The organism is Janthinobacterium sp. BJB304, from assembly GCF_002735765.1.
Classification (GTDB): domain Bacteria; phylum Pseudomonadota; class Gammaproteobacteria; order Burkholderiales; family Burkholderiaceae_D; genus Janthinobacterium.
Map to the genome: position 1 here is coordinate 112,066 of NZ_PDZN01000006.1, position 114,307 is coordinate 226,372.

111 protein-coding genes, 1 tRNA gene and 1 pseudogene (2 of these 113 running past the window's edge) are annotated in these 114,307 nt (G+C 61.5%); 20 read left to right on the plus strand and 93 right to left on the minus strand.

What is annotated here, in order from left to right:
* Both CSQ95_RS09155 and CSQ95_RS09160 read right to left on the minus strand, forming a co-directional pair.
* A protein-coding gene (locus tag CSQ95_RS09155; RefSeq protein ID WP_099409268.1) for a DUF3683 domain-containing protein crosses the window boundary here: on the minus strand, nt 1-3,395 show its 5' portion. It extends 646 nt beyond the left edge of the window; 3,395 of the gene's 4,041 nt are visible here — the first part of the coding sequence; its start codon is at nt 3,393-3,395; its stop codon lies beyond the left edge, outside the window.
* Between the two features lie 269 nt (nt 3,396-3,664).
* Nucleotides 3,665-4,156, minus strand: a complete 492-nt coding sequence (locus CSQ95_RS09160) for a YqaA family protein (RefSeq protein WP_046682119.1) — start codon at nt 4,154-4,156, stop codon at nt 3,665-3,667.
* Between the two features lie 201 nt (nt 4,157-4,357).
* Here CSQ95_RS09160 and ilvA point away from each other — a divergent pair, with 201 nt between their 5' ends.
* From ilvA to rapZ, 5 genes are all read left to right on the plus strand, one after another.
* Nucleotides 4,358-5,896: a threonine ammonia-lyase, biosynthetic gene (gene ilvA, locus CSQ95_RS09165; RefSeq protein WP_070221646.1), complete on the plus strand. Its 1,539-nt coding sequence runs from the start codon at nt 4,358-4,360 to the stop codon at nt 5,894-5,896.
* 112 nt (nt 5,897-6,008) lie between these two features.
* Entirely contained in the window at nt 6,009-6,851 is an 843-nt protein-coding gene (queF, locus tag CSQ95_RS09170; RefSeq protein WP_070221647.1) for an NADPH-dependent 7-cyano-7-deazaguanine reductase QueF, read from the plus strand.
* Nucleotides 6,852-7,194: 343 nt separating this feature from the next.
* On the plus strand, nt 7,195-7,677 hold the full coding sequence (locus CSQ95_RS09175) for a PTS sugar transporter subunit IIA (RefSeq protein WP_034753339.1): 483 nt from the start codon (nt 7,195-7,197) through the stop codon (nt 7,675-7,677).
* A gap of 36 nt (nt 7,678-7,713) precedes the next feature.
* A complete protein-coding gene (gene hprK / locus CSQ95_RS09180; RefSeq protein WP_034753337.1) occupies nt 7,714-8,649 on the plus strand; it encodes an HPr(Ser) kinase/phosphatase in 936 nt (311 codons plus the stop codon).
* A 152-nt stretch (nt 8,650-8,801) separates the two neighbouring features.
* Nucleotides 8,802-9,665, plus strand: coding sequence for an RNase adapter RapZ (rapZ, locus tag CSQ95_RS09185; protein ID WP_070221648.1), 864 nt, complete (start codon nt 8,802-8,804; stop codon nt 9,663-9,665).
* Here rapZ and CSQ95_RS09190 read toward each other — a convergent pair whose 3' ends face one another.
* From CSQ95_RS09190 to CSQ95_RS09225, 8 genes are all read right to left on the minus strand, one after another.
* Nucleotides 9,666-10,751, minus strand: a complete 1,086-nt coding sequence (locus CSQ95_RS09190; RefSeq protein ID WP_099409269.1) for an enoyl-CoA hydratase/isomerase family protein — start codon at nt 10,749-10,751, stop codon at nt 9,666-9,668. It lies immediately after the preceding gene.
* Nucleotides 10,752-10,887: 136 nt separating this feature from the next.
* Complete coding sequence (gene hpf, locus CSQ95_RS09195; protein ID WP_070221650.1) at nt 10,888-11,247, minus strand: ribosome hibernation-promoting factor, HPF/YfiA family; 360 nt, start codon at nt 11,245-11,247, stop codon at nt 10,888-10,890.
* 69 nt (nt 11,248-11,316) lie between these two features.
* On the minus strand, nt 11,317-12,795 hold the full coding sequence (locus tag CSQ95_RS09200) for an RNA polymerase factor sigma-54 (RefSeq protein ID WP_070221651.1): 1,479 nt from the start codon (nt 12,793-12,795) through the stop codon (nt 11,317-11,319).
* 4 nt (nt 12,796-12,799) lie between these two features.
* A complete protein-coding gene (lptB, locus tag CSQ95_RS09205; protein WP_034753325.1) occupies nt 12,800-13,555 on the minus strand; it encodes an LPS export ABC transporter ATP-binding protein in 756 nt (251 codons plus the stop codon).
* Nucleotides 13,555-14,136 carry a lipopolysaccharide transport periplasmic protein LptA gene (gene lptA, locus CSQ95_RS09210; protein WP_070221652.1) on the minus strand — a complete coding sequence of 194 codons (582 nt, stop codon included), beginning with the start codon at nt 14,134-14,136 and terminating at the stop codon, nt 13,555-13,557. Before lptA ends, lptB begins: the two co-directional genes overlap by 1 nt.
* 25 nt (nt 14,137-14,161) lie before the next feature.
* Nucleotides 14,162-14,773 carry an LPS export ABC transporter periplasmic protein LptC gene (gene lptC / locus CSQ95_RS09215; RefSeq protein WP_070221653.1) on the minus strand — a complete coding sequence of 204 codons (612 nt, stop codon included), beginning with the start codon at nt 14,771-14,773 and terminating at the stop codon, nt 14,162-14,164.
* Between the two features lie 42 nt (nt 14,774-14,815).
* Nucleotides 14,816-15,349 (minus strand): HAD family hydrolase, encoded by a 534-nt coding sequence (locus tag CSQ95_RS09220; protein ID WP_070221654.1) that lies wholly within the window; start codon nt 15,347-15,349, stop codon nt 14,816-14,818.
* Nucleotides 15,349-16,383 carry a KpsF/GutQ family sugar-phosphate isomerase gene (locus CSQ95_RS09225; RefSeq protein WP_070292466.1) on the minus strand — a complete coding sequence of 345 codons (1,035 nt, stop codon included), beginning with the start codon at nt 16,381-16,383 and terminating at the stop codon, nt 15,349-15,351. Before CSQ95_RS09225 ends, CSQ95_RS09220 begins: the two co-directional genes overlap by 1 nt.
* Nucleotides 16,384-16,467: 84 nt before the next feature.
* Between CSQ95_RS09225 and CSQ95_RS09230 the strand changes: the two genes are divergently transcribed.
* Nucleotides 16,468-18,447, plus strand: coding sequence for a monovalent cation:proton antiporter family protein (locus CSQ95_RS09230; RefSeq protein ID WP_099409270.1), 1,980 nt, complete (start codon nt 16,468-16,470; stop codon nt 18,445-18,447).
* Nucleotides 18,448-18,461: 14 nt separating this feature from the next.
* On the opposite strand, the gene CSQ95_RS09235 is transcribed toward CSQ95_RS09230, so the two are convergent.
* From CSQ95_RS09235 to CSQ95_RS09245, 3 genes are all read right to left on the minus strand, one after another.
* On the minus strand, nt 18,462-19,619 hold the full coding sequence (locus tag CSQ95_RS09235) for a diguanylate cyclase (protein ID WP_070221656.1): 1,158 nt from the start codon (nt 19,617-19,619) through the stop codon (nt 18,462-18,464).
* A 34-nt stretch (nt 19,620-19,653) separates the two neighbouring features.
* Nucleotides 19,654-20,505, minus strand: a complete 852-nt coding sequence (locus tag CSQ95_RS09240; RefSeq protein WP_099409271.1) for an MOSC domain-containing protein — start codon at nt 20,503-20,505, stop codon at nt 19,654-19,656.
* A 130-nt stretch (nt 20,506-20,635) separates the two neighbouring features.
* Nucleotides 20,636-21,676 carry a type II asparaginase gene (locus tag CSQ95_RS09245; protein ID WP_257218005.1) on the minus strand — a complete coding sequence of 347 codons (1,041 nt, stop codon included), beginning with the start codon at nt 21,674-21,676 and terminating at the stop codon, nt 20,636-20,638.
* Between the two features lie 187 nt (nt 21,677-21,863).
* Here CSQ95_RS09245 and CSQ95_RS09250 point away from each other — a divergent pair, with 187 nt between their 5' ends.
* Nucleotides 21,864-22,358: a tetratricopeptide repeat protein gene (locus CSQ95_RS09250; RefSeq protein WP_143449929.1), complete on the plus strand. Its 495-nt coding sequence runs from the start codon at nt 21,864-21,866 to the stop codon at nt 22,356-22,358.
* A gap of 15 nt (nt 22,359-22,373) precedes the next feature.
* On the plus strand, nt 22,374-23,207 hold the full coding sequence (locus tag CSQ95_RS09255; RefSeq protein WP_099409339.1) for a MipA/OmpV family protein: 834 nt from the start codon (nt 22,374-22,376) through the stop codon (nt 23,205-23,207).
* A 12-nt stretch (nt 23,208-23,219) separates the two neighbouring features.
* Here CSQ95_RS09255 and CSQ95_RS09260 read toward each other — a convergent pair whose 3' ends face one another.
* From CSQ95_RS09260 to CSQ95_RS09315, 12 genes are all read right to left on the minus strand, one after another.
* Complete coding sequence (locus CSQ95_RS09260; RefSeq protein ID WP_180279004.1) at nt 23,220-25,655, minus strand: TonB-dependent receptor; 2,436 nt, start codon at nt 25,653-25,655, stop codon at nt 23,220-23,222.
* 118 nt (nt 25,656-25,773) lie between these two features.
* A complete protein-coding gene (locus tag CSQ95_RS09265; protein ID WP_099409275.1) occupies nt 25,774-26,757 on the minus strand; it encodes a siderophore ABC transporter substrate-binding protein in 984 nt (327 codons plus the stop codon).
* Between the two features lies 1 nt (nt 26,758).
* Nucleotides 26,759-27,529, minus strand: a complete 771-nt coding sequence (locus CSQ95_RS09270; RefSeq protein ID WP_099409276.1) for an ABC transporter ATP-binding protein — start codon at nt 27,527-27,529, stop codon at nt 26,759-26,761.
* Nucleotides 27,526-28,476, minus strand: a complete 951-nt coding sequence (locus tag CSQ95_RS09275) for an iron chelate uptake ABC transporter family permease subunit (RefSeq protein WP_070221664.1) — start codon at nt 28,474-28,476, stop codon at nt 27,526-27,528. Before CSQ95_RS09275 ends, CSQ95_RS09270 begins: the two co-directional genes overlap by 4 nt.
* Complete coding sequence (locus tag CSQ95_RS09280; RefSeq protein WP_180279009.1) at nt 28,473-29,426, minus strand: ABC transporter permease; 954 nt, start codon at nt 29,424-29,426, stop codon at nt 28,473-28,475. The genes CSQ95_RS09275 and CSQ95_RS09280 overlap by 4 nt, the downstream gene beginning before the upstream one ends.
* A 16-nt stretch (nt 29,427-29,442) precedes the next feature.
* Entirely contained in the window at nt 29,443-31,218 is a 1,776-nt protein-coding gene (locus CSQ95_RS09285; RefSeq protein WP_099409278.1) for an ABC transporter ATP-binding protein, read from the minus strand.
* Entirely contained in the window at nt 31,212-32,978 is a 1,767-nt protein-coding gene (locus CSQ95_RS09290; protein WP_070312516.1) for an ABC transporter ATP-binding protein, read from the minus strand. The genes CSQ95_RS09285 and CSQ95_RS09290 overlap by 7 nt, the downstream gene beginning before the upstream one ends.
* A 103-nt stretch (nt 32,979-33,081) precedes the next feature.
* Complete coding sequence (locus tag CSQ95_RS09295; protein ID WP_099409279.1) at nt 33,082-34,056, minus strand: FecR domain-containing protein; 975 nt, start codon at nt 34,054-34,056, stop codon at nt 33,082-33,084.
* 3 nt (nt 34,057-34,059) lie between these two features.
* Nucleotides 34,060-34,578 carry a sigma-70 family RNA polymerase sigma factor gene (locus tag CSQ95_RS09300; RefSeq protein WP_070221722.1) on the minus strand — a complete coding sequence of 173 codons (519 nt, stop codon included), beginning with the start codon at nt 34,576-34,578 and terminating at the stop codon, nt 34,060-34,062.
* Nucleotides 34,579-34,796: 218 nt separating this feature from the next.
* Nucleotides 34,797-35,888, minus strand: coding sequence for a redox-regulated ATPase YchF (gene ychF, locus CSQ95_RS09305; RefSeq protein WP_071325626.1), 1,092 nt, complete (start codon nt 35,886-35,888; stop codon nt 34,797-34,799).
* 151 nt (nt 35,889-36,039) lie between these two features.
* Nucleotides 36,040-36,273: a helix-turn-helix transcriptional regulator gene (locus tag CSQ95_RS09310; protein WP_070221669.1), complete on the minus strand. Its 234-nt coding sequence runs from the start codon at nt 36,271-36,273 to the stop codon at nt 36,040-36,042.
* Nucleotides 36,273-36,848: a hypothetical protein gene (locus CSQ95_RS09315; RefSeq protein WP_099409280.1), complete on the minus strand. Its 576-nt coding sequence runs from the start codon at nt 36,846-36,848 to the stop codon at nt 36,273-36,275. The genes CSQ95_RS09310 and CSQ95_RS09315 overlap by 1 nt, the downstream gene beginning before the upstream one ends.
* A gap of 118 nt (nt 36,849-36,966) precedes the next feature.
* Between CSQ95_RS09315 and CSQ95_RS09320 the strand changes: the two genes are divergently transcribed.
* Nucleotides 36,967-38,064, plus strand: a complete 1,098-nt coding sequence (locus CSQ95_RS09320; RefSeq protein WP_099409281.1) for a serine hydrolase — start codon at nt 36,967-36,969, stop codon at nt 38,062-38,064.
* Here the strand turns inward: CSQ95_RS09320 and pth are convergent, their stop codons facing one another.
* The 7 genes from pth to CSQ95_RS09355 all read right to left on the minus strand — a co-directional run bounded on the left by pth (nt 38,065) and on the right by CSQ95_RS09355 (nt 44,178).
* Nucleotides 38,065-38,649, minus strand: a complete 585-nt coding sequence (gene pth, locus CSQ95_RS09325; RefSeq protein ID WP_034753275.1) for an aminoacyl-tRNA hydrolase — start codon at nt 38,647-38,649, stop codon at nt 38,065-38,067.
* 115 nt (nt 38,650-38,764) lie between these two features.
* The gene (locus CSQ95_RS09330) at nt 38,765-39,373 is read right to left on the minus strand and encodes a 50S ribosomal protein L25/general stress protein Ctc (RefSeq protein WP_070221672.1); all 609 of its coding nucleotides are present in this window, start codon (nt 39,371-39,373) and stop codon (nt 38,765-38,767) included.
* A gap of 165 nt (nt 39,374-39,538) precedes the next feature.
* Nucleotides 39,539-40,489 (minus strand): ribose-phosphate pyrophosphokinase, encoded by a 951-nt coding sequence (locus CSQ95_RS09335; protein ID WP_034753270.1) that lies wholly within the window; start codon nt 40,487-40,489, stop codon nt 39,539-39,541.
* Between the two features lie 150 nt (nt 40,490-40,639).
* Nucleotides 40,640-40,716: transfer RNA gene (locus tag CSQ95_RS09340), tRNA-Gln, on the minus strand.
* A 78-nt stretch (nt 40,717-40,794) separates the two neighbouring features.
* The gene (gene ispE / locus CSQ95_RS09345; protein ID WP_099409282.1) at nt 40,795-41,679 is read right to left on the minus strand and encodes a 4-(cytidine 5'-diphospho)-2-C-methyl-D-erythritol kinase; all 885 of its coding nucleotides are present in this window, start codon (nt 41,677-41,679) and stop codon (nt 40,795-40,797) included.
* Nucleotides 41,676-42,326: an outer membrane lipoprotein LolB gene (locus CSQ95_RS09350; RefSeq protein WP_070312512.1), complete on the minus strand. Its 651-nt coding sequence runs from the start codon at nt 42,324-42,326 to the stop codon at nt 41,676-41,678. Before CSQ95_RS09350 ends, ispE begins: the two co-directional genes overlap by 4 nt.
* Nucleotides 42,327-42,387: 61 nt before the next feature.
* Complete coding sequence (locus tag CSQ95_RS09355) at nt 42,388-44,178, minus strand: tetratricopeptide repeat protein (RefSeq protein ID WP_099409283.1); 1,791 nt, start codon at nt 44,176-44,178, stop codon at nt 42,388-42,390.
* A 167-nt stretch (nt 44,179-44,345) separates the two neighbouring features.
* Between CSQ95_RS09355 and mutM the strand changes: the two genes are divergently transcribed.
* Genes mutM through CSQ95_RS09380 form a run of 5 tightly spaced genes read left to right on the plus strand, consistent with a single transcriptional unit; the run spans nt 44,346 to nt 50,725 of the window.
* Entirely contained in the window at nt 44,346-45,182 is an 837-nt protein-coding gene (mutM, locus tag CSQ95_RS09360) for a bifunctional DNA-formamidopyrimidine glycosylase/DNA-(apurinic or apyrimidinic site) lyase (protein ID WP_099409284.1), read from the plus strand.
* 22 nt (nt 45,183-45,204) lie between these two features.
* A complete protein-coding gene (locus tag CSQ95_RS09365) occupies nt 45,205-47,106 on the plus strand; it encodes a dynamin family protein (RefSeq protein WP_099409285.1) in 1,902 nt (633 codons plus the stop codon).
* Between the two features lie 42 nt (nt 47,107-47,148).
* On the plus strand, nt 47,149-48,312 hold the full coding sequence (gene mutY, locus CSQ95_RS09370) for an A/G-specific adenine glycosylase (protein WP_099409286.1): 1,164 nt from the start codon (nt 47,149-47,151) through the stop codon (nt 48,310-48,312).
* Nucleotides 48,312-50,105 (plus strand): sensor histidine kinase, encoded by a 1,794-nt coding sequence (locus CSQ95_RS09375; protein WP_099409287.1) that lies wholly within the window; start codon nt 48,312-48,314, stop codon nt 50,103-50,105. Before mutY ends, CSQ95_RS09375 begins: the two co-directional genes overlap by 1 nt.
* Complete coding sequence (locus CSQ95_RS09380) at nt 50,102-50,725, plus strand: response regulator transcription factor (protein ID WP_099409288.1); 624 nt, start codon at nt 50,102-50,104, stop codon at nt 50,723-50,725. The genes CSQ95_RS09375 and CSQ95_RS09380 overlap by 4 nt, the downstream gene beginning before the upstream one ends.
* On the opposite strand, the gene CSQ95_RS09385 is transcribed toward CSQ95_RS09380, so the two are convergent.
* From CSQ95_RS09385 to pilM, 10 genes and pseudogenes are all read right to left on the minus strand, one after another.
* Nucleotides 50,722-53,943 (minus strand): molybdopterin dinucleotide binding domain-containing protein, encoded by a 3,222-nt coding sequence (locus CSQ95_RS09385; protein ID WP_099409289.1) that lies wholly within the window; start codon nt 53,941-53,943, stop codon nt 50,722-50,724. The genes CSQ95_RS09380 and CSQ95_RS09385 overlap by 4 nt on opposite strands.
* Nucleotides 53,944-53,953: 10 nt before the next feature.
* Entirely contained in the window at nt 53,954-55,066 is a 1,113-nt protein-coding gene (gene nrfD, locus CSQ95_RS09390; RefSeq protein ID WP_099409290.1) for an NrfD/PsrC family molybdoenzyme membrane anchor subunit, read from the minus strand.
* Nucleotides 55,067-55,069: 3 nt separating this feature from the next.
* Entirely contained in the window at nt 55,070-55,780 is a 711-nt protein-coding gene (dsrO, locus tag CSQ95_RS09395; RefSeq protein WP_070221683.1) for a sulfate reduction electron transfer complex DsrMKJOP subunit DsrO, read from the minus strand.
* Between the two features lie 357 nt (nt 55,781-56,137).
* A complete protein-coding gene (locus tag CSQ95_RS09400) occupies nt 56,138-57,289 on the minus strand; it encodes a deoxyguanosinetriphosphate triphosphohydrolase (protein WP_099409291.1) in 1,152 nt (383 codons plus the stop codon).
* 2 nt (nt 57,290-57,291) lie between these two features.
* A complete protein-coding gene (aroKB, locus tag CSQ95_RS09405; protein WP_070292465.1) occupies nt 57,292-58,911 on the minus strand; it encodes a bifunctional shikimate kinase/3-dehydroquinate synthase AroKB in 1,620 nt (539 codons plus the stop codon).
* A gap of 39 nt (nt 58,912-58,950) precedes the next feature.
* Nucleotides 58,951-61,128, minus strand: coding sequence for an Ig-like domain-containing protein (locus tag CSQ95_RS09410; RefSeq protein WP_257218000.1), 2,178 nt, complete (start codon nt 61,126-61,128; stop codon nt 58,951-58,953).
* A 112-nt stretch (nt 61,129-61,240) separates the two neighbouring features.
* A pseudogene (locus CSQ95_RS09415) lies at nt 61,241-62,566 on the minus strand (type IV pilus secretin PilQ); the annotation flags it as partial.
* 92 nt (nt 62,567-62,658) lie between these two features.
* Nucleotides 62,659-63,672 carry a pilus assembly protein PilP gene (locus tag CSQ95_RS09420; protein WP_099409294.1) on the minus strand — a complete coding sequence of 338 codons (1,014 nt, stop codon included), beginning with the start codon at nt 63,670-63,672 and terminating at the stop codon, nt 62,659-62,661.
* Nucleotides 63,673-63,822: 150 nt separating this feature from the next.
* Entirely contained in the window at nt 63,823-64,389 is a 567-nt protein-coding gene (locus tag CSQ95_RS09425) for a PilN domain-containing protein (RefSeq protein ID WP_180279005.1), read from the minus strand.
* 5 nt (nt 64,390-64,394) lie between these two features.
* Nucleotides 64,395-65,027, minus strand: a complete 633-nt coding sequence (gene pilM / locus CSQ95_RS09430; protein WP_162995526.1) for a pilus assembly protein PilM — start codon at nt 65,025-65,027, stop codon at nt 64,395-64,397.
* Nucleotides 65,028-65,328: 301 nt separating this feature from the next.
* Here pilM and CSQ95_RS09435 point away from each other — a divergent pair, with 301 nt between their 5' ends.
* Complete coding sequence (locus CSQ95_RS09435) at nt 65,329-67,674, plus strand: penicillin-binding protein 1A (RefSeq protein WP_070221690.1); 2,346 nt, start codon at nt 65,329-65,331, stop codon at nt 67,672-67,674.
* 139 nt (nt 67,675-67,813) lie between these two features.
* Here CSQ95_RS09435 and cyaY read toward each other — a convergent pair whose 3' ends face one another.
* Nucleotides 67,814-68,143 (minus strand): iron donor protein CyaY, encoded by a 330-nt coding sequence (cyaY, locus tag CSQ95_RS09440; protein WP_070221691.1) that lies wholly within the window; start codon nt 68,141-68,143, stop codon nt 67,814-67,816.
* Nucleotides 68,144-68,183: 40 nt separating this feature from the next.
* Between cyaY and CSQ95_RS09445 the strand changes: the two genes are divergently transcribed.
* Nucleotides 68,184-68,366, plus strand: a complete 183-nt coding sequence (locus tag CSQ95_RS09445; RefSeq protein WP_070221692.1) for a lipoprotein — start codon at nt 68,184-68,186, stop codon at nt 68,364-68,366.
* On the opposite strand, the gene CSQ95_RS09450 is transcribed toward CSQ95_RS09445, so the two are convergent.
* From CSQ95_RS09450 to CSQ95_RS09470, 5 genes are all read right to left on the minus strand, one after another.
* On the minus strand, nt 68,363-69,016 hold the full coding sequence (locus CSQ95_RS09450; protein ID WP_099409298.1) for a sulfite oxidase heme-binding subunit YedZ: 654 nt from the start codon (nt 69,014-69,016) through the stop codon (nt 68,363-68,365). The two genes, CSQ95_RS09445 and CSQ95_RS09450, sit on opposite strands and share 4 nt — an antisense overlap.
* Nucleotides 69,017-69,025: 9 nt before the next feature.
* Nucleotides 69,026-70,003: a protein-methionine-sulfoxide reductase catalytic subunit MsrP gene (gene msrP, locus CSQ95_RS09455; RefSeq protein ID WP_070221694.1), complete on the minus strand. Its 978-nt coding sequence runs from the start codon at nt 70,001-70,003 to the stop codon at nt 69,026-69,028.
* A gap of 72 nt (nt 70,004-70,075) precedes the next feature.
* On the minus strand, nt 70,076-71,227 hold the full coding sequence (gene ccsB / locus CSQ95_RS09460) for a c-type cytochrome biogenesis protein CcsB (protein WP_099409299.1): 1,152 nt from the start codon (nt 71,225-71,227) through the stop codon (nt 70,076-70,078).
* A 64-nt stretch (nt 71,228-71,291) separates the two neighbouring features.
* A complete protein-coding gene (locus CSQ95_RS09465; RefSeq protein ID WP_099409300.1) occupies nt 71,292-73,388 on the minus strand; it encodes a cytochrome c biogenesis protein ResB in 2,097 nt (698 codons plus the stop codon).
* Between the two features lie 185 nt (nt 73,389-73,573).
* Nucleotides 73,574-74,245: a cytochrome c gene (locus tag CSQ95_RS09470; protein WP_070221697.1), complete on the minus strand. Its 672-nt coding sequence runs from the start codon at nt 74,243-74,245 to the stop codon at nt 73,574-73,576.
* Between the two features lie 186 nt (nt 74,246-74,431).
* Between CSQ95_RS09470 and yihA the strand changes: the two genes are divergently transcribed.
* Nucleotides 74,432-75,169, plus strand: a complete 738-nt coding sequence (gene yihA, locus CSQ95_RS09475) for a ribosome biogenesis GTP-binding protein YihA/YsxC (protein ID WP_070221698.1) — start codon at nt 74,432-74,434, stop codon at nt 75,167-75,169.
* Nucleotides 75,170-75,245: 76 nt separating this feature from the next.
* On the opposite strand, the gene CSQ95_RS09480 is transcribed toward yihA, so the two are convergent.
* The 5 genes from CSQ95_RS09480 to CSQ95_RS09500 form a co-directional block, all read right to left on the minus strand.
* Nucleotides 75,246-76,166 (minus strand): hypothetical protein, encoded by a 921-nt coding sequence (locus CSQ95_RS09480; protein WP_257218001.1) that lies wholly within the window; start codon nt 76,164-76,166, stop codon nt 75,246-75,248.
* A gap of 258 nt (nt 76,167-76,424) precedes the next feature.
* On the minus strand, nt 76,425-79,535 hold the full coding sequence (locus tag CSQ95_RS09485) for an efflux RND transporter permease subunit (RefSeq protein WP_099409302.1): 3,111 nt from the start codon (nt 79,533-79,535) through the stop codon (nt 76,425-76,427).
* The gene (locus CSQ95_RS09490) at nt 79,532-80,704 is read right to left on the minus strand and encodes an efflux RND transporter periplasmic adaptor subunit (RefSeq protein WP_099409303.1); all 1,173 of its coding nucleotides are present in this window, start codon (nt 80,702-80,704) and stop codon (nt 79,532-79,534) included. Before CSQ95_RS09490 ends, CSQ95_RS09485 begins: the two co-directional genes overlap by 4 nt.
* An 88-nt stretch (nt 80,705-80,792) precedes the next feature.
* A complete protein-coding gene (locus CSQ95_RS09495; protein ID WP_070292329.1) occupies nt 80,793-82,151 on the minus strand; it encodes an ATP-binding protein in 1,359 nt (452 codons plus the stop codon).
* Entirely contained in the window at nt 82,148-82,876 is a 729-nt protein-coding gene (locus CSQ95_RS09500) for a response regulator (protein ID WP_034753223.1), read from the minus strand. Before CSQ95_RS09500 ends, CSQ95_RS09495 begins: the two co-directional genes overlap by 4 nt.
* Nucleotides 82,877-83,062: 186 nt before the next feature.
* On the opposite strand from CSQ95_RS09500, the gene CSQ95_RS09505 reads away from it, so the two are divergent.
* Entirely contained in the window at nt 83,063-83,596 is a 534-nt protein-coding gene (locus CSQ95_RS09505; protein WP_180279006.1) for a Spy/CpxP family protein refolding chaperone, read from the plus strand.
* 118 nt (nt 83,597-83,714) lie between these two features.
* On the opposite strand, the gene dsbD is transcribed toward CSQ95_RS09505, so the two are convergent.
* The 33 genes from dsbD to creB form a co-directional block, all read right to left on the minus strand.
* Nucleotides 83,715-85,664 carry a protein-disulfide reductase DsbD gene (gene dsbD / locus CSQ95_RS09510; RefSeq protein ID WP_099409305.1) on the minus strand — a complete coding sequence of 650 codons (1,950 nt, stop codon included), beginning with the start codon at nt 85,662-85,664 and terminating at the stop codon, nt 83,715-83,717.
* Nucleotides 85,665-85,822: 158 nt separating this feature from the next.
* Entirely contained in the window at nt 85,823-86,215 is a 393-nt protein-coding gene (rplQ, locus tag CSQ95_RS09515; protein ID WP_034753219.1) for a 50S ribosomal protein L17, read from the minus strand.
* Nucleotides 86,216-86,348: 133 nt separating this feature from the next.
* A complete protein-coding gene (locus CSQ95_RS09520; protein ID WP_008444343.1) occupies nt 86,349-87,326 on the minus strand; it encodes a DNA-directed RNA polymerase subunit alpha in 978 nt (325 codons plus the stop codon).
* Nucleotides 87,327-87,437: 111 nt separating this feature from the next.
* Nucleotides 87,438-88,061: a 30S ribosomal protein S4 gene (gene rpsD / locus CSQ95_RS09525; RefSeq protein WP_010394478.1), complete on the minus strand. Its 624-nt coding sequence runs from the start codon at nt 88,059-88,061 to the stop codon at nt 87,438-87,440.
* A 259-nt stretch (nt 88,062-88,320) separates the two neighbouring features.
* Entirely contained in the window at nt 88,321-88,725 is a 405-nt protein-coding gene (rpsK, locus tag CSQ95_RS09530; protein WP_010394475.1) for a 30S ribosomal protein S11, read from the minus strand.
* A 17-nt stretch (nt 88,726-88,742) separates the two neighbouring features.
* Nucleotides 88,743-89,108: a 30S ribosomal protein S13 gene (gene rpsM / locus CSQ95_RS09535; protein WP_046681666.1), complete on the minus strand. Its 366-nt coding sequence runs from the start codon at nt 89,106-89,108 to the stop codon at nt 88,743-88,745.
* A gap of 14 nt (nt 89,109-89,122) precedes the next feature.
* Nucleotides 89,123-89,236 carry a 50S ribosomal protein L36 gene (rpmJ, locus tag CSQ95_RS09540; protein ID WP_010394471.1) on the minus strand — a complete coding sequence of 38 codons (114 nt, stop codon included), beginning with the start codon at nt 89,234-89,236 and terminating at the stop codon, nt 89,123-89,125.
* Nucleotides 89,237-89,278: 42 nt separating this feature from the next.
* Nucleotides 89,279-89,497, minus strand: a complete 219-nt coding sequence (gene infA / locus CSQ95_RS09545) for a translation initiation factor IF-1 (protein ID WP_005663428.1) — start codon at nt 89,495-89,497, stop codon at nt 89,279-89,281.
* A gap of 18 nt (nt 89,498-89,515) precedes the next feature.
* The gene (secY, locus tag CSQ95_RS09550; RefSeq protein ID WP_010394438.1) at nt 89,516-90,850 is read right to left on the minus strand and encodes a preprotein translocase subunit SecY; all 1,335 of its coding nucleotides are present in this window, start codon (nt 90,848-90,850) and stop codon (nt 89,516-89,518) included.
* Between the two features lie 32 nt (nt 90,851-90,882).
* A complete protein-coding gene (gene rplO / locus CSQ95_RS09555) occupies nt 90,883-91,314 on the minus strand; it encodes a 50S ribosomal protein L15 (protein ID WP_034753211.1) in 432 nt (143 codons plus the stop codon).
* Nucleotides 91,315-91,344: 30 nt separating this feature from the next.
* Complete coding sequence (gene rpmD / locus CSQ95_RS09560) at nt 91,345-91,524, minus strand: 50S ribosomal protein L30 (protein ID WP_010394435.1); 180 nt, start codon at nt 91,522-91,524, stop codon at nt 91,345-91,347.
* 10 nt (nt 91,525-91,534) lie between these two features.
* On the minus strand, nt 91,535-92,053 hold the full coding sequence (rpsE, locus tag CSQ95_RS09565; protein ID WP_010394433.1) for a 30S ribosomal protein S5: 519 nt from the start codon (nt 92,051-92,053) through the stop codon (nt 91,535-91,537).
* A gap of 9 nt (nt 92,054-92,062) precedes the next feature.
* Entirely contained in the window at nt 92,063-92,425 is a 363-nt protein-coding gene (rplR, locus tag CSQ95_RS09570) for a 50S ribosomal protein L18 (RefSeq protein WP_010394431.1), read from the minus strand.
* 13 nt (nt 92,426-92,438) lie between these two features.
* Nucleotides 92,439-92,972 carry a 50S ribosomal protein L6 gene (gene rplF / locus CSQ95_RS09575; RefSeq protein WP_065310145.1) on the minus strand — a complete coding sequence of 178 codons (534 nt, stop codon included), beginning with the start codon at nt 92,970-92,972 and terminating at the stop codon, nt 92,439-92,441.
* 10 nt (nt 92,973-92,982) lie between these two features.
* Entirely contained in the window at nt 92,983-93,378 is a 396-nt protein-coding gene (gene rpsH / locus CSQ95_RS09580; protein WP_034753208.1) for a 30S ribosomal protein S8, read from the minus strand.
* 14 nt (nt 93,379-93,392) lie between these two features.
* Complete coding sequence (gene rpsN / locus CSQ95_RS09585) at nt 93,393-93,698, minus strand: 30S ribosomal protein S14 (protein WP_010394423.1); 306 nt, start codon at nt 93,696-93,698, stop codon at nt 93,393-93,395.
* A gap of 2 nt (nt 93,699-93,700) precedes the next feature.
* Nucleotides 93,701-94,240 carry a 50S ribosomal protein L5 gene (gene rplE, locus CSQ95_RS09590; protein WP_010394421.1) on the minus strand — a complete coding sequence of 180 codons (540 nt, stop codon included), beginning with the start codon at nt 94,238-94,240 and terminating at the stop codon, nt 93,701-93,703.
* A 6-nt stretch (nt 94,241-94,246) separates the two neighbouring features.
* The gene (rplX, locus tag CSQ95_RS09595) at nt 94,247-94,561 is read right to left on the minus strand and encodes a 50S ribosomal protein L24 (RefSeq protein ID WP_034753204.1); all 315 of its coding nucleotides are present in this window, start codon (nt 94,559-94,561) and stop codon (nt 94,247-94,249) included.
* A gap of 9 nt (nt 94,562-94,570) precedes the next feature.
* Nucleotides 94,571-94,939, minus strand: coding sequence for a 50S ribosomal protein L14 (gene rplN, locus CSQ95_RS09600; RefSeq protein ID WP_008444317.1), 369 nt, complete (start codon nt 94,937-94,939; stop codon nt 94,571-94,573).
* Between the two features lie 253 nt (nt 94,940-95,192).
* Nucleotides 95,193-95,465 (minus strand): 30S ribosomal protein S17, encoded by a 273-nt coding sequence (rpsQ, locus tag CSQ95_RS09605; protein WP_010394415.1) that lies wholly within the window; start codon nt 95,463-95,465, stop codon nt 95,193-95,195.
* A complete protein-coding gene (gene rpmC, locus CSQ95_RS09610) occupies nt 95,462-95,653 on the minus strand; it encodes a 50S ribosomal protein L29 (RefSeq protein WP_010394412.1) in 192 nt (63 codons plus the stop codon). Before rpmC ends, rpsQ begins: the two co-directional genes overlap by 4 nt.
* A gap of 12 nt (nt 95,654-95,665) precedes the next feature.
* Nucleotides 95,666-96,085: a 50S ribosomal protein L16 gene (gene rplP / locus CSQ95_RS09615; protein WP_034753201.1), complete on the minus strand. Its 420-nt coding sequence runs from the start codon at nt 96,083-96,085 to the stop codon at nt 95,666-95,668.
* Between the two features lie 2 nt (nt 96,086-96,087).
* On the minus strand, nt 96,088-96,912 hold the full coding sequence (gene rpsC / locus CSQ95_RS09620; protein ID WP_034753199.1) for a 30S ribosomal protein S3: 825 nt from the start codon (nt 96,910-96,912) through the stop codon (nt 96,088-96,090).
* A gap of 9 nt (nt 96,913-96,921) precedes the next feature.
* Entirely contained in the window at nt 96,922-97,254 is a 333-nt protein-coding gene (rplV, locus tag CSQ95_RS09625) for a 50S ribosomal protein L22 (protein ID WP_170840583.1), read from the minus strand.
* Nucleotides 97,251-97,526, minus strand: coding sequence for a 30S ribosomal protein S19 (rpsS, locus tag CSQ95_RS09630; RefSeq protein ID WP_008444295.1), 276 nt, complete (start codon nt 97,524-97,526; stop codon nt 97,251-97,253). The genes rplV and rpsS overlap by 4 nt, the downstream gene beginning before the upstream one ends.
* 10 nt (nt 97,527-97,536) lie before the next feature.
* Nucleotides 97,537-98,364: a 50S ribosomal protein L2 gene (gene rplB / locus CSQ95_RS09635; protein WP_034753198.1), complete on the minus strand. Its 828-nt coding sequence runs from the start codon at nt 98,362-98,364 to the stop codon at nt 97,537-97,539.
* Nucleotides 98,364-98,681: a 50S ribosomal protein L23 gene (gene rplW / locus CSQ95_RS09640; RefSeq protein ID WP_010394398.1), complete on the minus strand. Its 318-nt coding sequence runs from the start codon at nt 98,679-98,681 to the stop codon at nt 98,364-98,366. The genes rplB and rplW overlap by 1 nt, the downstream gene beginning before the upstream one ends.
* A complete protein-coding gene (gene rplD / locus CSQ95_RS09645) occupies nt 98,678-99,298 on the minus strand; it encodes a 50S ribosomal protein L4 (protein ID WP_034753197.1) in 621 nt (206 codons plus the stop codon). The genes rplW and rplD overlap by 4 nt, the downstream gene beginning before the upstream one ends.
* A gap of 3 nt (nt 99,299-99,301) precedes the next feature.
* Complete coding sequence (rplC, locus tag CSQ95_RS09650) at nt 99,302-99,958, minus strand: 50S ribosomal protein L3 (protein ID WP_010394393.1); 657 nt, start codon at nt 99,956-99,958, stop codon at nt 99,302-99,304.
* 325 nt (nt 99,959-100,283) lie between these two features.
* Nucleotides 100,284-100,472 (minus strand): hypothetical protein, encoded by a 189-nt coding sequence (locus CSQ95_RS09655; RefSeq protein WP_070221705.1) that lies wholly within the window; start codon nt 100,470-100,472, stop codon nt 100,284-100,286.
* Nucleotides 100,473-100,715: 243 nt separating this feature from the next.
* Nucleotides 100,716-102,107 carry a cell envelope integrity protein CreD gene (creD, locus tag CSQ95_RS09660; protein WP_180279007.1) on the minus strand — a complete coding sequence of 464 codons (1,392 nt, stop codon included), beginning with the start codon at nt 102,105-102,107 and terminating at the stop codon, nt 100,716-100,718.
* Nucleotides 102,108-102,204: 97 nt separating this feature from the next.
* Nucleotides 102,205-103,626 carry a two-component system sensor histidine kinase CreC gene (gene creC / locus CSQ95_RS09665; RefSeq protein WP_099409307.1) on the minus strand — a complete coding sequence of 474 codons (1,422 nt, stop codon included), beginning with the start codon at nt 103,624-103,626 and terminating at the stop codon, nt 102,205-102,207.
* Entirely contained in the window at nt 103,623-104,354 is a 732-nt protein-coding gene (gene creB, locus CSQ95_RS09670) for a two-component system response regulator CreB (protein ID WP_070292463.1), read from the minus strand. The genes creC and creB overlap by 4 nt, the downstream gene beginning before the upstream one ends.
* Before the next feature lie 164 nt (nt 104,355-104,518).
* On the opposite strand from creB, the gene CSQ95_RS09675 reads away from it, so the two are divergent.
* On the plus strand, nt 104,519-105,064 hold the full coding sequence (locus tag CSQ95_RS09675) for a tetratricopeptide repeat protein (RefSeq protein ID WP_099409308.1): 546 nt from the start codon (nt 104,519-104,521) through the stop codon (nt 105,062-105,064).
* A gap of 22 nt (nt 105,065-105,086) precedes the next feature.
* Here the strand turns inward: CSQ95_RS09675 and CSQ95_RS09680 are convergent, their stop codons facing one another.
* The 6 genes from CSQ95_RS09680 to rpsL form a co-directional block, all read right to left on the minus strand.
* Entirely contained in the window at nt 105,087-105,932 is an 846-nt protein-coding gene (locus CSQ95_RS09680) for a DUF817 domain-containing protein (RefSeq protein ID WP_070221709.1), read from the minus strand.
* 143 nt (nt 105,933-106,075) lie between these two features.
* Nucleotides 106,076-106,393 carry a 30S ribosomal protein S10 gene (rpsJ, locus tag CSQ95_RS09685; RefSeq protein WP_010394389.1) on the minus strand — a complete coding sequence of 106 codons (318 nt, stop codon included), beginning with the start codon at nt 106,391-106,393 and terminating at the stop codon, nt 106,076-106,078.
* A 179-nt stretch (nt 106,394-106,572) separates the two neighbouring features.
* Complete coding sequence (gene tuf, locus CSQ95_RS09690) at nt 106,573-107,763, minus strand: elongation factor Tu (RefSeq protein WP_077398776.1); 1,191 nt, start codon at nt 107,761-107,763, stop codon at nt 106,573-106,575.
* Between the two features lie 72 nt (nt 107,764-107,835).
* Nucleotides 107,836-109,941, minus strand: a complete 2,106-nt coding sequence (fusA, locus tag CSQ95_RS09695) for an elongation factor G (protein ID WP_070223447.1) — start codon at nt 109,939-109,941, stop codon at nt 107,836-107,838.
* A 108-nt stretch (nt 109,942-110,049) separates the two neighbouring features.
* Nucleotides 110,050-110,520 (minus strand): 30S ribosomal protein S7, encoded by a 471-nt coding sequence (gene rpsG / locus CSQ95_RS09700; RefSeq protein WP_010394377.1) that lies wholly within the window; start codon nt 110,518-110,520, stop codon nt 110,050-110,052.
* A gap of 152 nt (nt 110,521-110,672) precedes the next feature.
* Nucleotides 110,673-111,056: a 30S ribosomal protein S12 gene (rpsL, locus tag CSQ95_RS09705; RefSeq protein ID WP_010394376.1), complete on the minus strand. Its 384-nt coding sequence runs from the start codon at nt 111,054-111,056 to the stop codon at nt 110,673-110,675.
* Nucleotides 111,057-111,489: 433 nt separating this feature from the next.
* Between rpsL and CSQ95_RS09710 the strand changes: the two genes are divergently transcribed.
* Complete coding sequence (locus CSQ95_RS09710) at nt 111,490-113,415, plus strand: phosphoethanolamine transferase (protein ID WP_143449930.1); 1,926 nt, start codon at nt 111,490-111,492, stop codon at nt 113,413-113,415.
* A 17-nt stretch (nt 113,416-113,432) separates the two neighbouring features.
* On the opposite strand, the gene CSQ95_RS09715 is transcribed toward CSQ95_RS09710, so the two are convergent.
* Nucleotides 113,433-114,307, minus strand: the 3' portion of a protein-coding gene (locus CSQ95_RS09715) for a DNA mismatch repair protein MutS (RefSeq protein ID WP_099409341.1). Its footprint extends 691 nt past the window's final position; only the last 875 of its 1,566 coding nucleotides appear in the window; its start codon lies beyond the right edge, outside the window; it ends in the stop codon at nt 113,433-113,435.

Genomic DNA, 114,307 nt, shown 5'->3' on the forward strand with positions numbered 1-114,307 from the left:
TCGCCCGCGCCCCGCTGCGGATAACCGCAGCACAGGTAGCCAGGCGGCAAGACCGTCTGCACGCCCACTTCCCACAGCATCGCCTGCGTGGCCAGGCCCACTTGCGAGAACAAACGTTCCGAACCGCAGCCGGGGAAGTAGAACACGGCTTCCGTATCGGCCGTGGTCGTCTTCGGATTGCGGATGATCGGGATGACCTTGTCGTCTTCGATGTCGAGCAGCGCGCGCGCCGATTTCTTCGGCAGGTTGCCCGGCATCTTTTTGTTGATGAAGTGGATCACCTGCGCCTTGACGGGCGGCTTGCCCGTCGATGGCGGCGGCGCCTTGGTTTGCTTCTTGGCAAATTTTTTCAGCAAATCATGGCCCAGGCGCTGCGCCTTGTAACCCCAGCCGATCATGACCTTGCGCGTGGCGTTGATGGTCACGGGATCGGTGGCGTTGAGGAACATCATCGTCGCCTTGGTGCCCGGATTAAAGCTCTTCTTGTCCATCTTGCGCAGCAAATTGCGCATGTTCATCGACACGTCGCCGAAGTCGATGTTCACCGGGCAAGGCGTCACGCATTTATGGCAGACCGTGCAGTGGTCGGCCACGTCCTCGAACTCTTCCCAATGCTTGATGGAAATGCCGCGGCGCGTCTGCTCTTCGTACAGGAAGGCTTCGATCAAGGACGAGGTCGCCAAAATCTTGTCGCGCGGCGAGTACAGCAAGTTGGCGCGCGGCACGTGGGTCGAGCACACGGGTTTGCACTTGCCGCAACGCAAGCAATCCTTGACGCTGTCGGCGATGGCGCCGATATCGCTTTGCTGCATGATCAGCGATTCGTGTCCCATCAGGCCGAACGATGGTGTATAGGCATTGCGCAAGTCGGCGCCCATGCCCGGCAGGTTCAGCAGTTTGCCCTTGTTGAAACGGCCTTCCGGATCGATGCGCTGCTTGTAGCTGCGGAAGTCGCCGATCTCTTCTTCCGTCAAAAATTCCAGCTTGGTGATGCCGATACCGTGCTCGCCGGAAATGACGCCATTGAGCGAGCGGGCCAGGATCATGATGCGGCCCACGGCTTCGTGGGCGTCCTGCAGCATTTCGTAGTTGTCCGAGTTGACGGGCAAGTTCGTGTGCACGTTGCCGTCGCCCGCATGCATGTGCAGCGCGACAAACACGCGGCTACGCAGGATGCGCGCGTGAATGGCGGTGGCCTCGTCGAGGATCAGTTTGAAAGCGGCGCCGTTGAAGATCTGGCGCAGCTGGGCGCGAATCTCTTGCTTCCAGGTAATGCGCACGGTGCGGTCCTGCACCACGTCGAACAGGGTGGCGTTCGGCTGCGTTTCCAGGCGTGCATCGAACACGGGCAGCAAGCGCTCCATGCCCAGTTCGGCCAGTTCGCCCTTCACGTCCGCCAGCGGACGGTCCAGCTGGGCCAGCAGATAGGTCCAGCGTGCCGTCACTTGCGCCAGCAACTGCTGCGCCTGCTCGGCGCGGTCGCCCAGCATTTCCGCATCGTCGACGCGGTCGTCGGACGCATCGTCGCTCTTGCCTACTGGCAAATTACCCTTGGCAAAGAATTCGCTGAGGGCCTCCGCCAGTTGCAGCTTGTTCTTGATCGACAGCTCGATATTGATGCGTTCAATACCATCCGTGTATTCGCCCATGCGATTGAGCGGGATCACGACGTCTTCATTGATTTTAAAGGCATTGGTGTGCTTGGCGATCGCCGCCGTGCGGGCACGGTCGAGCCAGAATTTCTTGCGCGCTTCGGGGCTGACCGCCACAAAACCTTCACCCACGCGGGTGTTGGCGATGCGCACCACTTCCGACGCCGCTTGCGCGACGGCGTTTTCATCGTCGCCGACGATGTCGCCAAACAGGGCCATCTTCGGCAGCACGCCCCGTTTCGACTTGGTGGCGTAGCCGACGGCGCGCAGGTAGCGCTCGTCCAGATGCTCCAGGCCCGCCAGGCGGATGCTCGTGTATTGCTCGCCTTTCGCCGGCAAGCCATCGAGGTAATCCTTGATTTCCACGATAGACGGAATCGCGTCGCGCGCCTGGCCGAAGAATTCCAGGCAGACGGTGCGGGCGAATTTCGGCATCTTGTGCAGAATCCAGCGCGCCGACGTGATCAGGCCGTCGCAGCCTTCCTTCTGGATACCCGGCAAGCCGGCGAGGAATTTGTCCGTCACGTCCTTGCCCAGACCTTCCTTGCGGAACTTGCGGCCAGGAATTTCCAGGATTTCCGTCTTGAACGGCGCGTTCGGTTTTGTCGCGTCGCGCGTGCTCGGATGACGCCATTCCAGCTGGAAGCGTGCCAGCGCGATATCGTGGATCTTGCCCAGGTTATGGTCGAGGCGCGTGACGTCGAGCCAGTCGCCGTTCGGGTCGACCATGCGCCACGAGGCCAGGTTGTCGAGCGCCGTGCCCCACAGCACGGCTTTCTTGCCGCCCGCATTCATGGCGACGTTGCCGCCGATGCAAGAGGCGTGGGCCGAGGTCGGGTCGACGGCAAACACGAAACCGGCCTTCTCCGCCGCTTCCGAGACCTTGTTCGTGATCACGCCGGCGCCCGAATTGATCGTCGCGTATTCGTGCGTCAAGCCAGGCAAGACCGTCATTTCCACGGCGCCCAGGGTGATCAGTTTTTCCGTGTTGATGACGGCCGACATCGGCGTCAGGGGAATTGCGCCGCCCGTGTAACCGGTGCCGCCGCCGCGCGGGATGATGGTCAGCCCCAGCTCGATACAGCCCTTGACCAGGCCGGCCATTTCCTCTTCCGTGTCGGGCGTGAGCACGACGAACGGGTATTCCACGCGCCAGTCGGTGGCATCCGTCACGTGCGACACGCGCGTCATGCCGTCGAAGCGCACATTGTGCTTTTCCGTGTAGCGGCCCAGCACCTTGACCGTGCGCTTGCGCAAGTCGTAGGTCTTGCGGAATTCGTCGCCGAAATCGGCCACGGCCTTGCTGGCTGCCTTGAGCAGCAGCTCGACGTTATGGCTGCGCGCCTGCGCCACTTCCGGCGTTTCGCCGCTGGCGGCCACGTCGCCGCCGGCCGCATCGATGGACAGGCGGCGCTTGTCGACTTCGGCCAGACGGTGATGCAGGGCGTCGATCAAGCCCTGGCGGCGCTTCGGGTTGTCGAGCAAGTCATCCTGCAGATAGGGGTTGCGGCGCACGACCCAGATATCGCCCAGCACCTCGTACAGCATGCGGGCCGAGCGGCCCGTCTGGCGGGCGCCGCGCAGCTCGTCGAGCAGGCGCCAGGAGTCCTCCCCCAACAGGCGTATGACGATCTCGCGATCGGAAAACGACGTGTAGTTATACGGGATTTCGCGCAGGCGGCTTGCTGCGGGACCATTCGGCGTTTCTGCCAGTAAAGCTTGGATATGTGCGGGAGCGTTCATGGAGTGTGGTGACGATGTGGACTGGACCCTAAAGACCCATTTTATCTTATTGCGCCGCACCATGCCGGAACAGCCTTAGGCAGCCTAAGGTTTAAGCACCGCACCCGTCGCCATAGCAAATACGGGAAAGCCTACTTTTACATGAATAAAAAACCAGTTTCATGGATTTTTTGACGCAAAAATGCCAAAAATCAGACTCTGCTACAAACTATCGAACTGCCCAAAAATGGGGCAAATGAGCGTTGCATCGCGCACGATTTTGTACGGTATCAGGCCAGCATTTGTCCAATCCGGTGCCATACGCCATCGGGGACGTACAGCAGCAAGCCCGTCATGGTCAGGTAGCGCGCGCATTTGCCGATGGCCATGTAGGCCACGCTGGGCCAGAACGGCAGCTTGAGCCAGCCGGCCAGGGTGCACAGGGGGTCACCCACGAGGGGCAGCCAGGCCAGCAGCATGGTCTTGGCGCCATAGCGGGCCAGCCAGCGGAACCAGCGCGTGTCGCGCTCCTTGGCGAACGCTTGCTTTGCCCGGTAGCCGAGCCAGTAGTCGACGATGCCGCCCAGGGTATTGCCCAGGGTGGCGACGCCGATGGCGGCCCAGAACAGCGCGGGATTGGCCTTGATCACGGCAAACACGGCCGGCTCCGAGCCGAGCGGCAAGAGGGTGGCGGAAATAAAGCTGATCAGAAAGACCGATGTCAGCCCGACTTCCGGTGCTGCGATCAGCTGCAGCAGCCAGGCGATTGCGGATTCGATCATGGAACACTTCGCGATGCGGTAAGGCTCTCCATTATAATGAAGAGCAGCCTGGGCGCCGCACACATCGCGCCGCCTGGCAAAGGCAGACCCGCCCGCAGTTCCACAGAGCATTATTGTCGCCAGGCTATCCGCCGCCGCGCCGCCGCTATCGACAGACACGCTCCAGACCCTTTCTGGCCCAGAATCACTTGCTTGCAGACTATGAACATCGACTACCTCAAGAAAATCCTGACCGCCCGCGTCTATGACGTCGCCACCGAAACGCCGCTGGAACTGGCCCCTGCCCTGTCGCAGCGCCTGAACAACCAGATTTACTTCAAGCGCGAAGACATGCAAAGCGTGTTCAGCTTCAAGATTCGCGGCGCCTATAACAAGATGTCCAAGCTCAGCGAAGCGGAACGCAAGCGCGGCGTGATTTGCGCCTCGGCCGGCAACCATGCCCAGGGCGTGGCCCTGTCTGCCGCCCGCATGGGTTGCCGTGCCGTCATCGTCATGCCGACCACCACGCCGTTGGTGAAGGTCGAGGCGGTCAAAGGGCGCGGCGGCGTGAACGTGGAAGTGGTGCTGCACGGCGAGTCGTACACGGATGCCTACAACCATGCGCTGACTCTGGAAAAGGAACAGAAGCTGACCTTCGTGCACCCGTTCGACGACCCGGACGTGATCGCGGGCCAGGGCACGATCGGCATGGAAATCCTGCGCCAGCACGCCGGTCCCATCCACGCCATCTTCGCGCCCATCGGCGGCGGCGGCTTGATCGCCGGCATTGCTGCCTACGTAAAACAGATTCGCCCCGACATCAAGATCATCGGCGTGCAAAGCGTCGATTCAAATGCCATGGCCCGCTCGCTGAAGGCGGGCGAGCGCGTGACCCTGAACGACGTGGGCCTGTTCGCCGACGGCACGGCCGTGCGCCTGGCCGGCGAGGAAACCTTCCGCCTGGTGCAGGCGTATGTCGATGAAATCATCACGGTCGACACGGACGCCATCTGCGCCGCCATCAAGGATGTGTTTACGGATACGCGCAGCATTCTGGAGCCGTCCGGCGCCTTGGCCATCGCGGGCGCCAAGGCCTATGTGGAACGGGCTAGCCTGACCAAGCACCCCGTCAACAATGAAACCCTGGTCACCATCGCCAGCGGCGCGAACATGAATTTCGACCGTTTGCGTTTTGTGGCGGAACGGGCCGAGCTGGGTGAATTCCGCGAAGCCGTGTTCGCCGTCACCATGCGCGAACAGCGGGGCAGCTTCAAGCGTTTCTGCTCCCTCATCGGCGCGCGCAACGTGACGGAATTTAACTACCGCATCAGCGATGAAAAAGCGGCGCACGTGTTCGTCGGCATTCAAATTGCCGACAGGCATGAATCCAGCGTGCTGGCGAAGACCTTCGAGGAACACGAATTCAAGACCCTCGACCTGACGCACGACGAGCTGGCCAAGTCGCACATCCGCCACCTGGTGGGCGGCAAAAGCCGGCTGGCGCAGGACGAGCTGCTGTACCGCTTCGAATTCCCCGAACGCCCGGGCGCACTGATGCGCTTCCTCGACAGCATGGCGCCGAACTGGAATATTTCCCTGTGCCATTACCGCAGCCAGGGCGGCGACGTGGGCCGCATCCTGATCGGCCTGCAAGTGCCGCCCGATGAAATGGGAGAATTCGCCCGCTTCCTCGATACCCTCGGTTACCGTTATTGGGATGAGAGCAGCAATCCTGTATATAAGCTGTTCCTCGGGCAATAACAGGTCAGTCGCTTCGCGATCGGAATGCATCCCACCGGGGCGCATTCCCCCGACGGGTCTGACCCCGAAATAGGCTACCATGCGTGCTTGACTGAATTCACGCCACACGACCATGACCACCACCAACGACCTCGCCGAACAATCCCCGCTGGGCAAAAGCTCCGCCTACCGCACCGATTACGCGCCGGAATTGCTGTTTCCGATTCCGCGCCAGGGCAAACGCGACGAGCTGGAACTGCACGGTACATTACCGTTTTTCGGCCTCGACATCTGGAACGCCTACGAACTGTCGTGGCTGAACCAGCGCGGCAAGCCGCAGGTGGCCATCGCCAAGGTCAGCGCGCCGGCTGATTCGCCCAACATCATCGAATCGAAATCGTTCAAGCTCTACCTGAACTCGTTCAACCAGACCAAGCTGGACAGCCCGCAAGCGCTGCTGGCCCTGCTCAAGCAGGATTTGTCGAACGGTTTTGGCGCGCCCGTGCAAGTGGAACTGACCTTGCAGGAAGATTTCGGCAAGCTCAAAATGGGCGAGTTCGATGGCGTGCTGCTCGACCGCCTGGACCTGGAAATCACGCAATACACGCCCTCGCCGCTGCTCTTGAAGGCGGCGCTCGATGAAGCGCCCGTGGAAGAAAAGCTCGTCTCGCACCTGCTCAAATCAAATTGCCTGGTGACGGGCCAGCCCGACTGGGGCAGCGTGCAGATCGCGTATGCGGGGCCGCAGATCGACCAGGAAAGCCTGTTGCGCTACCTGATCGGTTTCCGCGAACACAATGAATTCCACGAGCAATGCGTGGAGCGCATCTTTGTCGATATCTTGCGTCAGTGCAAGCCCCAAAAACTGTCCGTGTATGCGCGCTATACGCGCCGCGGCGGCCTCGACATCAATCCCTGGCGCAGCAACTTCAGCACGGGAGCGATGCCGGGCAATCTGCGCAACGCGCGCCAGTAACGCTAGGCAACACCGCGCAACACCCCAAAACCATGCCAACAGGAATGTTGGCTGTGTTTTAAAACAACGTTGCAGTAGTGCCGCAGAGCATGTCAAAGACGCTGAAAAATCGGAAAATCGGCATTCGGCGGCGGAAAAACCGGCGCGCCGCGTGTTTTTAATCAAGAAATAGCCGATACACGCCGATGTTATTTTTTTGCTAAAATGATGGTCACATTGGCTGTAGCGCCCACTGCGCCCGCAGCGGACGTATACTGTTGAGAATTGGCGTTACAGGCCGCGAAAACAGGCCTATAATTCGGCTCGCAAGCCCTCTGCGCATTGCACCATTTCATTGAGTGTCATGACTAATCTTAGCAAAATACTATCCCTCGAAAACGTCCTGCTGGACCTGGAAGTTTCCAGCAAGAAGCGCGCCTTCGAGCAAGCCGGCCTGATCTTCGAAAACAATTACGGCATCGCCCGCTCTACCGTCTCGGACAATCTGTTTGCCCGCGAACGCCTGGGCTCGACCGGTCTGGGTCATGGCGTGGCCGTGCCGCATGGCAGAGTCAAGGGCAGCAAGACCTTGAAATCGCCGCTGGGCGCCTTCGTGCGCCTGGCCGAACCGATTCCGTTCGAGTCGCCCGATGGCAAGCCCGTCAATCTGCTGTTTTTCCTGCTGATTCCCGATCACGTCACCCAGCAACATCTGGAAATCCTGTCGGAAATCGCCGAAATGTTTTCCGATGACGCCTTCCGCACGGCATTGGCCACGGATCCGGAACCGAAATCCGTGCATTCGCGCATCGTCAATTGGCAACCCAGTCTGCAAGCGGCGGGTTAAACTTCAGGTATTCCTCCACTCCTGAAGAAGACTGCCATGTTGCAAACGCCGCTGACGATACAACGCCTGTACGACGACAATCGTGAAAGTCTGCAACTGGGCTGGTTCGCCGGCTTCCCCGGCGGCGAACGCCTGATCTCGGGCGACGTCTCGTCGGCCGCCGACCAGGTAGGCCACTTGAACCTGATCCATCCGGGCCGCATCCAGGTCTTCGGTCACCAGGAAATCAACTACTATCAGCGCCTGAAGGTCAACACGCGTACCCACGTGATCGGCGAGCTGATCGCCGGCGGTCCGCCCGCGCTGATCATCGCGCAAGGGCTGGAAACGCCGCCCGACATCCTCGCCATCTGCGACGAGCAAAACATTCCCCTGTTCTCCACCCCGCTGCCGGCCGCGCAAGTGATCGACTTTCTGCGCGTCTACCTGTCGAAAAAACTGGCGCAGCGCATCATCATGCATGGCGTGTTCATGGACGTGCTGGGCGTGGGCGTGCTGATCACGGGCGATTCGGGCCTGGGCAAGAGCGAGCTGGGGCTGGAGCTGATTTCGCGCAGCCACGGCCTGGTGGCCGACGACGCCGTCGAATTCTCGCGCATCGCGCCGAACATGATCGAAGGCCGCTGCCCGCCCCTGCTGCAAAACCTGCTGGAAGTGCGGGGCCTGGGCTTGCTCGACATCAAGGCCATCTTTGGCGAAACGGCCGTGCGCCGCAAGATGCGCTTGAAACTGATCGTCCACCTGGTGCGCCGCAACGCGCTGGAAGAAGAAGTCGAGCGCCTGCCTTTCCTGTTTCCCACGGAAGACGTACTCGGTCTGCCCGTGCGCAAGGTCGTCATCCCCGTCGCCGCCGGCCGCAACATCGCCGTCCTGCTGGAAGCGGCCGTGCGCAACACGATTCTGCAGCTGCGCGGCATCGATACCTTGCAGGAGTTCATGGAACGGCAACGCCTCGCCATGAGCGGCGATTAGCAACGTAGGTCGGATTAGCGGGGCAAGGCCCCGCGTAATCCGACAGCATTGTTGGCGCGTGCAGCAAAGAAATACCACAGCCAAAATTGCAATAATTTGTAAAGATAATTGCCTCGGGAGCGCGGTGCCGGTCTTTATTGTATGATCGGGCTATGCATATCGTCCTTATCACCGGAATATCCGGCTCCGGTAAATCCGTCGCGCTCAATGTGCTGGAAGATACCGGCTACTATTGCGTCGACAACCTGCCGCCGGCCTTGCTGCCGAGCCTGGTGCAAACCTTGCTCGACGAAGGCACGCCGCAACTGGCCGTAGCCGTCGATGCGCGCAGCGCCGAATCGCTCGTCAGCTTGCCGCACAATGTCGCGCTGCTGCGTGACCAGGGACATGACGTCAAGGTCATGTTCCTGACAGCCACCACGCATTCGCTGGTGGCGCGCTTCTCGGAAACGCGGCGCAGCCATCCGCTGTCGCACGAGTTGCGCCCGAACCAGAATCCGGCCAGCCGCCGCACCCTGATCGAGTGCATCTCGGAAGAACGCGAACGCCTGTCGGCCATCGAACAGCTGGGCCATGTGATCGATACCTCGGAACTGAGCGCCAACAAATTGCGCGCATGGATCAAGGATATCGTCGCCTCAGAGCGCGCGCCGCTGACTCTGTTCTTCGAATCGTTCGCCTTCAAGCTGGGCGTGCCGCTCGATGCCGATTTCGTCTTCGACGTGCGGGCCTTGCCCAATCCGTATTACGACCTGGCCCTGCGCCCGCTCGACGGCCGCGACGCGCCCGTGATCGCTTTCCTCGACGCGCAACCGAGCGCGCTGGAGCTGCTGGCCGACATCCGCGCCTTCATCGAAAAATGGTTGCCGTCGTTCAAGTCCGACAACCGCAGCTATTTGACGGTGGCGCTGGGCTGCACGGGCGGCCAGCACCGTTCCGTGTACATGGCGGAACGGCTGGCGCAGTATTTCGGCCCCAAAGAAAGAGTCGTGCTGCGCCACCGCGAGCGCTCTTAATCAGTCGAGGTGGCGCAGCGGATGGGCTTGCGCCGGCCACACGGGGGCGAAGAAACGCGCCACCATGGCCGCGTCGACCCCGTCCAGGCTGGCAGGCTGCCAGCGCGGGGCATTGTCCTTGTCGACCACCAGCGCGCGCACGCCCTCGAGCACTTCGCCATGTTCGAAATTGTGGCGCACCACCGTGCGCTCCATGCGCAGGCAATCGGCCACGCCCAGGTGGGCGCCCCGCTGCAGCAACTCCAGGGTCACCGACATCATCAAGGGCGAGCGCAGGCGCATGGCCGCCAGCGCCTTCGCCGCGAATGCGCCGTCGTCCTGCGCCAGCGAGGCCATGATGGCGGCCACCGAACCCGCGCTGAAGTGGCGGTCCAGCGCCGCGCGCGCCGTGCCCAGGGGGGAAGCGCCCGCCTCGGCCTGGAATGGTGCCGCCAGTGCCTTGATAGCGACCGGCAAGCCTTCGCCCGGCGTGGACTCGAACAGGGCCAGCAGCGCCCCCATCTGCGCCTCGGGCAGGTAGACATCGGCCAGGCCCGTGTAGAGGGCGTCGGCCGCGTTGATCGTCAAACCCGTCAAGCCCAGGTACAGGCCCAGCTGACCCGCCAGACGGGACAAAAAGTAACTGCCGCCCACATCGGGGAACAGGCCGATATTGACTTCCGGCATGGCCATGCGCGTGCGGCCCGTGACGATGCGCAGGCGGTTGCCGGGCCCCGCTTGCGCCACGCCCATGCCGCCGCCCATCACCACCCCATCCATGACGGCGATATACGGTTTCGGATAAAAATGGATCAAATGATTTAAAGCATATTCTTCCGTAAAGAAATCTTCCAGCAAGGCGCTGCCGCCCTGTGGCGTGGCCAGGCCAGCGTCGTAAAAGAAACGGATGTCGCCGCCGGCGCACAGGGCTTTTTCGCTGCTGGAGCGGATCACCACGGCGTCCACCTGCGGATCGTCGCGCCAGGCCAGCAAGGCCGCGCTCAGGGCGCGCACCATCTCCAGCGACAGGGAATTCAAGGCTTTCGGACGGTCGAGCACGATGTGGCCCGTGCGGTGGCGGATGGAAATCTGGACGAGGTCGCTCATGGCAGGCAGGAAAGAAGTGAAAGTGCCAACATTTTAGCGCCTGCGCGGGGAACATTGCGTTCGACAGCTACGGGCGCAAAAAAGGGCGCAATGTGCGCCCTTAGTTGATCACAGCCGGTTGAAAGTCGCGGGCCGCTTAGGCGGGGGCGAATTCTTCTTCCGAACTGTCTGGCAGATGCTTGATCGCCTCTTTACCGTGCCCTTGCACTTTGGTTTTGTATTTCATCACTTGCCTATCGAGCTTGTCGATCAGGGTATCGATTGCGGCATACAGGTCGTGCGCCAGGCTTTCCACATAGACAGTTTTGCCACTCAGACGCAGGTTGACTTCGGCCTTTTGACGTTTTTCTTTCTCTTTGAGGTTATCCACGGTCAGAATCACGGCGATATCGATAACTTGATCGAAATGACGTTTCACGCGCTCCAGCTTCGTTTGTACGTATTCACGGATGGCTGGTGTCACTTCGAGATGATGTCCGCTGATGGTGAGATTCATACACACTCCTAAAGATGATCGGGTTCGTGCGGTCCATCGTATCCGGCCCGCAGAGGAACCGAAAAAAACTTACAAACACTTACGCAGGCTCACTGGCGGAATTTTTAATGCTTCCCGGTATTTGGCAACAGTACGTCGCGCAATCACCATGCCTTGTTCCCCCAGCATGTCCGCAATCTTACTGTCGGATAAAGGATTTTTAGGGTCTTCTGCTCCTGTCAGTTGCACGATCAATGCCCGTATCGCCGTCGATGACGCTTCGCCCCCCGCTTCGGTGGCGACGTGGCTACCAAAGAAATATTTCAACTCGAACATGCCGTGCGGGGTCAGCATGTACTTTTGAGTTGTTACCCGCGAGATAGTACTCTCGTGTAAACCCAGTGTATCAGCTATTTCACGGAGCACAAGGGGGCGCATGGCAACGGCTCCATGCGAGAAAAAGTTCTTTTGTCTTTCTACTATCGCCTGCGCCACGCGCAGAATCGTGTCGAAGCGCTGGCGCATATTCTTGATCAGCCACTTGGCTTCCTGCAACTGTGCACCCATGGCGCCCTCGCCCTTGCCCTGCTTGAGCAAGTTGGCGTACATGGCATTGACGCGCAGGCGCGGCATGACGTCGTTGTTCAGGGTCACTTGCCAGCCATTGCGCGCGCGCTTGACGACGACGTCGGGCACCACGTAATCGGACACGTCCGCAGCGAACACGGCGCCCGGATGCGGGTTGCACTGGCGAATTACCGTCTGCGCTTCACGCAAGTCTTCATCGTCGCAATCGAGGGCTTTTTTCAGCTTGTTGAAATCGCGCTGGGCAAACCAGGCCAGGTGCTTTTCCACGATGACGAGGGCCATGCGCCGCGTCACCATGGCGATGTGCGGCAAGCGCTTGATTTGCAGCGCCAGGCATTCGGACGCATTGCGCGCGCCCACGCCGGGCGGATCGAAACTTTGCAGCAGCGACAAGGCCGTGCGCATCTCGTCGGCATCGATTTCCAGCTCTTCCGGCAGGCGCGCCAGGATGTCGTCGAGCGACTCTTCCAGGTAGCCATTGTCGTCGAGCGCGTCGATGATCAGCTCGACCAGCGCGCGGTCGCGCAATTCGAGCACCGTCACGCGCATCTGCTCCATCAGGTGTTCGCGCAGGGTGCAGTGATGGGCCTCCAGTTGCGGGCGGGAATCTTCGTCGTCGGGCGCCTTGCCCCGGCTCGCCTCGCTCCAGTCGCTGTCGCCGCCATCCGCGGCGGCCGGGCCCTCGCCCGCCTCGCCGTCAAAGGTTTCCGCTTCGGCCGGCGCCGCGGGCGCCTCCTGGCCTGGCGGCTGGGGCGGCGCTTCGGCCGGCGCGGCCGTGGAGCTCAAGGCCCCGTCGGACAGCAGGCGCAGCGAACGGTCGAGCGGATCGTCGAGGCGCTCGAGCAAGGGATTGTCCGTCAGCAGTTGCTCGAGTTCCTGGTGCAATTCCAGAGTAGACAATTGCAACAGGCGTATCGATTGCTGCAACTGCGGCGTCAGTGCCAGGTGCTGCGAAGTGCGCAGCTGCAATGATTGTTTCATTGGCTTACATGCGGAAGTGTTCGCCCAGATAGACCCGGCGTACCGACTCGTTCGCGATGATGTCGTCGGGGCGTCCCGACGCCAGTACCGAGCCCTGGTTGATGATGTAGGCACGGTCGCAAATACCCAGCGTCTCGCGCACATTATGATCGGTGATCAGCACGCCGATATTGCGCTCCTTCAAGAAGCGCACGATGCGCTGGATCTCGATCACGGCGATCGGGTCGACGCCGGCGAACGGTTCGTCGAGCAGCACGAAACGGGGATCGGTGGCCAGGGCGCGGGCGATTTCCACGCGGCGGCGCTCGCCGCCCGACAGGGACAGCGCCTGGTTCTCGCGCAACTTTTCAATCTGCAAGTCGGCCAGCAGTTTATCCAGGCGTTCCTCGATCTCGGCCTTCTTCAAAGGACGGCCTTCGACGGTCTGGATTTCCAGCACGGCGCGGATATTGTCTTCCACCGTCAGCTTGCGGAACACGGACGCCTCCTGCGGCAGATACGACAGGCCCATCTGCGCGCGGCGGTGGATCGGCAGGCTGGAAATGTCCACGCCGCTGATGTCGATGCTGCCGCCATCCGACGGCACCAGGCCGACGATCATGTAGAACGAGGTGGTCTTGCCGGCGCCGTTCGGGCCCAGCAGCCCCACCACTTCGCCGCATTCGACTTGCAGCGAGACATCATGCACGACTTGCCGCTTTCCATAGGTTTTCTGCAGTCCGCGAACGATCAGGGTGCTGCCGCAACGGGTATTGTCCATTATTTCGTTCCTGGCACAGGTGTGGCCGGCGCTTTCTCCGCCGCGGGCGCCTTGGTCTTCGGCTGGATCACCATGCGCACGCTGCCGCCGTCGGAGGTGCTGGTGCCGCTGTCAGAATTTTCCATCTTGAATACTTCCTTGCGGCTGTCATACGAGATGAAGGCGCCATTGGCCACGTCGGTCACTTTCGTGCCTTCCAGGCGCGTCAGCTTGGCCTTGGAAAACAGTTTCACCACTTCCGTCTTGTTGTCGTATTCCACGCGCTCCGCTTCGCCTTCGACCCACAGGTCGCCGGCGCCATCGCGCTTCTGGCGGAACGTGGCCAGCTTGCCGGGATCGGCCCAGAAGGTGATGAACTGGTAGCCTTGCGGGTCTTCCGTGATCAGGGCCCGGCCCGCCTTCATGGTCAGCGTGCCCTTGACCAGCACGACGTCGCCCGTCAGGGTACGAATCTGCTTGACGTCATCGACGTGGCCGCTACGCGCCGTGATGACGGCTTCCTTCTCGGAATCGGCCTTCTCGGCATGCGCCACGCCCATGAGGGCCAGAGAAAATACGCTCAACAGCAAGATGTTCTTCATAGTATGGTTTCCTTGTTTCATTCTGTCATTTTGCCGCCGCAGCCGGGCGCGGTTTCGGCGGGAGGACCATGCGCAAGGCATTCTGCACTTCCACCACGCCGGTGGCGTTATTGGCCTTCATGCCGATACCATTGATGCGCGAGGCGCCCGTCAGGATATCGACAGGCACGTCCGTTTCCATTCTTTCTTCGTCCGGAAACACCGTCAGCGCTTCCGTCCTGACCGTCAGGTTCTGCGCCTTCGGACTGGCCACGCGGTCGATCACGACCTTGCGGTGCAGTTGCAGCCGGGTATTGTCCTGGTCGATATGCGCCAGTTCCGCATTCATGTTCAACGGCGGCATGCCCGGCGTCAGCTTGCGCACGAAGGGCTGGTCGATATCGGACGAATCGTCGGCCGGATAATGCGTGAGCTTGTTGCCCGACACGATATAGCTGGGCTTACCCGTCAAGTCCATGCGCACCAGGCTGAAATTGGTAATGAAATAGTCGGGCTCACCCAAATTCTTGCTGGCCTTGATGTCCTGGCCATTCTTGTTCATCACTTCAAGCAGCCAAAAGCTGGCCAGCGCGACGACGACCGCGCCCAGCAGGGTAAAAATCATGCGCCAGCGATGGGCGCCTCCTGGCTTACGCATAGGGTTTCACTCTTTCATAGGTCACTGGCGGCAAGGCGCACCTCACTCCAGGAACGGCGCCATGACGCGCGCATAGTTGTCCTGGGCGCGCAGCAGGAATTCGCAGATTTCGCGCACCGCGCCGCGGCCGCCGCCGGCCTGCGTCACATGGTGCGCCAGGCCCTGCGCTTCCGGACGCCCGCCCGGCACGCTGACGGCAAAGCCCACGCGACGCAGGATGGGCGCATCGATGACGTCGTCGCCGATGTAGCCGCATTGCTCTTCCGTCAAGCCCGTCAGCGCCAGCAGTTCGCGAAACGGCGTCAGCTTGTCGTGACCGCCCTGGTGCACATGGGTAATGCCCAGGTCTTGCGCGCGGCGTGCCGTGATGGCCGAGCGGCGCGCGCTGATGATGGCCGTCTGCACACCGGATTCCTGCAGCAGCTTGATGCCCAGGCCATCATACACATTAAACGTTTTCATCATTTCGCCATCGGGGCCGAAATGCAGGCTGCCGTCGGTGAGCACGCCGTCGACGTCAAAGATCATCAGTTTGACCTTGGCCGCGCGCGCCAGGTTGTCCGCTACGCTCTCCATCAGATCACCTTCGCTTGCGTCAGATCATGGATATGCAGGGCGCCCACCAGCTTGCCGTCGGCATCGACGACCAGCATCTGGTTGATGCGGAACTGTTCCATCACGGCCACGGCATCGACAGCCAGGCGTTCGGGCGCGATGCTGCGCGGCTGCGCATGCATGACGTCGCGGATCGCCACTTGCGTGAAATCCTGCACGCGCTCGAACATGCGGCGCAAGTCGCCATCCGTAAACACGCCCACGGGGCGGTTGTCCGCATCGACGACGGCCGTCATGCCCATGCCCTTCTTCGTCATTTCTTCCAGCGCCTGCAGCAGCGAAGCGTCCACGGGTACTTTCGGCACCCGTTCGCCGCTGCGCATGACGTCATGCACGTGCGTAAGCAGGCGACGGCCCAGGGCGCCGCCCGGGTGCGAGCGGGCGAAATCCTCTTCCTTGAAGCCGCGCAAGTCGAGCAAGGCCACGGCGATCGCATCGCCCAGAGCCAGGGTGACGGTGGTGCTGGCCGTCGGCGCCAGATTCAGCGGACAGGCCTCTTTTTCAACAGAAATATCCAGGTGCACATCGGCCAGCTGGGCCAGGCTCGAGTTCGGCTTGCCCGTCATGGAAATCAGTACGCCGCCCATGCGCTTGACGACGGGCATGATGGCCATCAGTTCGGACGACTCGCCCGAGTACGAGATGGCAATAAAAGCATCGTCCGACGTGACCATGCCCAAGTCGCCATGGGCCGCTTCGGCCGGATGCACGAACAGGGCCGGCGTGCCGGTGGAAGCGAGGGTGGCGGCAATCTTGCGCGCGATATGGCCGGACTTGCCGATGCCCGAGACGACGACACGCCCCTTGCACTGCAGCAGCAGCGCCACGGCGCGGCCCACGCTGTCGTCCGTTGCCAGGCGCGCGTGCAGCGCATTGATGGCGTCGGACTCGATCTGCAAGGTGGTGCGGGCCAGCGCGACGGCGCGCTCGGTCGTCGCTTGCATGTCAATTCGATCAAAAGCTTTCAGCATTGTTTTTTCATGGGTTACACTCATGCCCAAAGTATAAACGAATTAGGAAAGCAAAAAACTTGCCAGTCACAACAAACAACGATTTCCATTGACCGCACCGGGCAACCCATGTTTTCCTCGCTTGAACTGACCCTGATGTTACTCGGCAGCGCCGTGCTGGGCGTGGTCGCTTTCAGAATGTTGCATTTGCCGCCCATGCTCGGCTATCTGGCCGTCGGCATCGTCATCGGCCCCCACGCGCTGGGCCTGGCAGCCGAGAACGAAGCGAGCCATACCCTGGCCGAATTCGGCGTCGTCTTCCTGATGTTTTCCATCGGGCTCGAATTCTCGCTTCCCAAGTTTCTCGCCATGCGGCGCATCGTCTTCGGCCTCGGCATGGCGCAGGTGGTCACCACCATCATCGCCACCGTCGTCTTCGGCTGGTTCGTCGGGCGCTACCTGTCCGCCTACATCCACCTGAGCTGGCAAGCCGCGTTCGCCCTGGGCGGCGCGCTGGCCATGTCGTCGACGGCCATCGTCTCGAAAATGCTCACGGAGCGGCTGGAACTCGAAAGCGAACACGGCCGCAAGATCATCGGCATCCTGCTGTTTCAGGACCTGGCCGTCGTGCCCCTGCTGATCCTCATTCCCGCCCTCACGCGCGATTCGGACAACCTGGCCGAAACCCTGGCCTGGGCCGGCGGCAAGGCCCTGGTCGTGCTGATCTTGCTGCTGTTCCTCGGCCAGAAGATGGTGCGCGGCTGGCTGACCATCGTCGCCAAGCGCCGCTCGCAGGAATTGTTCATGCTCAATCTGCTGCTGATCACCCTGGGCGCGGCCTGGATCACGGAGCGGGCCGGGCTGTCGCTGGCCCTGGGGGCGTTTGTGGCCGGCATGCTCATTTCCGAAACGGAATTCAAGCACCAGGTGGAAGAGGATATCAAACCGTTCCGCGACGTGCTGCTGGGCCTGTTCTTCATCACCGTCGGCATGCTGCTCAATATCCGCGTGGTGCTCGACAACTGGTGGCTCGTCCTGCTGCTGCTGTGCGGCCCCGTGCTGCTGAAATTCGCCCTGATCGCAGGGCTGGCCCGGCTGTTCGGGTCCAGCAACGGCGTGGCCTTGCGCACGGGGCTGGGACTGGCGCAGGCGGGCGAGTTCGGCTTCGTACTGCTGAATCTGGCTGGCGGCATCAAGCTGATGGACCCGTTCGTCGTGCAGGTGGTGCTGGCCTCGATGGTGCTGTCGATGCTGGTGGCGCCCTTCCTCATCGCCAAGTCCGACGCCATCGTCATGAAACTGGCCGCCAACGACTGGATGATGCAATCGCTGGCGCTGACGAAGATCGCCACGCGCACCATGGCTTCGCAGAAACACGTGCTGATCGCCGGTTTCGGGCGCAGCGGGCAAAGCCTGGCCACCCTGCTGGCGGAGGAAAAGATCGAATACCACGCGCTGGACCTGGACCCGGAACGGGTACAGGAAGCGCAGCTGGCCGGCGCCCACGTCTCATATGGCGATGCAGGCCGGCGTGAAAGCCTGGTGGCGGCCGGTATCTACCGGGCCAGCGCCGTGGTGATCACGTATGCGAATACCCCCTCGGCACTGAAATTATTGCATTTGCTTAAAGAAATGGCGCCGACCTTGCCCGTCATCGTGCGCAGCCACGACGATACCGACCTCGACCAACTGAAAAGCGCGGGTGCGGCCGAAGTCGTGCCGGAATTGATGGAAGGCAGCCTGATGCTCGCTTCGCACGCGCTCATCATGATGGGCGTGCCCCTGCGCCGCGTGGTACACCGGGTGCAGGCGGCGCGCGAGGAGCGCTATGCGTCCCTGCGCGGCTATTTCCACGGTTCCAGCGACGCGGGCGACGATGCCGAACTGGAGCGCCTGCATACGGTCACCGTCAGCGAAGGCGCGCACTGCGTGGACTTGCCCTTGAGTGCGATCGACGTGGCCGGCTGCGGCGCGTTTGTGACGGCCATCCGCCGCGGCCGCGGCAGCCTCGATGTCAGCCCCGAAACGCAGCTGGCCAGCGGCGACGTGGTGGTGCTGCGCGGCACGGCCGACGCCGTGGCCAAGGCGGAAACCTTGCTATTGAAATAATCAGCCGATCTTGCTCAGCTGCTCTGCGGCTGCCAGCTGACGACCTTGTTACGGCCATCGGCCTTGGCCTGGTACAGGGCCTGGTCGGCGTGCGCCACTAGTTGCTGCGCCACCGTTTCGATCGGCAGCAGCGCCGCGTCCGCTTCAAGGCTGGCCACGCCGATCGACACGCTGACCCACGCTTGCGCGCTGCCTGGCAAGTCGAACATGGTGCCGGCGATGCTGGCGCGGATGCGTTCGGCCACGAAGGTCGCGCTGTCGAGGTCGGCGTCGATCAGCAGCACGACGAATTCTTCGCCGCCGAAGCGGCCCAGTGCATCGGAGCGGCGCAATTCCGTGCGGATGCGCGTGGCCACTTCGCGCAGCACTTCATCGCCGCCCTGGTGGCCATGCTTGTCATTGAACAGCTTGAAATGGTCGATATCGATATACATGCATGAGATGCAATAATTCTGGCGCCGCGCGCGGGCGATTTCTTCCAGCAGGCGGCGGTCGATATAACGCCGGTTGTAGACGCCCGTCAGGGAATCGGTCAAGCCGATGTATTTGAGCATTTCATTGCTGATCACGTTTTCCAGGCAAATGGCGATGATGGACGCCATGTGCTTGATGAAATCCGTGCCCAGCGCGGGCGTAAAGCGCGTCACGTCGCTGCTGGCCAGGTTCAGGCTGCCGATCAGGCGCTTGTTGCGCAACAAGGGCACCAGCGCCACGCTGCGCAGAGATGCGATCTGCGGAAAACGCGGGCCATGCACGGCCGCGTCGAAGGCACCGAGCAACGGCGATGGCGGCAAGGCCGCTTCGCCCTCGGCCGCCGGCACCGGCGACGTAAACCCCAGCTCCGCCACGGCATGCACGAACAGCAACTGCGGGAAGGCGCTGAAATCGACGCCCAGCTTTTCCATCACCAGCACGATATCGTCATCCTCGTCGAGCAGGCTCAAGGTGACGCCGTCGAGGTCGGAAATCACGGGCAAGGTGCGGAAAATGGTGCCGATCAACTCGGGAAACGTGGACGCGCTGACGATTTCCAGGTCGAACGCCTGGTGGCGGCACATGATGTCGTGGTTGCGCTCGACCTGTTCCAGCAGGAAAGCCATGCGCGCGCGCAAGGCCTGGTTTTCGGCTTCGAGGCTGGCAATGCGCGGGTCCGGCGGTATTGCTTGATTCATAGAAACCTTAAACCCTTGTGTACGGGCGCCATGCTTAAAATGCCAGTTCGAAACCGATGTCCTGCCCCACCACGATACGCTCATCGCCGCCTTCGGTGACGATGGCGTTCATGCCGAAGCAGATGGCGCCGTCGAGTTCGGGCTTGGCGCGATAGCCATGCATGACGTCGAGCGGATCCGGGCCGGGCACGCCCGTGGCCTGGTCCACCGACGGGATCGGGCAGCGCGAACACGGCTTGACGGGTTTCAAGGTCGTCGCGCCCAATTGCAGGAACGCGGCGTAGTCTTCCTCGAAGGCGCCGATATCGCCGATGACGAGGTTGGGCCGGAAGCGGTTCATCGGCAGCGGTTCACGGCCGGCGGCGCGCAGCTTGTCGTTGACATCGGCCAGCGAGGCGGCACCCGCGATCAGCACCGGGTAGCCGTCGGCAAACATCGTCGAGGCGGCCACGCCATCCGTCCATTTGGTGCTCGTGGCGCGCACCACGTCCGGGTGAAAGCGCACGAGGCGGCACGGCACGCCGATGGCCTGGGAAAACCACGTCGCCGTCACCTCGTCGCAATCGTAGGCGCGCACGGTATCGTCCCACACCTGCACCTCCAGCATCGGTGCCAGTTGCGGATGCGGCAAGCCCAGCTCGATTTCCAGGCGCAGCATGCCCGGCGCGCGCAATTCCAGCGTGCTGGCCTTGATGGATGGCACGATCAGCGCCATGCGCGGATGCTCGCGCTGGGTCAGAAAGCGGCCCTGCGGGTCGACCACCATCCATTCGCGGTCGAACACGTGCTCGCTCATCAGCCCTGAGCGCGTCAGGACCGCCTCGCGCAAATGGATGCCGGCGCACGATTTGATCGGATACAGGATGATGTCGGACAGGATAGCCATGGCCAGGTGGAGAAGGAACAGTGTTGCTGCTTCTGCCAGGAAATTATTCAGAAGCGAAGTATGGCAGCAAAGCGGGCAAGCGTAAATCAGCCAGATTCAGCCAATGAGGCTGAATCTGGCGCGGTAATGATCAATACGTGTAGAAAATACGCTGGATTTCTTGCGTGCTGTTGGTTTTGGTCAAGGCCAGCATCAGCAGGATGCGGGCTTTTTGCGGGTTCAGGGTGTCGGATACGACACTGTCGAGTTCATCGTCGTTGGCTTCGCCATTGCGCGCCACGATGCCCTGGCCGACGCGGCTCGAACGCACGATCAGCACGCCCTTCTGGCGCGCTTCCACCAGGGCCGGCTTCATTTGCGCGGCCACGCTGCCATCGCCCACGCCCGCGTGGATGATGCCCTTGGCGCCGGCGGCAATGAAGGCGTCCATGCCGACACGGTTCATGTTGGCATAGCCGTAGACGATGTCCACTTGGGGCAAAGCGTCGAGCTTGCTGATGTCAAATTCCGATTCCAGGGTGTGCTTGCGCGTCGACTGGCGGTAAAAGAAGGCCTTGCTGCCCTGGATGTAGCCGAGCATGCCCAGTTCCGGCGACTTGAAAGTGTCGGTGGTGGACGTGTTCGTCTTGGTCACTTCGCGCGCCGCGTTGATCTGGTCGTTCAAGGCCACCAGCACGCCCTTGCCCACGGCTTCCTTGCTGCCGGCCAGCATCACGGCGTTGTACAGGTTGATGGGGCCGTCAGCGGAGATGGCCGTCGACGGACGCATGGCGCCCACCACCACGACCGGCTTGTGGCTTTTCACGGTCAGGTTCAGGAAATACGCCGTTTCCTCGATGGTGTCAGTGCCGTGCGTGACGACCACGCCGTCCACGTCAGCGGAGGCCAGCAGCACGTTGATGCGCTTGGCCAGGGCCAGCCAGTGGCTGTTGCCCATGCTTTCGCTGGCGATCTGGAACACTTGCTCGCCTTTCACATTCGCCACTTTCTTCAATTCCGGCACGGCCGCGATCAGGCGCTCGACGCCCACGGTGGCCGAGGTGTAGCCGACGGTGGTGGTGCTGTCGGCGCCGCTGCCGGCGATGGTGCCGCCCGTGGCCAGGATCACCACATTCGGCAATTTGACGGCGGCTTGCTGCGCGCGTGCGGGGGCAGCGGCGATAAAGCCCATCAGCAAGGTAGCCAGCATCAGCTGTGCACAAGAATGGAATTTGCGTGAAAACATGGTGCTCCCGTGAAGTGTACTGTCAAAAATAACAACGTCGTGTGCAAATTATATGTCATCCATGCGCGGGTAAATCCCCAATTCATGCGTATCGCGCAAACGTGCGCGCCCTTGTTTGCGCTACAGTGGCGCCATGTCCACACTGCTCCCCTTCCGCTCCTGCCTCATCCTGCCGCTTCTCTTGATGGCGCTCAATGCCTGCTCCACGCAAAGCGAACTGCGCATGGCGGCGCAGCAGGAGCAGTTCGCGCGCGAGGCGGCCAGTCAAGGCGACTGGGCGCAGGCCATGCGCAGCTACGAGGCGGCCGTCGACAATGTCGAACTGGGCCGGGGCGACTTCACTTGGCAGGCGCGGCTGCATCACCAGGCGGGACGCGCCGCCAGCGGGGCTTGCCGCTACGATGCGGCCGAATTTCATTTCCGCCAGGCCATCGCGCTGGCAAAGAAGAGCGAATACTCGAGCGCCCTCAGCTACAAGGCGCTGATCGACCAATATGAACGCCAGGGCAAGGCGACGGAAGCCCTGGCAGTGCGCAATGAACTGGGCGGGCCTCAATCGGGGGCGCTGGGCGCCTTTGCCGACCGGGAATCGCTGCCGCTCGGCAAGCATTGCGGCACGCCGCCCTAGCACAAGGGGATGCCGATGCGGGTGACACGCACGCTGCTGGCCCTATCTCTCCTCTTCGCCGTGGCGCCCGCGTGCGCCGCAGAGCCAGCGCTACCCTTATGGGAAGCGGGCGTCTTCGGCGGCGCGGCCGTCACGCCCGCCTATCCGGGCGCCAGCGAGCGCTCGACGCGTAGCCTGGCCCTGCCCTATCTGATTTATCGCGGGAAAGTATTGCGCGCCGACCGTTCCGGCGTGGGCGCGCGCCTGCTCGATACGGATCGCCTCGACTTCGATATCGGTTTTGCCCTGTCCTTGCCGGCCCGCTCCAGCGACATGCCGGCCCGGCGCGGCATGCCCGACCTGGGCACCTTGGTGGAATTTGGCCCGCGCCTGAAAATCAAGCTGGCCGAGCCGACGCAGCACAGCCGCCTGGGCCTGGAACTGCCCTTGCGCGCCGTCATCGAAGCGCGCGGCGGCCTGCACCGCCAGGGCGCCACGTTCGAACCGCGCCTCGTGTACGCGCTGCAAGGCGAGCAGCAGGCATGGCATGTCGATGCCAGCGTCGGCGCCGTGCTGGGCAATGCCGCCATCAACGATTACTTGTATGGCGTCAGCCCCGCGTTTGCCACCGATGGGCGCCCGGCGTATGCGGCCAAAAGCGGGCTGATGCTCACCCGTCTGGGCCTGGGCGGCTCCTACCGGCTGCACCGGGACTGGCGCGCCTTTGCATTTTTACGCTACGACAACTACACGGGCGCCGCCAACCGCGCCAGCCCCCTGCTGCGCCAGAACAGCGGCACCTCGGCCGGCATCGGCCTGATGTGGACGTGGCAGCGTTCCAGCCGTCCGGCACGCGGTCCGGACGACTAGCGGCAAGACGGCTTAAAACTCCGTCGTGGCCGACAGCATGAAGGTGCGCGGCGCGCCCAGGCCCAGGCTGGTCCATTGCGGCAGCGCCCAGTACGCTTTGTTGCCGACGTTCGTCACGCTGGCGCGCACGGTCAGGGGCCGGCCGGCCGCGGCGGTGGCATAGCGGGTACCCAGGTCAAACACGGTACGACCCGGCACGGACAGCGAGTTGTCGCTATTGATGTATTGCTTCGATGCCGCCGTCGCGTTCGCCGTCAGGGTCACGCCGGGGATGGCGGGCGTATCCCACTCGACGCCCAGCTTTGCCTGCAGCTTGGGCACGCCCGTTGCCTGCTTGCCCTGGTTGGCGCCGCCCACGGTCTTCCTCAAGACCGGATCGACATACGCGACGCCGCCCATCAGGCGTACGTCGCGCAGGGGCGAACCGAAGAAGCCCCAATCGATGCCACGGTTGCGCTGCTCGCCGCCGAAAGAGAAGACATTGCTGACCGGGTCGACATAGCTGCTGGGCCGCTTGATTTCATATACGCTGACCGTATGCGCGAACTCGCCCAGGTCGGCCTTGAAGCCAAGCTCCGCCTGCTTCGACTTGTATGGCGCAAAGACTTCGCCCGAATTGGCCGCCGTCAACGGCGCCGTGGCGCCCTGGCTCAAGCCTTCGATGTAATTGCCGTACAGAGAAACCGTGTTGCTCGCCTTGACCAGCAGGGCGACGGCTGGCGTGGTGGCGCCTTTGTCGTAACGCGAGGTACGCGCGCCCGTCTTGATGTTGAAGTTATCGCTGAGCACTTCCTGGCGGCGCAAGCCCGCCGTCAGTTGCACCTTGTCTTGCGCAAAGGAAAGCGTATCGACCAGGCCGAAGCTAGCCAGACGCAGTTCCGCCTTGGAAATTTGCGGCGCCTCGAAACGCGTCGCCGGCCCCCAGACGGGGCGATAGATATTCGTGATCCAATCTTTCGCCAAGGTATTGCGGCGTCCGTACTGCTTGTCCGTGTGGTGGTAATACGTGGCGTTGACGGCCCATTGATGGCCGATATCGCCCGTGCGCAGCTTGCCGCGCAAGCCCGCTTCCGCCGACTGTTTCTCCACATCAAAACCCAGGTCCGCAAGATTGGTGCGATAGTCGCCGGCCGTGTTGAACACCTGGATCAGATAGGCGCCCGTCGACCGGTAGTCGGCCTGGCTGGCGCCCACGGCGGCGTAGGCCATCACCTGTTCGTTCACGTCCAGCTCGCCGCGCAGCATGGCACCCTTGTCCTTGGTGTCGTAAAAAGCCCAGCTGGGATTGAGCAGGGTCTCCGGTTTCGGCGGACGCGGCACGGGCAAGCCGGCGGCCAGGTTGACGCCCCGGTTCAAGCCATCGGCGCGGTCCTCGCTGCTATACAGGTCTGCGGACAGGCGCGCGCCGTTGCCACGCCAGTCGAGGCCCACGGAAATGAGCCGGGTCTTCTTTTGCTGGTGGTCGATGGCACCGTCGCCATCGCGGTAGACGCCGTTGACGCGGATGCCGAACTGTTTATTCTCGCCAAAACGCTGCCCCAGATCAATATGTCCTCCCCATTGCGAGTCCGACATGTACGACGCCGTCACCCGCGCCAGCGGCGTGTCGCCCGCGCGCTTGGGCACGAGATTGATGCTGCCGCCCACCGAGCCGCCCGGCGGCATGCCGTTGAGCAAGGCCGATGGCCCCTTCAGCACTTCGATGCGCTCGAACATTTCAGGCGAGGTGCGGTAGTACGGCGATATACCGTACAGCCCGCCAAACGCGACATCTCCGATATTCGAACTGAAGCCCCGGATCGAATAATTCTCGCCGATGATGCCCGTCATGCCGCTGCTGAAGACGGTAGGGTCGTTGGCGGCAATCACATCGGTGATGTCGCGCGCCTGCCGGTCTTCGATGAATTTGTCCGTATAGCTGATGGTGTTGAACGGGGTTTCCATGAAATCCTTATCGCCCAAGAAACCCACGCGGCCGCCGGATGCCACTTGCCCGCCGGCATAGGCATCCGTCACGGTGTTGCCTTTGCCCCACACCGTCACGGCCGGCATGGTTGCGGCCGCCTCGGCGGCGGCGCTATGGGCCGCTTCGCGGCGCACCGTGTAGCTGCCATTGCCTTCGCGCACGGCGTGCAGGCCGTGGCCGCGCAGCAATTCGTAAAAACCCTCGGGCACGCTGTAACTGCCGGCCAGGCCGGCGCTGTGTTTGCCCTGCAGCAGGCCCCCATCCACCGTCAATTCGATCCCCGCCGCCGCCGCGAACGTATTGAGCGCCAGGCCGAGGGTTCCCGCCGGCACGCTGAACGCTTGCCGGGCTTGCGCCTCCTGCGCGTACGCTGAAGGGGCCGCCACGCCCAGCGCTCCCAGGCTCAAGCCCGTGATGAGCGCCAGTTGCACGGCGGTGGCGATACGGCTCAGGTTCAAGGCGGGAAGGTGGCGTGCTGCCATGCGTATTGCCATAATTAAGTCCTTTTCAGATGGGTGATTGCTTGTTCTCACCCTATTTCCCGGACGAAAAGACAAAACCCTCAACGCAAATACGAATCATTACAAAAAATAATTGCTCTCATTCATAAGCGCTGAGCACGTCGTCGATCACCCGTTTCAACGACGTCACGCTGGCCGCCGTGATGTACCAGGCGTCGGCATCGACGAAGACGACACGGCCGTTCTTCCAGGCATTGGTCTGGCGCAACAGCGGATTGGCCATCTGCTTGGCCGTCATGACGGGACGGTGTTCCATCACGGCCGTGCGGTCCACAACATAAATGATGTCGGGATTGGCTTGCTGGATGAATTCGCTGGTAATCGGTTGTCCATGCAAGCCCGCCTCGATGGCCGAACTGGCGGTTTTCACGCCCAGCGCGTCGAAAACAAAACCGTAGCGCGAGCGCACGCCGAACGCGCTGAAGGCGCCGTTGTTGTGCAGCACGATGAGCGCCCTCTCGGGACGCGCCTGCGTCACCTTGCGCGCGGCCGCCACCTTGGCGTCGAGCTCCTGCGCTTTCAGGCTGGCGATGTCTTCCTTGCCGAAGATACGCCCCAGTATCAGCAAATGCTGCTTGACCACGTCGATGTGCTTGCTCTCGCTGTTCTGGTAATCGACGTCGAAATGCAAGGTGGGCGCGATCTGGCTCAGTTCCTTGTAGTGATTGGCCTGGATCGACGTCATCAGCACGAGGTCGGGCTGGAGCGCGTGGATATGCTCAAGATTGGGCTGCACGATGGCGCCCAGGTCGCGGATGCCCTGGTCATCCTTGTAGCGTGAGAGGAAATGCGGCACGTAATCCTTCACCATGCCGGCCACGGGCACGCCCAGCTGGTCGAGGAAATCGACCTCGTTCATGTCGAGCACGGCCACGCGCTGCGGACGCTTGTCGATCACCGTCGTGCCCAGTTTATGCACGATGGTGATGGGCGCGAACGCCTGCGGTGGCGCGGAGGCGGCGGGCGCTGGCGCAGGCGTGGACGGCTTGTCGGTACAGCCTTGCAAGACGGCCGCGGCGGCAAGCAGCACGGCCAGCGCACAGCGGGATTTGTTCCAGATCATTTCAAGCTCCTGTGGGGGTAAAGTAATTGCAGAGGCAGCCGCGTTCATTGCGCACGATATGGAAATCGATGTCGTACAGCGCGCGCAAGCGCTGTTCCGTCACGACCTCGTGGGCCGGACCGGCAAAGCGCACGGCGCCGTCCTGCATGGCGACGATGTGGTCCGAATAATTGGCGGCGAAATTGATGTCGTGGATCACCAGGACCACGGTACGTCCCTGCTCGTCACACAGACGGCGCAGCGCGCGCATGATCTGCACGGCGTGCTTCATGTCGAGGTTGTTGAGCGGCTCGTCGAGCAGCAATATGTCCGTCTGCTGGGCTATCGTCATGGCGAGGAAGGCCATCTGGCGCTGGCCGCCGCTCAGCTCGTCGACATATGCCAGGCGCAATTTTTCCAGCGACAAAAAAGCGATGGCGTCGCTTATCGCCTGCCGGTCCTGCGCCGTCAGCGCGCCGCGGCTGTAGGGGAAGCGGCCGAAGGCAACCAGCTCTTCCACCGTCAGGCGCAGATGGAAATCGGGAGCCTGGCGCAGGGTGGCCACCTGGCGCGCATAGTCCTGGATCTTGATTGACGCGATATCGCGCCCGCCTATCGTAATCTCGCCCTTGTTCGCCTCCTGCAGGCGCGCGATGAGCATCAGCAAGGTCGTCTTGCCTGCGCCGTTGGGGCCGATCAAGGACGTCACTTTCCCTTTGGGAAACTGTGCGCTGACCTTGGCCAGCACGCGCCTGGCGCCGTAACTTTTTTCAATGTGGTTGACGTGGATCATGCGGTGCCTCGGGTGCGGACCATGAGCGCGAGGAAATACGCGCCACACACCAGGTTGACGAGGATGCCGACCGTGGTCCGGTAATTGAAAACATGCTCGACCAGCAGCTGGGCGGCGAGGAAGATGGCAATGGCGATGCCGCAGCCCAAAGGCAAGGTTAGGCGGTGGCGCGCCGTGCGGGCCAGGGCGTAAGTCGTGTTCGCAACAAAGATGCCCATGAAGGCCGTGGGTCCCAGCAAGCTCGTCGACACGGCCACCAGCACGGCGATCAGCGCCAGCTGCAGCTGCACCATGCGCCGGTAATCGATGCCGAGCGAGATGGCCTGCTCGCGGCCCAGCGCCAGCACGTCGAGCGCCGGCAGGGTCTTCGCCACGGCCACGCAGGCGGCGCCCGCCAGCAGGGCCGAATACAGCAGTTGTGCGGGCTGCGCCTTGTTGAACGATGCCTGACTGAATCCTTGCAAGATGGCAAATTCGCCCGGGCTGATGCGCAGCTGGATGAATTGGGTGAACGTGCCGATCACCATCGTCAGCACAAAGCCCAGCAGCAGCAAAAAATATACGTCGTTCTTGCCATCACGAAACAGCCAGTAATGGATGGCCCACGAGTAGGCGAGCATCAGCGCAATGGACAGCATGAAATTGCCGTTCTGCCCCAGCAGCAGCACGCTGTGCATGCCCATCGCGAGGATCAGCAGCGACTGCAACAGCAAATACACGGCTTCGTAACCCATGACGGCCGGCGTCAGGATGCGGTTGCCGGCAATGGTCTGGAAAACAATCGAAGACACGGCCACGCATACGCCGCCGATGACGATAGCGGCCAGGCGTGCCAGGCGCTTCGGGATGATGTAATCGACATCGAAATTGGCGCCGAGGAAGAGGAAAACCAGCGCCAGGACGAACACGGCCAGCCAGAGCGTGCGCTGCTTGACGATGCGCCTCATCTGCGTCCCCGGATGATCAGCATGAGGAACAGCACCCCGCCCACGCCGCCCGCCGTCAGGCCGATCGGCACTTCGAAAGGGTAGATCAGCAGGCGCCCGGCGATATCGCAGGCCAGCAGCAGCGAGGCGCCGTACAGGGCGACGATGGGCAAGGTGCGGCCCAGGTTGTCGCCATGGCGCAAGGCCACCAGGTTGGGGATGGCCAGCCCGACAAACGGGATCGCTCCCACCGTGATCACCGTGGCCGCCACCGTGACGGCCACCAGCATCAGGCCCAGCGCCACCGTGCCCGCATAGTTCAGGCCCAGGCTGGTAGCGAGCCCCTCGCCCATGCCCAGCACCGTAAAGCGCTGCGCGTACAGATACGCGAGGGCAACGATGGGCAGGACCAGATAAATGATTTCATAGTTGCCCTGCACGATTTTCGAGAAATCGCCGAGCAGCCAGCCCTGCATGCTTTGCAGGATGTTGTGGCGGTAGGCATAGAACTCGGCCACGGCGCTGAGCACGCCGCCATACACGAGACCGATCACGGGAACCAGGATCGTGTTCTTGAAGCGGATGCGGCGGATCAGGGTCACATACACGAGACTGGCGGCAAAGCAGAAGGCCAGCGCGAACGCCATCTTGCCCGCCGTGCCTGCGGACGGCGCCACGGTCAGCGCGACGAGGATGCCCAGCTTGGCCGCGTCGAGGCCACCCGACGTGGCCGGCTCGACGAACTTGTTGCGCACGATGTGCTGCAGGATGACGCCGCAGACGGACAGGCCCACGCCCGTCAGCACCAGCGCCGCCAGGCGGGGCAGGCGGCTGGCCGTCAGGGTCAGCCAGGCGTCGTCAGACAGCGCGCAGGAAGACGACAGCAGTTCGATCCAGGCGATGTGCCTGGCGCCGACCAGCAGCGAAGCCGCACACAGCAGCAGGAAGACGAAAAACAGACGCGCCTGTATCAAATCGTCATCCCGTTCATGGCTGCTGTGCGGCGGAGGCGATGCGCCAGCCCTTGGCCGCCCGGCGCTGGGCCAGGAAGTGCGCATACAGGCCGTTCTGTGCCCGCAAGGCGCCCGGCGCGCCCTGCTCGCGGATCGTGCCACCGTCGAGCACGACGATCTGGTCGGCCATGGCCACCGTCGATAGCTGGTGCGCGATGACGATCACCGTGCGCTTGCCGCGCAGCCGCGCCAGCGCCTCGGCGATGGCGGCCTGGTTTTCCGCGTCCAGCGCGGCCGTCGCCTCGTCGACGAGCAGAATCGGCGCATCCTTGACCAGCGCGCGGGCGATCGCGATGCGCTGGCGTTCGCCGCCGGACAGGCGCGCGCCGCCCTCTCCCACTGGCGTAGCCAGCCCCTCCGGCAGGCGGGCGATGATTTCGGCTGCGCCCGCCTGGCGCGCCGCGTCCAGCACCTCGGCATCGGTGGCGCCCGGCTTGCCGATACGGATATTGTCGGCGATGCTGCCCTGGAACAGATAGCTGTCCTGGAAGATCTGGCTGATCTGCCCAGCCAATTGCTCGCTGGACATGTGCCGCACATCGACGCCGCCCACCAGCACGCTACCCTGGCTGGCGTCAAAGAAGCGCGCCATCAGGCGTACTAATGTCGTCTTGCCAGAACCGGAAGCGCCAATCAGCGCCGTCATGCTGCCCGGCGCAATGTGCAGATTGATATCCGTCAATACGTCGGGCTGGTCCTGTGCATAGCGGAAGTGCACATTGCGCAGCTCGACCGCGCCATCGCGCGGCGCCTGCGGCCCGCGTGCTTCCGGCAGCGGCTGCACGGCGAAAATATCGCGCGCCGCATCGAGCGGGCCGCGCGCGCCGCGCAGCACTTCGCCGTAGCTGGCCACTTCCTGCAGCGGGTCGACGAAGCGCACCACCAGCAGCAAGGCCACGATGACGGCGATGGCGTCCGGCGCAGCGGCTGCACCGCCCAGCACGCTATCGAGCCACAGCGCGACGGCGGCCAGCAAGGCGGCGAAGATGGCTTGCACGGACCAGGCGTTGAGCACGGACGACAAGGCCGACAGATAGATCAGCCGCGTGCCCGCGTGGCGCTGCCCGTCGATCGCTTGCTGCAGGAAACGCGTGCCGCCGTCAGCAGCACCATCGCCGTCACCATGGAAGGCGCGCAAGACGGATTGCGCTTGCGCAAACTCGACCAGGCGCTGGCTGGTCCGGGCGAAATGGTGGTGATAAGCGTCGTCGGCGCGCTGGCCCAGGTGCGCCGTGAGCCGCAAGGTACCCGCCAGGAGGGGCAGCGCCAGCAGCGCCATCACGCCCAGCTGCCAGTGCAGCACAAACAGCGCGGCCAGCAATACCACGGGCGTGACGGCGCCGCAGATCACGGGCGTCAATACGTGGGCGGGCAGCTGCGCCACGTTCATCATGCCCTGCGTGATGACATGGCCCAGTTTTGCCGTGTTCTCCGGCGTGAACCAGCCGACGGGCAGGCGCGCCACGTGGTCGCCCAAGCGCTGGCGCGCCCCTTGCAGCACCGTCACGCCCACGCGCACGCCGGCTTTTTCCACCTGGCGCCGCCAGGCCCAGCAAGCAAGCAGCCCGGCCAGCAGCACCAGCAGCCACAGGGCCGCGCCGCCGGCGTCGCCGCCCAGCAGGCGGCCCAGGGCCAGCACCAGCGCCGTGATCGTCAAGCCGCTGAGTACGCCATACGCGAGCGCCATGGCACAGTAGCGGCGGAACACGCGCGCATCGTCGCCCAGCAGTTGAATGAATGTCTTCAGCATGGCAGCACCGTTTCTTCCGGGGAATTCTGATAGCCGCCCAGCGCCCACAGTTGCGCATAGCGGCCATCGTGGGCGAGCAAGCCGGCATGGCTGCCCTGCTCGACGATGGCGCCGTTCTCGACGACGACGATGTTGTCGGCATGCATGATGGTGTCGAGCCGGTGCGCGATCACCAGCAGGGTGCGGCCACGGGCAAAGCGCGACAGCGCGTCCTGGATCGCCACTTCGTTTTCCGCATCGGCCGCGGCCGTCGCTTCATCGAGCACCAGCACGGACGGGTCGAGCAGCACGGCGCGAGCGATGCTCACGCGCTGCAACTCGCCGCCGGACAGTTGCGCATCCTCGCCAATGACGGAATCGTAGCCGCGCGGCAAGGCCAGGATGCGCTCGTGGATATTCGCCAGGCGCGCCGCGTCTTCGATCGCATGCAAGCTGGCCGATGGCCGGCCCAGCCCGATGTTCTCGCGCACGCTGGCGTGGATCAGCCGCACTTCCTGCAGCACGAAGCCGATGCGCCGGTACAGCTCGGGCGTGGCGATGTGCCGCAGGTCGACGCCGCCGAGGGTGATGCGCCCTTCGGTCGGGTCGAAAAAGCGCAGCAGCAGGCGCGCCAGGGTCGACTTGCCGGAACCGGAGGCGCCGACGATGGCCGTCACCGTGCCGGGCTGCATGGTCAGCGTGATGTCCGACAGCACCTTGTTGTGTCCGTCATAGGCATAGCCCACACGCTCCATGCGGATCTCGGTACCGTTGGGCAACTGCTGCTGCTCCGGCGCCGGCTGCGCCAGCACCGGCGTATCGAGCAAGGCTTGCACGCGCTGGGCCGCGCCCGTGGCGTTGTTGAGGTCATGCGTCAGATAGTGCAACAGCAGCACCGGCGCGGAAATGCCGGGCGCCACCAGGGCGAACGGCAGGATATCCACGGGCGCCATCGCTCCCAGCGCCACAAACACGGTGCCGGCGATCAGCACCACGCCCAGCACGGCGACGGGCGCGATCAGCGCATTGGCATTGGCCATCGAACCGACCAGCGGGCGCGTGAACGCGGCAAACGCCTCGGCAAACGCATCGACGGCCGCGCGGTAACTGCCATGCGCGCGTCCCGTGGCGCCGAAGGCCTTGACCACGGGAATGCCATTGACGAACTCCACCACGGCATTGTTGATGCGCCCCATGCCGGCGACGAAATGCTCCATATTGCCTGCGCTGGCCTTCATGGCGCGGCCGAAGAAGAGAAAAAAGCCGGGAAACGGCAGGATGGCGACGAGGGCCAGGCGCCAGTCCATGGCGAACAGATAAAGGACGGAGATGGCGATGGCGCCCACGGCGCGCCCCGTCGTCGTATAAAAATGGGCGGTGAGGCTGTGCAGGGTGTTGATGTCGTCCTGCATCGCCTGCTTGACCTCGCCCGAGGCACGGCTGGTAAACCAGCCCAGCGGCACCTGCCCCAGGCGCTGCATGGCTTGCAGGCGCAGTTGATGGGTGAGGCGGTTGTCGGCCAGATGCGCGGCCAGCTCGCCCAGCGTGATCAGGGCCATGCCGGCAAACAGGCAGGCGACGCTGACGAGAATGGTGGGCCAGATGCCAAGCTGCGTGGCAGCAGGGGCCAGGGCGATGCTGGCGATGTGCGCGATGCCGGCCAGCGGCACCAGGGTGAGCATGGAACCCGTGCCGGCCAGCACGGCGGCGGCGATCAGGCGCCCGCGGATGGGCTGCAGTATCCGGCTGATCGGGCCGGCCTGGCTGCTTGGGCTACTCATGGGAAAAACGGGAAAAAGCGTGCATAAGTTCAATGGATAAGGGTGGCTCTCACCCTATATCCCGAACGAGAATGCAAAACCCTCAATCGCTCCCGCGCAATTGTCAGGCAGAAGCCTGGGGCAGGGCTTGCAGCGTCACCCAGTAGCGCGTGCGCGCCACGATTTGCACGGGCAAGGCCAGCGCAAGATTGTGCAGTGCGCGGTCCGTGTCGCGCAGGGGAAACACGCCGTTGACACTCAAGCTGGCCACGGCCGGGTCGCAGCGCAGCAGGCCGGGGCGGTAACGGGCCAGTTCCGCGATCAGGGCATCGAGGCGCATGTTGTCGGCCACCAGCACGCCCTTGCTCCAGGCTGCCGCGCTGGCCGGCACGGGGGCGGCCGATTGCACGATGTCGGCCGAGAAGATGGCACTGTAGCCCGTGGCGACGCCCACGGCGTTGCCGGGCGCATGCGCGAGGCGTATCTCGACGGCGCCTTCGAAGACGGCGACGCGCGACGTGTATTCGTCTTGCCGCAAAGTAAAACGCGTGCCCAGCGCCCGTACCGTGCCGTGGCGGCCCTGCACGCGGAATGGCCTCTGCGCCGGATCATGGGCCGTGGTGACGAGGATTTCGCCCGCGCGCAAGACCAGCAAGCGCTCGCTCGCGTCGAAGCGCACGTCGATGGCGGAAGCCGAGGCCAGCATGACGCGCGTGCCGTCAGGCAAGATAATCTCGCGGATCTCGCCGGTGGCCGTGCCGTGACCGGCCGTGGCCACTTGCCAGGCCTCCGTGCCGTGCAGCAGGTACGCCATGCCGCCCACGGGCAGCAGCACGGCCAGCAGCTTCAGGGCACGGCGGCGGCTCAGGTAGGCGGCCGGTGCCGGCTCCCGCAGCGCGTGCCGGGCCGCATCGCGCGGCACGCTGTGCAGCTTGCCCTCGAACGCTTGCAAACGCTGCCAGGCGATGGCGTGGTGCGGATGGGCGGCGCACCAGCGGGCACAGGCAGCCCGGTCTTCGTCGCTGGCGTCATCGGACCACAGGCGCGCCATCCACTGGGCCGCCTGCTGCACGATGGCGGGCGCGATCACCACATCCATGGTTCAGGCGTCTCGCGCATGCAAGGCCTGGTAGCAGGCCAGCAAACCGGCGGCGATGTATTTTTCGACGGACGAGACGGACACCTGCAATTCGGCGGCGATGTCGCGGTAGCTCAGGCCATCGAGTTTGCACAGCAGCATGGCCTTGCGCGCCTTGGCGGGCAAGCCGTGCAGCACCGCATCAATTTCCGTCAGCGCCTCGATCACCAGCGCGCGCTCTTCCTCGGACGGGGCCAGCGCCTCGGGCACCAGGGCCAGCACTTCCAGGTAGGCCGTCTCGATCTGGCGGCGGCGGTACAGGTCGATGACCATGCCGTTGGCGATCTGCGTCAGATGGCGGCGCGACTCCCCGGCCGGCGGCACCCTGCCCGTCTTCATCAGGTGCAGGTACACATCGTGCGCCAGGTCGGCCGCGTCGAAGGCATTGCCCAGCTTGCGGCGCAACAAGCCACGCAGCCAGCGGTGGTGGTTGGTGTACAGACTGCTGACTTGCTGCTGTAGCGCTAACTCGGCGGTGCTCACGATACCCTTCCTGTGGTCGATGGCCAGCAAGACGGCAGGCACATCAATATAAATGAGAATTATTCTCATTGTATAGGAAAAGGCAAGACAAGCGCAACCGGCCGGGCAGGAATCCGCGGCATGGCAAGGCGATGAAGTCAAACAAACGGGCAATAAAAAACCCTGCAAATCAATGACTTGCAGGGTTCATGCTCGCCCCGTACGGGACCTGCCGGGATTTAGACGTTGAACAGGAAGTTCAGCACGTCGCCATCCTTGACCACGTATTCCTTGCCTTCGGCGCGCATCTTGCCCGCTTCCTTGGCGCCCGCTTCGCCCTTGTAGGCGATGAAGTCGTCATAGGCGATGGTTTGCGCGCGGATGAAGCCGCGTTCGAAGTCGGTGTGGATCACGCCGGCCGCCTGTGGCGCCGTGGCGCCCACGGGGATGGTCCAGGCGCGCACTTCCTTCACGCCCGCCGTGAAGTAGGTTTGCAGACCCAGCAGCTTGTAGCCGGCGCGGATCAGGCGGTCGAGGCCCGGCTCTTCCATGCCCATATCGGCCAGGAAGGCGCCCTTGTCGGCGTCGTCCAGGTCGGCGATTTCCGCTTCCAGCGCCGCGCAGATGGCGACGATGGGGGCGTTTTGCGATTGCGCATACGCCGTCAGCTGGTCCAGCAGCGGGTTATTCGTGAAACCCGTGTCGGACACGTTGGCCACGAACATGGCTGGCTTGGCCGTGATCAGGCACAGCGGCTTGATCAGTTCCATTTCGTCGGCGTCCAGGCCCATGGCGCGCACGGGTTTCGCGTCGTTCAGGTACGGCATCATGCGTTCCATGATGGCCAGCAGCTTGGCCGCGTCCTTGTCGCCCGAGCGGGCTTTCTTGTTTTCGCGGTGGATGGCTTTTTCCACGGTGCCCATGTCGGCCAGCGCCAGTTCGGTCTGGATGACTTCGATATCGTCGAGCGGGTTGATCTTGCCGGCCACATGGATGACGTTGTCATCTTCGAAGCAGCGCACGACGTTGACGATGGCGTCCGTTTCGCGGATGTGCGACAGGAACTGGTTGCCCAGGCCCTCGCCCTTCGATGCACCGGCCACCAGGCCGGCGATGTCGACGAATTCCACGATGGCGTTGACCATGCGTTCCGGCTTGACGATGGCGGCCAGCGCATCCATGCGCGGATCCGGCACTTCGACGACGCCGACGTTCGGCTCGATGGTGCAGAACGGATAGTTTTCAGCCGGGATGCCGGCTTTCGTCAGTGCATTGAACAGGGTGGACTTGCCGACGTTCGGCAAGCCGACGATACCGCATTGGAGACTCATGGAAAACCTTTAAATAATCAATATTGCCGGCAAGCGGCTGGTGCAAAACGGCCGTTGCGGGCGTTTTCTGGATAATCTTGCTGTATTCATGCTCTAAGGGTCAATTGTACCTCTATGCACCCTACTCTTCAAAAAAACCGCCCTGGCGACCTTAACTGTCGCCATCCCCGTCATCCGCCTGCGACGCATCGAATTCCAGGATGTCGCCGGGCTGGCATTCGAGCATCTCGCAAATTTTCGACAAGGTATCGAAACGCACGCCGCGCACCTTGCCCGATTTTAAAAGGGACAGGTTCTGCTCCGTGATGCCGATAAAGGCGGCCAGTTCCTTCGATTTCACTTTTTTCCTGGCCAGTACCAGATCGAGGCGCACGACGATACCCATCAGATGAACCCGCTGTTTTCATCGGCCAATCTCTGGCCTTCATGCAGGATTTGCGCCAGCGCAAAGAAAACCGAACACAGCAGCAAGGTCCACAGGTCGCCGCCCGTGATGTCGATAACCAGGCGCAACTGGCGCGTTCCCTCTTCCAGCAAGCCAAACAGCATTCCGCGCACGGTGGGTTCCAGCAAAGTCAGCACCGTTCCCAGCAGCAAGCCGCCGGCGAAGCGGCGAAAGTGGCGCGCCACCTGCGGCGTAAAAAACACGCCCTGCTCGAACTGGCGCAAGACCAGGGCCAGCTGGCGCACGGCATCGGCCAGCACGCACAAAGCCGGCAAGGCCAGCGCCAGACCCAGCCCCCGCTGCCACAGGGGCATGGCGGCCAGGCGCTCGAATGGCTGGCTCTGCAATTGCAGCAACAGTTCATACATGCCTGCGCCGCCCAGGCTGCCTTGCGCGGCCGGCGCAGGCGCCAGCCAGCCCAGCACCGTCAGCAGCAGGTACAGCACAAAGAATCCCGAAACGCCGTAGCGCACGCGCCGGCTCAGCGCCGCCGGTCCCGTTGGATTTTTTTTCATCTTTAAAAGTATACGAAAGTGTCAAGTGTGGTTAGAATAAATTATCGTAAAACAATAATTAAATCATGTTTTGCGACCATTTTAACATGTTCACCTCACCCTATCGACTGGAGACTCCATGAAAACCCTGCTTGCCGCACTCGTTTGCAGCACCACCTTGCTGCTCAGCGGCGCCGCCCGCGCCCATGACTTGAACGCCATGCTGCAGCAGGCGCTGGCCGACAAGAGCGTACCGGCCATGGCGATGCTTGTCATTCGCGACGGCAAGATCGAGGCACAGGCGCAGGCTGGCGTACGGGCCAATGACGGCAACGATGCCGTGCGCGCCGATGACGTGTGGAATATCGGCTCCAACGGCAAGGCCATGACGGTGACCCTGATCGCGCGGCTGGTGGAACGGGGCGTGCTGTCGTGGGATGCGCCGCTGTCAACCATGCTGCCCGCGCTGAGTGCCGGCATGCGCGCCGAATACCGCGACGTCAATCTGATGGATCTGCTGTCGCACCGCGCCGGCCTGCCGCCCAATCCCGATGAAGCGTGGATCGATTCCACCTACGCGGACACGCGCCCCTTGCCGCTGCTGCGCCAGGAGTACGCGCAGCGCGCGCTGGCCGACGCGCCCGTGGCCGCGCCGCGCGGCGAATCGCATTACTCGAACAGCGGCGCCATGATCGCCGCCGCCATCGCCGAGCGTGTCACGGGCAAGACGTACGAGGAATTGATGCAGGCGGAAGTGTTCGGCCCTCTGGGCATGCGGGCCGCCTTCGGTTCCACGGTGCGCGGACAGAATCTGGGCCACAAGGAAAACAAGCCGATCGCCGGCTTGATGGCCAGCAATCCGCTGATGATGGCGCCCGATGGGGAAATTCACCTGAGCATGCACGACTGGGCCAAATTTGCGCTCGATCAACTGCATGGCGAGCAGGGCAAGGGCAGGCTGCTGAAACAGGAAACGTATGTCTTGCTGCACACGGCGCAGGGCGACACGCATGCGGCCTTGGGCTGGGGCGTGATGCACTTCCCGCCCCAGGCGCCGCAGCGTGTACTCACCCACCTGGGCTCGAACGGCTACTGGCACGCGCTGATCGCGCTGGCGCCCGGCAGCGGCGACGGCTTGCTGATCGCCGCCAACGCGGGCGACGGCAGCAGCGCCCAGGCCAGCCAGCAGCAGATGGCGAAAACCATCATGGCCGGCTTCGGCAAGGCGGGCAAATAACTACGCGGTATGGAGTTTCATGGTGGCCGCCTCGAACTTGCCTTCGACGATCTGCGGCATCACCTGCAGCGATTTGTCGATCGCCTGCTCGATCAGCTCCTGGTCTTCGCGGCGCGGGCGGTGCAGCACGAAATCGGCCACCTGCTGCTGCAGGCTCAGGGTGCGCGGGTGGCCGATGCCCAGGCGCAAGCGCCAGTAATCCTGCGTGCCCAGCGCGGCCGTGATGTCTTTCAAGCCATTGTGGCCGCCGGCCGAGCCGCCCTTTTTCAGGCGCGCAATGCCGGGCATCAAGTCCAGTTCGTCGTGCACGACCAGCACTTCATCGGCGGCGATCTTGAAAAAGCGCGCCAGCGCGCCCACGGACTGGCCCGAGCGGTTCATGAACGTCAGCGGTTCGAGCAGCCAGACTTCGTTGCCGCCAATCGACGTTTTCGCCAGCATGGCGTTGTAGCGCGAATCGCGCTGCAAGCGCGTGCCGGGCAGGCTGTTGGCAAGATTGTCCACCAGCCAGAAGCCGGCATTGTGGCGGGTTTGTTCGTATTCGGGTCCCGGATTGCCGAGGCCGACGATCAGGCGTATGGGCATGGCTGTGTCTGCAATGTAAAAGAAAGCATTATCGGTGAAAACAGGCAGAAAAAAACCCGCGCGGCGAACCTGGCGGGTTTTTCCTTGCGACTACCGCATTGCTGCGGCGGCAAAATTACTTCTTGTCGGCTTCAGCAGCAGCGGCTTCGGCTTCAGCAGCAACGTGGCCAGCCGGTACCGAAGCGGTAGCGATGGTCAGGTTGGCGCCGTGGGTGACAGCGGTCACGCCAGCTGGCAGGACCAGGTCGCCAACGTGCAGCGAGTGACCGACGTCGATGTTCGACAGGTCAACGTTGATGAATTCTGGCAGTTGGCCTGGCAGGCACGAAACTTCGATTTCGTTGGCTACGTGGCTGATGGTCGCGCCGTGCAGTTTGACTGCTGGGGAAACGTCAGCGTTTACGAAGTGCAGCGCCACTTTTACGTGGATAGCTTGCTTAGCGTCAACGCGCTGGAAGTCAGCGTGCAGAACCAGTTGTTTGTATGCGTGGACTTGGAAGTCGCGCAACAGAACTTGCTGGGAAACGCCGTCGATTTCCAGATCCAGGATCGACGAGTGGAACACTTCTTTTTTCAACGCGTGGTACAGGGCGTTGTGATCCAGCGAGATCAGCACCGGGGCTTCAGCGCCACCGTAGACGATACCAGGGGTTTGGCCGGAAATGCGCAGGCGGCGGCTCGCTCCGGAACCTTGCAATTCGCGTTTAAATGCGATAACTTTCATGTGAAACTCCAAGAAGAACAAGGCTTGCGCCTTGTGTTATGAGGACTCCCGCGACCAGGAATCCTCGAAAATGGGTGTAAACACCCCGAAAACTAAAACACTGCGGCGCAACAGGCAAAAGCCGGTCGCGCCGCAGGCATTACGTCTGTTGCTGCTCTTACCGAATTAATCGATGAACAGCGAGATGACGGAGTCACCCTTGATGATGCGTTTGAACGTCTCGGCCAGCAGCGGCGCGCACGTCAATTGACGGATCTTGCCGCAGGCCAGGGCCGCTTCGGACAGGGGGATCGTGTCGGTCACGACCAGCTCATCGAGCGGCGAGGCCGAAATACGGTCGATCGCCGGGCCCGACAGCACCGCGTGCGTGCAATACGCCACGACTTTTTTCGCGCCGCGCTCTTTGAGCACTTCGGCAGCCTTGGTCAGGGTGCCTGCCGTGTCGACCATGTCATCCATGATCACGCAGTTGCGGCCTTCGACTTCACCGATGATGTTCATCACTTCGGACACGTTTGCTTTTGGACGACGCTTGTCGATGATGGCCAGGTCGCAGCCCAGGCGTTTTGCCAGGGCGCGCGCACGGACAACACCGCCGACGTCCGGAGACACCACCAGCAGATCCTGGTAGTTTTTCTTTTGCAGGTCGCCCAGCAAAATTGGCGAAGCGTAAATATTGTCGACTGGGATATCGAAGAAACCTTGAATCTGGTCAGCGTGCAAGTCCATGATCAGGACGCGCTCGACACCGGCTTCTTCCAGCATGTTCGCCACCACCTTGGCCGAAATCGCCACACGCGCGGAGCGTGGACGGCGGTCTTGACGGGCGTAGCCGAAGTAAGGAATCGCGGCGGTGATGCGGCCAGCGGAAGCACGTTTCAAGGCATCAACCATCAGCATGATTTCCATCAGGCTGTCGTTGGTTGGAGCACAGGTGGATTGCAAAACAAAAACATCCTTGCCGCGTACGTTTTCGTTAATCTCGACCATTACTTCGCCGTCGGAGAATTTCGAAACGTTTGCTTTACCGAGAGGAATGCCGAGGTTTTTTGCGACCCCCTCTGCCAACGCTGGATTCGCGTTGCCGGTAAAAACCATCAGGTTTTCGTAAGCCATGGGAGTCCCAAGAGGTGATAAAGAAGTCTTGAAAAGCACTAACCGGGCATAGGCCCGGTCAGTCATTGTTTAGAATATGCCGCGTGGCGGCACATCTGCTTTTTCCCGTACTGGACGCCAACTTCGCATCGACAGACTACGGTGAAATGGTGGCAGGGGAAGAAGGATTCGAACCTTCGCATGCTGGAATCAAAATCCAGTGCCTTAACCAGCTTGGCGATTCCCCTACGTTACTGACTGCTTGCCGTCATGTTGGCCAGTATTATACCGACTATTTGACGCTAAGCAAAATCTTTTTTTGCTCTCTACAACATGGTGAGCATCGGGTGGCGATTCAGCGCTTTTGCCTTCCAGGCGACCCAGACTGGTGGCACATTGCTGAGCACCGCATCCGCTTCTTCCTGACTGCCAAACGCACTAAATACACAAGCACCGGAGCCAGTCATCCTGGCCTCACCGTAAGCACCCAGCCATTCTACCGCATCTGCTACCGGCTTGAAAAGACTGCATGCTACTTGCTGTAAATCATTCTTTCCAAACCCGCCCGCATCGTTTCCTTCTGCGAGGTACCTGGAAAAGTCCGCTATTGTGACGGGTTCGGTATTTCTCGTCAAGCCTTCCGCGCAAAAAATTGCGGCGGTCGGCACTTGCACGCCCGGCTCGATCACCACATACCAGCATGCGGGCGTGGCGACGGGCTGCAAGGCTTCGCCCACGCCTTCGGCAAAGGCGTTTTCGCCAAAGATGAAAAACGGAATATCGGCGCCCAGCGGCAAACCCAGCGCCATCAATTCCTCGCGCGTCAAACCGGCCTGCCACAGGCGATTGAGCGCCATCAGCGCCGTGGCCGCGTCGGACGAGCCGCCACCCAAGCCGCCGCCCATGGGCAGCACCTTGTCGATGGCGATATCGACGCCGCGCGGCAAGGCGCCCGTGCGGCGCAGTACTTCGGCCTGCAGCAGCCTGGCGGCTCGGATGATCAGGTCCTGCTCTTGCGGCACGCCGGCCAGCTCCGTCACGCGGACAATCGCCGTGTCGTCGCGCAGCGCGAAGTGCAGGGTGTCGCCATGGTCGAGCAACTGGAACACCGTCTGCAGCAGATGGTAGCCATCGGCGCGGCGGCCGTTGACGTGCAAAAAGAGGTTCAGCTTGGCGGGAGCCGGGCAGTTATTCAGGGTCGTCAATGTCATGGTGCTGGTGCGGATGGGGCGGGATCGAGGACGATGCGCAGCGACACGGCATCGGCCTGCGCGCTGGCATTGCGTTCGGCATCGATACGCCGCGGTTGGGGCAAGGCGCCCGGTGTCTTGTCGGCCGCATTTTGCCCTACTTCTTGCCACGACACATAGCGCAAGCGCCAGCCGTCTTTGGTCGTCACGCTGTCGTTGGCCGGCGAAGCGACGAAGCGCTTGCCGTCGGCGCCCACGGCATACCCTTGCAGCCAGTCGCGCAAACCCGATACGGGCAAGGACCAGCCCAGCAACTGCGCGCTCAGGGTGTCGACATCGGGCGCGCTGCGCGGCGCCTTGCCGCTTTGCGTCAGCACGGCCTCGCGCGGCGTGACGGCAATCGTCGCCAGCGTGCTGCCGACGGGCGAATACAGGGTCACGTCCGTGCGCTGCGCCGTCTGCTGCCAGTTGAAATTGACGGTGGCCGATTCGGGCTTGTCATCTTTCTGGTACACGACGTTCAGGCGGCCCGTCAGCTCCACCTGTTCGCGGTAGGGCGCGACGGTGTTGGCGGATGGCGCGGCGCCTGACGAGAATGGGGAACTCAGGGTCGAGCAGGCCGAGAGTGACAGGCAGACGAGTGTGAGGGGAAGCAGTTTTTTTAACATGGGTACAAGGAAAAACCAGCGCCATGGCGCTGGTTTTTTATAGTTGAGATAATCGATTCAATCACAAACTGACATTCAGGCGCGCCAAGGTGCTTTTCAGCGCCTCGTTTTTCGGGTCCTTGCCTTGCGCCTCGCGCCACAGTTTTTGCGCTTCGGCCTTGTCGCCCTTTTGCCACAGCACTTCGCCCAGGTGGACGGCGATTTCCGGATCGCTGCGCACGGCATAGGCGCGGCGCAGCGCGTTTTCCGCGGCGGCCAGGTTACCCATGCGGAATTGCACCCAGCCCATGCTGTCCATGATGAACGGGTCGCCCGGCGCCATCTGCAAGGCTTTTTCGATCAGCGCATGGGCTTCCTCGAGGCGCAGGCCCCGTTCGGCCAGCGAATAACCGAGCGCGTTGTACGCGTGCTGGTTGTCCGGCGCCAGCGCCATCACGCGGCGCAGGCTGGCCTCCATCCGCTCGAATTTGTCCATGCGCTCGGCCAGCAAAGCGTAGTCGTACAGCAGCTCCGGATTGTCGGGAAAGCGCAGCAAGGCGTTTTCCAGCACCGTGTAGGCGCTTTGCACATAGCCGGCGTCGCGCAGGAATTGCGCGTCGACCAGCAGCACCTGCGCCTGGCTTGCCGGATCATCCGTTTCGATTTCCGTCAGCGCCTTGCGCGCCGCATCGAGATTGCCGCCGCGGGCGATCAGCTGGGCGCGGCGCAAGCGCGCCTCGACATAGCCTGCCGACGCGCTGTTGTCGACCTTGTCCAGCCAGGCGATGGCGCCCGCCGTGTCGCCGCGCGTCTCGGCGATCTGCGACAGTATCATCAGGGCCTTGAACGGATCGCGCGTGTCGCCGGGAGATTTTTCGAGCACGGCCAGGAAGCGCTTGAAGTACTGCTCCGCGCCCTTGGTGTCTTCCAGCTGCAACGCCACGATGCCGAGCGCATACAGGGCGCCCACGTTATCGGGCGCGCTTTTCAGCAGCAGCAGGAACTGCTCGCGCGCCGGTTCCAGCTGCTTCTGTTCGACCAGCAGGCGCGCGTATGCGCCGCGCACTTCGACGGCGTCCGGATTCTTTTGCAGGAAAGCGGCCAGCACCTTGCCCGCCGCCTCGGGTTCGCCCGTCACTTGCGCCAGGGTCAGCACGGCCAGCTCGGAGTTCGGCTTGATCGCCAGCGCCTTGTTCGCTTCGCCGATGGCGCGGTCACGCTCGCCGATCGACAGGGCGCCCTGCGCCAGCACCAGGTGCGCTTCGAACATGTCCAGGTAAGGCTGCACCAAACGCGTCACCATCGAATAGGCATACAGCTTGTCATTCGAGCGCGACAAAATCTGCTGCATCTGGAACAGGGCCACGCCCCGTGCGCCTTGCGGCGCATTGGCCAGGCGTTCGGCGAAAATCGGTTCCGCTTCTTCGATCTTGTCCGTCAACACGACAAAGCCGAGGAAGAACTGCGTCGCCTCGTCCGAGTCGGGCGCCAGCTCGCGCCACAGGCGGATGGCCGCCAGCGCCTCGCTGCCCTGCTTGGCGGCCAGCGCCATTTCGGAAGCGCGGCGTGCCAGGCGCGGATCGCGCGTCTGCTGCGCCGCCACCATCATCGTCACGTACGGTCCCTGCCACTGGCCGCTCTTGAATTCCATCTCGGCCTTGGTCAGCTTGTACAGCAAGTCGCTGCTCAATTCGACCTTCGGCAGCTCGCCGCCGCCGGCCCCCTCCTTGGAGGTGGCGTCCGGCTCCTGCGGCGCGGCGGGCGCGGACGCAAGGGGGCTGGCCGCGGCATCGGCGGGGGCGACAGGCGTCTGTGCCATGGCATGCGTGGCCATCAGGGCGGACAAGGTTACAATGGCGAAAGCGTTTTTCAAAGGCTGATCCTGGCTAAACGGCAAAGTTTGATTCTACGCCCAACGCGGCTATCGCGTACTTCACGTATGTAACGAAATATATGCGTCGTGGCGGCGTAGCCTGCCAGAGCCAGTCCTCGGCCGGCAAGCCGCCTGTTTTTTACCCGGTTTTCAACCATTCGAGCCCTATGCCAGAATTGCCAGAAGTCGAAGTCACACGGCGCGGTGTCGCGCCCCATCTCGAAGGGCGCGCCGTGCGCTCCGTCGTGCTGCGCCGCGACGGCCTGCGCTGGCCCTTTCCTCCTGCCCTGGGCGAACAATTGTCGGGGCAAACCATCGGCCTGACGGGGCGGCGCGGCAAATACCTGCTGATCCACTTCCGCCACGGCACCCTGATCATCCACCTGGGCATGTCCGGCCATTTGCGCGTGCTGCCGACGGGGACGCAGGCGCAAAAGCACGACCATTTCGACCTCATCGTGGAAGACGCGGACGGCGGCAGCCAGGTGCTGCGCATGACGGACCCGCGCCGCTTCGGCGCCGTGCTGTGGCACGACGAGGCCGACGGCCCGCTGGACGGCCACGCGCTGCTGCGCGGGCTGGGCACGGAGCCGCTCGAAGGCGGCTTCACGGGCCAGCTGCTGTTCGAGAAAACGCGCAACAAGGGCACCAACATCAAGCAGGTGCTGATGGCAGGCGACATCGTCGTCGGCGTGGGCAATATCTATTGTTCCGAAAGCCTGTTCCGCGCGGGGATCAACCCGAAGACGCCGGCCCGGCGCATCGGCCTGGCCCGCTACGAGAAACTGGCGCAGGCGATCCGCGACGTGCTGGCCGAAGCCATCGTGCAGGGCGGCAGCACCCTGCGCGACTTCATCGGCGTGAACGGCCAGTCCGGCTACTTCCAGCAGACGTATTTCACGTACAACCGCGCGGGCAAGCCCTGCCGCGTCTGCGGCGCGCCGATCCGGCAAATCGTGCAGGGACAGCGTTCCACGTTTTACTGCGTGAATTGTCAAAAGTAAGCACACTCACAGAGGGAGCCAGATGGTCAGAGACCTGGAACAATACAGCGCATGGCGGCAGGACGTGCAGGCCGCCTTGCAGGCATACCGGCAAGCCGCCAGCGCGGCGGGCCTGGTCGACGGCGCCTCCGCGCTGCGCCTGGCGCGCTGTGGCTCCCGCCTGCTCGATGACCGTTTATCCGTCGCCTTCGTGGCGGAATTCTCGCGCGGCAAATCCGAGCTGATCAACGCCATCTTCTTTGCCGGCTATGGCCAGCGCATCCTGCCCTCGGGCGCGGGCCGCACCACCATGTGCCCCACCGAGCTGCTGTACGACGCGGCCTGGCCGCCATCGATCCGCCTGCTGCCCATCGAGACGCGTGCGCAGAACCTGTCGACCAGCGACTACCGCGAGCTGACCGCCGCCTGGACCGTCCTGCCCCTGAATATCGAAGCGGGCGACGACATGCAGGAAGCCATCCGCCAGGTCAGCCTGACGAAAAAAGTCAGCGTGGAAGAAGCGGCGCGCTACGGCCTGTATGACGCCGGCGATGCGGACGCTCCCGCCATGCTTGACGAGGACGGCCAGGTGGAAATTTCCATGTGGCGCCACGCCATCATCAACTTCCCCCATCCGCTGCTGAAACAGGGCCTGGTCATCCTCGACACGCCGGGCTTGAACGCCATCGGCACGGAGCCGGAACTGACATTGAACCTGATCCCGAATGCGCACGCGGTGCTGTTCATCCTGGCGGCCGACACGGGCGTCACGCGCAGCGACATCGAGGTATGGCGCAACCATATCGGCGCCGGCGCGGGACGCCTGGTGGTGCTCAACAAGATCGACAGCATGTGGGACGAATTGCGCGGCGATGCCGAGGTGGCGCAAGCGATCGAACGCCAGCAGGCCAGCGTGGCGCACCTGTTGACGCTGGACGCCGGCCAGGTGTTCCCCGTCTCGGCGCAAAAGGCCCTGGTGGGCAAGATCAACCACGATGCGGCGCTGCTGGAAAAAAGCCGCCTGCAGGCGCTGGAGACGGCCCTGTTCGAGGAGCTGATCCCCGCGCGCAAGGACATCATCCGGCGCCAGCTGGCATTCGACCTGGACGCCATCGAAGCGGCGCAGCAGGTGCAGGCGGCGGCCCGCGCGCGCGGCATCGCCGAACAGCTGCACGAGCTGCACAGCCTGCGCGGCAAGAACCAGAGCGTGATCGCCCACATGATGCGGCGCATCGACATCGAGAAGAAGGAATTCGACAGCAGCCTGTTCAAGCTGCAGGCGACGCGCGCCGTGTTTACCCGCCTGTCGACGGAGCTGTACACGAGCCTGGGCATGGACATCGTGCGCGACGATATCGACGGCGTGCGCGCGGCCATGCAGCGCAGCCGCTTTTTCACGGGCCTGCGCGAAGCCGTGCGCCAGTATTTCGAGCGCATCGGCCAGAACCTCGACCGCTCGGAACGCAAGACGGCCGAGATCACGGAAATGATGAACGTGATGTACCGCAAATTCGCTTCCGAACATGGCCTGGCGCTGGCCTTGCCGATGCCGTTTTCGCTGGCCCGCTACCGCCAGGAGATCGCCGACATCGAAGCCGTCTACCATAAACAGTTCGGCACGGCGACCCTGCTGACCACCAGCCGCGTCGTGCTGATGGAAAAATTCTTCGACACCATCGCCTCGCGCGTGCGCCGCAGTTTCACCAACGCCAATGACGACGCCAGCGCCTGGCTGAAAGTCATCATGGCGCCGCTCGAAGCGCAGATCGTCGAGTATAAGGAACAGCTGAAACTGCGCTTTGCCTCGATCCAGCGCATCCACGACGCCACGGGCAGCCTGGAACAGAAAATCGCCGGCTTCGAAGCAAGCCTGGCGGCGCTCGAACGCGACAAGGCGCAGCTGGCGCAATTGCTCGCGGCCTTGCGCGCCGCTAGCGCTGGCTGAGCAACATCAGCACCATCCAACAACAGAATACTGGAATCCTGCATGAAACGTCTGCTGCATCCGCTCTCGCCCGCCACGGGCGCGGCACCTTTGGAAGATTACGTCGACCCGACTTTTTCCGCCACCGTCATCGCCTGGCAAAAGCAGCATGGCCGCCACGCGCTGCCTTGGCAAAACACGCGCGACGCCTACCTGATCTGGCTGTCCGAAATCATGCTGCAGCAAACGCAGGTCACCGCCGTGCTCGGCTACTACGCGCGCTTCCTCGAACGCTTTCCCACCCTGCGCGACCTCGCTAGCGCGCCCGTCGAAGACGTAATGGCGCAGTGGAGCGGCCTCGGTTACTACACGCGTGCGCGCAACCTGCACAAGTGCGCGCAGCGCGTGGTGGCCGAATATGACGGCGTCTTCCCCAGCGACCCGCTGCTACTGGCCGACCTGCCCGGCATCGGCCGCTCGACGGCCGCCGCCATCTCCGCGTTTTCCAGCGGCACGCGCGCGGCCATCATGGACGGCAACGTCAAGCGCGTGTTCGCGCGCACCTTCGGCATCGACGCCTATCCCGGCGAAAAACGGGTCGAGGAAGCCATGTGGCGCCGCGCCGAGGCGCTGCTGCCTGAAACAGGTATCGAAGCCTACACGCAGGGCCTGATGGACTTCGGCGCTACCCTGTGCACGCGCAGCAGCCCCGATTGCGGCCGCTGCCCGCTGCAGCCGCGCTGCGTGGCCTACGCCACCGGCCGCACCAAGGATCTGCCGGTACGCAAACCAAAGAAAACCAGCCCCGAAAAACACGCCGTCATGCTGGCCATCATCGACGACGGTCAGGTGCTGCTGGAGCAGCGCCCCGGCTCCGGCATCTGGGGCGGCTTGCTGTCGCTGCCCGAACTCGATGGCCACGTGCTGGCCGATGAAGTCGCACCGCGCGAGATAAGCCAGGAGGCGCTGGCGCGCGCCGTGGCGCCGTTCGGCGAGATCGAGACCCAGGAACGGCTGCTGCCCATCGTGCACGTGTTTACCCACTACAAACTGCACATCGTCCCCTGCCGCATCACCCTGGCGCGCCGCTTGGCGCAGATAGGGGAAGCGAGGCACGTCTGGTATGACGGTGCGAAAATCGCCGACGCGCCGCTGCCCGCACCGATCAAGAAACTGCTGCTGGACCTGTTCGGCGATGCGCGCGCGGCGCAACGCAGCATGTTCTAGTGCGCAGGCTAGTCGTACTGGCGCTGACGGCGCTGTGTCTGCACGGCGTACAGGCGGCGGATGACTTGCCAGAAGTAAGAATTGGCGTGCTCGCGTACAAGGGCGGCGACGCCGTGCAGCAGGACTGGTCTTACGTGACGCGCCACCTGCAGGCCAGCATCCCCGGCATCCGTTTTACATTGGCCGACTACGACCAGGCGGGCCTGACGCGCGCCGTGCAGTCGCAGGCCATCGCCTTTGCCATCACCAGCAGCGGCCACTACGTGGCGCTCGAACACAGCGACGGCGCCAGCCGCATCGCCACCCTGGAATCGCCGTGGACGGACTCGCCGCGCCAGGCCATCGGCTCGGCCATCGTCGTGCGCAGCGCGTCGCCGCTGCACGACCTGGCCGACCTGGCGGGCAAGAACGTGATGGCGGTGGCACCCGACGCGTTTGGCGGCTACCAGATCGCCGCGCGCGAACTGCAGGAAGCGGGCATCGATCCCGCGCACGATTTTTCCAGCCTGCGCTACAGCGGTTTTCCCTCGCAACAGATCGTCGAGGCCGTGCGGGCTGGCCGCATGGATGCCGGCATCGTGCGCACCTGTTTGCTCGAACAGATGGTGGCGCGCGGCGAAGTACGGGCCGAGGAATTGCGCGTCATCACCACGCGTCCGATTCCCGGTTTTCGCTGCGCCAGTTCGTCGCGGCTGTATCCGGACTGGCCCTTCGTGGCCCTGCGCCAGACGCCGCCCCCGCTGGCGAAAAAAGTGGCGCAGGCCCTGCTGGCCATGCCGCGCACCGGCGAAGGCTACAGCTGGACGGTCCCCAGCGATTACCAGATCGTCGATGAGCTGTTCCGCGACCTGCGCATCGGCCCCTATGCCTATTTGAACAAGCTGACGTTCGAGACGGCCCTGCGCCGCTACTGGGGCTGGATGCTGCTGGTGCTGGCCTTGCTGGTGGCCTGGGCCGTGCATACGGTGCGCGTAGAATACCTGGTCAGCCGGCGCACGGAGCAATTGCGCGCCGCCCAGCACCAGCAGCGCGCGCTGGAAGAACAGGCGCGCCAGCGCCAGGCCACGCTCGACCACACGGCGCGCCTGGCGATTCTGGGAGAAATGGCCAGCGCCATCGCGCACGAATTGAATCAGCCGCTGGCGGCCATCGGCAATTTCGCGCGCGGCATGGCGCGCCGCATCGCGGCGGGACGGCTCGACGCGGCGCCCTTGCTCGACGGCGCGCAGGAAATCGCCACGCAAAGCGAGCGCGCAGGCGCCATCATCCGGCACATCCGCGCGATGGCGCAAAAGCGTCCCGCGCACAGCACGGCCTTCGCGCTGGCCGACGCCGTGGAGCAGGCGGTATCGCTGTTCCGCGCGGCCCATCCGCAAGCGAACATCAGCTGGCGTCACGAGGCGGTCAGCGCCGCACCACGCGTGCTGGCCGACCCGCAGCAGGTGCAGCAGGTGCTGCTCAATTTACTGAAAAATGCGCTCGACGCGCAGGTGGAAAACGACCATCCGCAGCACCCGATCGGCGTGCTGCTGCACCGCGAAAACGGCGCCTGCACGGTGGCCGTGCGCGACGCCGGCTGCGGCCTCGATGCGGCGCAGATGGCGCGCCTGTTCGAGCCCTTCTTTACCACCAAGGCCGAAGGCCTGGGACTGGGCATGTCCCTCAGCAAAAGCATCATCGAGTCGTTCGGCGGCAGCCTGTCGGCCCACGCCAACGCCGATGCGCCAGGCTTGACGGTCTGGTTCCGCCTGCCCGAAGATACGCATATGGAAGCAGATAAGGAAACACCATGAATGAAAGCGATGCGATCATCTTTGTCGTCGACGACGACGCCGCCATGCGCCGCTCGCTGGCCTATCTGTTCGATTCGGCCGGCTGGCAAGTGCAGACGTTCGAATCGGCGCGCGATTTCCTGCAGCGCTACGAGGGCCATGTGCCGGGCTGCCTGCTGCTCGACGTGCGCATGCCGCTGATGAGCGGACTGGAACTGCAGCAGGAGTTGAATAACAGGACCGGACACGCCATATCGCTGCCCGTGATTTTCCTCAGCGGCCACGGCGACCTGGCCATGGCCGTGCAGACGATGAAGGCGGGCGCCTGCGATTTTCTGGAAAAGCCGTGCAAGGACCAGGTATTGCTGGACGCCGTCTCGCGTGCCGTGGCCCGCAGCGTGGAAGAAAGCCGCAGCGCCGCCTGCGCGAATACGGCGCAAACGGCGCTGGCGAGGCTCACCGCGCGCGAGCGCGAAGTGGCGCTGCTCATGGCCGAAGGCAAGGCCTCGAAAGTCATCGCCCGCGAACTCGGTATCAGCGACAAGACGGTGCAGGTGCACCGCCATAACACGATGGAAAAACTGGGCCTGCATTCAGCAGCCGAGGTGGCCCGGCTGCTGATGGCGGGCGGGCAAATCTAGGCCCGCACGATGCGGGCGGGAAGCCCTTGCCGCACCGACGTGCCCGAGACGGGATCGACGAACACGTTCTTGTCGCCGCGGCTTGGGTCCGTCAATCCCAGGTCGTTCAGGTTGATGCCCGCGCCGATGGCCGGTTCATCAGGCTGGCGCAGCTTGCCGATGCGGTGGGGCCGCGCGCCGTGCTCCTTGTGGCCGAAACCGTGTTCGACGGCGATCACGCCGCGCTGCACGCCGTGGCGCAGCATCACCGTGGCCCTGGCCTTGCCGCCCGGCGTCTCCACATAAATCTGGTCGCCATTTTCCAGCTTCAGGCGCGCCGCATCGTCGGGATGCACGGCGACCGGGTTGTCCGGATGGATGCCGCGCAAGCGCCGCGCGCCGATGCTGTACGAGTTCTGCAGCGCAGATTTAAAACTGATCAACTCAAACGGCCATTCGCTGGCCGGATAAGCCTTGCGCACGGGCGTGCCGTCGGCAAACGCCGCCACCCTCCACGCGGGCGTGCCGGGGAAACGCTTGCCGCTCAGGCTATTCTTGCTCACGCCCAGCCCTTCGTTGTACAGCATCATCGGTTTCAGGTAGCGGTGCGTGGACCAGTCCTGCGGGTACGGCGTCTCGTCGACGACCGGTGCGGCAGCCGCCGGTGCCTTGGCATTCGCTGGCGGCGGCAGGCGCAGGCCGAACATCTCGCCATAACTCTGGTAGCGCCCTCCCCGCGCCAGCATGAAGGCCACCTTGCGCCATTCTTCCGGCTTCAGGGTGCGCTCCAGTTCGGGGCGGATGCGCGCCACGCCGGACAGCGCGATATCGTCGTCGCTCGCCTCAGGCACGGCCGTCTTGCCTTGCCAGGCGATGTTGGCGCCGCCGCGCAGATACCAGTCTTCCGCGCGCTGCAGGGGGAAGCGCTGGCCCTCCATGTCCTGCAGGGCTTCCGGGCCGAAGCCGGGCAAGGCCATCGTTTTGGCCAGCGCGATGAAGAACGATTCCATGCAGATGCTCTGGCCGTCCGGCGTCTTTTGCACGCGCGGTTCGACCACGGGCCAGCGCGCCGTGCTCATTTTGACGGGCATGCCGCCCCAGGCGCCGGCCCAGCCCCAGCTTTCATACAGCAAGGTATCGGGCAGCAGGTAGTCGGCAAACGCCGAGCTTTCATTGATGAAGGGATCGATGGCGACGATCAGGGGAATCTTCTTCGGATCGGCCAGCTCCTTGCCGATCTGCGCGCGCAAGCCCGTGATGCCGTAGACGGGATTGCAGCTCCACAGGATCAGCGCCTTCAAGGTGTACGGATAGCCGTTCATGGCGCTGGTGAGCCATTCGGTGGCCAGCGCGGGCGCGTTCGGATACCACGGCGCCCTGGCCGGATACGCCTTGCCCGCTTCCTTCTTCAGCTTGAATTCCGAGGTTTTTTCATACGGCACGTTGCGCCCGATCGGCATGCCGGCCGCCTTGATCTCGCCGTCGAAACTTTCGAGGTTGTAGCGCGGGCCGGGGCCCGCATCCTTGAAGCTGCCGCCGTTGACGAGGGTGCCGCCCTTGCGGTTCAAGTTGCCGATCAGGGTATTGAGCATGACCAGCGCATACGCGTTATAAAAGCCGGCGCCCGACATCATGCCGCCGTGCGCATTGACGGCGGCGCGCTTGCCATGGCTGGTCAATTCCTGCGCCAGGCCTTCGATGATGTCAAGCGGGATGCCGCAGGCGCTGGAATAGTCCTCCATGCTGTGGCGCTGCGCTTCTTCGTTCAGCATCGTCATGGCCGTCTTCAGATGCAGCGGCGCGCCAGCCACGTCCAGCGGGCCGTCGAAGAACAGGCGCGCTTCGCCCTTGGCGGCATTGTGCGGCACGATCGCTTGCGTGGCCGCGTCGATCACGCAGAACGCGTCGCCATCCTTGTAGCGCTCCTCTTCCGCCAGTTCCACCGCGCCGATGTCCGACGCGCGCAGATAGCGGCCGTCGCGCGGATGGCCTTTTTCGCTGATGATCAGATGCGTGGCGTTGCACCAGGCGGCTTCGCCCGCCGCTTCCGCCACCTTCAGGTTCGGCTGCACGAGGAAGTTGCGGTCATAGCGTTCGTGCTCGATGATCCAGCGGATCATCGCCATGGCCAGCGCGCCATCCGTGCCCGGCTTGATCGGCACCCAGCGGCTGCGGTCGCCCGCGGCCAGGCTGTCCGCATTCGTCAGCACGGGGTCGACGACGACGTAGCTGAAGTCGCGCTTGCCCGAACGGGCTTTCGCGATCAAGGTGCCCTGGCGCTTGAACGGGTTGCCCGCATTGCCGGGCGCCGTGCCGACGAAGATGCAGAACTCCGTGTTTTCCAAGTCCACTTTCGCATGCGGCATTTTCTTCATGTCGCCGAACATGGCGCCCGAGCCGCTGCGGTAGGCGCCGCCGCAATACGAGCCGTGGTTGACCAGGTTCAGACTGCCGTACGATTGCTTGAAAAAACGCGTGCCGAACGCCAGGCGGCCATCGTCGGTGCTGCACATCAGGCCCACCTGATTGACTTGCGGACCCAGTTCCGGCTGCGCCGGATCGATCGGTTTTTCCAGCTCGCGCAAGGCGCGCAAGCCCTGCACGTGGCCTTCGCCAAACAGGTCGCCGCCTTCCGTCACTTCCTTGACCAACTGGTCGAAGGCGATCGGCTCCCACTGGCCGCCGCCGCGCGGTCCCACGCGCTTCATGGGCGCCAGCACGCGGAAAGGCGACTCCATCTGTTCCAGCACGCCGTTGCCGCGGCCGCAAGCGGTGGAACGTCCCTTCAAGCCCTTTTCCTCGAAACGCGACAGGGAAATGAAGCTGTCGCGTATCGGGGTCTGGTACGGCAGCGCCGGATCGGCCGACAGGGGGCTGTACGGATTGCCGGCCACGCGCAGCACCTTGCCGCTTTTTTTATCCAGGCGCACGCGCACGCCGCAAAACGTGGTGCAGCCCATGCACATGGTGTAGCTGACCTGCTGGTCGGGATTGACCGTCAGTTTGCCCGTGGCCGTGTCGACGGAAAACTCGGGCGCCAGCGAATTGCCGTGCAAGCGCTGTACGGGTTTGTCCTTGCCCAGCGCGTGGTCGACCATGCGGCCGGCCGTGGTGGAAAAGCTGGCGGCAAAGGCGGCCAGCCCGCCGCCGATGGCGCCGTAGCGCAGCAGCTTGCGGCGTTTTTCTTTTTCGTCTTCAGGGACGTCGTTGCGGTCGTCGTTGTGTATTTGATCGTTCATTGTTGACTCCTCAGTGCGTGGCCATGGCGGGACGGCTGCGTGCAGCGACGACGCGTCCAGCCCATGGCAAAAATTCCAGCATCAGCAACAGCAGCGCGATCCACAGGCCGGCCGTGCCGATAATCCCCATCAAGCCGTCGTTCCCCATCGGCAGGTGGTAGTCGTACAGGCCCGCGCCCGTCTTCGGGATGTTCTGCCCGCCGATGAAAATCGTCCAGCGCATCATCCAGGCGCTGTGCAGCGCGATCAGGCCGTTGACCAGGCCACTCGTGGCGGGACGCCAGATGGCCAGGGCCATCGGCACGATCGACGACAGCACGGCCCAGACTGCCGTGAACTGCCATTGCGGCATGCCCGCCACCTGGGTAAAGGCCATGCTGTGGCTGGCGCTTACGCCGGACAGGCTGACGAACAGCCAGCCGCCGCCCAATGCCAGCACCAGCGCCAGCGACAGGGCCAGCGCGCGGTTCAAGGACACTTCCAGCGCCATGTCGCGGCCCGGCAGGAAACGGTTGAACAGCAGCGCCAGGCCCACCGCCCCGACAAAGGCCGTGGCGGCAAATTGCGCCGGCAGGAACGGCGTGAACCACAGTGGACGGGCGCGCACCACCATTACTTCCATGCCCGTGTACAGCCCCACCACGAAGGCGGCGAGCAGGGTGAAGGCGGCGGCGGTGATGATGGCCTGGCGCGATGCGGCGCCTCCACGTCCCAGCAGCCGATAGGCAAAGGCCAGGCGGTCCCGACCCTTCCCCCGCGTGGCGAAGTCCCCGCGCAGCGCCAGCCACGCGTACAGCATCAGACAGCCCAGATACAGGGGAATGAAGAACGAACCCCACGACATCCACGACTGCGGCTGGAAGTAAATGTAGAAATGGTAGAAGCGGCCCGGCCCGTGCAAGTCGGCCAGCAGCGCCACGGGCGCCGTCATGCCGCAGACGAGGGACGCCAGCAGCGCGATGCGCCCCAGGCGTTCATACGCCTTGCGGCCGAAGACGAAGTACGGCAAGGTCAGCATGAAGCTGCCGTAACTGAGGCCGATGAGGAAAAAATACTGCACCGCCCACGGCAGCCATGCCGCTTCGCGCGTGACGTTGAGAATTTCGGTGATGTGGCTGTCCATGGTTTATTTCCCGTGTTTGCTCGGTTGCCAAAGTGTCGCTTCGCCTTCGACGTGGCCGGCGAAGCGCGTGTCCAGTCCCAGGTAAAACACGTGGGGCTGGGTACCCTGTTCAGGCTTGAGCACCTTCACCTTGTTCTCGCTGAGCAGCTGATGCACCATGCTGTCCGGATCATTCAGGTCGCCGAAGATGCGCGCGCCGCCCACGCAGGTTTCCACGCAGGCCGGCAGCAGGCCTTCATCGACCCTGTGCGCGCAGAACGTGCACTTGTCGGCCTTGCCCGTCTCGTGGTTGATGAAGCGCGCATCGTAGGGGCAGGCCTGCACGCAGTAGGCGCAGCCCACGCAACGGTCGCCGTCGACGACGACGACGCCATCCTTGCGCTGGAAGGTGGCGCCCACGGGACAGACGGGGATGCAGGGAGGATTGGCGCAGTGATTGCACAGGCGCGGCAGCATGTAAGTGCCGCAGCGGTTCTCTTCCTTGACTTCATAGGTCGAGACGACGGTGCGAAAGCTGTTTTCCGGCACGGCGTTTTCCATGATGCAGGAGACCGTGCACGCCTGGCAGCCGATGCATTTCTGCACATCGACCACCATCGCCCAGCGCTGGCCGCCTTCGCCCCTGGTGGCGGCCTTGCCTGGCAGCGGCGCGATGGCCGCCCCGATGGTAACGGCGGGCAAGGCGCGCAAGAAACTGCGGCGCGATTCGATCATGACACTCTCCTTGACGATGGGCGGCAAGCCCTTGTTGACTTGCTGCCATGATAGAAAAGAAGTTGCCGTACGGATATTGGGGTGATCGTGCGGGGGCCTAGATGATCATGCCGATTGACAGGACCGACAATGCGGAGTAGGTCGGATTAGCGGAGCCGCCGAGGCGCGCCAGCGCGTAATCCGACAACATTGTTGGCATGAAGTGTCGTGGTATAGCGCAGACATGTCGGATTACGCTACGCTAATCCGACCTACGTCGGATTCCCCATGGCCGTTTGCATCGGTAGGTCGGGTTAGCCGGCACGGCGTAACCCGACACGCAGCGTCGCGCGGGCAGGTCAGTGCCCGCAGTGACCGTTACAGCTCGTCGAGCGAATACAGCCGGCGGTGCTCGCGGATCGCGTAGCGGTCCGTCATGCCGGCGATATAGTCGGCGATCTTGCGCGCCTGCTTTGTCACATCATCGCCGCTGACCTGATAATCGGGCGGCAGCAGGGCCGGTTCGGCCATGAAGCTGTCGTACAGTTCCCGCACGATGCGGCTCGCTTTGACCCGCATGCGGTTGACCTGGTAGTGGCGGTACAGGTTCGCGCGCAGGAAGCGCTTGAGCTCCGTCGCGTCCGTACGCATGGCGTCCGAAAAACGGATCAGCGGTGGACTGGCGCGCACTTCGCTGACGTCGCGGGGAGCGGCGTCCGCAATCAGGGCCGTCGACGTGACGATCAGATCGTCGGCCAGGGCCGTGATCAGGCGGCGCAGGGTTTCGTAGATGGCGCGCCGGCCCGACAGGCCGGGAAACGCCTGCTGCACGTCGCGCCACAGGCGGCCGAAGAATTCCACCTCTTCCAGCTGCGCGATGGTGATCAGGCCCGAACGCAGGCCGTCGTCGATATCGTGGCTGTTGTAGGCGATTTCATCGGCCAGGTTGGTCAGCTGCGCTTCCAAGGTCGGTTGCGTGCGGTCGATGAAGCGCTGGGCCACCGGCCCCAGCTCGCGCGCATGCGCGAGCGAGCAGTGTTTTAATATGCCTTCGCGCGTCTCGAACATCAGGTTCAGGCCATCAAAGGCACCGTAATGCTCTTCCAGGGTGTCGACCACGCGCAGGCTTTGCAGGTTGTGCTCAAAGCCGCCGTGCTCCCGCATGCACTCGTTGAGCACGTCCTGGCCCACGTGGCCGAACGGCGTGTGGCCCAGGTCATGCGCGAGCGCGATGGCTTCGACCAGGTCTTCGTTCAGGCGCAGGTTGCGCGCGATGGAGCGGCCCACCTGTGCCACTTCCAGGCTGTGCGTCAGGCGCGTGCGGAACAGGTCTCCCTCGTGATTGAGGAAAACCTGGGTCTTGTATTCAAGGCGGCGGAAGGCCGAGGAATGGATGATGCGGTCGCGGTCGCGCTGGAACTGGCTGCGCGAGGCGTGCGCCGCCTCGGCAAAGCGACGTCCCTGCCCCTGTGCCGAATGGGCGGCATAGGGGGCTAGCCATCCTTGGGCGAGGACGTCTTCCGGCGTCATGGCTATTGCACCCCGGCGGCCAGGGTGGCCAGCACCAGTTCGTGCGGCGCGGACGTGATGCACGGGCTGCCCAAGGGTTTCAACAGGATGAACTTGATGGCGCCGCCCTCGTTCTTCTTATCCACTTCCATCAGTTCCAGCCAGCGCTCGACACCGAGGTCCGGCGCCTTGACGGGCAGGCCGGCGGCGGCGACGAGCTTGCGCACGCGCTCGACGGCCGCCTGGTCGATATAGCCCATGCGGCACGACAGGTCGGCCGCCATCACCATGCCGCAGCCGACGGCTTCGCCGTGCAGCCAGTGGCCGTAGCCCAGGCCCGCCTCGATGGCGTGGCCGAAGGTGTGGCCGAAGTTCAGGATGGCGCGCAAGCCGCCTTCGCGCTCGTCCTGACGCACGACGTCGGCCTTGATTTCGCACGAGCGGGCGATCGCATAGGCGAGCGCACCCTTGTCGCGCGCCATCAGCTTGTCCATGTTCGCTTCGATCCAGTCGAAAAACGCGGCATCGATGATGGCGCCATGCTTGATCACTTCGGCCAGGCCGGCCGACAGCTCGCGCGCCGGCAGGGTTTCCAGTGTCGAGGTGTCGGCGATCACGGCGCGCGGCTGGTAGAAGGCGCCGATCATGTTCTTGCCCAGCGGGTGGTTGATGCCCGTCTTGCCGCCGACGGAAGAATCGACCTGCGCCAGCAAGGTGGTCGGCACCTGCACGAAGCCGATGCCGCGCATGTAGCTGGCGGCCGCATAGCCGGTCAGGTCGCCGATCACGCCGCCGCCCAGCGCCACCAGCGTGGTCTTGCGGTCGCATTTATTGGCCAGCAGCGCGTCGAATATCTGCATCAGGCTGGCCCAGTTTTTATATTCTTCGCCGTCCGGCAGGACGATGCAGATCACTTCGCGGCCATCGCTGGCCAGCGCTGCCTGCAGGCGGCCCAGGTACAGCGGCGCGACGGTGGTATTGGTGACGATGGCCACCTTGTGGCCGCTGATATGGCGCAGCAGCGCATCGGCGTCGGCCAGCAGGCCGGGACCGATGGCGATCGGATAACTGCGTTCGTCGAGGTCTACGCTCAACAACATTTTGGATTGCTCGTTCATCGAAGGCTCTGCATGAATGACGCAGTTGGGCGAGGCCTCGCATTCGAGGCTGGCCAGCTGCATCAGGATGGTCTGAACCATCGATTGTACGTTAGGACGGCCCGTGTCGATCACAATGTCGGCCACTTCCATGTAATGGGGTTCGCGTTGCGCTGTCAATTCTTCCAGCTTCTTGCGCGGGTCGGCCGTCTGCAGCAGGGGGCGGTTCTTGTCGTGGCTGGTGCGCGCGAGGATGTTGCTGACGCTGGCGCGCAGGTAGACGACCGTACCCCGTTCCTTCAGGTAGGCGCGGCTGTCTGCATTGAGGATGGCCCCGCCGCCCGTGGCCATGACGATCCCTTCCTGGGCGCTGAGGTCGCGGATGACCTCGGCCTCGCGCCGGCGAAAGCTCGCTTCTCCCTCGATCTCGAAGATCCACGGGATGGTCGCCCCCGTGCGTGCCTCGATTTCGTGGTCGGAATCGACAAAGCGCAAGCCCAGCTTGCGGGCCAGGATGCGCCCGATCGTGGTTTTGCCTGCGCCCATGAGGCCTACTAAAAACAGATTTTGCATGTGCTGCGACAGTTATTTTGAATCACTACAAACATTCGCCTGCCCGTACGGACTATTCACGCCCGGCGGAGACACATCCTGGCGGTTAAAGTCCGAGAACAGTCCCGGAAGCAAAGTGTAACCGACATAAGTTGCCTCCGTCCCGGAACTGTTGCCACGAATCGTCAATTCGACATTGAGCCAGTTGGCCCTGTCGCGCGGATAAGTCAGCGTCACGGTGGTGGTGCCGCTACTGTCGGTCTTGCCTCCGGTGGACAGATTGAGCGGGATGCCAGGATCGAGGAAGCCGTTTTTATTCTCATCTTCGTTAGCGTCGAGCATGCCGTTACGATTCTGGTCCTCATTCTTGCATTCCACTTGCTGCGCCACGATCCAGCTGATTGCCGACGCGGAATACTGCAGATAGCCTTTGTAATAAAACTTGGGCCAGGCCGCAGCCGTGATGATCACGTCAGGGACGGGATTGCCCGCAGCGTCCGTCACAAACACGGTATAGGTCTTGCGATAGGTGCTGCTGTCCGTACCATCGAGCACGTTTCCGCTGCCGGCGCTGATGAACAGCGATTTCTTCGTGACCGTCAGCTTGGCCGTGGCGCTGCTCGTCGATACGCCCTGCAATTGCGCCTGGACGATCACGCCGTCGACGCCGGTACTGGCCTGGCCGGCAATATAGCTGACCGTGGCCATGCCGTCGCTATCGGTATTGACCACCGACGGCGAGCTCAAGGAACCACCGCTGGCATCGCTCAGAATGGTAAAGCCGACCTGGGCATTCTTGACGAGGTTGTTTTCCGCCGTGCCATCACGCACGACGGCGCGAAGGGAGCTGCGCTGGGAGGTGCTGCCTGCCGTATTGGCGCCGATCACCGCAGGGTCGGCCTGCAAGGTGATGGTTGCCTGTGGCGTGAGCGGAGCGACGAATTCCACGTCGGCCTGCACCGACACGCCCGTGCCCTCGTTCCTGGCAGTCAGCGACGTGCGGCCCGCGCCGGCAGCCTGCACGTAGGCGATGGCATTGCCGCCAACGAGCGGCAGCGGCGCCAGCAACGGCGTGGCGCAGCCGGCATCCTGGTAAATTGCGCCGCGGGAAGTGCTGAAACGGACATTGCCCGTTTGCGGCGTACCGGCCACATCGCTGTGTACGCTGATCGCGTAGCAGGTTCGCGTTGCCAGTGTTGTCAGCGCTACATTGGCACCGGTGACTGCGTTGATCGTGAAATTGGCCGCATTGATCGCCACGGGCATGGCAAGGCTGTCGCCCTGGGCCTTGATGGTGATCGTATCGCTGGTACCGGATTGAGCGTTGTAACTCAAGACCAGCTGCCCATTATTGTCCGTCAATGCCGGGCTGGCGCCGCCGCCCTTGACCGTCAGCGGATTGATCTGCGCACTGAAGGTGACCGGCTTGCCCACCAGCGCATTGCCGCTGGAGTCGACCAGCTTGACCACCATGTCGGTATTCGTTTTCAGGTTGGTCGACGAAAATGCATTGGCGGCCAGTTTCGTGCCAGTGACACTGATCTCGGTATTGGCCGTCTGCGCACCGGCACTGGCGCTGACCTTGATCGTGCGCAGGCTAGCGTCGCCGCCCGTGTTGAGGCTGACGATAGCCTGCCCTTGCGCATTGGTACTGACCACCGTTGCGCCCAGCGCACCCGAATCTGCTTTGAAGGTGACGTTGGCATTAGGCACTATCGCATTATTGGCGTCCTTGACAAAGGCGATGACATTGACCGCGGTACCGCCCGACGAAGCCAGGGTGCCACTGGAAGAAGTCAGCAACAGAGTCGCGATACCGGACGTGACCGGCACTACCTTGACGACGACCGGAGCGGACGTGATACCGCCGCTGCTGGCACTGATCGTGATATCGCGCAAGGTCGCGTCGCCTTTCACGCTGAGCTTTTCAACCACGGTGCCGTTGGCATCCGTGACGCGCGTCGTGTTGCTGATCGTGCCCGAACTGGCCGTGAAGGCAACCGTCTGGCCACTCAGGGCGTTATTGCTTGCATTTTTCACAATTGCCGTCAGCGTGACTTCCGTGCCGTCGGCGCCCGAGGCAACAATCGTCGTGGCGCTGGCCACGAGCGAGATGCTGGCAACGCCGCTGCTCGCGCCGCCAGGCGTACCCAGGGTCGGATCACCGCCGCCGCCGCCGCAGGCGGCCAGCAGGAAGCCCAGCGCCAGCAAGACCAGCCAATTCGATACCCTACTCCAAGAAGTATTGCCAAAAGAAAAATTCCGCATAGTCGCCATCAGTCCGCTTTCGTTTGCATTGTTACTTAAACGTAAAGATGTGACATTAACGTGTTGCTGGCCGATCTGCCACTATTTTCGGCGTAATAAACACCATCAGTTCCGTTTTTTCTTGACTGCGGCCCGTGCTGCGGAAAAAAACACCAAACACGGGGATGTCGCCCAGCAGCGGCACCTTGCTGTCCGTGCCCCGTTCCGATTGCTGATAAATACCGCCCAGCACCACGGTTCCGCCGTCTTCCACCATCACTTGGGTGCGCACGTGCTTGGTGTCGATGGCGAAACCGGAGCGGGTTTCCTGGCCCACACTGTCCTTGTTGACGTCCACTTCCAGCACCACGTTGCCGTCGGGCGTGATTTGCGGCGTCACTTCCAGACGCAGGTTCGCCTTGCGAAACGTGATCGACGTGGCGCCGCTGCTGGTGGCCACCTGGTACGGCAGTTCGATGCCCTGCTCGATCAGCGCCAGCACCTTGTCGGCCGTCACCACGCGGGGGCTGGAAATGATCTTGCCCCTGCCGTCCGCTTCCAGCGCGGACAACTCCAGGTTCAGAAAGCGGTTGGCGGCCGCCGAAAACAGGCTCAGGGCGAAGCTGGCCGGCTGCAAGCCGTTGATGCTGGCGGCCGGCAAGTTGACGAATTGCGTGTTCGGCACGAAGGCGCCGCTGCCCGCCACCGTTTGCCCCGTCGCCTCGCCCACGCCCTGATACGTGCCGCCGATGGCCGCGCGGCGTCCGCTGCCACCCAGCGAAAAACCGGGCACCTGCCCCGCCGCCAGGCGCTGGTCCGTAAAACCGAGGCGCGCCCCCAGGTTGCGGCTGAAGCTGTCGTTCGCCTCGACGATGCGCGCCTCGATCATGACTTGTCGGGTTGGAATATCCGTCTTGTCGATCAGTTGCCGGATCTGTTCCAGGCGCGCCGGCACGTCGGTGACGAACAGCTGATTCGTGCGCGGCTCGATCAGCACGCTGCCACGGCGCGACAGCAGCCGGCTGCGCCCTTCCCCCGCGTCCAGGCCGAACACGGCGCGGAACGCTTCAGCCTTCTGGTAATTGAGCTGGAAGATGTTTGATTGCAAGGGTTCAAGTTCCGCGATCTGCGCGCGCGTTTCGAGCTCCAGTTTTTCGCGCGCGAGGATTTCTTCACGCGGCGCGATCCACAGCACGCTGCCATTGCGCCGCATGTCCAGGCCCTTGGCCTGCAGCAGCACGTCGAGCGCCTGGTCCCACGGCAAGTCGCGCAGGCGCAGGGTTACATTGCCCGCCACGCTGTCGCTGGCGATGATGTTTTGTCCGGACGCATCGGCCAAGATGTGCAAGGCCGCGCGCACGCCCACGTTCTGGAAATCGACGGAGATTTTATCGCCCGCATACAGACGCGGCGCCGTCACCTGCACCACCGCCTCCTGGGCAAGGACACCGGCATGCAGACACAGCATGGCGGCCACGAGCATGCGGAGCGGCCTCATGGCGCCGCCTCGGGCAGGCTGGCCTTCGCCCCCGCCACCTGCAAGGCCAGGCTGCCGCGCCGCTCGCGCCAGGGGCCATCCGCCTCGCGCAGCAATTCACGGTACTGCACGGCCTGTTCACTGATGCCCGTCACCACACCGTGGTCTTGTCCCAGATACTGGCCAACGGCCACCCGGTACACGCGCTGGCCCGCCAGCAGCAGCGCGCTCAGGCGCCCGTCCTGTTGCACGCTGCCGACCATGGTGATGGCAGGCAAGGCCACGCTTTCCAGCGGCTCGCGCACCCGGCGCGGATCGGGTCCCGCCACGCCCCCACGCTGTCCGGGCGCGGGCGGCAAGGCATTAAATGGATCGGCCAGGGCGGCCGCCTCGTAAGGATGCGGCGCGACAGCGGCAAGCGGGCGCCATGCCGGCGCACTGCCCTGTGAAGGCAATGCCGCTTGCGCCGCCAGCTCCCCCGCTTCGGGCAAACGATACGCCTGCAGCACGGCATCCAGGGTCAGCAAGCGATCCTTGCCAAGGGTCAAGGCCAGCGCATGCACCGTGACGATGCGCGGCAGGCGCGCCAGGTCTGCCAGCAGCGCGCCCATGGCGTGGTAGCCGCCACGCAACTGTATCGTGATCGGCAAGGCGACATACGGCGCTTGCGGCCGCGCCGCGCCCGGCTTGAACAGTGAAAATTGCAGCCCGCGCGACTGGCCGGCGGCATTAATGTCCGTCAACAGCGCCGCCATCGCCTGCTGGTCGGGCAGTTGCTGTTCCAGCAGGGCCAGCTCGGCGCCGGCCTGACGCTGCTCTGCACGCCACTGCGGCAATTGCTTTGCCCTGGCCTGCGCCGCCAGATAATCGGCGCGCAAGCGGGCTTCCTCACTGTGCGCCAATCGCACTGCAGCCATCAGTCCATCGAGCCACGTGACGTGCAGCAGGGCAGTCACCAGCATGCCGGCCAGCGCAGCGCAAGCGAGGCGCGCCGGCAGCGGCCACAGTGACGCGGTTTTCAAGCTCAGCATGATCAACCTCCACGACTAAGAGCCTATCCCAGTAGATGAATACATCTCTTGCAAGCGCCCCTCAGAAGCGGGGAGTCGTCGCGTGGCTCGCCACGCGTCCTCCTCGCGCCTTGTCCGCGCTCCTGATGTGCTGCCTGCAAAAGACGCTCCCTACTGGGATAGGCTCCAAGATTGTCCAGCGGGTGCCAAAGCCAGCCGTATCGTCCATTCCACGGCGCCATCGGCCGCGCCGCGCACTTCCATCACTTCCGGCCGGGACCAGGGCGCGGCCTGCGCCAGCGCCAATAATAGTGCCGCGACCTTTTCCTGCGAAACGGCCTGCCCTTGCAGGCGCACCATCGCCGTTTCCTGGCGCACACTGTGCAGGGCGACGCCTGACGGCATCGCCTGGGCCAGGGCCGCCAGCATGCGTACCCAGGCATTGCGCTGCTCTTGCAGACTAGCAATGGCCTGTTGGCGCAGCAGCAGGGCCGCCGTCTCGCCCTGCACGCGCTTGCCTGTGACAAGGACCGTATTGACTTGCTGCATGGCATGGCGCCAGCCCTCCTGGCGTTGCAACTGCACGTCGAGCTGGTGCTGCAGCCAGGCGCCCGCCGCCAAGGCCGTCAGCAATCCCAACAGCGCCCCGCCGGCCAGTTGCCACAGCAGCCGCTGAATACGCCTGCGGCGTGCCGCCTGGCGATACGGCAAAAGATTGATGCATGGCACTTCCGCCACGGCCTTCATCGGGCGTACCGGTGCATGGCCAGGCCCCAGGCCAGTTGATAGTTCAGGCCGCCGCCGGGCAAGGCTTGCCAGCCGCCCTGCGCGAGCGCCGCCTGCAAGGCAAGCGCCTCGCTATCCATAATGACGGGCGTCAAGCCGGCCGCCTTGGCCGCATCGAGACGGCGCTGCACGCTGGCGCGCCGCGCCGCCACCAGCAGCACGTCGATCTCGCTGCCGGTCTGGCCGGCAAGCGGTGGCGCAGGGCCGAGAATGAAAAAATCCAGGTTGGCGTCTTCCAGCGCAAACGGCATGTATTGTCCCGCTTCCAGTTCCACGAGAATTTCCAGTTGTTCCTCCGGCAATCCGGCAGGCAGGCGGATCGCATGCGTGATCAGGGCCGTGGCCGGCATGGCCAGCGCCACGCGCGTGCAGCCGCTGCCACTGTCGCGGCATGCCAGGCGCACGGCGGCAGCCAGGCCCTGCAGATCTTCGATCATGCCTTCACGCATTACTCCTGCCGCCAGCGCGGCGCTGCCGCAATGCCGGCACGCCAGTGTTCCCCGCCGGCGTATCAACTCGACCACACGCACGGCGTCGTCCGCGATGTCGAGGCCCAGCAAGCCGGTGCCAAGAAGACTGCTGATGGACATGTTTTTCATAGAGAAACGTCAGCGTGGAAGGAGGTTCTGCCATCCGCAAGCCTAGTCCCGGCAGCGCTGGCTTGTAAACGGATTTCACGCTGGTGTCTGCGGCGCGCGGCGCCTATCTGGCGGGGCCGTGATCTGGCGCAGGATAATTGTTACCAAATCCTGGTTGCCAGCGGGCCAATACACGCTTATATAGAGTATCGGCAAGTTTCAACACTCCCCCCGGCAAGCGCCACGGCGCGCTGCCACCCCGGCAAGCTCGCTTATAATTGGCCGGCATAATTAACCGAAAGACATACGACGCATGACATCTTCAAAATCCGCTGGCCCCGCTGGCTCGAAGCCGCCCACCAAGGGCAGCAAACCCAAACGTTTCCTGCTGATGGCCCTGGCATCGCTGCTGGGCCTGGGCATCGTCGGCGTGTTGCTGGTGGTCTTCGGCCTGGCCATGGCCTATCCGAACCTGCCGGCGCTCGATACCTTGACCGATTACAAGCCCAAGATGCCGCTGCGCGTGTTCACGTCCGACAGTGTGCTGATCGGCGAGTTCGGCGAAGAACGGCGCAACATGGTGCACATCAAGGATATTCCCGATGTCATGAAGAAAGCCGTGCTGGCCATCGAAGATGACCGCTTCTATGAGCATGGCGGCGTCGATTACCTGGGCATCACCCGCGCTGCCCTGCACAACCTGACGGGCGGCGCCAAGCAAGGCGCCTCGACCATCACGCAGCAGGTGGCGCGCAATTTCTTCCTGTCCAGCGAACAGACCTTGAAACGCAAGGCGTATGAAGTCTTGCTGGCATGGAAGATCGAGAAAAACCTCAGCAAGGACCAGATCCTCGAAGTGTATATGAACCAGATTTATCTGGGACAGCGCGCCTACGGCTTCGCCTCGGCCGCGCAAATCTATTTCGGCAAGAACATCCAGGATCTCACCGTGGCCGAAGCGGCCATGCTGGCCGGCTTGCCGAAAGCGCCGTCGGCCTACAATCCCGTCGTCAATCCGAAACGCGCGCGCATGCGCCAGCAATACATTCTGCAGCGCATGGCGCAACTGGGCTACATCACGCCGGCGCAGTACGAAGAAGCGAAAAATGAAGAGCTGAAAGTGAAAACCGACAGCAGCGCCTTCGGCGTACACGCGGAATATGTGTCGGAAATGGCGCGCCAGCTGGTCTACGAGCAATTCAAGGAAGACACCTATACGCGCGGCCTGAACGTCTACACCACCATCACCAAGGCCGACCAGGACGCCGCCTACATCGCCTTGCGCAAGGGCGTGATGGATTACGAAAAACGCCACGGCTACCGCGGCCCGGAAGCGTATATCGAGATTCCGAAGACCAAGGCCGAAGCCGATGACGCGATCGAGACGGAGCTGGCCGACCACCCGGACAGCGACGACATCATCGCCGCCATGGTGCTGCAAGCTTCGCCCAAATCGTTGCAGGCTGTCACCTCGGCCGGCGAGGAAATCACCATTACCGGCCCTGGCCTGACCTTCGGTGCAGCCTGGCTGTCGGAAAAAGCGGCGCCGAACCGCCGCATCAAGCGCGGCGCCGTGATCCGCGTCATGCAGGAAAACAACGCCTGGGTCTTGACGCAGATGCCGGAAGTGCAATCGGCGTTCATCTCGGCCAGCACCACGGACGGCGCCATCCGCGCCATGGTGGGCGGCTTCGATTACAACCGCAACAAGTTCAACCACGTCACGCAGGCGTGGCGCCAGCCCGGTTCCGCGTTCAAGCCCTTCATCTATTCCGCTTCGCTGGAACGGGGCCTGTCGCCGGCCACCATCATCAACGATGCGCCGATCTCGTTCGACGCGGGCCAGACGGGCGGCCAGGCGTGGGAACCGAAGAACTACGACAGCAAATACGATGGCCCGATGACCATGCGCAAGGGCTTGATGAAATCGAAGAACATGATTTCCATCCGCATCCTGCACAAGATCGGCGCCAAGTATGGCCAGGAATACGCGACGCGCTTCGGCTTTGACGCGGACAAGAATCCGCCCTACCTGACCCTGGCACTGGGCGCCGGCAACGTGACGCCCCTGCAGATGGCGGGTGCCTACGCCGTGTTCGCCAACGGCGGCTACAAGATCAACCCGTATCTGATCGCCAAGGTGACCGATAGCGACGGCAATGTCCTGTCGCAAGCCAAGCCGGACCTGGCGGGCGAGGAAGCCAACCGCGTTATCGACGAGCGCAATGCCTTCATGATGAATAGCATGCTCAACGACGTCGTACGCTTCGGCACGGCAAACAAGGCCATGGCCCTGAAGCGCCCTGACCTGGCCGGAAAGACGGGCACGACCAACGATTCCATCGACGCGTGGTTCGCCGGCTACCAGGCCAAGCTGGTGGGCATCGCCTGGATCGGCTACGACCAGCCGCGCAACCTGGGCAACCGGGAAACGGGCGGCGGCCTGGCCTTGCCGATCTGGATCAGCTACATGGCGAAAGCCCTGAAAAGCATTCCCGTCGAGGAGCGCGCCGTGCCGGAAGGCCTGATCCGCGTGGGCGATGAGTACTACTATGCGGAAAATCCGCCGGGCACGGGCGTCGGCAGCCTGGAAGGCGCGGCGCGCGGCACACCGGAGGAAGAGAAAGCGAAAGAAGCCGTGAAGAACGAGTTGTTCTGACGGCAGCGCATGGAGTAGGTCGGGTTAGGCCGCAGGCCGTCACCCGACACCACGCCGGCGCCAAATGTTGTCGGATTACGCAAGCAAAAAGGGCAGCCTGAAGAGGCTGCCCTTTTTTTATTGCGCGCGGCTAAAACAATTACTTCAATACCACCGGTGCGCCCGCCTGCTCGCTGGCCATGCCGGACAAGGCCGCAAACAGTTCCGAGCCGTCGCGCGTGTTGATCCACTCGTCGCCCACGCGCTTGTAATGAAAACCGCCGGAACGGGCGGCCACCCACATTTCGCGCATGGGGGCCTGGCTGTTGACGATGATTTTCGTGCCGTTGTCGATGAATTCGATTTCCAGCACATTGCCGCTGCGGCTGCATTCGACGTCGAGCACGTCTTCATCGTTCAGCCGGTCCAGCGCCGCCTCGATCTGGGTCAGGGTGGCTTCGGCCAGGGCCAGGAATTCCGATTCGCTCATGCTACACTCCAAAGATCTTAATCAAACCGTGATTCTAATCGTGAAGTCATCCTCAGCGTTTTATATCGGCATCGCCATTGTGGTTTCTAGCGTCCTGGCCGGCTGCGGCCAGCCCGGCCCCCTGTATCTGCCCAAGCCGCCAGCGGCCAAAGGCGCACCGGCCAAAGGCCCCGTCGAACCGGCCCCCGTGCCGCCGCCGCCCGTCATCGTGCCGGCGACCTAAACGGAGCGCACCGGGGCGGCGGCATGCGCCGCCCTGGCAGTTTTGACGCGCTTATTCCAGGCAAAATATACGCGGATTAACAGCAGTAGCGCGACGATACTGCCGAACAGGATCGGTTGCGCGAAATTGTGCTTGCCCGCCTTCATCCACCAAAAGTGCAGGATGCCGAGCGGCGCGATCACATAGATCAACCGGTGCAGCCACTGCCAGCGCTTGCCGCCCAGGCGCTTGACCATGCCGTTCGTGCTCGTCACGGCGAGCGGAATCAGCAACACAAAGGCAATAAAACCCACCGTGATGAACGGCCGCTTGAGCACATCCTTCCACATTTCCTGCAGATCGAAAAAGTGATCGAACCATAAAAACGTGGTGAAGTGCAGCGCCGCGTAGAAAAACGCGAACAGGCCCAGCATGCGCCGCAGCTTGATCAGCCAATTCCATTGGGTGAGGCGCCGCAAGGGCGTCACCGCCAGGCTGATGCACAGGAAATACAGGGTCCAGTCGCCTGTACCGCGCGTGATGAATTCCAGCGGCTCCACCAGTTGCCCCGTGTACGTCAGCCAGACCATGCGTGCAAACGGCAGCAGCGCCAGCAAAAAGATCAGGCTTTTCAGCAGCGACAACTGCCTGGTCGAGGGATTGAGGACCATGGTCTTTCCTTAAAAGAACTTCTTCAGATCCATGCCCGCGTACAAGGAAGCGACATCGTTGTAGCCGTTGAACATCAGGGTCTTGCGCTTGCGCGCGAGAAAACCGTCTTCGCCGATGCGCCGTTCGGACGCCTGCGACCAGCGCGGATGATCGACGTTCGGGTTCACGTTCGAATAAAAACCGTATTCGGACGGCGCCGACAGGTTCCAGGACGTGCGCGGCTGTTCCTTGACGAAACGGATCTTGACGATGGATTTGGCCGATTTAAAGCCATATTTCCACGGCAAGACCATGCGCACGGGCGCGCCGTTCTGGTTCGGCAAGGTTTCGCCGTACATGCCCAGGGTCAGCAGCGCCAGCGGATGGTTCGCTTCGTCGATGCGCAAGCCTTCCGTATAGGGCCACTGCAGCACGCGGCTGCCCACGCCCGGCATCTGCTTCTTGTCGGCCAGGGTGATGAATTCCACGTACTTGGCATTGCCCGTCGGCTCGACCTTCTTGATGATTTCCGAAAAGGAATAACCGACCCACGGGATCACCATCGACCAGCCCTCCACGCAGCGCAGCCGGTAGACGCGCTCTTCCAGCGGCGCCAGCTTGAGCAGCGCATCGAGGTCCAGCGTCATCGGCTTTTTCACTTCGCCTTCGATGCTGACCGTCCACGGCCGCGTGCGCAGGGTGCCCGCGTTTTGCGCAGGGTCGCTCTTGTCCGTGCCGAATTCGTAGAAATTGTTGTAGCTGGTGGCGTCTTTATAGGCCGTCTGCTTGTCCAGCGCCGAATAGGCGGGATTGAGCTTGGCTGCCAGCTTGGGATTCGTGCCTTGCGCGAACGCTTCGCGGCTGGCCATTTCCAGCAAGGCCGCGCTGGACATCGAGCCCAGCGCCACTTGCTTGATGAAGCTGCGGCGCGATTCAAACACGGCGCGCGGCGTGATTTCGGAAGAGTACGGCAACTCAATGCCGTTGGGACTGCGCTTGATCAACATGGCGGCTCCGGAAAAAGGTGATTGGATATACCTTACACCAGTTTTTCCGGGCCGTTCATGACGCTTCTGTCATTAAAGCTTGCCGTAAGAATGTAATCCAGAAAGGAACATGTTGACGCCCAGGAAGGCAAACGTCGTCACCAGCAAGCCCACCAGCGCCCACCACGAGGCGACGCGGCCGCGCAAGCCCGTCATCAATCGCATGTGCAGCCAGGCTGCATAGTTGAGCCAGACGATCAGCGCCCATGTTTCCTTCGGGTCCCACGACCAGTAGCCGCCCCACGCTTCGGCCGCCCACAGGGCGCCCAGGATGGTCGCTACCGTGAAGAAAGCGAAACCGACGGAAATGGCCTTGTACATGACGTCGTCGAGCACTTCCAGCGACGGCAGGCGGTCGACCAGGTAGCCGCTCGACTTGAGCAGGTAGGCCGCCGCCACCATGGCCGACAGGGCAAACGTGCCGTAGCCGATGAAGTTGGCCGGCACGTGGATCTTCATCCACCAGCTTTGCAGGGCCGGCACCAGTGGCTGGATTTCCGCCGCGTCGCGCGTGACCGTGTACCACATGAGGAACACGACGGCCGCCGAAATGACGAGCATGACGAAGGCGCCCAGCTGGCGCGTCGCATAATGCTGCTCGTAATACAGGTAGAACATGGCCGTGATCAGGGAAAACAGGATGAACACTTCATACAGGTTCGACACGGGAATGTGGCCCACGTCGGCGCCGATCAGGTAAGACTCGTACCAGCGCACCAGCATGCCCGTCAGGCCCAGCACCACGCCGGCCCAGCACAGCAGGGAGCCGACGGACGAGCCGAATTCCGAACGCGCCACCAGGCCGATCCAGTAGAACAGAGTCGACAGCACAAACAGGGTGCCCATCCACAAGATGGCGGACTGGCTCGACAAGATGTATTTCAGGAAGAATTTCTGGTTGGCCATTTCCAGGTGGCCCGCGTACAGCTCGATGGCGGACAGCGACAGCACGGTCGCCAGCGGGATCAGCCAGCGTACGGGCTTCCAGTGCCAGCCCAGCCACGCGAACGTGGGCGCCGCGGCCAGCAGGATGGCCTTTTCATAGATATCCATGAAGGCGCCAAAGCGCATCAGGCCGAACAGGGAGGCGGCCAGCAAGCCGGCGCCGTACAGCCAATCGATCAGGCTCAGGCGCTTGAAAAATCCTGGTTCCTGCGTATATATTTGCTTGTTTGCCAATTCCATCATTTTCTCCATTCCCGGCGACGCGCAAGCGTCCCGAAACTCAGCCAATCCAACTCAGCGCAGCTTACGCCGATTGCGGCAGCTTTGCCTTCAAGTTCTCAAATTCTTTTTCAAAATCCAGCGTCTTGCGTTGCGTGCTCATGGCCATCAGGGCCTCGCTGCCGCCCTCGCCATCCTTGATCCACACCCACAGGCGGCGCTCGCGGATATAAAACATGGAAAATACGCCGATCACGAGGAACAGGCAACCGAGGTAGACCACGCTCTTGCCCGGCGAACGCGTCACCTGCAGCACGGACGCCTTGATTTCCGTAAAGTCGTCAAGCTGCAGGTACACGGGCGCGCCATAGAAGAAGCTGTCGGACAGCGCATTCGTGGCCAGCTGCAGGAAGCGGCCGTGCTTGTCATCGGCCTCGACGGCTTTCAAGCCATCCTGGGCGCGTGCCGCCTGCCACAAGTCCCACAGGCTGCCGTTGAGGATTTTCATGAAGATATCGGCCGCTTTTTCTTGCTCGGCAGCAGGAATTTTCTCCAAGAAACGAGAAATGGCGAGGAAACCTCCCTCTTGCCCATTGCCGGCAAAGATGCCCAGGCTTTTCGCCGCCGATTCCTGCAACTGGCCGCGCAAGGCTTCCGCGTTCGCCTGCGGCATGGCGCGCGCCGCATAGCGGGCGGCGGCCTGCTGGCGCAGCGCTGGATCTTGCAGCGCGGCACGCAAGCGCATCCACTCATTCACGCTGACATTGTCGTCGGCGGGAATGCGCAGATAGCTGAACGGGTCGCTGGGGTTGACGCGCATGCCGGCCAGGAACACCGTCGTGCCATCGACCGTGACCGGCTGCATATAGTTCTGGTACTCGCGCGCCTGTCCCGTCTTGTCGCGCAATTTGTATTGCACCGACGGCCCCACGTTCTTGAGATCCTTGTTGTTGGCGTTTTTCGCGGCCGACCCGAGGCGCTTATCGAGGCCGACGGCGAATTTATCATTGAAACTTTCCGCCTTGTTGACGGCGCGCACGTCCTGGCCCGCGCTGAGGTTTTCCACGTTAAACGGACGGAAACCCGACCATTCCACCGTGTAGGAATTGCCGTCACTGCGCTCGAGCGGCGTGCTGCCGCCCACTTCGCCGCCGATATCGAAGCGTTTCGTCGTCTTGCCCGTCATGGGAAAACCCGTCAACTTGAGCTTGCTGCCGCCATCCTCAAAGCTGGACTGGTACAGGGCCAGGCCCTTGTACAGCAGCGGCTGGTTGACCTTGATGGTTGCAGGAAAACTTTCTCCCGTTGCATGGTCGGTGATGACGACATCGCTGGCGAACAGCTTGGGCATGCCCGTGCTGTAGAAATCGATGTGGAATTTCTTCAGCAGGATGGTGATGGGCAGATCCTGGATCAGCACGCCATCGGCCTGCGGAATGATGGCCGTGTTGCTCGACGAGCCTTCCGGGATCATGGTGTTGCCGCGGAAAGTAGGGTTCGACAGGCTCAAGCGGTGCTGGGCGGGAATGTCGGCGATCACGCCGCTGCCGGAAAACGGCGTCTTGCCAAAGAACCATTGCTGTACGCGTATCGGCATTTCCGAATCGAGCAAGCCGCCCACGCAGATGATGACGATGGCGCCATGGGCAAAGATATAGCCCCATTTATTCGCCGCGCCCCGCTTGGCCGCCACCAGGGTGGCGGTGTCCTTCTCGACCACCTTGGCCCCGTAGCCGGCGTCTTTCAGGCGCATCACCATCTGCTGCGCCAGCACGGCGCGCGGCAGCGGCGCCTGCCATTCCAGCTTGTGGTGGAAATTGCGCAGCGATTGCTCGCGCACGTTTTCGCGCCAGCTGCGCATGTCCTTGAGCATCTTCGGCGCATTGCGCACGATGCACAGCGAGGTCGAGGCGACCAGAAAACCCATGATGACGAGGAACCACCAGGCCGAATACACGGAATACAGGCTCAGCTTGTCGAAGACGGCAAACCAGAACGGACCGAACTGGTTGACATAATTGGGCATGGGCTCGTTTTGCTTGAGCACGGTGCCGATGATGGAGGCGACGGCGATCAGGGTCAGCAAACTGATGGCAAAGCGCATCGACGAGACCAGCTCGACGAATTCAGCCAGGCTGCGGCGTTGGGTCTTTAACTCGATTCCGGTCGTGCCAGTGCTCATACGTGGATACTCATACGGGATATGCAATCTTCAAGGAAATGTAGGCATGGAGCAGAGTGTTTCTCCGCGCAAGGCGGCAGCATACTCCTGTTTGGCCCCTGCCATGAAAAAGGGCAGCCTGTGGAAACGGCCGCCCTTGTTCACGCGCGCTGCTGCGCCTGGCAATCTCTTGCCACTATGAAAACTTACTTCAGGCCGGCGATATAGTCGGCCACGGCGGCGATTTCGTCATCCGACATGCGGGCGGCGATGGTGTGCATTTGCGCGCTGTTCTTGCGGGCATCGGCCTTGGTGCTGCGGAACATCGTCAGCTGGGCCACCGTGTAATCCTGGTGCTGGCCGGCGATGCGCGGATACTGGACGGGAATGCCATTGCCCGTCGCGCCATGACAGCTGGCGCAGGCGGCAACTTGCTTGGAAGCAATGCCACCACGGTAGATTTTCTTGCCCAAATCAATCGTATCCTTGTTTTTCGCGGCACCCGGCTTGGACAGCTGCGCGCCCAGGTAGGCGGCGATATTCTTCTTGTCGGCGTCGCTGAGCATCTTCGCGTACGTCGTCATGACGGGCTGGTTGCGTTCCGGCGTGGTGAAGTCGACCAGTTGCTTGTAGATATAGCTTTCGTGCTGGCCGGCCAGCTTCGGATTGACCGTGATGGTCGAATTGCCGGCCGCGCCATGACAGGACACGCAGGCGGGCAGGCCGCGCGCCGCATCGCCATCGGCGTACAGGGTAGCGCCCTTGGCAGCGTCGGCCTTGACGGCCGGTTTTGGTGCTTCGACCGCGGAGGCAGTTGCCGATACAGCCAGCAAAGCGAGCAGCATGGATTTGAACAACGGTGAAAACGCACGATTCATTCAGGCACCCTGAGACAGTGAGAAATTAGTGGTGGACATTGCCGCGCCCTGTGGATTTTTGCTTTATTTTCAGGGCCGCAAGCCGCATCGCTGCTACGCCGGCAACAATAAACAACCCCTTATTGTACAATAGCTTCTTGGCGTTATCGCTCCCTTATCGCTCCCTTTTGTTGCTTTACTACTCCCATGTCAAAACTCTGGCAAGCCCGCTTCTTTACGACCGTCAACCAATTGCGTGACCTGCCCGATACCACGGTGCCGGAAATCGCCTTTGCCGGCCGCTCCAATGCCGGTAAATCGACCGCCATCAACATCTTGTGTAATCAGAAAGGCTTGGCGTTCGCCTCCAAGACACCTGGCCGTACCCAGCACATCAACTACTTCTCCATCGGCGGCGCCCACGTGGCGCAGCACCGCAAGGATGCCACCATCGTCGAAGAGATCGAATGCCTGCTGGTCGACTTGCCGGGCTACGGCTACGCGGAAGTATCGGGCTCGGCGAAATTGCACTGGCAGCGCCTGCTGGGCGACTACGTGCAGCGCCGCGAACAATTGGCCGGTTTGATCCTGATCATGGATTCGCGCCGCCCGTTCACCGACCTGGACATCCAGATGCTGGAATGGTTCGCCCCGACGGGCAAACCGATTCACTGCATCCTGACGAAAGTCGATAAACTGAACCGTAATGAATCCGTGAATGCCTTGCGCCAGGCGAAAGCCAAGCTCGACAGCTACGTGGATGAAGACGGCGTCGGCTTCCCGTTCACCGTGCAACTGTTCTCGGCCCTGAAAAGAGTCGGCATCGACGAAGCCAACGACAAGATCATGGAACTGGCTGGCATCAGCGAAGATGGCGCGGCCCAGATGGTCGACCTGATCGACATGGAAGACGACGTCGAGCCGGAATCCGACAAGCCGGCTTGATCGACATCAACGCTGCGTAAAAAAAGGCTGCCCGTTCACACGGTGCAGCCTTTTTTCTTGCGCGGGCGCCGGGCGCCTAGCGCCGTCCCGGCCCCGGGCGCTTCTCGGAAAAGAATTCCTGGCGCAGGAAGGCGCTCAGCTCGGCCGTATCTTCCACACGCGCGCTGAGGTTGACGTTACGCCCCAGGCGCCGCGACTCCCAGACGAAATCGCCGGGCTTTTCGGCACGGATCAGCTGGATCATCTTCTTGATGATGGCCGTTTCAATATCAGGCTCATTGCCCAATTCCACTTTTTCCTGCTTCAGCCAGTTGCGCTTGAAGTTGCCGTTCCAGCCCTTGAACTTGACTTCGGCGCTGAACGAGGTCTGGTTGACGATGGAAAACACGCCGCCCGAATCCTCGCGGTCGCTGCCGGAATTGCGTCCCTGCGCGCCGGCGATATTCGCCTTGGCCACGCGCATGGCGCGGTCATTTTCGCTTTCCTCGGCCGGCGGCGCGGGGTTCTGCGCCTCGCGCTGCTTGCGGCGCTGCTCTATCATCGAACTCATGTCTTCGGCCGGCGGCGGCGGTAACGGCACTTTCGATACCAGCGGCGGCGTGTAGGTTTCCAGTTTCGGCTTGTCGCGCGGCACGTCTTTTGTGACCACGCGCTTGCTCGGCGCCGGCGGCGGTTTCACCTTGGCCACTTTCGTGTCCTTCGGCTTGGGCGTGGGCTTGGGTGTGGGCTTGGGCTGCGGCTTCGGTTGCGGCTTGTCCTTCAGCGGCGCGATATAGACCATCGCGCTTTCCTTCTTCGGCGGCGGAATCTTTTCGATGGTGTCGCTGCGCAACAGGACATACGCCGCCAGCAGCACGTGCAGCAAGACGGACACGCCGAGCGCAACCTTGCGCGTGGTGCTGGTCTTGGACCCGTAGGCCGGAGGTGGCTGGATCACTTGCCCGCAGGTGGGGCAAACATCGGAATCGGCAGCCAACAAATGGGTCGTGTCATGCAAAATGAATCGTGCTTTCTGTGTAGCGAAGAAATAACATTACAGGGCAGCCATAGTGCCAGAGTCCCTTGCTTTTGGGAACACTTCCTCGGCCTTTCCAACCCGAAGCGTACAGGATAGCGACATTCCTTGCAGCGCTGACCAGAGTACCCGAGCCATCCCTTGACGGTTGTTACCGTATGTATCACTGCCCATACAAAACCGGCGCCCCATTCACGCAGAAATGGGACGCCGGTCACGGGTCATCAGTCACGCATGCGCTCAAGCCTTGTTGTCGAGCGCCACCAGTTGCTCGTCCGTCATCGGCCCCGTGCCGCTGTACTTGTCCAGGAATAAATAGATGACGGGGGTGATGAACAGGGTAATCACTTGTGAAAACAGCAATCCGCCGACCACGGCCAGCCCCAGCGGCTGGCGCAGCTCGGCGCCGGCGCCCAGGCCCAGAGCGATCGGCAAGGCGCCCATCAGGGCCGCCGCCGTCGTCATCATGATGGGACGAAACCGCAGGATGCAGGCCTGGCGGATGGCCTCTGCCGGCGCCAGCCCCTCGTTGCGCTGCGCATGCAGGGCGAAGTCGATCATCATGATGGCGTTTTTCTTGACGATACCGATCAGCATCAAAATGCCGATGATGGCGATCATGGTCAGGTCCATGCCAAACAGGCGCAAGGTCAACAGCGCGCCCACGGCCGCCGACGGCAAGCCGGCCAGGATGGTGAGCGGGTGGATATAGCTTTCATACAGCACGCCGAGCAGCACATAGATCACGCCCAGCGCGGCAATGATGAGGATGATCTGACTCGATTGCGAGCTCTGGAACACGGCCGCGTCGCCGCCGTAGCGCGTGATGATGGAGGCCGGCAAGCTCATGTCCTTGGCCATTGCGTCGATCTTGCCCGTGGCGATCCCCAGCGGCACGTCCGGCGCCAGATTGAAGGCGATGGTGACGGCCTGCAACTGCCCCTGGTGGTTGACGGAGGTGGGGCCGATCGTGCGTTCCACGTAGGCAATGCTCGACAATTTCACCAGTTCGCCCGACTTGCTGCGCACGGACACGCGCGTGAGCGCATCGTCATACTGGCGGTCCGCCGTGGCCGCTTCCAGGATCACGTAATAACTGGCCGCCGACGAATAGATGGTCGACACTTGCCGTTCGCCAAAGGCGCTGTACAGTGCCGTGCGGATATCGGACATTTGCACGCCCAGCAGGTTGGCCTTGTCGCGGTCGATCCGGAGCGATGCCTGCAAGCCCTTGATCTGCGAATCGCTGGTGACGTCGCGGAAGGCGGGATCGGTACGCATGCCTGCAATGAACTTTTCCGCCCAGTCATTCAAGGCGTCGGGACTGACGCTTTGCAAGGTGTACTGGTAGCGGCTCTTGCTCTGGCGCCCGCCCAGCTGCAAGTTTTGCACGGGCCGGAAATACACGGCCATGCCGGGCACGGTGCCCGCCGCGCGGCGCAGGTTTTCCAGCACCACGGGCATTTTCGGGCGCTCGCTGCGCGGTTTCAAGACCATGAACATGCGGCCCGTGTTGCCGCCGCCGACGAACGACGTCACGTCCTGCACGCTCGGGTCCGCCTTGAGCACGGCCGCCACGCGGGCTTGCAAGTCCTGCAATGCCGCGGACGAAATATCTTCCGACGCTTCCGTATTCACCTGGATCTGGCCCAGGTCTTCTTCGGGGAAGAAACCTTTGGGAATGGTCGCGTACAGCAGCACCGTCAACGCAAAGGTGCACACGGCAACGAACAGCACCACGTTGCGGTGCGCCAGGGCCTTGTCGAGCAGATGCACATAGCCGTTGCGCAATTTCGTGAAACCGGCTTCGAAATGGCGGCCGATAAAGGTTTTCTCGCCATGACTGGGGTCGCTGTCATTGTGCTCGCGCGAGTCGGCCGGCAGGAAGCGGCTGGCCAGCATCGGCACCAGGGTCAGCGACACGAGGGCAGACACCAGCACGGCCAGCGAGACGACGACGGCGAACTCGTGGAACAGCAAACCGATCACGCCCGGCATGAAGAAGATGGGGATGAACACGGCCACCAGCGAGACGGAAATCGAGATGATGGTAAAGCCCATCTCTTTCGCCCCTTCCAGCGCCGCGCGTATCGGTTTCTTGCCCATCTCGATATGGCGCACGATGTTTTCCAGCACCACGATGGCATCGTCGACGACGAGGCCCACGGCCAGGGTAATGCCCAGCAGGGACACGTTGTCGAGGCTGTAGCCGAGCCAGTACAGCAGGGCCAGCGCGCCGAGCAGCGAGATCGGCATGGTGACGGCAGGAATGAAGGTCGCGGCCGCGCGGTGCAGGAACAAAAAGATCACCAGTACCACCAGCACCACCGTCAGGGCCAGGGTCAGATTCACGTCGTGGATGGCTTCGCGGATCGACAGCGAACGGTCGTTGACCAGGCTGATCTGTATCGACTGCGGCAATTGCTCCTTGAAGCCCGGCAGCAAACGGCGCACGCCGTCGACCACTTGCACGGTATTGGCGTCCGGCTGGCGCTGCACCATCAGGCTGATCGAGCGCTCGCCGTTGAAACTGCCGACGGACTTGATCGATTGAAAGCTGTCTTCCACCTCGGCCACGTCTTTCAGGCGCACGGGCTGGCCATTGCGGCTGGCGACGATCAGTTCGGCAAAATCGGCCGCTTTCATCATTTGCGGATTACCCTGGATAGTCAGGGTCTGGCTCGGACCGTCAAGGATGCCCAGCGGGGAATTCGTGTTCGAGGTGCGCAAGGCTACAGCCAGCTCGTCCATCGTCAGGTTGCGCGCATTCATCAGGTCGGCACGGGCCCGCACGCGCACGGCGAAGCGTTTCTGGCCATTGACGATGACCTGGGCTACGCCAGGCAGGGTCGACAGGCTGGGCGCGATCAGGTTTTCCGCATAATCGTTGAGGTCCGACAAGTTCAGCGATGGCGACGTCATCTGGATGAACAGCACCGGCGCATCGGCCGGATTGACCTTGCGGTAAGACGGCAAGTCCGTCATTTCCGTCGGCAACTGTCGCTGTGCGCGCAGCAGGGCCGCCTGCACATCGACGGCCGCCTCGTTGACATTGATGCTGGCGTCAAACTCCAGGGTCAGCGACGTATTGCCCAGGGTACTCGTGGACGTGATCAGACTGAGGCCGGAAATGGTGGAAAACTGCTTTTCCAGCGGCAAGGCCACCGACGAGGCCATGGTTTCCGGGCTGGCGCCGGCCAGGTCGGCGCTGACGTTGATGACGGGCGTGTTGTAGCTCGGCAAGGCCGCCACGGGAATTTGCAGATAGGCCAGCACGCCGGCCAGGATGATGGAGAGGGACAGCAACACCACCATGACGGGGCGGCGGATGCTCAGTTCGGACAGGTTCATGCTGGCTTGCCCTGCGCTGCGGCGGCGCCGTCGGCAGCCTTGTGTTTTTCCGCCAGGCGCACCTTGCTACCCGGGCGCAAGTTCTGCTTGCCGTCGACGATGACTTTTTCATCGCCCGCCAGGCCGGTGACGACGGCGCTCGGTCCGAATGCATACACGCGGGTAATCTTGCGCATCTTGGCCGTGTTGTCCGCCTCCATCGAGTACACGAAGGTGCCGGCGGTACTCGTGATGATGGCGTTTTGCGGGATCACCAGCGCATCCTTGAGCGTGCGCACGGTCAGCTGCGTATTCACGTACTGGCCAGGCCACAGGTCGGTGCCGCCATTGTTGAAGCGCGCCTTGACCTTGATGACGCCCGTAGCGGGGTCGACGGCATTGTCGATAAAGTTCAGTTTGCCATCGAGCTGCTTGCCGCCCGCGTCCGACAACAGGGCCGTGACGGGTACCTCGCCCGCCTTTTGCGCCGCCAGCAAGCCCGACAGGCTGCTTTCCGGCAAGGTGAAGACCACGTCGATCGGGTCGAGCTGGGTGATGCTGGTGAGCGACGTGGTCGGCTGCACGAGGCTGCCCGCGTAGACATTGATAGCGCCCACCCGGCCCGCCTGCGGCGCGCGCAGGACGGTGTAGCTGGAGTCGACCTGGGCGGCGCGCAAGGCGGCCTGGTCGGCGGCCAGCAAGGCGCGTGCCGCGTCGAGCTGGCTTTGCAGCGTGTCCACGGCGCCCTGGGCGATGAAATTCTTGCTCAACAAATCCTGGTTGCGCTTGAGCTGGCGTTCGAGATCGGCTACCGAGGCGCGGTCGCGCAAGACCTGCGCCTGCGCCTTGTCGACGTTCGCATGCTCGCTGCGCGCGTCCAGCGTAAACATCAGCTCGCCCTGCTTGACGAACTGGCCTTCGCGGATGTGCACCTTGGTAATCGTGCTGGTCGTCTGCGGATGCAAGTCGACGCTGCTGATCGGCGTCACGCTGCCATTGGCTTGCAGCAGCATCGGCACATCCTGGCGCACCGGCGCGACCACGCTCACCGTCGTCGGCGCCTGTCCGCCCTTGCCCCCTTTGCCATCCTGCCCAGCGGCCGCTTTGCCCGGCTGATGATTGAAATACCAGATGCCGCCACCGATACACAGGGCAGCACCCACGAGGATTGCCAGACTAGTCTTTTTCATTGTTCTGTCACGCTGTCGCAGCGCAGGGCTGCAGGTTGAATGTAGTTGCCAGGGAGGCCTAACGCGCAATATTGTCGCATGGAAATGCTCACTTTCCTGCGTAATACTCTGGCACGATGAGGGTGACTTCCAGTCCACCGTCGACGTGATTGGCCAGCAAAACGGTGGCGCCGTGCTGCTCGGCGATATTGCGCGCGATGGTCAGGCCCAGGCCCGTACCGCCCGATTCGCGCGAACGCGAGGTTTCTATCCGGTAAAACGGTTCGAACACCTTGGCCAGCTGATCTGGCGCAATCCCCGGCCCGCCATCGCGGATGCGGATGCGTGCCGCGCCGGCGATGCGCTCGACGGTCACCTGCGCGTACTGGCCATATTTGACGGCATTGTCGATCAGGTTCACCAGGCAGCGCCGCATGGCGATCGGGCGCGCCATCAAGGCCATGCCGGCCTGCCCGGCCAGGGTCACATTCTGGCCCGCATCGGCCGCGTCGGAGCAAACGCTATCCAACAGCGAATCGAGATCGAGCGCCTGCATCGCTTCCGTGCTATCCATCGAACGGGCCAGGTCCAGCCCCTCCTTGACCATACTCTGCATGGCCGACAGGTCGCCCACCAGACGGTCATACAATTCCGTATCGGCCACTTTTTCCAGGCGCAGGCGCAAGCGCGTCAGCGGCGTCTGCAAGTCGTGCGTGATGGCAGCGAGCATCTGTGTACGCTGGGAAATATGCTGACGGATACGCGCCTGCATGGCATTGAAGGCGGCGCTGGCCTGGCGGATCTCGCTGGCGCCCGACAGGGTCAGCGGCGGATGGTTGATGTCGTTACCGAGGTCTTTTGCCGCCTGCGCCAGTTGCTTGAGCGGGCGCATGGTCATGCGCGTGACCAGGTAGGCGAGGATGGCGATGCTGATCAGGAAAGGCAGCAGAGTCATCCAGTCGTTATGTTCATTGAACGGCGGCTGCTGGCGCGGCGGCAAGACCATCAGGCGCAACACGTGGCCATCCTGCATGCGCACGTCGAGGTTTTCGCAGGTACCGCCCCATGGCTTGGCGGAAAACATGCCCGGCGACTGGCGCGGCTTGACGCAGGCTTCCGGGCGTTCGGCCAGCGCGCTGACCTTGAAGCCTTCGCCCAATTTGGCTTGCAGGGCGGAGGAAAATTCCGTCGGCTTGCCCGGCACATGCTCGACGTCGGGACGCAATTCCAGGCGTACGCTGCCCTTGTTGGCCACCTTCAGGTAGGCGGCGCGCGAGGCCAGCGGCACCACGTCGGCCGCCATCACCAGCTGCTCGGCCCGCTCGACGGCGTGGTAGTCGCGGTATTGCTCGATGGCGCGCTGGCGTTCGCCCACGGCCAGCCACTGCGTCAGCGCGGCCGAAGCGACGATGCCGATCAGCAAAAACATGAAGACACGGCCCGTCATCGATCCCAGGAAGGCCTTCACGCGTGCGGCTCCACATTGACCTGGCCGGCCAGCACGTAGCCGCCGTTGCGCACGGTCTTGATGATTTGCGGCAAGCGGGCATCTTCACCGAGCTTTTGCCGCAGGCGGCTGATCTGGATATCGATCGAGCGGTCGAACGGGTCCGCGTCGCGGCCCTGCGTCAGGTTCAGCAACTGGTCGCGGTTGAGCACGCGGTTCGGGTGCTCGAGGAACACGCGCAGCAAGCGAAATTCCGCGCCCGACAGCATGATCACCAGGCCGCTGGGGTTGAGCAGATGGCGCGCCGTCAAGTCGAGGGTCCAGCCGGAAAAGCGGATTTGCTGCGCCTTGTCCGACGGCACGTTCGACGGCATGGCATGGCTGCGGCGCAAGACACTGCGTATGCGCGCCAGCAATTCGCGCGGCTCGAACGGTTTCGGCAAATAATCGTCGGCGCCCATCTCCAGGCCCAGGATACGGTCCAGGGGCTCATTGCGCGCCGTCAGCATGATCACCGGCACCGTCGATTGGGCGCGCAGCTTGCGGCACAGGGTCAGGCCGTCGTCGCCAGGCAGGTTCAGGTCGAGCACGATCAAATCGGGCCGCGTTTCATCGAGAATTTTCCACATGGCCGTGCCATCTGCCGCGCCCAGGGTGCGGTAGGCGTTCGTTTCCAGGTAGTCCGCCAGCAAGCTGCGGATATCGCGGTCGTCGTCGACGATGAGAATTGTAGAAGTGGGTTCCATGGTACGAATTATCCCCACTTCCCCCGCCCTTGCACAACGCATTTGTATCGTCTTGTATATAGGAGACCCGAAGAAACATATAGATACAAACTGTCTGGCAGCGGACACTTCGGGGAAACATGGCGCGTCCAACATGGATTCATGTGCAGCAACATGTACATCCCTCACTTTTACAAAGGAATCCAGATGAACGCCTCAATGACAACCTTGCGCAAGAATTTGATCATCGCCATGAGCGTACTCGGCATGGGTGCGGCATCGCTGACCGTCCACGCCCAGGAAGCGGCCGCCAGCGCGCCTGCGGCCAGCACCAAGATGCAACATGAAGGCCAGCGCGGCCAGCACCGCGGTGGCAACCCGGCCGAACGCATGGCCAAGTACCAGGCCCGCCTGCACGACAAGCTGAAGCTGACGGCTGCGCAGGAACCGGCCTGGGCCACCTTCACGGCCGCCAATGCGCCGAAAAAGCCGATGGGCGACTGGAAAGCCAGGCACGAAGCGATGGCCAAGCTGTCGGCGCCGGAGCGCATGGAACAATGGATCGCCATGTCGAAGGAACGCATCGCAGACCAGGAAAGCCGCCTGGCCTCGTTGAAAACCTTTTATGCCGCACTGACGCCGGAGCAAAAGAAAGTGTTTGATGACAGCGTGCCTGGCGGCAAAGATGGAGGAATGCGCGGCCACCACCGAGGTCATGGCGCGCACCATAAAGCAGGCTGAACGTAGGTCGGATTAGCGGCAACGCCGCGTAATCCGACAACATGGTTGATGTATGCGGTGGCGTCGGGTTACGCCCTGACGGGCGAACCCGACCTACCCGACCTGCCCGTCCCCCCTCCTACTGCTCGAGCTTGCGCAACGAGGTCAGGAAGGTGGCAGCGTTCTGGAAGCCGATCACGCGCGACTGGGCGATTTCCTGCCCCTGCGGGTTGAACATGATGATGCCCGGCGGGCCGAACAGCTGAAAACGTTTCAGCATGGCCTTGTCGTCCGCATCATTGGCCGTCACGTCCACCTGCAGCAGCACGGCTTGCCCCATCTTCGCGCGCACGGCGGGGTCGACGAACGTCAGTTTTTCCATCTCGATGCACGACACGCACCAGTCCGCATAAAAGTCCAGCAAGGCCGGCTTGCCACCCAGCTGCGCCAGCGCCGCATCGAGCTGCGCCACGGTCTTTACACGCGTAAACGGTTGTGCGTGCACCTGGCCACCGCCGAGGTGTGCCAGCGGCGCCAGCGGATCGCGGCCACCGCTGACCACGCCGACCAGCTGCATCGCGCCCAGCACGGCAAACACGAGGCCGAAGGCCTTGGCCACCCAGGCGTGTTGCGCGCCGCTCTTGCCCACCAGCAGATACATGCCGTAGCCGACGAACAAGACCGTCCAGCCCAGCATCTGCACGGCGCCCGGCAGCACGGGCGAGACCAGCCACCAGGCCACGCCCAGCTGCAGCACGCCAAAGAAGCGTTTGACGGCATCCATCCACGCGCCGGCGCGCGGCAGCAAGGTGCCGGCCGACACACCGACCAACAGCAAGGGCACGCTCATGCCCACGGCCATGGCAAACAGGGCGCTGCCGCCGATGACGACGTCGCGCGTCTGGCTGATGTACAGCAAGGCGCCGGCCAGCGGCGCGGCCACGCAGGGTCCCACGATCAGCGCGGAAATGGCGCCCATGACGAACACGCCCGCCAGGCGGCCCGACGATTGCTGGTTCGATACGCTCGTCAGCTTGCCTTGCAGGAAAGCCGGCACTTGCAGCTCATAAAAACCGAACATCGACAAGGCCAGGCCCGCCATCAGCAAGGCAAAGAAGCCCAGCACCCACGGGTTTTGCAGCTGGGCCGCCAGGCCTTCGCCCGCCAGGCCAGCCGCCACGCCCAGCGCCGTGTAGACGATGGCCATGCCCAGCGCGTAGGTCAGCGACAGCAGCAAGCCGCGCGAGCGGCTGACCTTGGCGCCATCGCCGATGATGATCGACGACAAAATCGGCACCATCGGCAGCACGCACGGCGTAAACGCCAGCCCCAGGCCCAGCAGCATGAACAGGGGCACGATGACGAGCAGCTTGCCGCCCTTCAGGGCCGCCTCGATCTTGCCCATCTCGCTTTGCGCCGGCGCGGCGCTTGCCGCCACGGGCGCCGCCGCTACCGGCTCGGACGTGCTGGTGATATCGGCCTGGGGAATGCTCAGCACGGACACACCGGGCGACGCCTGCGCCTGCGGACCGTTGACGGCCGCCGTGTCGACTGCCGGCGCGGCCGGCAGAGCGAATTTCGACGGCAGGCCCGTGCCGGGCGCCACGCTCTGGCCGCCGCCAGCGCCCACCAGCTGGGCCGTGGCATCCTGCGGCGCATAACACAGGCCCTTGTCCGAACAGCCCTGTCCCGTCGCCTTCAGGGTGAACGCGCCGGCCGCCTCGACGGGAATGGTGATGGTCAGGGTCTTGCGGAAGGTTTCCACATTCTTCTGGAAGGTGTCGTCAAACTTGACCTTGCCAGCCGGATACGCGGGCGTGCCCAGCTTGGCGCCCACGGCCTCGAACTTGAAGCGCTCGTGGTACATATAGTAGCCGTCGGCGATCACGTAGGTGACGGCGATGGTGGACGGATCCTGCATGCGGGCGGAAAACTTGAAAGCCAGTTCCGGATCGAGGAATTCATCGTCGGCGCGGGCATGACTGGCGCCGAAGACGGCCATGGCCAGCAGCAAACAGGCGGCAAGCCAGATCAGCAGTTGATGTAATGGAGCGGCGCGCGCGGAGGCGCTGGAGGGGAAACGGGACATGAACTACCTTTTCGACCATTCGACAGAGGACGCGCGGAGCAGGCAGCGCTTGTGCCGGGCCGGCGCGAAAGAAGAATAGTACACCGCTGAAAGGATAGCTGCAGCAGAAAACAAAAAAGCCAGGCTAGGCCTGGCTTTCTCAGATGCAATTACTGGGATTACTCGCCAGCAACTTCAACTGCTTCGGTCGTATCTGGACGATCCATCAGTTCAACGAACGCCATAGGAGCGTTATCGCCGACACGGAAACCCATTTTCAGGATACGCACATAACCACCGTTACGGTTGGCGAAACGTGGGCCCAGTTCAGCGAACAATTTGACGACCATTTCACGGTCGCGCAGGCGGTTGAAGGCCAGACGCTTGTTTGCCAGGGAGTCGGTTTTGCCCAGGGTCAGAATTGGCTCGACAACGCGGCGCAGTTCTTTTGCTTTTGGCAGGGTGGTTTTGATCGCTTCGTGACGCAGCAGCGATACTGTCATGTTGCGCAGCATTGCCAGACGGTGGGACGAGGTACGATTCAGTTTACGGAGGCCGTGACCGTGACGCATGATAAATCCTTTCGGTGAGTGTTTAAATTCCAGCTCTTCGATCAATGAGGCAGAAGCTTCATCGCGGGCCGGTTTGGTACTACAAAATAAAAGCCTGGGACACCTGTCCCAGGCAGTTTGCTACAACTACGAATTACTTTTCCAGGCCGGCAGGCGGCCAGTTTTCCAGCTTCATGCCCAAGGTCAAGCCGCGCGATGCCAGCACTTCCTTGATTTCGTTCAGGGACTTGCGGCCCAGATTTGGCGTTTTCAGCAGTTCGTTTTCCGAACGTTGGATCAGGTCGCCGATGTAGTAGATGTTTTCCGCTTTCAGGCAGTTTGCCGAACGCACGGTCAACTCGAGGTCGTCGACTGGACGCAACAGGATAGGATCGACCAGCGGAGCGCGCGATGGCGCTTCGGCGGCAGCTTCCGTGCCTTCCAGGGCAGCGAACACATTCAACTGGTCCACCAGGACGCGGGCCGACTGGCGGATCGCTTCTTCCGGCGAGATCACGCCGTTGGTTTCGATGTTGATGATCAGCTTGTCCAGGTCGGTACGCTGTTCAACGCGGGCCGATTCAACGAAGTACGATACGCGGCGCACTGGCGAGAACGATGCATCGAGAATGATGCGGCCGATGGTCTTGTTCGTGTCTTCCGACAGGCGACGCACGTTACCAGGAACGTAGCCGCGGCCTTTTTCAACCTTGATCTGCATGTCCAGCTTGCCACCAGCGGTCAGGTGGGCGATCACGTGGTCAGGGTTGATCAGTTCCACGTCATGCGGCAGGTCGATGTCGGAGGCCAGGATCGCGCCTTCGCCTTCTTTTTTCAGGGTCAGGGTTACCGAATCGCGGTTGTGGACTTTGAAAACCACACCCTTCAAGTTCAGCAACAGATCGACGACGTCTTCCTGCACGCCATCGAGGGAGGAATATTCGTGGACGACGCCAGCGATCGTCACTTCGGTCGGCGCGTAGCCTACCATCGACGACAGCAGAACGCGGCGCAACGCGTTACCCAATGTGTGGCCATAGCCGCGCTCGAACGGTTCCATCACGACCTTGGCGTGACCTGCACCGAGAGCTTCAACATCGATAATACGTGGCTTCAACAAACTGTTTTGCATGAAATGTCCTTTTCAATACCCTCGGCTCATTACACCGATAAGGCTGATGGCATTAGTGAAACGCCCACTTTACAAAAGCAAAGTGGGCGGAGATCTTGCTACTGACTACTATTAACGCGAGTACAGCTCGACGATCAGCGATTCGTTGACGTCGTTAGCGATTTCGTTACGCTCTGGCAGGGACTTGAAGGTACCTTCCATTTTCTTGGCATCAACCGAAACCCAGCTAGGCATACCAACTTGTTCAGCCAGCGACAGTGCTTCAACGATACGCACTTGCTTTTTCGATTTTTCACGAACAGCAACGATGTCGCCAACTTTGACTGCGTACGAAGCGATGTTCACAACGATACCGTTCACGGTGAACGCTTTGTGGCTGACCAATTGACGCGCTTCAGCGCGGGTCGAGCCAAAGCCCATGCGGTAGCAAACGTTGTCCAGACGCGTTTCCAGCAACTTCAACAGCGTTTCGCCGGTGTTGCCTTTACGACGGTCTGCTTCAGCGAAGTAGCGGCGGAATTGACGTTCCAGCACGCCGTACATGCGCTTGACTTTTTGCTTTTCGCGCAGTTGGTTACCGTAGTCCGAGGTGCGGGCGCCGGATTTGACACCGTGCTGGCCTGGCTTGACGTCCAGTTTGCACTTGCTGTCCAGCGAGCGACGGGCGCTCTTCAGGAACAGGTCTGTACCTTCACGGCGGGAAAGTTTTGCTTTAGGTCCGATATAACGTGCCACGATACTTCCTTTTTTTTAAATGATAACACCCCAGCCACATGCATGATCAAACACACTGATGCGGTTAGGCGCTAGTCTGATTTGGTTTCAATCAGACGGTGGCTGAAAACGAAAAACCCGTCAAACAGAATTTGACAGGCAAGAACAGCCGGGCAGTATAACCGTTTCCGGCTCCCTGCTCCAGCGTTTTCACACAACTGTACTGAGTTACAACAGACAGCAAAGCAGCTGGCGCCGAAGCGCCCTCTGCAACACTATCTTAGATACGACGACGTTTCGGTGGACGGCAACCGTTGTGCGGTACCGGCGTCACGTCCTGGATCTCGGTGATCTTGATACCCAGGTTGTTCAGCGCGCGAACGGCGGATTCACGACCAGGACCCGGGCCCTTGATACGTACTTCCAGGTTCTTGACGCCACACTCAACAGCCACTTTACCAGCGGCTTCCGCGGCGACCTGCGCTGCGAACGGGGTCGATTTACGCGAACCCTTGAAGCCTGCACCGCCGGAGGTAGCCCACGACAAGGCATTGCCTTGACGATCGGTGATGGTAATGATGGTGTTATTGAACGATGCGTGGACATGTGCGATGCCTTCAGCGACGTTCTTTTTAACTTTTTTACGCACGCGTGCTGATGCGGCGTTATTTTGCGACTTAGCCATAATTATTCCCTAGCGGATTATTTTTTCAGCGATTGAGCGGCTTTACGCGGTCCCTTGCGGGTACGTGCGTTCGTACGCGTACGCTGGCCACGGCAAGGCAGACCCTTACGATGACGCATGCCGCGGTAGCAACCCAGATCCATCAAACGCTTGATGTTCATGGACAGTTCACGACGCAGATCGCCTTCGACGATGAATTTACCTACTTCATCGCGCAGCTTTTCCAGTTCGCTGTCATCCAGATCTTTGATCTTTTTGTTGGTTGCTACACCGGTCGATGCACAGATTTTCTCTGCGCGTGGACGGCCCACACCGTAGATGGCCGTCAGGCCGATAACGGTATGCTGATGATTTGGGATATTAACCCCTGCAATACGTGCCATTTGTTATTCCTCGATTAACCTTGACGCTGCTTGTGACGTGGTTCCACGCAGATTACGCGGACTACGCCTTTGCGCTTGATGATCTTGCAGTTGCGGCAGATCCGCTTGACTGATGCGAGAACTTTCATTTTGGGGCTCTTTCTTTCGCTTCTTTGGTTTGATTCAGTGTGTTACTTGGTACGGAACACAATGCGGGCTCGGCTCAGGTCGTACGGCGTTAACTCCACCGTCACCTTGTCTCCAGGGAGAATGCGAATATAGTTCATCCGCATTTTACCTGAAATATGCCCGAGCACCACGTGTCCGTTCTCCAGCTTCACTCGAAATGTTGCATTTGGGAGATTCTCAAGAATCTCGCCCTGCATCTGTATGACGTCGTCTTTTGCCATTCGGTATGTTTACCGCGCTTAACGCGTCGGAATTCCGCCCTTGAAATTTGCTTTGCGCAGCAGCGAATCATATTGCTGCGACATCACGTAGTTCTGTACTTGCGCCATGAAATCCATGGTGACAACTACAATAATCAATAAAGAAGTACCGCCGAAATAGAATGGTACTTTCCACTGGGCTTGCATAAATTCCGGCAATAAACACACCAGGGTGATGTAGACTGCGCCGGCAAGTGTCAAGCGTGTCAGGATCTTGTCGATGTAACGAGCTGTCTGTTCGCCTGGACGGATCCCGGGAATGAACGCACCGCTTTTCTTCAAGTTATCCGCTGTTTCCTTGCTGTTAAACACCAGCGCTGTATAGAAGAAACAGAAAAACACGATCGCCACTGCGTACAACAGCGCATGGATAGGCTCACCAGGCCCCATCGATGCTGCCAAATCTTTCAAGAACCGCACCGCAGGGTTAGCGTTGTCGGCGCCCTTCGAAAACCAGTCCACGATAGTGGCCGGGAACAAGATGATCGAAGAAGCAAAGATCGGCGGGATCACGCCGGCCATGTTCAGCTTCAACGGCAAATGGCTGGTTTGACCGCCATAAATCTTGTTGCCTACCTGGCGCTTCGCGTAATTGACCAATATTTTGCGCTGACCACGTTCGACGAATACAACGAAGTACGTTACCAGTGCTACCAGGATCACGATGAAAATCGCGCTGAAGCTGCCGATCGAACCATTCGACACCTGAGTGAACAAGCCACCCAACGCCGACGGCAGACCTGCTGCAATCCCGGCAAAAATGATGATCGAGATGCCATTCCCCAAGCCACGCTCGGTAATTTGCTCACCCAACCACATCAAAAACATTGTTCCGGTCAACAAAGTGACGACCGTCACGAAGCGGAATGCAAGACCAGGTTCCAACACCAGACCAGCTTGCGACTCCAGTGCGACTGCAATGCCTAACGCTTGGAACAGTGCCAGGGCAACCGTGAAATACCGGGTGTACTGGGTGATCTTGCGACGACCTGCTTCGCCTTCTTTTTTCAACGCTTCCATCTGCGGTGACACGATCGACAGCAATTGCATGATGATCGAGGCCGAGATATAAGGCATGATACCCAGCGCAAACACTGTAAAACGAGACAAGGCACCGCCCGAGAACATGTTGAACATGCCCAGGACGCCGCCTTCGTGCTCCTTGAACAGCGAGGCTAATTGTGTCGGGTCAATCCCGGGAACCGGGACGTGAGCACCGATACGATAAACCACCAATGCGCCAAGCAAAAACCAGAGCCGTCCCCAAGGGAAACCGGCCGCTGCACTTTTAGCAAGTTGTGGATTAGTCGCCAATTTTCGCTCCGATCAAGCTGTTAGCGGTCAACTCAGGCTACCGAGCCGCCGGCTGCTTCGATGGCTGCTTTCGCGCCAGCGGACACTTTCAAGCCCTTCAAATTCACCGCTTTGGTGATTTCGCCGGACAAGATCACGCGCACGTCACGGGCCAACACGCCCAGAACGCCAGCTTGCTTCAAGACCAGAATGTCGACATCGCCAACAGCCAGGTTGTTCAGATCGGACAGGCGCACTTCAGCTTTGAAGGTTGCGTGCATCGATTTGAAACCGCGCTTAGGCAGACGGCGTTGCAGAGGCATCTGACCGCCTTCGAAACCGACTTTATGAAAGCCGCCCGAACGCGATTTCTGACCTTTGTGACCACGACCCGAGGTTTTACCCAGGCCGGAGCCGATACCGCGACCGACGCGACGCTTGTAGTGCTTAGCGCCTTCGGCTGGTGCAATAGTATTCAATTCCATGATTTGCTCCGTTCGTGTAAGCCCGAAGGCTTACCCGACAACTTTAACGAGATACGATACTTTATTGATCATGCCGCGTACGGATGGGGTGTCTTGCAATTCGGAAACCGAATTTACACGACGCAGACCCAGACCGCGCACGGTAGCGCGATGCGATTCGCGCGTACCGATCAAGCCCTTGACCAATTGCACTTTGACTGTGTTTGTCATTTTGTCCACCTTAAGCCAGAATGTCTTCGACCGACTTGCCGCGTTTGGCAGCGATATCGGAAGCAGTGCTCATTTTCGACAGGCCGTCCAGCGTAGCGCGTACCAGGTTGTATGGGTTGTTCGAACCGGTGGATTTCGCCACCACGTCCGTCACGCCCATCACTTCGAAGATAGCGCGCATTGCGCCACCAGCGATAACGCCAGTACCAGGCTTAGCCGGGTTCATCAGGACCTTGGAGGCGCCGTGACGACCAACAACCGTGTGATGCAAGGTACCGTTTTTGAGCGGTACTTTGATCAGGTTGCGACGGGCTTCTTCCATTGCCTTCTGCACGCCAACTGGCACTTCTTTCGATTTGCCCTTGCCCATGCCGACGCGGCCATCGCCATCACCAACTACGGTCAGCGCGGCGAAACCCATGATACGACCACCCTTGACCACTTTGGTCACGCGGTTGATCGCGATCATTTTTTCGCGCATGCCATCATCCGGCTTGTCGCTTTGCATTTTTGCTTGCATTTTTGCCATGATTGATCCTTAGAACTTCAGACCGGCTTCGCGTGCGGCTTCTGCCAACGCTTTCACACGGCCGTGGTAACGAAAACCGGAGCGGTCAAACGCAACTTCGGTAATCCCTGCTTTCAACGCTTTTTCAGCGACGCGCTTGCCGATCAAGGCTGCAGCAGCGGCATTGCCGCCTTTGCCGGATTGGCCTGCCAGTTCAGCGCGAACTTCCGCTTCAGCCGTCGAGGCCGAAACCAGGACTTTAGCGTCCGGGCTGATCAGGTTGGCGTAAATGTGCAGGTTGGTGCGATGCACCGACAAGCGATTTACTTTCAATTCCGCAATCTTGATGCGGGTTTGGCGTCCGCGGCGAAGCCGTGATTCTTTCTTATCCATCGTCAGCCCCTAATTACTTCTTCTTGGTTTCTTTAAGCTTAACCACTTCGTCCGCATAGCGAACGCCCTTGCCCTTGTAAGGCTCAGGGGAGCGGTAAGCACGAACTTCAGCGGCTACCTGGCCAACCTGTTGACGGTCGATACCTTTAATCAGGATCTCGGTCGGGGTTGGTGTTGCGCAGGTAACGCCAGCTGGCATGTCATGCACTACAGGGTGCGAGAAACCCAGGGACAGATTCAGCTTGTCGCCTTGAGCTTGCGCCTTGTAACCCACGCCTACCAGGTTCAGCTTTTTCTCGAAACCCTTGGTGACGCCAACAACCATGTTGTTGACCAGTGCGCGCAGCGTGCCGGACATGGCATTGGCTTCGCGGCTGTCGTTCGCCACGTCGAAACTCAGGGTTCCTGCATTGTTTTCCACTTTGACCTGGCCGGTGAGGGCCTGGGAAAGTACGCCCAGCGGGCCTTTTACGGTGATCGCTTGTGCGGAGATGGCGACTTCGGCGCCAGCTGGCACTACGATAGGCATTTTAGCTACTCGAGACATGTGTAACTCCTTAAGCCACGTAGCAAATAACTTCGCCGCCGACACCGGTAGCGCGTGCTTTGCGGTCAGTCATGACGCCTTGCGGAGTCGACACGATCGCCACACCCAAGCCATTCATCACAACAGGGATCTCGTCTTTACCCTTGTAGACGCGCAGACCCGGACGGGACACGCGCTCCAAGCGCTCAATGACGGGACGGCCAACATAATACTTCAAACCGATTTTCAGTTCCGCTTTGCCACCAGCTTCGGCAACAGCGAAATCTTCAATGTAACCCTCGTCCTTCAGGACGCTGGCAATCGCAATTTTGACTTTCGACGATGGCATGGCCACGGTCGTCTTTTGCACGCCTTGTGCATTGCGAATGCGGGTCAGCATATCGGCGATAGGATCGCTCATACTCATTGCATATTCTCCTATTACCAGCTTGCTTTTGTCATACCCGGAATTTCACCACGCATGGCGAATTCACGGAGCTTGATACGACCCAGACCGAATTTACGGAATGTGCCGCGCGGACGACCAGTGATGGCGCAACGGTTACGTTGACGCGTCGGGTTCGAGTTACGTGGCAGCGCCTGCAGTTTCAGGCGAGCTTCGTAGCGCTCTTCTTCCGATTTCGATTGGTCATCGACGATGGCCTTGAGAGCTTCGCGCTTAGGGGCGAATTTCGCCACCAGGTCAGCACGCTTGATCTCACGATTAATCAGTGACAGTTTGGCCATGATCAGTTCCTGAAAGGGAATTTAAAGGCGGCGAGCAAAGCTTTGGCTTCGTCATCGGTCTTAGCGGTTGTCGTGATGCTGATATTCATACCGCGCAACGCGTCAATCTTGTCGTATTCGATTTCAGGGAAAATGATCTGTTCCTTGACACCGATGTTGTAGTTGCCACGACCATCAAATGCACGGCCGTTCACACCACGGAAATCGCGTACGCGCGGCAGAGCCACGGTAATGAAGCGATCCAGGAACTCGTACATGCGAGCGCCGCGCAGGGTGACCATCGTACCGATCGGGTAACCTTCACGGATTTTGAAGCCTGCGATCGCTTTGCGGGACTTGGTGGTCACTGGCTTCTGGCCGGCGATCTTGGTCAAGTCAGCAACTGCGTGCTCGAGAACTTTTTTATCCGCGATAGCCTCACCAACACCCATGTTCAGGGTGATCTTGGTCAGGCGTGGAACTTCCATTACCGACTTGTAACCAAACTTGCTGGTCAGGTCGGCAACGACTTTTTCTTTATAGAATTCTTGGAGACGTGCCATGATTTCTTAAGCCTTCACTACTTCGCCGGAGGATTTAAAGATGCGAACTTTCTTGCCGTCCACTTCTTTGAAACCCACGCGATCTGCCTTGCCAGTCGCTGCATTAAACAATGCAACGTTGGACACGTGAATTGGCATGGTCTTATCGACGATACCACCAGTTACGCCAGTCATCGGGTTTGGCTTAGTCGCTTTTTTAGCGATGTTAATGCCGTCAACCACGATATGTTCAGCATCGATACGCTGCTGTACCACACCACGTTTGCCCTTGTCTTTCCCGGTCAGAACGATGACTTCGTCGTTTTTACGAATCTTATCCATTACGACTCCTTACAGGACTTCCGGTGCCAGGGACACGATTTTCATGAACTTCTCAGTGCGCAGTTCGCGCGTGACAGGTCCAAAAATACGGGTACCGATCGGTTCCAGCTTGGCGTTCAACAGAACGGCGGCATTGCCGTCGAACTTCACCAGGGAACCGTCTTGGCGGCGAACACCTTTAGCGGTGCGCACAACCACGGCGTTATAAATTTCACCTTTTTTGACACGGCCACGTGGCGCAGCAACCTTAACGGTTACCTTGATCACATCGCCAATGCCAGCATAACGGCGCTTGGAGCCGCCCAATACCTTGATGCACATTACTTCTTTGGCACCGGTATTGTCAGCCACTTCGAGCCGGCTTTCAGTTTGAATCATAGTATTCTCTTTCCCAACTTAAGCCGAAGAATCCACACAATGTAGACCCACGGTCAGTCTTGGTCCCGCCAGAGCCGCCCTGCTGGGCTTCACTGTTTGGGTGCATGACCTTCATACATCAACTGACCGCGAATGCTACTGTCTGTGGCCAGACACTTTGCGGCGTTACATGAACGAAGCCCGCAAGTATTACATACAATTTGCGGGCCTGCAAGTACTAATTAAAAGCCACCGCCGAAACGGTGGTTTTTATTTAAACGGTTGGTGCGGCTTGAACCACACGTGTCACCGTCCATGCCTTCGTTTTGGAGATCGGGCGACCTTCCTGGATCTCGACCGTGTCACCGGCCTTGACTTGGTTGGTCTCGTCATGCGCGTGATACTTGTTCGAGCGCATGATGATCTTGCCATACAAAGGATGTTTTACGTGGCGCTCGATCAGAACGGTAACGGTCTTGTCCATCTTGTCCGAAACCACTTTACCGATCAGCGTGCGCTTGAGCGACTGTTTCACTGGTTCGTTCATTTGGCTTCCTTCAGATTCATTACCGTCTTCACACGCGCGATATCGCGGCGTACCTTCTTGAGCTGCGAAGTGTTGCTCAGCTGCTGCGTAGCGATTTGCATGCGCAGGCCGAACTGTGCCTTCAACAGGTCATTCAGCTCTTTTTGCAGAGCTGGCTGGTCCTTGCCGCGGAGTTCAGATGCTTTCATATACAACTCCAATTATTGGCCGACTTGGCGGATGACAAACGTCGTCGCCAGTGGCAGTTTAGCGGCGGCAAGACGGAATGCTTCCCGTGCCAGCGCTTCATCAACGCCATCCATTTCGTACAGTACTTTGCCTGGCTGAATTTCAGCGACGTAGTACTCAGGATTACCTTTACCGTTACCCATACGGACTTCAGCCGGTTTGTTCGAAATCGGTTTGTCCGGGAAAATACGGATCCAGATACGGCCACCGCGCTTGATGTGACGCGTCATTGCACGACGCGCCGCTTCAATTTGACGCGCAGTGATACGACCGCGCGCAACTGCCTTCAGACCGAATTCGCCAAACGACACGGCGGTGCCGCGGCTGTGCGAAATACCGGTGTTACGGCCTTTCTGCTCTTTACGATACTTTCTGCGTGCTGGTTGCAGCATGATTATTCTCCTGCTTTCTCAGCTGGTGCTGCTGCGGCGGCCGGTTTAGCGGCGGTACGCACACGTGCACCTGGTGCTGTGGATGGTTTCGCACCGGCACCGGCTGGACGTGGACGGCCAGCTGGCTTGCCATCGTCACGGCGTGGGCCGCGGCTTTTCTTCTCGTCAGCTGGGGTATCGATGACTGGTGCATCGCCGTTAGGCGCGCGGTCACCCTTGTATACCCACACCTTGACACCGATGATGCCGTAGGTGGTCGACGCTTCGCTGGTACCGTAGTCGATATCGGCGCGCAGGGTATGCAGAGGCACGCGGCCTTCGCGGTACCACTCTTTACGCGCGATTTCGATACCGTTCAGACGGCCGGACGACATGATCTTGATACCGAGAGCACCCAGGCGCATTGCATTTTGCATTGCACGCTTCATGGCGCGGCGGAACATGATCCGTTTTTCCAGCTGCTGAGCGATCGAATCGGCGATCAGTTGCGAGTCGATTTCTGGCTTGCGAATTTCTTCGATGTTCACGTGAACAGGCACGCCCATGATCTTGGTCAGCGCGGACTTCAATACTTCGATGTCTTCGCCTTTTTTACCAATGACCACGCCTGGACGCGAGCTGTAGATCGTGAAGCGCGCGTTCTTGGCTGGGCGCTCGATAACGATGCGGCCAACGGAAGCGTTCTTCAGTTTCTTTTTCAGGTAAGCACGTGCTTTCAAGTCTTCGTTCAGCATGGCAGCGAAATTACCGTTGCCTGCATACCAGCGCGAAGCCCAGTTACGGGTGACCGCCAGACGGAAACCGGTTGGATGAATTTTCTGACCCATCGTGGCTCCTTAGTTACCGACAGTCACGTAAACGTGACAGGATTGTTTCGAAATACGGTCGCCACGGCCTTTTGCACGCGCGGTGAAGCGCTTCAGGACCGGGCCCTTTTCGACGTAGATCGTTTTCACGAACAATTCGTCGATGTCCGCGCCATCATTGTGCTCGGCATTCGCAATAGCGGATTCCAGAACGCGTTTGATGATCGCAGCACCTTTTTTCGGGCTGAATTGCAAGATGTTGAGTGCAGCGTCAACTTTCTTGCCACGGATCAGGTCAGCAACCAGGCGGCCCTTTTGGTCCGACAGGCGCACACCTTTGAGGATAGCTTTAGTTTCCATTATTTCTTAGCCTTTTTGTCAGCTGCATGGCCCTTGAACGTACGGGTCAGTGCGAATTCGCCGAGCTTGTGACCAACCATGTTTTCGGAAACATAAACCGGCACGTGCAGCTTGCCGTTATGAACCGCGATCGTCAGGCCGATGAAGTCAGGCATGATTGTCGAACGACGCGACCAGGTTTTGATTGGCTTTTTGTCTTTGGCTGCTTGCGCGGCTTCAACTTTTTTCACCAGGTGGGCGTCACAGAACGGCCCTTTTTTCAATGAACGTGTCATGTGCTACCCCTTATTTCTTGCCGCGGCGCGAGACGATCATGGAAGTAGTACGCTTGTTGCTGCGTGTCTTCTTACCCTTGGTCTGTTGGCCCCATGGCGAAACTGGATGACGACCAGCTGCTGTTTTACCTTCACCACCACCGTGCGGGTGATCGACCGGGTTCATGACCACACCGCGAACGGTAGGACGAACACCGCGCCAGCGCATCGCACCAGCTTTACCGATTTTACGCAGGCTATGCTCGGCATTGCCGACTTCACCAACCGTTGCACGGCACTCGATGTGCACGCGACGTACTTCACCCGAGCGCAGACGCACTTGAGCGTAGGTACCTTCACGTGCCATCAGCACAACGCCAGCGCCGGCGGTACGTGCCATTTGGGCACCTTTACCTGGCAGCATTTCGACGCAATGCATCACGGTACCGACTGGGATGTTACGGATTGGCAAGCAGTTACCCGATTTGATCGGTGCTTCCGAACCGTTCATCACGCTGTCGCCAACGGCCATGCCTTTGGTTGCGATGATGTAGTGACGTTCGCCGTCGGCGTAGCACAACAGAGCGATATTCGCGGTGCGGTTTGGATCGTATTCGATACGCTCCACTTTCGCTGGAATACCATCTTTGGTGCGCTTGAAGTCGATCAAGCGGTAGTGTTGCTTATGACCACCACCGATATGACGGGTGGTGATGTGACCGTTGTTGTTACGACCAGCGGTCTTGGATTTCTTTTCAACCAGGGCAGCGAACGGACGACCTTTGTACAGGTCGGCATTCACCACCTTCACCATGCCGCGACGGCCTGGCGAGGTTGGTTTCATCTTAACGAGTGCCATTATGCAGCCTCCTCGGAGAAGTTGATTTCCTGGCCAGGCTTCAGGCACACGAAAGCACGCTTGGTATGGTTACGACGACCGTTGAACTTGCCGGTGCGCTTTTGCTTACCTTCGCGGTTTGCAGTTTGCACGGACAGAACTTCAACCTTGAACAGCAGTTCGACCGCTGCCTTGATTTCAGGCTTGGTTGCATCCGGCAGTACGCGGAATACAATTTGCTCGTTCTTTTCCGCGACCATGGTGGCCTTTTCGGAAATCACGGGCGCCAACAGCACCTTCATCAAGCGTTCTTCGCTATGTTTCAAAATCGCGCTCATGCCAGCATCTCCTCAATCTTGGCCAATGCAGCTTTGGTGACCAGGATCTTCTTGTAGAACACCAGGGACATCGGGTCTGCGTGACGTGGCTCAACGACGAGTACGTTAGGCAGGTTGCGCGATGCCAGTTCCAGGTTTTCGTTCAGAACGTCGGTGATGATCAGAACCGAATCAAAGCCCAGGCCGTTCAATTTTTGCGACAGCAGCTTGGTTTTTGGCGCGTCGATCGTCAGATCGTCGATGACGATCAGGCGCTCTTCGCGAGCCAGCTGCGACAGGATCGAGCAGATACCTGCGCGATACATCTTTTTGTTCACTTTGTGGGTGAAGTTTTCGTCAGGCGAGTTCGGGAAAATCCGACCACCGCCGCGCCACAGTGGCGACGACGACATACCAGCACGAGCGCGGCCGGTACCTTTTTGGCGCCATGGCTTTTTCGTCGTGTGGTGAACTTCTTCACGGTCTTTTTGCTTGCGGTTACCACTACGTGCATTCGCTTGATAAGCGATGACGACTTGGTGGATCAGCGCTTCATTGTAGTCACGGCCGAAAATCGTATCGGCTGCAGCAACGTTCGAGGCGGCTTGACCTTGCGCATTCAGAAGCTTGAGTTCCATCGTTTAAGCTCCCTTCTTGGCTTTGGTTTTGATGGCTGGCGAGACAACTACCTGGCCATTTTTCGCACCTGGAATCGCGCCTTTGACCAGCAGCAGCTGACGGTCGGCATCGATACGGGCGATCACGAGGTTCTGGATCGTACGGTTAACGTCACCCAGATGACCGGTCATGCGCTTACCAGGGAAAACGCGACCTGGATCTTGTGCCATACCGATGGAACCTGGAACGTTGTGCGAACGCGAGTTACCGTGCGTTGCACGGCCAGAAGCGAAGTGGTAACGTTTGATAACGCCTGCATAGCCTTTACCGATGGTAACGCCTTGCACGTCGATCTTTTGACCGACTTCGAACAGGGAAGCAGCGACAACATCGCCAGCTTTCAGTTCAGCGGCTTTAGCAGCATCGACACGGAACTCTTTCAACAGAGTACCGGCTTCAACGCCAGCTTTAGCGTGATGACCAGCAACAGCTTTGGTCACGCGGGAAGCGCGACGTTGACCGAATGCGACCTGAACAGCGGAGTAGCCATCTGTTTCAGGGGTTTTGATTTGCGCAACACGGTTGTTCGATACGTCCAACACGGTGACCGGGATCGAATCCCCTTCATCCGTGAAAATGCGCATCATACCAACCTTGCGACCGAGAAGGCCTAGGCTCATTTTTTCTCCATTCCCACCTGCGATTGGGCGGGGCTTGTTTAACTACAAAGTAACGTAGGACTCAAAAAAGACGAATCCATACCGAAGCCGGCTAGTATATAGCACAAAAACCCTTGACGCAACAAGTTAACACGAGGTATGTCAAAGTGTTGCGCGACGCCCCTGCGGGAGTTGTCGGCGCCCCTGAAAAACGCTGCCGCGAGGCAATTTAACAGGCGCAAAGCACGGCGGCATGCGCCCTTGCGGGCAATGGCAGAAACACACAGGGCGCGCCATGGCATGCGCGCCCTGCTCCACTCATCCTGGGCGTGGCGCCCGGAAAAGCTTATTGCTGGCAGTTGATCAGGCAATGTTCGTACAGGTCCTCGCAGATCGGGCTGCCGCCGAGGTGCGCCCGGCAATTCGCCACTTTTTGCCCGCACTCGCTATAGCACTGCGTGACGTCGCCGGCGGCAAACGCGTACGAGGCGCTCAGGCCCAACGCAAACAGAAAAACCATCGTCTTCTTGATCATATTGCATCTCCGTTTTATCGGATGGACAAACAACCAGGACGCCACGCCATCCTCGCACCGCCCCGGGCAGACGCCACGGCGCCCGCCATTACCTAAAAAGTAACACCAATAGCATACCGTAAATAATACCAACCAACTACCAATTAATGCTGCAGTTCTTTCCCCGCGCAAAATGCAAAAGCCAGCCCGGGCATATCACTGTCCGAGCTGGCTGCAAGGTGGCGCATGGCGCCCAGGTAAGTCTTACTCTTGCGGCGCTCCTTTGCCAATCTGATACCAGTCCACCTTGCGCGTCGCCACCATGATGGCGGCCAGCACGGCAAACAGCAGGATGCTGCCCATCACCAGCGCATTGTTTTCCGAGCTCAGCAAGCCATACAGGGCGCCATACAGCATGGTCAGCCCCACGCCGAAGCCGATCCCGCGCCAGGCGTTGTGCAGCACGTGCACCAGATAAAAGCTGGTCAGCACGATACAGGCGGCGCTGGCGATCAGATAGGCGGTCAGGAAGGCGATGTGTTCCGCCAGGCCCACCAGCAGCAGGAAAAAGATCACCAGCGACAGGCCCACCAGCAGATACTGCACCGGGTGGATCGGCAGGCTTTTCAGGATTTCAAAGATGAAGAAGGCGGCAAAGGTCAGTGCCACGAACAGCAAGCCATATTTGGTGGCCCGGTCCGATTGCGAATACACGTTCACCGGCTCGATGAAGCCCACGCTGAAGCGGTCGATCTGGCCCAGCGGCGCACTGTCGGGCACCTTGAACTCGCCCTCGATCGTGCTCAGCTGCGTTTGCGCATTGGTGGCCAGCGAGGAGATGCTCCACTCGACCTGAAAGCCATCGGCGTTGATCTGGCGGAATTTCGGCGACGGCAGGAAGCGCCCGCCAAACTGCGGATGCGGCCAGTTCGACTTGATGCTGATCTGACTGTTTTTCGCCACTGGCACGAAGTGCTGGCGTTCGATGCCGTCGAGGCCCAGATCAAAACTGAAATGCACCTGCTGCGGTGCCGTCAAAGGCATGGCGGCCAGCGGCGCATGCAGGCCGCTGCGGAAGGCAAACAGGTCGGTGCCCTGCTCGAACTCGATCTTCTGGCCGCCCCAGTCGATTTTCGGAATATTACGGATACCGCGCACGTCCTCGATGGACAGGGCCACGAACGGCGCACCCAGGGTCACGCGCGAATCCGGCGACTTGCGCGGCAGCTGGCTGCCGGCCGGCACCGTGAAGTCGCCCTTGAACGCGTGCTGGCCGCTGTAGACCAGCACCTGGTGGATGCCGCGGTAGCGGCGGTCCGTGTCGATGTTACCGTTGAGCAGTAAATTGTTCGGGTAGACAAGCAGACGGCGCTGCACCGTGCGGCGCAACAACTCCGTGCGCACCGCCGATTTCGCTTCCTTGTCATCGCCCTTGGCCACCTCCACGCGCTCTTCATACTGCTCCGTGTAGGGAATCACCAGGATGGGGCCGATGATGGTTTGTTCGCGCACCGAATCGGCGGCGATGCTGTTAACGGCTTCCTGGCGGAATTCCATCCGCTCCTTGATCGTTTCCTGAATCATCAGCAAAGGCAGGCCGATTATCAGCATCAGGCCGAACACGATCAACGCTTTGACTAACAGAGTTTTTTGCATGGCGCATCCTTGAAGTAAGGCGGCCAGTGTAAAAAAGCTGTATGCGCTGACGATGCAGTCCGTGTGAAGCGGGCAAATAAAGTGCGCTAAGAGTGTGCTAGGCCAGCGGCAGGCACAGGCGCGCGCAGGCGCCACCGTCCGCATGATTGAGCACCTCGACCGTGCCGCCGTGCAAGGAAGCGACCTCGCGCACGAAGGGCAGGCCCAGGCCCGTGCTCTTGCCGGTGCTCGGGCGCGGCAGGGAGTAGAAACGCTCGAAGACGCGCTCCAGCGCATACGCGGGGATGCCTGCGCCGCGGTCGCGCACGGCGATTTCCACGTGCGCGCCCCGGCGATGCGCCGTCACGTCGATGCAGCTGCCCGGCGGCGCAAAGCCGGCCGCGTTATCGAGCAGATTGCCCAGCGCCTGGCGCAGCAGCAGTGCGTCCCCGGCCACACTCGCCTCGTCCGCCTGAAGCTGCAGGCGCACGCCGCGCGCCGCCAGCGTGGCGGCCGCATCCTGCGCCACTTGCGCGAGCAGGGGCCCCAGCGCGATGCGCTCGGGGTGGTCGAGGCGCTGCTGCTTCTCCACACGCACGAGGGCCAGCAGCTTGTCGATCAATTGCCGCTGGCGCGCGTTCTGCTCGAGGATACTGGCAAGGAACCGGCGCCGCTCGGCCGGCGGCATGTCTTCCTGCAGCAGCTCGGCCGAGGCCTGGATGGCGGCGATCGGGCTTCTCAATTCATGCGTCAGCGTATGCATCAGCTGCTCCACGTATTCCTTGCCTTCCAGACGCGTGCGCATCGCCTCCAGCGCCCGTCCCAGGGTACCGATCTCGTTCGTACCCAGCGCCGGCAGCGCCACCTTGCGCCCCGCTTCCACATCGCCGATATAGGTCATCAGCTTGCCCAGCGCATGGTGCAGCCACCACGCGAACGCCAGGCCGATCAGCAGCGACAGCAGCAACAGCACGGCGCCGCGCTGCAGGATCTTGCGCTGGCTGCGCTCGACAAACGCTTGTACGCTGGCGTTCGGCTTGGCCACCGTCAGCACGCCGATGACCTCATTGCCGTCGCGAATCGGCGCGGCCACGTGCATCACCGTCGACATCTCGTCGTCAGGCCGGCTGCGCGTGCTGCGCGCGCCATACTTGCCCTGCAAGGTCAAATACACGTCATTCCAGCGCGAATAGTCGCGCCCCACGTCGCGCCCGCTGGAGTCGAACAGCACGATGCCGTGCCGGTCCGTGATGGTGATGCGGTAATCGAGCGTGCGCTTGCGCACGCCATTGATATTGACGTCCACGCCATGGCGCGCGTAATCCTGCATGCGCGCGGCCACGGGCGACTGCGCCAGCGTGCCCGCCTTCACGTCGGGCGCCACCAGGCTGGCCAGCAGCTGCGAGGTGTCGACCAGGGTGTCTTCCAGGGTCGAGCGCACGCCCGGCTTGACCTGCTCCATGAAGACATTCAGCAGGAACCACGCGGCCAGCCCGACGATCAGGAAGTAGCCGAGCAGGATGCGCAGGCCGATCTTCATGCGCCGGCCAGGCTGTAGCCGAGGCCACGGTGGGTGTGGATGGGGTCGGCCTGCGCATCGACGGCGCGCAGTTTGGCGCGCAGCGATTTGACGTGCGCATCGACCGTGCGCTCGAGCGTGTCGGGCGCCCCGCTCCAAACGCGCTCCATCAGCTGCGCGCGCGACAGCACATGGCCCGGATGCGCGAGCAGGGTTTTCAGCAACAGGTATTCATAGCGGGTCAGGTCCAGCGGCTGGCCGTGAAACAGTACCCGCGCCTCGAGCGCGCGCAACTCGAAGCGCGCCGGCGCGGTCGCGACGACAGGCGCAGCTATCGTCATGCCCGCCTCGCGCGGCGCCTGGGCGACGCCTGCGCGGCGCAGGATGACGCGGATGCGCGCCACCAGTTCGCGCGGCGAAAACGGTTTGGTGACGTAATCGTCGGCGCCGATTTCCAGGCCGACGATACGGTCGATCTCGTCGCTGCGGGCCGTCAGGAAGATCACCGGCACTTCGGAAAACTGGCGCAGCCGGCGGCATACTTCCAGCCCGCTCATGTCAGGCAAGCCCACGTCGAGCACCACGAGAACAGGCGTCTGCGCGTCTTCGCCGGACATGGGGCGCAGCGCGGCCAGGGCGTGCTCGCCCAACATCACATGGCGCGGCGTAAAGCCGTCCGTGCGCAGGGCATAGGCGATGCTGTCGGCAATCGCCTGTTCATCTTCCACGATCAGGACAGTCTTGGACATGGCGGCGGCACGCATTAGTGGACAATCCCGGAGTATCACTGAAGCATGCAAGCGGCGTCAATCGCGCGGCCGGCGAAAAGCCACCCGCCCCAAAAAACTTGGAGTATATTTATTACGGCATGACTCCGCCGATACACCGTGTTTGACACCCGTCCGAGGAGACTATGAAGACCCATACCATCAGCCTGCTATGCGCTGTCAGCCTGCTGGCCGCCTGCACGGCGCCAGCGACACTCGCCACCTCCAACGCACAACAAGATGCCTGTAACGCGGCCGAACGCAAAGGCCAGTTTGGCGAAGCGGAACTGGCTTGCGTACAGGCGCTGCGCAGCGCCGAGCAGGCCGGGGCCGGCGCGGACATCGTCTCGCAGCGGCAGTCCAACCTGGGCCGCATCAAGCGCTTGCAGGGCAAGAATGCCGAAGCGGAGCAACTGTACCGGCAAGCCCTGGCCACGGAGGAAGCGGCGCAGCCGCGCAGCGATGCGCGCGTCGGCCGCCGCATGGTGGAACTGGCGTCGGCCCTGGCCGCGCAAGGCAAATGGCAGGAAGGCACGGGCTATCTGGAACGCGTGCTGCCGCTGCTGCCGAAGCTGTCGCCCGGCTCGCGCACGTATTCGGCGGAAGTGCTGCGCCAGTACGCCAAACAGCTGCAAGGCGGCCCGCAAGCAGCGCTGGGCGCGCGCTTCGAGGCGGTGGCGGCCAGCCTGTAATAAGCGACTGCCTGCGCCGGGCCTAAGGCTGGGCCACGTGGATGCTGGCCTTGATGTGCTTGAGGTGGGCCACGATGGTGAACGTCATCACCACCAGCAGCGACCATGAGCTCCATTTGCTGACGTGCACCACCGACCACGCGCCAAGCTGGTTCGGATAGCGCCACACGCCCCAGAAGGTGCTGATGTTTTCGGCCAGCCAGATGAAGAAGCCGACCAGCACGAAACCGAGCAGCAGGGGCATGCTGCGGTCGCGGTCGAGCGGGCGGAACACCACGGTGGTGCGCGCATACAAGCCCAGCGCACAGGCGGCCAGGTACCAGCGATAGTCGCCGATGTAGTGGTGGGTAAAGAAGTTAGCGTAGATCAGCAGCGCGATCAGCACCGCCATCCAGTACGGTGGATGGTGGCGGATCCGCATGTCGAGCAGGCGCCAGGTCTGGATGATGTAGCTGCCCACGGCCGCATACATGAAGCCGGAAAACAGGGGAACGCCAAACACCTTGGTGTAGGCAAAGTCGGGATAGCTCCACGACTGTATCGTCCCCGACACCTTGAACACCTCCAGCGCGAAGCCGACCGCATGAAACAGGCAGATGGCTTTCAATTCATCCCACGTTTCCAGCCCGCTCCAGACCATCGCGCCCTGGATCGCCAGCGCTACCAGCAGCAGCACGTCATAGCGCGGCAGGCCGAACAGGCCGGCGCGCGGCACCAGGAACACGGCAGCAAAAAACAGTCCCACAAACAGGCATGACCTCGCCTCCTTGATGCCGAAATACAAAAATTCGGTCAGGAAGCGCGGCCAGCCGCGCAGGCGCTGACGGGGAGTTGCATTGAGCAGGTGGGTATCGAGGGCGTTGAGCATGCGGCAACTTTATCGGGCGGGCGCGGCACTGTAAAGTGGTTTTGCACGACACAAAAGCAATGGGGCCGGGCGCACTCACGATTGTGAGCAGGCCCGGCCCCATCTCAGGCGGCGGGATACCCCGCCGGCCTTCTTAAAAACGATTATTGCAGTTTGATTTCGACATCAACACCAGCTGGCAGGTCCAGCTTCATCAGCGCGTCAACGGTTTTGTCCGTTGGGTCAACGATGTCCATCAGGCGTTGGTGCGTACGGATCTCGAACTGATCGCGCGAAGTTTTGTTGACGTGCGGGGAACGCAGCACATCGAAACGCTGAATACGGGTAGGCAGTGGTACTGGGCCTTTGACGACAGCGCCGGTGCGCTTCGCGGTCTCAACGATTTCCAGAGCGGACTGGTCGATCAGCTTGTAATCGAAAGCCTTCAGGCGGATACGGATTTTTTGGTTTGGTGCCGACATGATATTTCCTTAAAAGAACGAACCGCGCGGTTTGCACGGCAATGAGGTCATACGGGAATTTCTGACGCAACAACCGTCAGGGTCGACATGATAGCACCAAAATGCTTGCCAACCCCGGCAGTTGAATAAAAAGAAGGGCGCCGGGCGACGACGCGTCTTCTTTTATATTCGCTTAATAATTAAGCGATGATTTTTGCAACAACACCAGCGCCGACGGTACGGCCGCCTTCGCGGATAGCGAAGCGCAGGCCTTCTTCCATCGCGATCGGGTTGATCAGCTTGACGGTGATCGACACGTTATCGCCTGGCATGACCATTTCTTTGTCTGCTGGCAACTCGATCGAACCGGTTACGTCCGTCGTGCGGAAGTAGAACTGTGGACGATAGTTGTTGAAGAATGGCGTATGACGGCCGCCTTCGTCTTTCGACAGAACATAGATCTCGCCGGTGAAGTGCGCATGCGGCTTGATCGAGCCTGGCTTGGCCAGAACTTGACCACGTTGCACGTCTTCACGCTTGGTGCCGCGCAGCAGCAGACCAACGTTGTCGCCAGCTTGACCTTGGTCCAGCAGCTTGCGGAACATTTCCACGCCGGTGCAAGTCGTTTTGACGGTATCGGTGATACCGACGATTTCGATCTCTTCGCCGACTTTAACAATGCCGCGCTCGATACGACCGGTCACAACGGTACCGCGACCCGAGATCGAGAACACGTCTTCCACTGGCATCAGGAACGCACCGTCAACAGCGCGCTCTGGCGTTGGGATGTAAGCATCCAGCGCATCGGCCAGACGCAGCACTGCGTCCACGCCCATTTCGCCTTCTTTGCCTTCCAGCGCCATACGTGCCGAACCTTTGATGATTGGCAGGTCGTCGCCTGGGAATTCGTACTTCGACAACAGCTCGCGCACTTCCATTTCAACCAGTTCCAGCAGCTCTGCGTCGTCGACCAGGTCGCACTTGTTCAGGAACACGATGATGTATGGAACGCCAACTTGGCGGGCCAGCAGGATGTGTTCGCGGGTCTGTGGCATTGGGCCGTCAGCTGCGGAGCACACCAGGATCGCGCCGTCCATCTGGGCTGCACCGGTAATCATGTTTTTGATGTAATCGGCGTGGCCTGGGCAGTCAACGTGCGCGTAGTGACGCGTTTCCGTTTCGTACTCGACGTGGGCGGTGTTAATCGTGATACCGCGCGCTTTTTCTTCTGGTGCTGCATCGATCTGGTCGTATGCTTTAGCTTCGCCGCCGAATTTCTTCGACAGAACCGTTGCGATTGCAGCGGTCAGCGTGGTTTTACCGTGGTCGACGTGGCCGATGGTGCCGACGTTGACGTGCGGCTTGGTCCGTTCGAATTTACCTTTTGCCATTTTATTCTTCCTTAGAACAATGATTTAAATGTAGGGACCGGCATTCTCGTGAAAGCCGGCCCGGAACTTCTATTACTTAGCTTTCGAGCTTACGATTGCTTCAGTCACATGCTTAGGTGCTTCAGCATAGTGCTTGAATTCCATCGTGTAAGTCGCACGACCTTGGGTCGACGAACGCAACGATGTAGCGTAACCGAACATTTCCGACAGAGGTACTTCGGCCTTGATGATCTTGCCGCCACCGCCAGCAATTTCATCCATACCTTGCACCATGCCGCGACGCGACGACAGATCGCCCATCACGGTACCGGCGTAGTCTTCCGGCGTTTCCACTTCCACGGCCATCATCGGCTCCAGGATGACTGGCGATGCTTTGCGGCAGCCATCTTTGAATGCCATCGAAGCGGCCATGCGGAATGCATTTTCGTTCGAGTCAACATCATGGTACGAACCGAAGAACAGCGTGACTTTCACGTCAACGACCGGGTAGCCAGCCATCACGCCCGAAGTCAGCGTGTCGCGCACACCTTTTTCAACTGCAGGGATGTATTCGCGAGGAACGGTACCGCCCTTGATCGCGTCAACGAATTCGAAGCCCTTGCCCGGTTCTTGCGGTTCGATCTTCAGAACCACGTGACCGTATTGACCACGACCACCCGATTGCTTGACGAATTTGCCTTCCGACTCTTCGCACACTTTACGGATCGTTTCGCGGTAAGCCACTTGTGGCTTGCCGACGGTCGCTTCAACGTTGAATTCGCGCTTCATGCGGTCAACGATGATGTCCAGGTGCAACTCGCCCATACCGGCGATGATGGTCTGGCCCGATTCTTCATCGGTACGCACGCGGAACGATGGATCTTCTGCAGCCAGGCGGTTCAGGGCCAGGCCCATTTTTTCCTGGTCGGCCTTGGTTTTTGGCTCGACTGCCTGCGAAATCACCGGCTCAGGGAAGACCATGCGCTCCAGAACCACGCTGGCTTTTTCGTCGCAAAGCGTATCGCCCGTGGTGGTGTCTTTCAGACCCACAACGGCGGCGATGTCGCCAGCGCGCATTTCCTTGATTTCTTCGCGTTCGTTCGCTTGCATCTGCACGATACGGCCGATACGCTCTTTCTTCTGCTTCACGGAGTTCAACACCGAGTCGCCCGAATTCAGGGTACCCGAGTAGCAACGGATGAAGCACAACTGACCGACGAACGGATCGGTTGCGATCTTGAACGCCAATGCCGAGAATTTCTCATTGTCGTCAGCTGCGCGCTCGACTGGCTGCTCGTCGTCATCCAGACCTGGGACAGGCGGAATGTCGATTGGCGATGGCAGGTACTCGATGACCGCGTCCAACATGGCTTGTACGCCCTTGTTTTTAAAGGCGGTACCGCACAACATTGGAACGATTTCGCTGGCGATGGTACGCTGACGCAGAGCAGCCTTGATCTCGGCTTCCGACAGGTCGCCTTCTTCCAGGTACTTGTTCATCAGGTCTTCCGACGCTTCAGCAGCGGCTTCAACCATGTTCTCGCGCCACTTGGCAGCATCAGCGGCCAGGTGCGCAGGAATGTCGCCGTATTCAAACTTCATGCCTTGCGACGCGTCGTCCCAGATAACCGCTTTCATCTTGACCAGATCGATCACACCGGTGAAGACGTCTTCAGCGCCGATAGGCATCTGAATAGGTACTGGGTTCGCTTTCAGACGCGAACGCATCTGATCGTAGACCTTGAAGAAGTTGGCGCCGGTACGGTCCATCTTGTTCACGAAGGCCAGACGTGGCACTTTGTACTTGTTAGCCTGACGCCATACCGTTTCCGATTGTGGCTGCACGCCGCCGACTGCACAGTAAACCATGCAGGCGCCATCCAACACGCGCATCGAACGTTCCACTTCAATGGTGAAGTCAACGTGGCCTGGGGTGTCGATGATGTTGATGTGGTGCGCTGGGAAGTTGTTTGCCATGCCTTTCCAGAAGCACGTAACAGCAGCCGAGGTAATCGTGATACCGCGCTCTTGCTCCTGTGCCATCCAGTCGGTGGTGGCAGCGCCATCATGGACTTCGCCCAGCTTGTGGTTCACGCCTGTGTAGAACAGGACGCGCTCAGTCGTGGTCGTCTTACCTGCATCGATGTGAGCGGAAATACCGATATTGCGGTAGCGCTCAATGGGGGTCTTGCGGGCCATAATTAATCCTAAATGAATGGACAAAACCGAGCAGCATTTTTTTGCAAAAATGAGCCCGGCCTCGAACAACAGATGCTTGACAGCCGCCTTGCGGTAGCTGGCTTTATATTAGAAGCGGAAATGCGAGAACGCTTTGTTCGCTTCAGCCATACGATGGACTTCGTCGCGTTTTTTCATCGCGCCGCCGCGGCTTTCAGCCGCTTCCATCAGCTCACCGCCGAGGCGTTGTGGCATCGATTTTTCGCTGCGCTTGTTAGCAGCTTCACGCAACCAACGCATGGACAGAGCCATACGACGGACTGGGCGAACTTCGACCGGCACCTGGTAGTTTGCACCACCGACGCGACGGGATTTCACCTCAACCAGCGGCTTGGCGTTGTTGATTGCGGTAGCAAAAACTTCGAGCGGATCTTTGCCCGATTTTGCTGCGATGTGCTCGAAAGCACCGTAGATGATGTTTTCTGCAACCGATTTCTTACCGGACAGCATCAGCACGTTTACAAATTTAGCGACATCAGTGTTGCCGAATTTTGGATCTGGCAAAATTTCGCGCTTGGGTACTTCACGACGACGTGGCATATCAATTCCTTTCAATCTTCAGTTGAGCGCGCGTTCTTCGCACACTCGCGGACGACCATCATAGTCTTCCACTTACTCGACCAGATGCGGTCGACTACATTCACTTAGCTAGTTGCCACTGAGCGAAACTTGGGTTTGCTGCGTACAACTTATTACTTCTTGCCAGCTTTAGCGCGCTTGGTACCGTACTTCGAACGCGATTGCTTACGGTCTTTGACGCCTTGGGTATCGAGGGCACCGCGAACCATGTGGTAACGCACACCCGGCAAATCCTTGACGCGGCCGCCGCGCAACAGCACAACACTATGCTCTTGCAGGTTATGGCCTTCACCGCCAATGTACGAAATGACTTCGAAACCATTGGTCAGGCGAACTTTAGCGACTTTACGCAGAGCCGAGTTAGGCTTCTTTGGAGTCGTGGTGTAAACACGTGTGCAGACGCCACGTTTTTGCGGGCTGTTTTCCAGCGCCGGCGATTTGCTCTTCACGGTCAAAGCGACGCGTGGATTGCGAATCAATTGATTGATGGTTGGCATCGTTATAAATCCAACAAAAAACTACGATTAATAACCCGGGCAAGATGCCCGGCGACTAAAACCTCGTCCCGCTTTCATCTACTGCGCACCGGAGGCGCCCGCAGCCACTCGATAAGGAGCGGCCATGAAATGCCAAGTAATGCGTAAACGATGAGCAGAATAAAATCGAGAACTCGCTAGTTTAGACCTTGTGTTACAGGGGGTCAATCAGTTTACCGCTTTTTGCTATAAAAAAAGGCAAAAATCGCGGGCATTTGTGGCATTTTGACTAATTTTCGGCAGCGAGGCGCGGACGCCGCCACGCGCAAACGCTTGATGATTTGGCACTCTTTCCCTGCGACCAAGCATCTGGCACGCACATTCTTGTATGACCGCAAGACAACAAAAGGATTGATAATAGCGGACATTTTTCGCTGCCCTCCCGCCCTCCTTTATGCGCTCCTTGCTTCGCCCCGCCAATCTGTTCCTGCTCCTGACGTATGCCTTGCTGACGGCCGTGCCCTTCATCCCCGCGCTGCTGGGGCGCGCGCTCGAGCATCCGTGGCAGATGTTCACGTTCGAGCTGCTGGCGTGGCTGGCCGTCTGGAGCGTGTTCCAGCGCCCCGCCTACTTCCACTGGCTGCTGGTGCCCGCCTTCCTGGCCCTGCCGACGGAAATCTACCTGTTCATCTTCTATGGCCAGGGCATTTCCACGCACCACCTGGGGATCATCTTCGAAACCAGTCCCAAGGAAGCGATGGAATTTCTCGGGCAAAAAGTATGGCTGATGGGCGCCGTCATGCTGGGCGTGATCGCCTGGTGCGCCCTGAGTTGGTATGCGGCCACGCGCACGCGCGACCTGGACTGGCGCGGCAAGACGCGCCCGGCCGCCTTCGTGCTGCTGATCCTGCTGGGCGGCTTCTGGTGGTATGGCTACGAATTCGGTTTCGAGGCCAAGTCCGTGCACAGCACCGCCGCATCCGCCAAGGCCAGCCATCCGGCGGCCAGCGGCAAGGCGGGCGCCTCCGGCTTCGGCGACGCCAGTTCGGCCGACGACGAAACGGCCGAGGAAGACGAAGAAAGCAGCAAACCGGAGAACGCCAGCATCGCCGGCGCCGACGAGACAGGCCTGGGCTGGCCCAGCCTGCCCCACTGGGCGCGCCTGCCCTACGCCTTCGACACCGTCAGCAATTCCTGGCCCTTCGGCCTGGCCGCGCGCGGCTTCGATTTCTACAAGGAACGTCGGTACCTGGCCGAGCTGGGACAGAAAAGCAGCAGCTTCCGTTTCGGCGCGCACCAGCAACAGCCCGATCCCCATCCGGAAGTGGTGGTCATGGTGATCGGCGAATCGTCGCGCTACGACCGCTGGAGCCTGAACGGCTACGAGCGCGACACCAATCCCCTGCTGAAACAGGAAAATAACCTGGTGCCGCTGGCCGACGTCATCACGGCCGTTTCCGCCACGCGCCTGTCCGTGCCCGTCATCATCTCGCGCAAGCCGGCCACGCAAAGCCTCAAGGATGGCTTCTCGGAAAAATCCTTCCTCACCGCCTACAAGGAAGCGGGCTTCAAGACCTACTGGCTGTCGAACCAGATCTCGTTCGGCCAGTTCGACACGCCCGTCTCCGTATTCGCCAAGGAAGCGGACGTGGTGCAATTCCTGAACCTGGGCGGCTTTACCAACAGTTCGAATTTCGACCAGATCCTGTTCGACCCTTTCAAAAATGCGCTGGCCGACCCGGCGCCGAAAAAACTCATCGTGCTGCACACCCTGGGCAGCCACTGGAACTACAGCCAGCGCTATCCGAAATCGTTCGACAAGTGGCAGCCGTCGCTGTTCGGCGTCGACAAGCCCGTCTACACGGACACGGCCATCAAGCCGCAGTTGAACAACAGCTACGACAGCTCCATCCTGTACACGGACTGGTTCCTGTCGAACGTGATCGGCATGCTGAAGGATGACGGCCAGCGCACCGCCCTGCGCAGCTCGCTCGTCTACGTGGCCGATCACGGCCAGACCCTGTACGACGGCACCTGCCGCCTGGCCTTCCATGGGCACAACACGCAGTTCGAATTCCACGTGCCCGCTTTCGTCTGGTATTCGCCGCAATTCCAGCAGCATTATCCGGACAAGGTGACGCAGCTGCGGCGCCATCAGAAGGCGCGCCTGTCGACGGAAAACATGTTCCACACCCTGCTCGACCTGGGCGACATCCGCTTCGCGGGCGAACAGCCCGAATGGAGCATCGCCAGCCCCCGCTTCAAGCAGCACAAGCGCTACGTCGACAGCTATGGCTGGACCAACTACGACAACGCAATCATCCGCGGCGATTGCCGCGAAGTGATCGACAAGAGCACGCCGGAAAAGCAGGACAAGTAAAGGCGGTAAAGGCGCCCTCAGGCCCGTTCCAGCACGCCGCCGCAATCGGCCGGTTGCGCCATGTGCGTGCTGAGCCAGTCGAAGACGCGTTCCGCCTTGTCTTCGATGGCGCTGTCAAAGCCCCGCTGCGCCAGCAGGGCGATGCCGTTCGTGGCCTGCAGCACACCGGGCGCCAGCAGCAGCGCGCCCGCATCGTCGCGGCGCACGCACCACGGCGCCAGGCAGTCTTCCAGCAAGGGCCCCAGCACCAGGTTGTGCGACGAGACGATCACCAGGTGGCGCGCGGCCAGCGTATGCAGCACGGCGGCGGCCGCCGCCACCGACTCGAGGTGGTTCGTGCCGCGAAAAATCTCGTCGATCAGGAACAGCGCCGGCGTCCCCTCCTCGGCCAACGCCAGCAATTCGCGCGCGCGGCGCAATTCGGCGATGTACAGACTTTCGCCGCCATCGAGCGAGTCCTCGTTCTGCATGCTCGCATACACGGCCAGGCGCGGCACATCGGCGCTGTGCGCATGGCAAAAGCCAAAGGCCCGCGCGCAGACCAGGTTCAAGCCTATGCAACGCAGCAAGGTGCTCTTGCCGATACCGTTCTGTCCGGAGATGAAGCCCCCCTTGCCCTGCACGCCGAACGACAGCGGCGCGGCGTTCGCCAGCAGTGGATGCCGCATGCCCTGCAAAGCCAGGGAGCGCGGCGCCGCGGTGCCTGCCCAGCAAAAAACGGGGAGCGCGCGCAGGTGCCGCGCCAGCGCCAGGTCGGCTTCCAGCTGTGCCACCTGGGTAAAGCTGTCGCGCAGGAAGGGCAGCTGCCGCGCCACCAACTGGCGCGTGCGGAAATAGCGCTTGACGTTTTTCAGCAGGAGCCAGTCGCCATATTCGACCAGTACCGTATCGA

Coding starts and splice junctions, on each gene's coding strand:
- CSQ95_RS09160 (WP_046682119.1), bottom strand. CDS start 4,156: ATGATCGAATCCGCAATCGCCTGGCTGCTGCAGCTGATCGCAGCACCG.
- ilvA (WP_070221646.1), top strand. CDS start 4,358: ATGAACATCGACTACCTCAAGAAAATCCTGACCGCCCGCGTCTATGAC.
- queF (WP_070221647.1), top strand. CDS start 6,009: ATGACCACCACCAACGACCTCGCCGAACAATCCCCGCTGGGCAAAAGC.
- CSQ95_RS09175 (WP_034753339.1), top strand. CDS start 7,195: ATGACTAATCTTAGCAAAATACTATCCCTCGAAAACGTCCTGCTGGAC.
- hprK (WP_034753337.1), top strand. CDS start 7,714: ATGTTGCAAACGCCGCTGACGATACAACGCCTGTACGACGACAATCGT.
- rapZ (WP_070221648.1), top strand. CDS start 8,802: ATGCATATCGTCCTTATCACCGGAATATCCGGCTCCGGTAAATCCGTC.
- CSQ95_RS09190 (WP_099409269.1), bottom strand. CDS start 10,751: ATGAGCGACCTCGTCCAGATTTCCATCCGCCACCGCACGGGCCACATC.
- hpf (WP_070221650.1), bottom strand. CDS start 11,247: ATGAATCTCACCATCAGCGGACATCATCTCGAAGTGACACCAGCCATC.
- CSQ95_RS09200 (WP_070221651.1), bottom strand. CDS start 12,795: ATGAAACAATCATTGCAGCTGCGCACTTCGCAGCACCTGGCACTGACG.
- lptB (WP_034753325.1), bottom strand. CDS start 13,555: ATGGACAATACCCGTTGCGGCAGCACCCTGATCGTTCGCGGACTGCAG.
- lptA (WP_070221652.1), bottom strand. CDS start 14,136: ATGAAGAACATCTTGCTGTTGAGCGTATTTTCTCTGGCCCTCATGGGC.
- lptC (WP_070221653.1), bottom strand. CDS start 14,773: ATGCGTAAGCCAGGAGGCGCCCATCGCTGGCGCATGATTTTTACCCTG.
- CSQ95_RS09220 (WP_070221654.1), bottom strand. CDS start 15,349: ATGGAGAGCGTAGCGGACAACCTGGCGCGCGCGGCCAAGGTCAAACTG.
- CSQ95_RS09225 (WP_070292466.1), bottom strand. CDS start 16,383: ATGAGTGTAACCCATGAAAAAACAATGCTGAAAGCTTTTGATCGAATT.
- CSQ95_RS09230 (WP_099409270.1), top strand. CDS start 16,468: ATGTTTTCCTCGCTTGAACTGACCCTGATGTTACTCGGCAGCGCCGTG.
- CSQ95_RS09235 (WP_070221656.1), bottom strand. CDS start 19,619: ATGAATCAAGCAATACCGCCGGACCCGCGCATTGCCAGCCTCGAAGCC.
- CSQ95_RS09240 (WP_099409271.1), bottom strand. CDS start 20,505: ATGGCTATCCTGTCCGACATCATCCTGTATCCGATCAAATCGTGCGCC.
- CSQ95_RS09245 (WP_257218005.1), bottom strand. CDS start 21,676: ATGGGCTTTATCGCCGCTGCCCCCGCACGCGCGCAGCAAGCCGCCGTC.
- CSQ95_RS09250 (WP_143449929.1), top strand. CDS start 21,864: ATGTCCACACTGCTCCCCTTCCGCTCCTGCCTCATCCTGCCGCTTCTC.
- CSQ95_RS09255 (WP_099409339.1), top strand. CDS start 22,374: ATGCGGGTGACACGCACGCTGCTGGCCCTATCTCTCCTCTTCGCCGTG.
- CSQ95_RS09260 (WP_180279004.1), bottom strand. CDS start 25,655: ATGGCAGCACGCCACCTTCCCGCCTTGAACCTGAGCCGTATCGCCACC.
- CSQ95_RS09265 (WP_099409275.1), bottom strand. CDS start 26,757: ATGATCTGGAACAAATCCCGCTGTGCGCTGGCCGTGCTGCTTGCCGCC.
- CSQ95_RS09270 (WP_099409276.1), bottom strand. CDS start 27,529: ATGATCCACGTCAACCACATTGAAAAAAGTTACGGCGCCAGGCGCGTG.
- CSQ95_RS09275 (WP_070221664.1), bottom strand. CDS start 28,476: ATGAGGCGCATCGTCAAGCAGCGCACGCTCTGGCTGGCCGTGTTCGTC.
- CSQ95_RS09285 (WP_099409278.1), bottom strand. CDS start 31,218: ATGCTGAAGACATTCATTCAACTGCTGGGCGACGATGCGCGCGTGTTC.
- CSQ95_RS09290 (WP_070312516.1), bottom strand. CDS start 32,978: ATGAGTAGCCCAAGCAGCCAGGCCGGCCCGATCAGCCGGATACTGCAG.
- CSQ95_RS09295 (WP_099409279.1), bottom strand. CDS start 34,056: ATGGATGTGGTGATCGCGCCCGCCATCGTGCAGCAGGCGGCCCAGTGG.
- ychF (WP_071325626.1), bottom strand. CDS start 35,888: ATGAGTCTCCAATGCGGTATCGTCGGCTTGCCGAACGTCGGCAAGTCC.
- CSQ95_RS09310 (WP_070221669.1), bottom strand. CDS start 36,273: ATGGGTATCGTCGTGCGCCTCGATCTGGTACTGGCCAGGAAAAAAGTG.
- CSQ95_RS09315 (WP_099409280.1), bottom strand. CDS start 36,848: ATGAAAAAAAATCCAACGGGACCGGCGGCGCTGAGCCGGCGCGTGCGC.
- CSQ95_RS09320 (WP_099409281.1), top strand. CDS start 36,967: ATGAAAACCCTGCTTGCCGCACTCGTTTGCAGCACCACCTTGCTGCTC.
- pth (WP_034753275.1), bottom strand. CDS start 38,649: ATGCCCATACGCCTGATCGTCGGCCTCGGCAATCCGGGACCCGAATAC.
- CSQ95_RS09330 (WP_070221672.1), bottom strand. CDS start 39,373: ATGAAAGTTATCGCATTTAAACGCGAATTGCAAGGTTCCGGAGCGAGC.
- CSQ95_RS09335 (WP_034753270.1), bottom strand. CDS start 40,489: ATGGCTTACGAAAACCTGATGGTTTTTACCGGCAACGCGAATCCAGCG.
- ispE (WP_099409282.1), bottom strand. CDS start 41,679: ATGACATTGACGACCCTGAATAACTGCCCGGCTCCCGCCAAGCTGAAC.
- CSQ95_RS09350 (WP_070312512.1), bottom strand. CDS start 42,326: ATGTTAAAAAAACTGCTTCCCCTCACACTCGTCTGCCTGTCACTCTCG.
- mutM (WP_099409284.1), top strand. CDS start 44,346: ATGCCAGAATTGCCAGAAGTCGAAGTCACACGGCGCGGTGTCGCGCCC.
- CSQ95_RS09365 (WP_099409285.1), top strand. CDS start 45,205: ATGGTCAGAGACCTGGAACAATACAGCGCATGGCGGCAGGACGTGCAG.
- mutY (WP_099409286.1), top strand. CDS start 47,149: ATGAAACGTCTGCTGCATCCGCTCTCGCCCGCCACGGGCGCGGCACCT.
- CSQ95_RS09380 (WP_099409288.1), top strand. CDS start 50,102: ATGAATGAAAGCGATGCGATCATCTTTGTCGTCGACGACGACGCCGCC.
- CSQ95_RS09385 (WP_099409289.1), bottom strand. CDS start 53,943: ATGAACGATCAAATACACAACGACGACCGCAACGACGTCCCTGAAGAC.
- nrfD (WP_099409290.1), bottom strand. CDS start 55,066: ATGGACAGCCACATCACCGAAATTCTCAACGTCACGCGCGAAGCGGCA.
- dsrO (WP_070221683.1), bottom strand. CDS start 55,780: ATGATCGAATCGCGCCGCAGTTTCTTGCGCGCCTTGCCCGCCGTTACC.
- CSQ95_RS09400 (WP_099409291.1), bottom strand. CDS start 57,289: ATGACGCCGGAAGACGTCCTCGCCCAAGGATGGCTAGCCCCCTATGCC.
- aroKB (WP_070292465.1), bottom strand. CDS start 58,911: ATGGGCGCAGGCAAAACCACGATCGGGCGCATCCTGGCCCGCAAGCTG.
- CSQ95_RS09420 (WP_099409294.1), bottom strand. CDS start 63,672: ATGCTGAGCTTGAAAACCGCGTCACTGTGGCCGCTGCCGGCGCGCCTC.
- pilM (WP_162995526.1), bottom strand. CDS start 65,027: ATGTCCATCAGCAGTCTTCTTGGCACCGGCTTGCTGGGCCTCGACATC.
- CSQ95_RS09435 (WP_070221690.1), top strand. CDS start 65,329: ATGACATCTTCAAAATCCGCTGGCCCCGCTGGCTCGAAGCCGCCCACC.
- cyaY (WP_070221691.1), bottom strand. CDS start 68,143: ATGAGCGAATCGGAATTCCTGGCCCTGGCCGAAGCCACCCTGACCCAG.
- CSQ95_RS09450 (WP_099409298.1), bottom strand. CDS start 69,016: ATGGTCCTCAATCCCTCGACCAGGCAGTTGTCGCTGCTGAAAAGCCTG.
- msrP (WP_070221694.1), bottom strand. CDS start 70,003: ATGTTGATCAAGCGCAGTCCCAACGGCATTGAGTTGCCGTACTCTTCC.
- ccsB (WP_099409299.1), bottom strand. CDS start 71,227: ATGGAATTGGCAAACAAGCAAATATATACGCAGGAACCAGGATTTTTC.
- CSQ95_RS09465 (WP_099409300.1), bottom strand. CDS start 73,388: ATGAGCACTGGCACGACCGGAATCGAGTTAAAGACCCAACGCCGCAGC.
- CSQ95_RS09470 (WP_070221697.1), bottom strand. CDS start 74,245: ATGAATCGTGCGTTTTCACCGTTGTTCAAATCCATGCTGCTCGCTTTG.
- yihA (WP_070221698.1), top strand. CDS start 74,432: ATGTCAAAACTCTGGCAAGCCCGCTTCTTTACGACCGTCAACCAATTG.
- CSQ95_RS09485 (WP_099409302.1), bottom strand. CDS start 79,535: ATGAACCTGTCCGAACTGAGCATCCGCCGCCCCGTCATGGTGGTGTTG.
- CSQ95_RS09490 (WP_099409303.1), bottom strand. CDS start 80,704: ATGAAAAAGACTAGTCTGGCAATCCTCGTGGGTGCTGCCCTGTGTATC.
- CSQ95_RS09500 (WP_034753223.1), bottom strand. CDS start 82,876: ATGGAACCCACTTCTACAATTCTCATCGTCGACGACGACCGCGATATC.
- CSQ95_RS09505 (WP_180279006.1), top strand. CDS start 83,063: ATGAACGCCTCAATGACAACCTTGCGCAAGAATTTGATCATCGCCATG.
- dsbD (WP_099409305.1), bottom strand. CDS start 85,664: ATGTCCCGTTTCCCCTCCAGCGCCTCCGCGCGCGCCGCTCCATTACAT.
- rplQ (WP_034753219.1), bottom strand. CDS start 86,215: ATGCGTCACGGTCACGGCCTCCGTAAACTGAATCGTACCTCGTCCCAC.
- CSQ95_RS09520 (WP_008444343.1), bottom strand. CDS start 87,326: ATGCAAAACAGTTTGTTGAAGCCACGTATTATCGATGTTGAAGCTCTC.
- rpsK (WP_010394475.1), bottom strand. CDS start 88,725: ATGGCTAAGTCGCAAAATAACGCCGCATCAGCACGCGTGCGTAAAAAA.
- rpsM (WP_046681666.1), bottom strand. CDS start 89,108: ATGGCACGTATTGCAGGGGTTAATATCCCAAATCATCAGCATACCGTT.
- rpmJ (WP_010394471.1), bottom strand. CDS start 89,236: ATGAAAGTTCTCGCATCAGTCAAGCGGATCTGCCGCAACTGCAAGATC.
- infA (WP_005663428.1), bottom strand. CDS start 89,497: ATGGCAAAAGACGACGTCATACAGATGCAGGGCGAGATTCTTGAGAAT.
- rplO (WP_034753211.1), bottom strand. CDS start 91,314: ATGGAATTGAATACTATTGCACCAGCCGAAGGCGCTAAGCACTACAAG.
- rpmD (WP_010394435.1), bottom strand. CDS start 91,524: ATGACAAACACAGTCAAAGTGCAATTGGTCAAGGGCTTGATCGGTACG.
- rpsE (WP_010394433.1), bottom strand. CDS start 92,053: ATGGCAAAAATGCAAGCAAAAATGCAAAGCGACAAGCCGGATGATGGC.
- rplR (WP_010394431.1), bottom strand. CDS start 92,425: ATGGATAAGAAAGAATCACGGCTTCGCCGCGGACGCCAAACCCGCATC.
- rplF (WP_065310145.1), bottom strand. CDS start 92,972: ATGTCTCGAGTAGCTAAAATGCCTATCGTAGTGCCAGCTGGCGCCGAA.
- rpsH (WP_034753208.1), bottom strand. CDS start 93,378: ATGAGTATGAGCGATCCTATCGCCGATATGCTGACCCGCATTCGCAAT.
- rpsN (WP_010394423.1), bottom strand. CDS start 93,698: ATGGCCAAACTGTCACTGATTAATCGTGAGATCAAGCGTGCTGACCTG.
- rplE (WP_010394421.1), bottom strand. CDS start 94,240: ATGGCACGTCTCCAAGAATTCTATAAAGAAAAAGTCGTTGCCGACCTG.
- rplX (WP_034753204.1), bottom strand. CDS start 94,561: ATGGATAAGATTCGTAAAAACGACGAAGTCATCGTTCTGACCGGGAAA.
- rplN (WP_008444317.1), bottom strand. CDS start 94,939: ATGATTCAAACTGAAAGCCGGCTCGAAGTGGCTGACAATACCGGTGCC.
- rpsQ (WP_010394415.1), bottom strand. CDS start 95,465: ATGAACGAACCAGTGAAACAGTCGCTCAAGCGCACGCTGATCGGTAAA.
- rpmC (WP_010394412.1), bottom strand. CDS start 95,653: ATGAAAGCATCTGAACTCCGCGGCAAGGACCAGCCAGCTCTGCAAAAA.
- rplP (WP_034753201.1), bottom strand. CDS start 96,085: ATGCTGCAACCAGCACGCAGAAAGTATCGTAAAGAGCAGAAAGGCCGT.
- rpsC (WP_034753199.1), bottom strand. CDS start 96,912: ATGGGTCAGAAAATTCATCCAACCGGTTTCCGTCTGGCGGTCACCCGT.
- rpsS (WP_008444295.1), bottom strand. CDS start 97,526: ATGACACGTTCATTGAAAAAAGGGCCGTTCTGTGACGCCCACCTGGTG.
- rplB (WP_034753198.1), bottom strand. CDS start 98,364: ATGGCACTCGTTAAGATGAAACCAACCTCGCCAGGCCGTCGCGGCATG.
- rplW (WP_010394398.1), bottom strand. CDS start 98,681: ATGAGCGCGATTTTGAAACATAGCGAAGAACGCTTGATGAAGGTGCTG.
- rplD (WP_034753197.1), bottom strand. CDS start 99,298: ATGGAACTCAAGCTTCTGAATGCGCAAGGTCAAGCCGCCTCGAACGTT.
- rplC (WP_010394393.1), bottom strand. CDS start 99,958: ATGAGCCTAGGCCTTCTCGGTCGCAAGGTTGGTATGATGCGCATTTTC.
- CSQ95_RS09655 (WP_070221705.1), bottom strand. CDS start 100,472: ATGATCAAGAAGACGATGGTTTTTCTGTTTGCGTTGGGCCTGAGCGCC.
- creD (WP_180279007.1), bottom strand. CDS start 102,107: ATGCAAAAAACTCTGTTAGTCAAAGCGTTGATCGTGTTCGGCCTGATG.
- creC (WP_099409307.1), bottom strand. CDS start 103,626: ATGAAGATCGGCCTGCGCATCCTGCTCGGCTACTTCCTGATCGTCGGG.
- creB (WP_070292463.1), bottom strand. CDS start 104,354: ATGTCCAAGACTGTCCTGATCGTGGAAGATGAACAGGCGATTGCCGAC.
- CSQ95_RS09675 (WP_099409308.1), top strand. CDS start 104,519: ATGAAGACCCATACCATCAGCCTGCTATGCGCTGTCAGCCTGCTGGCC.
- CSQ95_RS09680 (WP_070221709.1), bottom strand. CDS start 105,932: ATGCTCAACGCCCTCGATACCCACCTGCTCAATGCAACTCCCCGTCAG.
- rpsJ (WP_010394389.1), bottom strand. CDS start 106,393: ATGTCGGCACCAAACCAAAAAATCCGTATCCGCCTGAAGGCTTTCGAT.
- tuf (WP_077398776.1), bottom strand. CDS start 107,763: ATGGCAAAAGGTAAATTCGAACGGACCAAGCCGCACGTCAACGTCGGC.
- fusA (WP_070223447.1), bottom strand. CDS start 109,941: ATGGCCCGCAAGACCCCCATTGAGCGCTACCGCAATATCGGTATTTCC.
- rpsG (WP_010394377.1), bottom strand. CDS start 110,520: ATGCCACGTCGTCGTGAAGTACCCAAGCGCGAAATTTTGCCAGATCCA.
- rpsL (WP_010394376.1), bottom strand. CDS start 111,056: ATGCCAACCATCAATCAATTGATTCGCAATCCACGCGTCGCTTTGACC.
- CSQ95_RS09710 (WP_143449930.1), top strand. CDS start 111,490: ATGCGCTCCTTGCTTCGCCCCGCCAATCTGTTCCTGCTCCTGACGTAT.